Below are 115,343 nucleotides of genomic sequence, written 5' to 3'. Positions count from 1 at the left end.
CGCTCAATTACTGTTTCAATTATCGCAATATCTACATTTTCAAAATATGGCTGGATAATTTTCGCCACTTCTGCAGCACTCTCGTTTTGTACAAATTCCTGTGCTCGTTGTAATGCATTTGTAAAAGCTTGAACGGTTTTAGCGTCATCCTTCAGATAACTACTTTTTGCCATAAAGGACGTGTAAGGGAGATTTCCAGACTCGGTACCAAACGAAGCTACAATATAACCCTTCCCTTCTTTCTCAAAGACGCTCGCAGTTGGTTCAAATAATTGTACATAGTCTCCAGTACCTGACGCAAAAGCTGTAGCAATATTAGCAAAATCAATATTTTGAATGAGCGTTAAATCTTTTATAGGGTCAATGCCATGTTTTTTCAGAACGAATTCTCCTGCCATTTGAGGCATACCACCTTTACGTTGCCCCAAAAACGTTGAACCTTTCAATTGATCCCATGAAAAACTATCCATCTTCTCCCTTGCCACTAAAAAGGTACCATCAGTTTGTGTTAACTGAGCAAAATTTTGAATGGGATCATTAGCCCCTTGTAAAGTCACATAAATAGACGTTTCCGATCCAACTAACGCAACATCAATCCCATCTGATAGTAACGCCGTCATTGTTTTATCGCCACCTGCAATCGTTTGTAGCTCAACAGAAAGACCCTCATCTTTGAAGAATCCTTTCTCAAGCGCTACATATTGAGGCGCATAGAAAATTGAACGAGTTACTTCTCCCACTTTGACTTTTTCTAGCTCTGCTTTATTACATGCCGTCAAAGAAAGGAGTAACAAAGCAATGACACTTAATAATAAACCTTTTGTAAGCCAACGCATTCCCTTTCCCCCTTGATGTGATGAAAATATGCCTATCGACATTAACATATTCACATAAGAAGATTTCGGTGCCTATCAATTTAAACAAAAGAAAACAGCCTTAGCACCATGATCGCTAAGGCTGTTTTTCAAAGTTATAAATGATTGTCACTGATTGGTAGCTTGCTGCTCTTCTCTTTTTTCACGCCATAATCTTGTTTTATAGACAATTAAAATCAAGGCCGCTACGATAAGACCTTCAATCATAGGCAAGAATAGGGCAAAAAATGTAAGCATGATGCAACCTAAAAACAGGAACGCATAAATAATAATATTTTGAGATAGTTTAAGCTTCTTGGCAAAGCCTAATTTATATACAATGGCAGAAAGTGCAAATACAAGAAGAAATACAACATAGCCTGCCATTTCATAGCTAGGTAAATTTTCATACAAAAATCTAGTGATACCCGCCATTCTTCCATAAACTCTTGTTGTTTCATCTGTATTTGTCTGTGCAGCAACTTGAATAACATGTAGTTCACCCAATAAAGCGGACTTAATATCCAAGACTCCTCTTCCTTTCATGTCAGCGGAAAATTATAGTTCTGCGTTACGTAATTTTTTCGCTGCTTTCTCACGTTCGTTTTTATCTAGAATTTTTTTACGAAGACGAATAGATTCTGGTGTGATTTCTAAGTACTCATCATCACCTAGGTATTCAAGAGCCTCTTCTAAAGATAAAATACGTGGTTTTTTAATAACATTCGTTTGATCTTTATTTGCTGAACGGATGTTTGTTTTTTGTTTCATTTTTGTGATGTTTACAGTGATATCAGCGTCACGAGTATTTTCCCCAACGATCATACCCTCGTAAATATCTGTTCCTGGCTCTAAGAACAGTGTACCACGATCTTCAATTTGCATCATACCATAAGTTGTTGATTTACCAGTTTCCATTGAAACTAGTACACCTTGGTGACGTCCACCAATTTTACCTGGTAGTAATGGTTGGTAGCAATCAAATGTATGGTTGATAATACCGAAACCTTTTGTCATCGACATGAATTCAGTCGTATAACCAATTAAACCACGAGCTGGTACTAAGAACGTTAAACGAACTTGACCACTGCCGTTGTTCACCATATCAAGCATTTCACCTTTACGTGTACCAATCGATTCAATAATTGAACCAACATTTTCTTCAGGTACATCGATTTGAACGCGTTCGAATGGTTCACATTTTACGCCGTCGATTTCACGTACAATTACTTGTGGTTTAGACACTTGTAATTCGAAACCTTCACGACGCATATTTTCAATAAGGATTGATAGGTGAAGCTCACCACGACCAGAAACTGTCCAAGCATCTGGAGAATCAGTATCTTCAACACGTAAAGACACGTCTGTTTGTAATTGAGCACGTAAACGCTCTTCTACTTTACGAGAAGTAACCCATTTCCCTTCACGACCAGCGAATGGAGAATTGTTTACTAAGAAAGTCATTTGTAAAGTTGGCTCATCGATACGTAAAGGTGTAAGCGCTTCTTGGTGCTCAACAGGGCAAACTGTTTCCCCTACGTTGATATCTTCCATACCTGAAACGGCGATTAAGTCACCAGCTTTAGCTGTCTCAACTTCTTCACGTTTTAAACCGAAGAAACCAAAGATTTTCGTTACACGGAAGTTTTTCACTGTACCGTCTAATTTCATCAGTGCAACTTGTTGACCTACAGAAATTGTTCCACGGAAAACGCGACCAATTCCGATACGTCCAACGAAGTCATTATAGTCAAGTAGAGCTACTTGGAATTGTAATGGATCTTCTGAGTTATCAATTGGTGCTGGAATAGCCTCAATAACTTTTTCGAATAGACATTTCATATTTTCTTCTTGTTTAGATGGATCTGCGTCCAAAGAAGCTGTACCATTTACACCTGATGCATAGACAACAGGGAAGTCTAATTGATCGTCATCTGCACCTAGCTCGATGAATAATTCAAGCACTTCGTCTACTACTTCTAGTGGGCGAGCTGAATCTTTGTCTACTTTATTAACAACAACGATCGGTGTTAAGCGTTGTTCCAATGCTTTTTTCAGTACGAAACGTGTTTGAGGCATACAACCCTCATACGCATCGACAACTAGTAAAACGCCGTCTACCATTTTTAAAATACGTTCTACCTCACCACCGAAGTCAGCGTGTCCAGGCGTATCAAGGATGTTGATACGAGTTCCTTCATAGTTTACTGCTGTATTTTTAGCTAAAATCGTAATACCACGTTCGCGTTCAATATCATTAGAGTCCATTGCACGTTCTTCAACACGTTCGTTTGAACGGAATGTACCTGATTGTTTTAGTAATTGGTCGACTAAAGTAGTTTTACCATGGTCAACGTGGGCGATAATTGCGATATTGCGAAGATCTTGACGTAAGTTTGTCATTATTCCACTCCATATTCTTTTTTCGAATGTTTAACTGTGATATTATAGCACAAGAAGGATAGAAATGTCCTTATTAGAATTTCCATCATTCTAAAAAATATATTTAAATCACAAATTTTTATATAGGAGGCTCGGCTATGAATCGTGCAAAAATCGTAATGGCCATCTATGCATTAGCAGCTGTATTAGCAATGTGCTCTATCGGCTATTCTGTGGCAGCTAGTAGTGTATTTGGTGCAATAGCAGGCATTGTGGCTACTTGTGTCATTTTCATGACAGCCTTTAAAATGAAGCGTAAACTACGTGCGCAAGGATTACTTTAATAAAAAAAAGGGGCTGTCTAAAAAAATAGACAGCTCCTTTTTATTCATAAGGCACAATATATTTTTCTAATAATTCTTTATGAATAGAGGGATTGGCTATGATAAAAGTATCTTGATGTAGGAAATCAAAGCCTTCTCCATGTAAATTTGTTGCAATTGCCCCAACTTCCTGTGCAATGATGGTCCCTCCTGCAATATCCCATGGTGCTAGACGCATGGAAACATAAGCATCCAATTTACCACTAACAACAAAGGCTATTTCCATGGCTGCTGATCCGTAAGACCGTGTACCACGCACTTTACGTACCATTTCTATTACTTTTTCATGGTGAATATGTCGATTGGGTGCTACCCAATGTGCATTGATACCAATGACGGACTCTTCCATTGTAACAGCTTGTAGTTTTCGCAATGGTGACTCATTATACCATGCCCCTTGTCCTGCGATGGCATTAAATAGATCCTCACGCATAACATCAAATATGTAACCTAATTTTCCTACGCCATGCACAAAAATACCAATAGAAATCATAAAATGACGATGCTGCTTGACGAAATTCATCGTGCCATCAATTGGATCAATAATCCAGACGACACCATCTAACGATTCAACCTTTTCGCCCATTCCTTCTTCCCCTAAGATTTTGTGGGTTGGATCAAAAGCTTTAATTTGCTCGATAAAGAATAATTCGGTCTCTCGGTCAATATTTGTCACAAGGTCATTTGCACCTGATTTTGTTTCAACCACCAAATTATACGAAAAAGCCTCTCGAATACGTCTCCCAGCTTCAAAAATGATACTTTTCGCAAATTCATCAATTTTTTGTAAATCCACTAAAAACCCACCCTTCGAATATAAGAAAAGGCTCATTCTTTCTCTCGCTCTTCGTATGCTAATCATACCTTTTCCCACTACTTAACACTAATTTTTGCTTTACAAAACATAGGACTGATATTTCATTATGATATACACTCTATTTTACCCTTTGTCACAATAAAAATCACCTGCTGTCGAAATATTCAGCAAGTGATTTTTTAAATAGGTATAAGATTTTGATTACGCATAGGCGTGAAAACTTTCAAGTTCCATCTGAATTTCTGACAGACGTTTTTTACTTTTTTCAATCTCAACATCATTTTTTTCATTCATCGCAGCAAAGAGCGAGGCTAATTCATAATCTAATTCTAATTGTAAAATGTGTTCATATTGCTTTTCAATGTCAACTTTACGTATAATTTTTATGATTGGTTTCATAAAAAACACTTCCTTTTTTAATTTTTTTTCACAAAAACTTTTGTAAATCGCTAAAGTTCTTGTTATAAGATTTTTCCCCAAATTTAGCGTAAAATAAACCTTATAAAACGAAAGGAGTAAAATAAAATTGCAAAAAATAAAGTGGACAAACAAAGACTTTAATGTTTTTAAAATAGACGGTTTGGACCAAAGAATGGATGCTTTAAATGTAAATGTACGTCCAAAGTTTCATCAGCTTGGAGAAGGTTTTTCGATATATTTCTCTAGCCAATTAGGGGAAGAATTCTTTCCACACGTTGCCAAACATGCTCGAAGAACTGTCAACCCGCCTAAAGACAGTTGGGTTGCCTTCGCTCCTTATAAAAGAGGTTATAAATCATTGCCTCACTTTCAGATTGGTCTATGGCACACACATTTATTCATCGTCTTAGCTATTATTTATGAAGCACCACAAAAAAATGTGATGGCTGAACGTTTACTAGCTCATAAATCTTTACTGGATCAGCTTCCTAATGATTTTATTGTGTCAGGAGACCATATGTCCCCTGAAGCCATTTCTCTCGAAGAGGCAAAAGAAGACAAGCTTGAAGCACTGCTTATACGCCTACGAGATGTCAAAAAAGGTGAGTTTTTAATTGGCCGTCATATTCCAAAAGAGCAAGCGACAAAGCTAACAGCCAGCGAATTAAACCAATTAACAGAAGAAACATTTAATAGCTTACTTCCTCTTTACAACGTCATTGTTGGAAAATAACCTTACTTAAAATGTGTAAAAAGGTACCTAATTAAGCGTTTTATTGATGTAGTTTATGCAAAATGTCGGTTTTTAACACAAAAAATTAAAAAGTGGATGTGAGTTGTTCTCACATCCACTTTTTTATCGACCATTTTTAGGCACAACTTTTATGATTGCACCATCTTCCGCTTCTTTTGTTTGTTTCACGACAGGATAGCTAATATAGCCACTTGCCTCTTCAAATTCGCGAAATATTGATTTTTCTTCAGCCTGTGAAGGAACAATCTCTTTAAAGCGACGATATTTAGCTAGCATGACTTCACGCTTGATGCCCTTTTCATAAGCTTTCTCAATCCCTTCGAAGAATTGAATAACATCCACTATCTCCTCTGTGGACCAATCAGTTGAAAACGGATAAGAATATTCCATTCGACAAAACCACCTTTACGTTATTGCCCCCATTTTAACCGGATACTTTCAGCTTCTGCAACCATTCGATTAATTAATTCTTCAACTGTTGGGATATCATGAATCATTCCCGTCACTTGCCCAGCCCAACCAAAGCCTTGATCCTTATCGCCATCGTAAATAAAACGCTTATTGGCTGAACCACTTATATAGTCTTTTAAAGCATCATAAGATGGCGTTTTTTCCTCAATTTCTAAAATTTTTGCCGTAAATTCATTGCGTAAAGCTCTTGCTGGAGCACCAATAGAACGCTTAATGATCGTCGTATCAGCCTCTGTGCTTGCGATTAACGCTTCCTTATAAGCCTTCGATGCATCGACACACTCCTTTGTTGCAATAAAACGAGTACCCATTTCAATGCCTTCAGCACCCAGCATGTGTGCCGCCATCCAGCCTCGACCATCGCCAATGCCTCCAGAAGCTATGACTGGTATTTTCACACTATCGACCACTTGAGGAACTAGCACCATTGTGCCAACATCATCACGTCCCAGATGACCTCCACCCTCTTGACCAACTACCATCACAGCATCCGCTCCAAGCTGTTCAGCTTTTTGAGCTTGTCTTCGAGCAGCTACAAGTACCAATTTTTTTATATCCGTTCCTGCTAACAACTCAAATATCGGCGCTGGATTTCCTCCAGTCATTGTCACTACGGGTACTTCTTCCTCGACAGCAACACGCACCATCTCCTCATAGCCTGTGCCATGCATACCAATAGCGAAATTTACGCCAAACGGTTTATCTGTTAATGTTCGTACTTTATGGATCTCCGCTCGTAATAAATCAGGATTTTGTAAACTCATGGCCGTGATTTGCCCTAGACCTCCAGCATTCGACACAGCTGCTGCTAAATCAGCGTATGCTAGATAGGCTAATCCCCCTTGAATAATCGGGTATTTAACCTGTAAAAGCTCCGTCACACGTGTATTCCAATTCATAATACCACCCCTTTCGTTCAATACTAATTTCTCGATATCCCGAAAAAATCCTTTTATTTTTATGAAAAGTCTATTTTTTCGTGTCGTTAGGTGCTATAATTCATTTGTTTTCTTAGATATTAAAAAGTGAGGTGGTACCTGCGTTGTCACAACTAGAGACTCCATTGTTCGACGTATTACTTAAACATCGGAACAGACATCCCATACAGTTCCATATTCCAGGCCATAAGAAAGGGCAAGGGATGGACCCTGCTTTCCGAGAATTCGTCGGCGACAACGTTTTATCAATAGATTTAATTAATATTGCTCCACTAGACGATTTACATTCACCAAAGGGTGCTATTAAAGAAGCGCAAAACCTTGCAGCTGAGGCCTTTGGTGCTGATCATACATTCTTTTCCGTTCAAGGTACTAGTGGCGCCATCATGACGATGATTCTGACCGTCGTCGGTCCAGGTGATAAAATTCTAGTGCCGCGGAATGTTCATAAATCTATTATGTCGGCGATTGTGTTCGCTGGTGCAATTCCGATTTTTATCCATCCTGAAGTCGACAGTGAATATGGGATCTCTCATGGCATATCTCCAGAAGCTGTCGAAAAAGCGTTGAATGCTTATCCAGATACAAAAGCAGTACTTGTTATTAATCCAACATATTTTGGCTTTACAGCTGATTTAAAACGTATTGTCGAAATCGCTCATAGCCGCAATATTCCTGTAGTAGTGGATGAAGCTCACGGTGTACACATAAAATTCCATGACGACCTACCGTATTCAGCAATGGAGGCAGGTGCTGATATGGCCGCTACAAGTGTACACAAGCTTGGTGGCTCCATGACACAAACTTCCATTCTAAATGTACGTGAAGGTCTTGTTTCAGCAAAACGTGTACAAGCTGTGTTTTCCATGCTAACAACTACATCAACTTCGTATCCATTACTTGCTTCGCTTGATACAGCTCGACGTCAGCTAGCTATTCATGGGTATGATTTAATCGACGATGCACTTCGTTTAGCAAAAGATGCACGTAAACGCATCAATCAAATACCGCATTTAAAATGTGCAGGTAAGGAAAAATTGCATTCATCTGCAACTTATGACATGGACCCATTAAAACTTCTTATTAGTGTGAAAGATTTAGGCATTTCTGGGCACAGAGCAGAAGAATGGTTACGTTATAACGCCAATATTGAAGTAGAATTGTCTGACCTTTATAACATTTTATGTTTAGTGACATTAGGAGATACGAAAAAAGAAATTAATCTATTGGTGAATGCACTAACCCGTATGTCAAAAGCATTTGATTCTGAAGCGGCTATTACTGAAGCTGTTGTAAATGTGCCAGAAATCCCAGCTCTTGCTATGTCACCTCGTGATGCATTTTATGCAGATACTGAAGTGGTTCCACTGGCAGAAGCAGACAACTGTATTTGTGCGGAATTTATAATGGTATATCCTCCTGGTATTCCAATTTTTATTCCCGGGGAAATAATTACCCAAGAAAATATTCATTATATTCAAATGAATATTGAAGCTGGTTTACCAGTACAAGGACCAGAGGATACAACATTAAAAACTATTCGTGTCATAAAAGAACGCAAACCTATTTTCTAAAAATCGAAAGTTAGCTCTTCATTGTGAAGAGCTAGCTTTTTTCATTATCTATCAAAACACAGAAGTAAGTATATCTATGAGAAATAATAACCACAGATAATTCAATAAAAAATCGCCCATTGTTTTATATCATTGCTGTTTTAGAAATTTCTTATTACCTGTAATCATGAAATCTGATACAGTTCGCTTAACTTAATGAAATTATCTATATCAAGATAACATTTTCCTCATTCCCATTTAGACATAGCTTGCCGTGAAATATTCAAATACTCACCCACAACATCTTGTGTATAACGATGTTGTTCTCTTAATTTTTTTCAATGATTTTCTAAATTCATTGGTATTCAATTACCATTTTTTTGGTAAACAGATATTGCTCGAGAATTTTTTATTGCATTTTCTCAACGACTAGTTGCATTTATAAACTCCCTATTAAATAAGCTAAAATTTTGAATACATAATGTATATTATTTACAATATAGAAAAAGGGAGTGAATTAGATGAATACATGGGATCAACGTTTTCAAGGAACTGAATACGTTTATGGGGAACAACCAAATACCTTTATTAAAGATTATGTATATTCTTTAAAAGAATGCCCTAATATCGCTGCCTACGCAGAGGGTGAAGGACGCAATGCTGTTTTTTTAGCCTCAAAGGGACATACCGTCACTGCCTATGATTATGCACAAAGTGGTCTTCAAAAAACTGAACAATTAGCATTAAAGCACCATGTTACAGTTCAAACTGTGCTAGCAGATTTACTTCTCGATGAGCTTCCTGAGAATATGTATGATGCTGCCATTATGGTATTTGGACATTTTCCAGTGAAGCAACAGCAAGCCGTTATAGAGAAGATTATCAATTCAGTAAAACCAGGTGGACGCATCATGATGGAGCTATACTCCATTTATCAAATCCCTTATGCTTCAGGTGGTCCGCAACAGCTCGATTTTTTATATGACCCTCTACATGTACTTCAATGGTGTCATGCTCATAAAATCATACATTACTTTACAGGTGAGCAAGTTCGTCATGAGGGATTGTTACATACGGGGCTGGCACACACCATTCAATTGATTATCGAAAAAAACTAAAGGAGATGTCTCAAATGACTTTTGAGACATCTCCTTTTTTGTGCGAAAGAAAATGATACGAATCAGCCGTAAAAAGTGAGAATACGTGCTTGTTCTTTACTTATTAGCCATCTGCTTTACATAAATAAATAGACAAATAAAGGACAGAAAAATGCTCCAATCACTGCCGTTAAGCCCATAGATAATGAACCCACTGATAGTTCCTGTTCCCCATATTCTCTTAATTTTACAAGACCTACACCATGTGAGGCACTACCTACTGCAACACCTCTACTAACAGGCGAATCAATTTTGCCATATTTAATGACTAATGGTCCGATAATAGCCCCCACAAACCCTGCAATCATGACAAAAACAGCGGTTAAAGGTGGAATACCTCCAATTGTTTCACTTACCTGCATCCCAACAGGCGTTGTTAATGATTTAGGTAAGGCTGTCAGCATCCAACTAGCCTCGACACCGATCATTTTAAGTAACACAAAAATTGTCGCTAAACCAGTAATCATGCCGATTATAAGACCTGATAAAATAGAATATTTATATTTCGAAATAATAGCTCGCTGATTATAGAGCGGATATGCAAGTGCAACAACAGCTGGCCCTAACATTTTTTGAAGCCATTCCCCACCTTCCATATAAGTTGCATATGGAATATCAAATACAAGCAAAATAACTGCACTGACAATCGTAGTTGTGACTAATGGAATCATGATAGGATGTGGGAATCGCTGATAAAGCTTTGTAAATAATATGAACATTATAATAGTGCTAAGGACAACAATTGCTTCAATCAACCGATAACTCTCCCTTCCCTTCTTCAACTGTGGTTTCAGTGCTTTCTTTTTTCGCCAATTCCTTCTTCTCGATGATTTGTGTCAGCTGACCAGTTACATAAATAGAGATTAACGTACTAGCAATAACTGCTAAAATAATGAGCTGGCCAGTTATTGACATGAGTTCTGGATAATCAATTACGCCTACCGTTGCTGGAATGAAAAACAACGTTAAAATGCCAATTAAAAACCCTGCGCCATCTTGAATATATTCAACCTTAATGATTTTAAAATTGAGTGAAAGTGCTAATAACAGTAATCCAATGACACTTCCTGGAAGAGGTATGTGCAAATAAGATACAATGCCTACCCCCATGTAATAAAAAATAGTAAGTATGCCAATTTGAACAATGATACGAATAACTCGCAACAACAACGCAGCAAAATTTTCGTTTAACATTTCGCCACTTTTCACCCCCTATACCGTACATTCTACATCTGCAGGAATTTTCTGTCTATTAGAATTTTAGAAAAACAATGATCAGTTACAGAAAAAATCAAACACTTCTATAATACAGTATTAAAATTCTTTTTTTCCAAAAATCACGATTTTACTTAGGTAAAATTGTATTGTTGTTTGTGATGCCCTTATGCTCAGACAGTTAAAATAACATCCTTATATTTTTATCAGTAGCTGCCAAGGTCAATTAGAACATACGCTACATATTTTAATCACTATCTAGCAAATTTTTAAAATCTTCTATATAATCAAAAATTACACAAGTTACTAGTTTTTTCACTATTAAAATTTCCAATATGTACGATAAGGTGGGATTTCGATTATCTTTAAAACATTAACACTCCAAACTCGCTTTGCCTATTATAGTAGTTTTTTAATTTTTATTATTGTCACTTTAGCCGGTTTACTTTTTTATGTAACAATTTCGGATGCATTGCAAACGCAAATTGGTAACCGAGCGCTATATTTGGCGGAAACAACTGCCAGTAGAGGCGATGTTATAGCAGCCTTTCACACAGACAACCCATCAGAAAATCTACAAAAAATTAGCGATGAAATTATGCACGCTGCAAATGCGACTTATGTTGTAATAGGTGATAAAGATGGGATTCGCTACACCCATCCGATCGCTGACCGAATTGGTAAATCCATGGTTGGTGATGATAATGACAGGGCGTTGATAAACGGTGAATCTTATATTTCAATCGCTGATGGTTCAATGGGACATTCCATTCGTGGGAAAGCACCTATTTTTGACACAAATGGCTCTATTATAGGTGTTGTATCAATTGGCTACTTAACAAGTGAATTAGATAACTTATACCTTTTATACCTTGATAATATTTTTTATACGATGGTAATTGCACTAAGTATCGGTATTATCGGCTCTATTTTTTTATCCCGAAATATTAAAAAGCAAATTTTTAATTTGGAGCCCAATGAAATTGCTAGCCTATTAACAGAAAAAAATACTTTAATTGAATCAGTTCGTGAAGCTATTATTACCGTAAATGAACAAGGCGAAATTACAACCTTAAATAATGCTGCCGCCAATATCTTAAATTTTACCGACACAACTTTTATCATTGGTGATAATATCGAGCAACATATACCAAATACACATCTTCTTAATGTATTAATGAATGGTGAAAAACAGTTAGATAAATTAATGAATGTCAACGGCCATGAAATTATCGTAAACCGTGTTCCTATGAAGGTGAATGGTAAAATTGTCGGTGCTGTTGCAAGCTTCCGTTTACAATCAGAAATTGAACAAATGGCTATTGAATTATCACAAGTAAAACAATATACGGAATCTTTACGTGCACAAACACATGAATTTAAAAATGTCCTTTATACAATTTCAGGCCTTATTCAATTAAATGCATCCGAGGAAGCCCTATCTATTATTCATAAAGAAGTACAAGGACACTCCTCTCTAACACAATTTATTACAAATCGTGTGAAAGACCCATTTTTAAATGGTGTAATTATCGGATTTTTTAATCGCGCTCGTGAATTAAAGATTCAATTGATTTTTGATGAGGATAGTTATTTAGAAAATTTTCCTGAAAATATCGAAAAAAGTCTTATCATTTCAATTATGGGCAATTTATTAACCAATGCTTTTGAAGAGGTTGAAAAAAATAAAAAGCAACACCGAATCGTAAGGCTTTTTATATTGGATAATGGAGAGGAAATCATCTTTGAGGTCGAGGACTCCGGTAATGGTTTAGCACAAGAAAAACTAGATGTACTATTTTCAGAAAATATCTCTACAAAAGATAAGAAGCATCGAGGCTATGGGTTAAAGAAAGTAATTTCCAGCATACATGATCTAAACGGCTCACTCGCTCTTGGAGAAGGCGATTTAGGAGGTGCTCTATTCATCGTATCTATTAGCAAAAGGGGGACGATCATTAATGAATGATATTGAAGTGCTAGTAATTGAAGACGATGTACGTGTAGCAGACGTACATTGTCGTTTTTTAGAGAAAATTGAAGGCTTTACAGTAATTGCGTGCGCCAACACTGGTGAAGAAGCTTTAGATTGGCTTCAATCATTTTCACCACATCTTATATTACTCGATGTATTTTTACCAGATATTCTTGGCGTAGATTTGATTGATAAAATCAATGAAGTAAGCCCAACTAGTAGCATCATTTTAATTACCGCAGCCACAGAGGCACACATTGTACAAAAAGCATATCTGAAAAATGTTACGGACTATATTTTAAAGCCATTTACATTCGATCAGCTAAAAGAAAGTATAGGAAAATTCCATTTCAATCATTTATTGCTGCAAAAGAATGAGAGATTCACACAAGAAAAAATTCAATATCTATGGCCAAAAGCTGCTTCAACCATTCCTCAAGATACACCATTACTTTTACCGAAAGGCATTGATTCAACAACTATGAATCATGTTATCAATTATTTAAGTACAATGAAGGATGGTAGTACAGCTGAACTATTAGGAAAGAATATCGGTGTTAGTCGTTCCACCGCTCGTCGTTATTTAGAATTTTTAGTTACACAAAAGCAGGCATATACTGAACTGACCTATGGAACAGTTGGTCGCCCTGAACGACGATACTTTATTTCCAAATAAACTTTATGAACAAAATGACGTTAATCCACATTATTATCACAATATTTAAACAATTTTGATATAAGTTATAGTAATGGTAGCGCTAAATTGATAGCGCTACCATTTTATTTATTTAGGGGGATTTTTATGTTGAGGCAAATTTCGAAAATAATGGTAACTGGCTTACTATTTACTAGTTTGGTTGGCTGTTCATCATCAAATGGAGAAACAACTGATGAAAAGAAAACAAGTGATTATCCGAAAAGCAATATTACTATTGTTGCTCCATCAGGGGCTGGTGGTGGATGGGATTTGACAGCTCGTGCGCTAGCAAAAACAATGAATGATACAAGTTTAATTGACAAGGCGATTCAAGTTGAGAACAAGCCCGGCGGCGGTGGTGCTGCCTTTATGGCAACATTTGCTACAAAGGAAGTAAATAATGATTATATGTTAATGGTTAAATCGCCTCCTATTCTTATAAATCATGAAAAGGCTGAAGGAAATAGTAAATTTGGCTACAAGGACACTACACCTTTAGCGCAGTTAACACGTGACTATGGGGCAATCGTTGTTAAACAGGATTCTCCATTCCAAACACTTGATGATGTATTAAATGCCCTGAAAACTTCGCCAAAAGACGTCACATTAGCAGGTGGCTCTGCACCAGGCTCTATGGATCATCTAGTCGGAATTATTCCGGCTTATAAAGCTGGCATTGACTTAAAAACAATTAAATATGTTTCTTATGATGGAGGCGGTGAGGCTGTAACAGCATTATTAGGTGGCAATGCTGATGTTATTGCAACAGATGCTTCCACAATTGCTACTTATGTTAAATCTGGAGATGTACGTGTATTAGCTGTAAGTTCATCTGAACGCTTAGAAGGTGAGCTAGCTGAAGTGCCAACATTTAAAGAGGCTGGTATTGATGAAGAATTTACAATTTGGCGTGGTATTTTTGGCCCGAAGAATATGAGTGAAGATGCGATTGCCTATTGGTCTGAAAAATTACAAGCAATGTCTGAATCAGAGGAATGGCAAGCTGAAGTAACACGTAATGGTTGGCAAGCTGAATACCGCAATTCTAATGAATTTACAGCTTATCTAGATAATCAAAATAAAATAATCGTTGAACTGTTAACTGCTCTAGGTATGCAAAAATAAAAATAACATTTGTCAAAAAAAGGCGCACAAGTATTTCCATAAAATATTGAACTACTTGTGTAACCTTCAATTATTGTCAGTGGAGGTGTAAAACGATTGAACCATACATTTGATAAAACATTTAGCATTATCCTACTAGCACTAAGCATTTTATTTGTCTTTCAAGCAACGCAAATTTCTGATAGTGCTTATGGGTCTACTGTCGGCCCTACAATATTTCCACTAGGTTTAGGCATTATTTTAGGTTTGTTAAGTCTTCAATTATTTTATGAATCATGGAAAAATGCTGTGAGAGAGCGAATCACTGGAGGACCCACAACATCTTCTAAAACCTCCTCTACAGAGCTTAAAAAGTTTTTATTCATTTTTGGTAGTGCTATAGCCTATGTATTTTTCCTTGAAAAAATCGGTTATATGATTACAACATTTTTATTTCTGTGCATCAGCTTCCAAGTGATGCAACGATCTAAGCTTATCTATTCCATCCTTATTGCAGCTGGATTTTCACTGGGTGTCTATTATGTATTTACAAGTTTACTAGGAGGATCTTTGCCTAGTTTCCCAACTTTTTAGTGTAAAGGAGTGAACATATGTCAACAATGCAATTTTTAGTTGATGGATTTGCCGTTGCCTTTCAATGGCAAAATCTATTATTCGCTCTTGTTGGTGTCATAATTGGAACAGCAGTTGGTGTACTTCCAGGTATAGGTCCCATGAGTGGTGTTGCTTTACTAATCCCTGTTACAGCAACCATTACAGCTGGACTACCAACGGAAGCTGCCGCTACAAGCTCAATTATTTTACTTGCAGGGGTATACTATGGAGCCATGTATGGTGGTTCAACAACTTCTATTTTGTTAAATACGCCTGGTGAATCCTCATCAGTTGTAACAACATTGGATGGCTATCAGATGGCCAAGCAAGGCCGTGCTGGGAGTGCTCTTTCTATCGCAGCCATCGGTTCATTTTGTGCTGGTGTAGTAGCGTTACTAGGCTTGATATTATTAGCAAATCCCCTTTCAAAATTAGCACTTAAATTTGGACCAGCAGAATATTTTTCATTAATGTTACTAGGGCTTGCGGCAGTAAGTGGACTTGCAGGACGCTCTATTACAAAAGCTTTAATTATGACTGTCTTGGGTCTTATGCTCGGTACAGTAGGTATTGATGCCGTATCTGGTATAGAACGTTTTACATTTGGTCAGCCGATGCTGTTCTCGGGTATTGAATTTTTAACCATTGCTGTTGGTTTATTTGCGTTAGGTGAGGTGTTTAAAACGATTCTTGAAAAAGATGAAGAAGATGGTCAAATAGCAAAAATTAATCGTGTATTACCAACAAAGCAAGATTTAAAAGATAGTGCTGTTCCCATTGCTCGCGGCTCGCTACTAGGTTTTTTCATTGGCGTATTACCTGGTGCAGGCGCAACCCTTGCCTCATTCTTTTCTTATATTACCGAAAAAAAATTCAGTAAAACACCTGAGCAATTCGGAAAAGGCCATATTGCAGGTGTAGCTGGACCTGAATCAGCTAACAACGCAGCATCAGGCGGTGCAATGATTCCGTTGCTAACATTAGGAATTCCCGGTTCAGGTACTACAGCTATTTTAATGGGTGCACTTATTATGTATAATATTCAGCCGGGTCCACTATTATTTGATGAGCATCCTCAAGTTGCGTGGGGATTAATTGCCAGTATGTTTATTGGAAATTTAATGTTATTAGCATTAAACATGCCATTGGTCCGTATTTTTGCAAAAATCATTGAAACACCTAAAAAATATTTATTGCCAATTATTATTGCGATTTCTATTTTTGGTGTTTATGCAGTACAATTCGCTACTTTTGATTTATTTTTATTATTAGCTTGTGGTGTGCTTGGTTATTTATTTGCTAAAAATGATTATCCAGTAGCACCATTAGTTCTTGCACTTGTACTAGGACCGATGATTGAAAATAATATGCGTCGGGCATTAACTATTTCTAATGGAGATTTTTCTATTTTTATATCAAAGCCTTTATCTTTAGTATTTTTAGTAGCTGCTATTTCTTGGTTACTTATACCATTGTTCATGAAAATGCGCGGGAAAAATGTTCTTATTAACGATGAAGGATAAAATATATATAACCCACTATACATTATTTCAGTATAGTGGGTTTTTACTTATACCTATAAGGCGTGACCAGAGCCACCATCTATATTAACAGAAGTTCCTGTAACATAACTTGCAGCATCAGACACTAAAAAAGTTATTATGTTTGCAGCTTCTTGTGTATCCCCTACACGGCCAAGTGGAATAGCTTGACCAACCTTGCGCGAATATTCTTCCCATGATAAATGAGGTTCTTCCTTTTTCCATTTCTTTTCGATTTGATCACTGCGAATAAGACCTATACAAACAGAATTTACTCGAATATTATCCTTCCCTAAATCCTTGCTCATTGCTTTCGTCAAGGCAAGTCCCGCAGCACGGCTTACAGTAGTAGGAAGTGAGCTTGCAGGTGGGGTCTTAGCCATCACAGCTGTCACATTGACGATTGCTCCTCCACCTGCATTACGCATATACGGCACGGCATATTTCGAACAATGAATAGCTCCAAATACCTTTAAATCCAAATCAGCTTGCCACAGCTCACTACTCACCGATTCAAAGGGATTCGCTGAAGCTGTACCCGCATTATTAATTAGAATATCAATGCGCCCATAATGTTCTACAGTACGCTCAATTAGATACTTACAATCTTTTTCTTTTGTAATATCCGTTGGAACAATTAAAACATCTACACCTGTTTCATTTTTTATACATCCAGCAGCCACTTGTAGCTGTTTTTCACCACGTGCGCAAAGTACAACCTGTGCTCCCTCTTTGACAAGCTGCATGGCCGTATAATAGCCAATTCCTTTACTCGATCCTGTTATAATTGCTACTTTCCCTGTTAAATTAAGCTCCATTATTAAATCCTCCCTTACTTTCTACAATGCTACCATTATATCATTTATCGATTATTCAGAATAATTATAGAAGCTTGCAAATGATAGAAATAATAGTTGAAGCCAATACCACTGTCGAATCTTTCCCATTAGCAGTTGCTTACTGCTTACATTTTCTTTGTAGCCTTTATATAGCTAACTAACGAAGCTAAACCTATAAAATAGCTAAAAAAGCATGTAGTTGTTTCCCAACTACATGCTTACTATCAATTTCTTCTTATTTTTCTGCACCTAATGCACGTGGCACCATAGTTTCTACTACATAATTCTCTTCTTCATACAGTATTTTTTTTAGCTCGATACCAAAAAACGATTGCATTCTCTCTTCTGTCATTGTTTCATGGACAGTGCCATATACAACACCCTTATCCTTTGCCGTCATCAGGACCCGATCAGCTAAATAAAACGCATGATTAGGATAATGCGTGTTAATAATACAAGAAATGCCACGCTCTCTTGCTAATTGCTTGATAGTTTGTAAAATAATCATTTGTTTTTGAATATCCAAATGCGACTCTGGTTCATCTAAAATAAGTATTTCTGGATTGGCGACCAGTGTACGGGCTATTAAAGCCAACTGTAACTCACCACCACTTACCTCATTACATGATTTTTTGGCTAAATCGACGATACCAATTGTATCTAATGCCAAATGCGCCGCTTCTAAATCTTTTTTCGATGGTTGGGCTAATGTACTAATAAAAGGGGCTCGTCCCATCACAACTAGCTCTTCTATTGTAAAACCAAATACCATTTTATGAGCTTGCGGTACATAACCAATACGTTGCCAAAGCTCCTTACGTTTGACAGTAGACAACGGCTTGCCATCTATAAAGGTTTCTCCCTGCTTCCAATCTAATAAACCTGTAATACATTTGAGCATTGTTGTCTTTCCAGCACCATTAGGACCAAGAATGGCCATAATCTGGCCTGCTTCCAGTGTAAAATTAATATCGTTCACATAAAGATTTTGAGATTCCTTACGATGCTTTCCATAGTAAAAATTCCCCTTTTTCACTTCGATTATCATGCCCAACCACCCCCAGATTTACGCAGTAAATAAGCAAAAAATGGTGCACCAATAATCGCTGTTAAAATCGATAAAGGAATTTCTGTTGCTGTTATAGAACGTGCTAAATTATCTATTACTAACAAATAGACGCTACCAATAGCAATCGACATTGGTAGTACATGCTGATTATTATTCCCAACAAGCATACGTGCAACATGCGGAATAATCAAACCGACCCAGCCAACAATTCCTGCAACCGCAACAGATACCGCAGTAATTAATGTAGCACCGAAAATGATCATCCATTTTAAAGGCACTACGGAAATACCCATTGATTTTGCCTCATCCTCTGGAAGAGTTAAAATATTTAATCGCCATCTTAGGAAATAAAGTATGAGCATACCGACAATAATCAATGGTCCCCCAATATATAAATCCTTATAAGTAACCGTTCCTAAGCTCCCCATTAGCCAATAGGTAATGGCAGGTAGCTTTTCTTCTGGATCAGCTACAAATTTAGTTAACGAAATAAGCGCATTAAACAGTGCTGATGTAATAACACCTGCTAGGACAAACATAAAAATAGGGGCATTTTTGCGAGCGCCAGCAATTAAAAACGTAAAGCCAATTGCACCTAATCCAAAAAGCAATGCCATTATCTGTGTGGCAAAATTTTGCCCAAACAATAGAATTCCAAGAGAAGCACCGAAGCCAGCTCCCGCCGAAACACCTAAAATATCTGGTGATACGAGCGGATTACCAAACATTCCTTGAAAGCTAGCACCTGCAATAGCTAAACCTCCACCAATTAACAATGCGAGAAGAATACGTGGCAAGCGAATATTGATAATAACTGTTTCTTCCATCTCTGTCCATGTCGGTTCAATTGGGAAAATCTGCGAAGCAAGAATTTTTAATAACTGCTCGATGCCAACTTCAAAGCGCCCTACACCAAGAGAAAAGATGGCAATCACCAAAGGTAGGGACCATAAAATAATCTTTTTCCAGTTTTGCATTTAACAATCATTCCTTACTATTTAGCTGCTTCTGATGAAGGATTTAATATAGCTCGAACATCTTCATCTGTCACATCGTATTCATAAAAATCTTTGTAATATGCTTTAATCTCATCCTCTATTTTATAATCAAATAGTGTAGGATGATTTTTTTGCGCTAGCCATTTTAACATTAATGGTGCGTCACCACTAGGCGGGAACCAACGATAAATCCCTAATGGAATCTTATAAACTTTGCCCTCTTGTACAGCCTTTACCTGACTCCAATCCTGCCCATCTACCTTGTTTTCAAGTAGATCAGCTGGTTGTGTTTCTGTAAAATTTGTAATAAAAATAATATCAGGATTCCAGGCATAAATCTGTTCCATATTGACTTCTTTTTGTCCTTGTATATCATTTTCTGCAACATCAATTGCTCCCGTAGCATTGAGCCATTGGTTACCAAAGAAATTTTTCCCTCCAATTGTTATGGATTTTTCATTATGCCTAAACAACATCATGGCGCGCGGCTTATCTTTTTCCTCGATAGCTTTTAATTTTTGATCTAATTGCGCTTGTACTTTTTTTCCTTCATCTAAGAAGCGATTGGCACGTTCTGTTGTGCCTGTTATTTGACTTGTTATTTCTAACCAGCTATTAAAAGTAGCTAATGGCTCTGCCGCAGCTGCATCAATTGCCTTTAGCGCGACCACAGGAATGCCTGCCTCTGATACCTTATGAATCGATTTCTCATCTGTTGCAAGCTCTATATATAATTGTGGATTTACTTTCATTAATTCTTCTACATTGACTTCACCATTTTGAATAAACGAAGTATCAGCCTTTAAAACATCTGGCGACATTTTAGCTAGCATCGAATGTTTTGCTGCATTATATGAATTTGGATGCATGCCGACAATTTCCTTTGTAGAATTTGTTGCTACATACCAAGTAGAGAAGTATGGTAAAATGCCTCCCGTTACAACACGCTCAATTGAATTAGGTAATGTTACTTCACGTCCTAATTGGTCAACTACAAGCTTTTCTTCCTTTGACGTTTGTAACTCTGATGACTGCTCCTCCATTTGCGGCTCAGTATTATTTTTCGTCTCTCCATTGTCATTATTACAAGCTACCAACAACATTGTTAGTGCTGCAGTAGCGAAAAGTCCATATTTCTTCACTGTGTTTCTTCCTCTCTTAACCATTTTGCAACCCCATGTAAAAATGGTTTGGATTGATCAATAAAACCTAATCCAATATGGAACATCGGATCTAGTGTAGTGACAACTAGCTCTCCATTAAAGCTTACATTATCTACATAAAATAACGATCGTCCATTTGGAATATCTAATAACGATTGCGCTCCTTCTGGCGGTAAAAAGGAACCGTGATAATGCCATTTCATATCATGCAATGTTACATATTTGAAAAGTGGATGCACATTATGTTGCATCTTCATCGGTAAATCACCGCCATCTCTCACCCACCAACTAAAATTGACCTCGGAATCTTCCCAATCAATTGTAGGAAACCAGCAATCCAATATTTCACCGAAAATAATTAGCCTTTTGCCAGCATTAATAAATTTTAGTAATTGGGACTGAGACCGCTTTAAAGAGCGGATATCTATGCGACATGATAAAATAAGTGTGTCATATTTTGTTAAATCATATTGATGAAAGTGGCGAATATGTAGCACTTCATCATATAAATAATGAAATTCTTGTTCTGCAAAAAAGCGATTTTGAAATGGTAAGCCATTCGTCACAATCCCTATCATTTGCCTGTACCTCCACTTGCATCATTGCGAATAGCTTCATCACGAATACAATCTAGCATTTGCATACTAAGCTTTTTCGACGTATTTTCTTCATTAATAAATACCTTGTAAATATCGGTTCCCGCCCCTGCAAAAATAGTGCCATTTGTTGAGTGTCGATCAACATAAAGTATCGGTACACCGCTCTGATCTGTTATTAACACTTCCGCATGAACTGGAATTTTTTCAAAATAACCACGAGAAAAGAAGCCACGTACACCTTTTCGGTAATTAATATCATAGGGCTCTATCCCTTTAAATAAAGAACAATTAGATTGCTCAATAATGATTTCACGATCTTTCAACGGAATAGGAGAGCGCTTCCAATTAGCTACATTCGACAACCACGGCAATGATATTTCTGTCATTGAAAAGATAACACCACCCTGTAGCAAATATTTATCTAAAATAGTTTTATGTTCTAGTAGAAATTGCTCTTCTACGTGATTCGTGACAATTACTCCTGCATAGGCAGTTAAATCGACATAGGGTAAATCATATAAATATAAAAATACTAAGCCACGTTCACGATCCTCGGTCGTTAATCGAGTAAATTGTATATCAATGCCAACATAAGCAACAGGTTCCACTAGATCTCCTACTTTCTTTTATCAAAAAATTTCCTTACCCATAAGGAGCAGATTCCACAATAAATATTTAATCTAACCACGATAAGCTTGTTTTTTCTACACTATGTACGGCAAGCTTTCCTAGTAAAGCCTCAAAACCAACACACTCCAAACGTTTGCGTATCAAATTAGAGATAGTAGTAATCCAATTTGCTCATATAACGTTCCTTATATCTGCCCTTTCTTTAGCCAAGGTAAAAATCCTCGTAAAAAGCGTTCTGTTGCTGGCATAAAATAGGAACCAAAATGATAATCTGGGTCCAATGTTGTATTGACCCAAACCCCATTTGTGTTAACTCGATCAATATATAAAACGGCACCACCATCATTTGTCGATACTAATACTTCACAGCCTTCACTCGGCCAGTACACACCATGTTGATGCCAAGTCGCATCCTCCAATGTAATATAATTCTTAAATAAATCATGAGTTGTCTCTAATAAACGCAAGCCACTATCAGCATTAGGTTCAAGCCACCACCAAAAATTAGTTGGTCTAAATTCCCATTTATGCATTGGCAACCAATCTCGGTGTTGCGGGCCAAATGTGACCACTACTTTCCCTGTATTCGCAAAATCATAGATCTTTTGAATATTTTGATCTAATAGCCCTGTATGTGTTTGGGAAGGGATAATTAATACATCAAAGGCTTCTAAATTTGCTTCCTCTAACTGACGTACGGGAATCAATTGATCGATATACCGAGCGAACTCAGATGTCTTGTATGTACGCCAGTGTTGTGAACTACCGCTATACATAACAGCTATTTTACGCACCGATTGATCCTCTCCTCTGCTAAATACTTGTATTCCTCCTGTACCCATTGCATTAACTGTGCAGGAATACGACTGGTTGTTTTTAATGTTGACGGTATCATGCCCCCAATAGTAAAAAGATTATTACCTGCATGCATAAAAATAGTCCCATTTGTTGAGCTTCGATCAATAAATGTCACAGGCTCACCTTCTGGCAAAGTTAATAATATTTCCGCATCTGCTGGGGCTGGATGATGACCACGTGCAAAAAATCCTTTCACACCTTTATTAATTGTCATCTCTTCTTCCTTTACCCCATCAAAAATTACGTGCTGTTTCGCAATAGAGATGTCATAATCCCAATGATTTCGAATGTCTTTTGCGATAAAAGCCTGCTGTCCTGGCAACCAATCTGTGACTAAGTTACCGAAGAAGCATACAATCTTTTTACTTGCCAAAAAATCAGCAATAATTTGCTTCTTTTCCTGCAAAAATTCTTGATCAACAAACCCTAAAATCACCATACATTTATAAGAAGATAGCTCAATATTCGGTAAATCATACATATCTACTATTTCAAAATTTTCATCTGCTTTGCCCTGAGAAAAAATATTACATGGATGAATCACAATATAATCTTTTGACATCTTCATACCTCCTTGCCACTCGAACTATATCACCATTGATAACGATTATCAATATCATGTAGAGTATAAGGTTTTAATTTTCGCTGACTACTTATAAGTTTTTATGAAATTATAAAATTCTCTAATTGTACTATTAAGTTTTCTTATAGAAAGCTATAAATCCACAATTAAAGATGATAATCTAAAAAACTTGATACTTTTGTACTTGGGATCAACGTAGTAAAACGATAAAAATTAATCTAAATAATTCTACTGTGGGGGCATAGTGATTGAATTAAGATAAAAAACCCGAACGATTACGAAACAGTAAATGAAAGCTTCGTAATATCGTTCGGATTTTTTGTTAAATATTTTTTTAAAATAAATATAATGGTAAAAATCTATATGTTAGAAGAAAAGCGTTAAAGGATTTATTTACCTTTATAAATTCAGCTTATCTGACAGACTCTACCTTTAGTTTGTCCTTTATACGTTCACAAAATGCTTGTTCTTGCTCATTTAAAATATGATTTCGATTAAATACAATTCCATTCTTTCGTTTAATACATAGACCTTTCACATATTTAAACGTTATTTTTTCTAAGCTATCCTCTATTGATTTATAAGGTAAAAAAGATACACCCATACCTTGCTGTACTGCTTTTTTAATAATTTCAAAATTTGTCATCTGTATATAATAAACAGGTACTGCCTTCTGATGTAAAGCTTGTTTAATATGTTGATTCAAATAAGAGCTTTGGGACAATAGCATTGATAAGTTTTTCAAATCTCTCGTATAAATGATTTGACGACTTGCTAAAGGATGATCATTTGTCATCACTAATACAAGCTCTTCCTCAAATAAAATATCAATATCAAATGACTCTTGGACAATCGTATCAGCATCATAAATCGGCATCACTGCAAATTTTGCATGGTTTTTCACTAAACTACTTTTTAAATCTTCATAGCCAAAGCTATTAATTTCATAGGGATATTGCTTTAATGTGCTATTATTTTTATCAAATAGTTCATTAAAAAAGCTATCTGCAATATAGTGACTAATATATAATTTGATATTTTCCTGTTGTGTCTGCTTTACTGCCATACGCAATTGTTGGTCCATTTCCTGCATTTTCTGCGCATAAGCCAACACTATTTCGCCTTGTGTAGTTAACTTAATTTGTCGTTTTTTCCGTGAGATAAGCTGACAGCCTAATTCATTTTCCAATTGCTGAATGTGCTGAGAAACTGTCGGTTGGGAACAAAACATATGCTTCGCTGTTTCAGTAAATGATTTGTATTGTGCTAATAAAATAAATGTTCGATAGCGCTCATTCATCGTAACCCATTCCTTTATATATAAATGATAATTATTATCAATTATAATACTATCTTTTATTCATAAAGTAAAATTTAATATCTTTAGGGGTAATGGTTCAAGCTGCTACCATTTTTTCATGGATATTTATCATTCACAACGACAATATACATTTCATATAACATTTTCCAGTAAAAAAAGGAGTGTAGATAAGCGAATAAACATCCGCTTTTTCTACACTCCTTTATTCATATTATTTCTTCGCTACAATGTGAATTGGGTTGCCAAGTAATACTTCAGCAGTTTCCATTGTAATTTCACCTAATGTTGGGTGAGCGTGAATTGTTAATGCGATATCTTCAGCAGTCATGCCGCCTTCAATAGCTAAGCCCATTTCAGCGATCATATCAGATGCACCAGCACCTACGATTTGAGCACCAATTAATAAGCCATCTTCTTTACGAGCAACAAGCTTCACGAAACCTTCTGATTGGTTTAATGCAAGAGCACGGCCATTTGCTGCGAATGGGAACTTCGCTGCAGTGTATTCGATGCCTTCTGCTTTCGCTTGTTCTTCGTTGTAACCAACTGTCGCCATTTCTGGATCTGTGAAGCATACAGCAGGTACAGCAAGATAATCAACAACTGATTTTTCACCAGCAATTGCTTCAGCAGCAACTTTACCTTCGTAAGAAGCTTTGTGTGCAAGCTGAGGACCGGCAACAATATCACCGATTGCATAGATGTTTGGAATATTTGTACGACATTGTTTGTCAACATTGATTAGACCGCGTTCACCGAATTCAACACCGATTTCAGCAAGGCCCATTTCATCTGTATTTGGACGACGACCTACAGTAACTAATACATAATCAGCTTCAACCTTTTTCTCTTCTCCGCCAACTTCATAAGATACTACTACGCCGTTTTCAGTTTCTTCAACGCCTTTTGCAGATGCGTTAACTTCAATTTCAACGCCTTTCTTCTTAAGGCCTTTTTTCACGATTTGCGTCATTTGTTTTTCGAAGCCAGCTAAAATATCTTTTCCGCCTTCAATGATTGTTACTTGTGAGCCAAGGTTTGCATAAGCTGAACCTAACTCTGTACCAATATAACCTCCACCGATTACAACTAATTTACCAGGAACTTCTTGTAAAGAAAGTGCACCAGTAGAATTTAATACGCGATCAGTGAATTTGAATGTTGGAATTTCAACTGGACGAGAACCTGTTGCAATAATGACATTGTTAAATGTGTAAGTTTGAGCAGATTCACCATTGATGATACGCACTGAATGAGCGTCAACGAAATAAGCTTCACCTTGTACAATTTCAACTTTGTTCCCTTTAAGTAAGCCTTCAACACCGCCAGTTAATTTTTTAACAACGCTGTCTTTAAATGCTTGTGCTTTTGAGAAGTCTAATTTCACATCAGAAGCGATAATTCCCATGTCATCTGAATGTTTAGCTTGCTCAAAACGGTGACCTACTGAAATTAATGCTTTTGATGGGATACAACCTACGTTTAAGCACACACCACCAAGTACATTTTTTTCAACGATTGTTACTTTTTGGCCAGTTTGAGCTGCACGAATTGCTGCTACATATCCTCCAGGACCTGAACCAATGACAAGAGTATCTGTTTCGATTGGGAAATCTCCTACTACCATTTTGTTACGCCTCCATTAATAATAATTCTGGCTCACTTAACAAACGCTTTAAGTGATTTAAAGCATTTTGCGCAGTGGCTCCATCGATCATACGATGATCAAAGCTCAATGATAATGCTAACACAGGTGCGGCTACAATTTCACCATTTTTTATTACAGGTTTTTCTGAAATTCGACCAATACCTAGTATTGCAACTTCAGGATGATTAATAACTGGTGTGAACCATTGTCCTCCCGCAGAGCCAATATTCGTAATCGACATGGAAGCACCCTTCATTTCATGTGGCGCAAGCTTGCCTTCACGAGCCTTCGTCGCTAACTCATTGATTTCATTAGACACTGCAAATACAGATTTACGATCTGCATGCTTAATAACTGGTACTAGTAAGCCTTTTTCAGTATCAGCTGCAATACCGATATTAAAGTAATGCTTTTGAATAATTTCTTGTGTTGCATCATCTAATGAGCGGTTAAATTCTGGGAACTCGCGTAAAGTTGAAATAAGCGCTTTTACTACATATGGTAAGTATGTTAATTTAACACCTTTTTCAGCAGCGATATCTTTGAATTTTTTACGATGTGCTACTAGAGCTGTTACATCGACTTCATCCATCAGTGTAACATGAGGAGCCGTTTGTTTCGAATGTACCATTGCTTTGGCAATAGCTTTTCGAATACCAGACATTTTCTCACGAGTCTCTGGGAATTCCCCTTCAAGGACTACTGGTGCTGCCGGAGCAGTTGTTTCTTGCTGAACTGTTGCATCAGTTGTTTCGACAGATGCTGTTTCAGCCTCAACAGTGCCTCCACCTTTTAGGAAGTTTTCTATATCTACTTTCAAAATACGCCCATTTTTGCCTGTACCCTTCACTTCACGGATGTTCACATCATTATCACGTGCAAACTTACGTACAGAAGGCATAGCAATAACACGTTTTGTTTCATCAACAACAGTCTCAGCTTTTTCTGGTGCTTTTTCCGATGCCTTCTCCTCTTTAGCAGGAGCTTTCTCTACGTTCTGACCAGATTCAGCAGTTGCTTGAACCTGTGCTTCTGTTTTCGCCTCAGCATGTTCATCACCTTTTAGCTTAAGGTCCTCATAGCCTGGTGCATCCAAACGGATTAGGACGTCGCCAACAACGGCAACTGTTCCTTCTCCTACTAAAACTTCCTCTACTGTACCTTCAACTGGTGAAGGGATTTCTACAACCGCTTTATCATTTTGTACTTCACAAAGAATATCGTCTTCTTTTACTGTATCTCCAGCTTTAACGAACCATTTCACGATTTCGCCTTCGTGAATACCCTCGCCAATATCCGGTAATCTGAATTCAAATGCCATGTGTACCCATCCTTTCCTTTTACTGTTCTTCAAGTTTAGAAGATTTGTTAGAATGTTAAAACTTTTTTCGCTGTTTCCATTACGTCTTTGTAGTTTGGTAACCAAACACCTTCAGCTTGTGGGAATGGGTACACAGTATCTGGTGCAGCCACACGAAGAACAGGTGCTTCTAAGCTTAAAATTGCACGTTCTGTAATTTCTGCTACTACGTTTGCAGCGATACCTGCTTGTTTTTGAGCTTCTTGGACAACAATTGCACGACCTGTTTTTTCAACTGACGCAATAATTGTTTCCACATCGATTGGTTGAATTGTACGTAAGTCAATTACTTCTACAGAATGTCCTTCTTTTTCAAGTTCTTCTGCAGCCTTTAAGCTTTCATGAACCATTAAACCGTAAGCAACAATTGTTAAATCATTACCTTCACGTTTTACATCTGCTTTCCCTAGTGGAATTTCATATGCTTCCTCAGGTACTTCTTCACGGAATGAACGGTAAAGTTTTAAGTGCTCTAAGAAAATAACTGGGTTGTCATTGCGAATAGAAGAAATAAGTAAACCTTTAGCATCATATGGTGTTGATGGTACAACAACTGTTAATCCTGGTTGTGCTGTCATTAAGCTTTCTAAGCTATCTGAGTGCATCTCAGGTGTATGCACACCACCACCAAATGGTGAGCGGATTGTTACAGGTGCATTATATACGCCACCACTACGGTAGCTCATACGTGCTAACTGACCACTGATTGAGTCCATTACTTCAAAAACGAAACCGAAGAATTGAATTTCAGGAACTGGACGGAACCCTTGAAGAGAAAGACCGATTGCTAAGCCACCAATACCTGATTCCGCTAATGGTGTATCAAAAACGCGGTCAACCCCAAATTCTTTTTGTAGGCCTTCTGTCGCGCGGAATACCCCACCGTTGACACCTACATCTTCCCCGAATACAAGAACGTTTTCATCATTCTTTAATTCTGTGCGAAGTGCATCTGTAATTGCTTGAATCATTGTCATTTGTGCCATAGGTTATTTCGACTCCTTCTCTTTATAGATTTCATACTGTTCTTTTAAATTAGATGGCATTTCGCCTTTATACATGTTTTCCATTAACTCTGTTACTTTCTGTTTTGGAGCAGCGTCAGCTTTTTTGATTGCTTCTTTAATTTCTTCTTTTGCACGCTCGATTACTGCTTCTTCTTTCTTTTCATCCCATAAACCTTTTGCTTCTAGGTATTTACGGAAACGAACAAGAGGGTCTTTTTGAGCCCATTCAGTATCTGTATCAGATGTACGGTAACGAGTTGGGTCATCTCCAGCCATTGTATGAGGACCATAACGGTAACACATAGTCTCAATTAACGTCGGACCTTCGCCATTCACTGCACGTTCACGTGCATCACGAGTTGCTACGTATACTGCAAGGGCATCCATTCCATCTACTAAGATACTTGGTAAACCTGCTGCCACACCTTTTTGTGCAATTGTTTTAGCAGCTGTTTGTAATTCACGAGGTGTTGAAATTGCATATTGGTTATTTTGAACGATGAAGATAGCTGGCGATTTAAATGCACCCGCAAAGTTAATTCCTTCATAGAAATCACCTTGAGAAGAACCACCATCACCTGTGTAAGTTACTGCAACAGCTTTTTTCCCACGCTTTTGAATACCAAGTGCCACCCCAGCAGCTTGAATATATTGTGCGCCGATTATGATTTGTGGAGCTAAAACGTTTACACCTTCAGGAACCTGATTCCCGATGAAGTGACCACGTGAGAATAAAAATGCCTTTTCAAGAGGTAAGCCATGCCATACAATTTGTGGTACATCACGGTAACCTGGTAAAATCCAATCTTCTTGTTCTAACGCAAAGTGAGAAGCAAGTTGTGAAGCTTCTTGACCAGCAGTCGGCGCATAGAAGCCTAAACGACCTTGACGATTTAGTGAGATTGAACGTTGATCTAAAATACGTGTGTAAACCATACGTGTCATTAGTTCAACTAGTTCCTCATCTGATAATTTAGGATCTGCCTCATTATTTATAATTTCGCCTTCTTCATTCAAAATTTGAAACATTTCAAACTTATCTTCGATTTCAGTTAGCGTTTGTTTAGCATCAAAAATATTATTGTTTTTCTTGCTCATTTGTCACATCTCCCTTTCAGCTGTATTAAAATAAATCACCTTTTTAACTAGTACAACTTATTCTTGAAACTCAGTATACTGAATAAAATACAGTCGGTCAATCATATATTACGGCTATAAACAAAGATTTTTTCTAGAATAACAATCAAGTACCACTGTCTCATACTGTATTACTGATATTTAAAAACTGTGTTAGAACACCTTATTTAGACTGTACTACTCTTAAGTTTTCCAACAGGTTTTCCCCTAGTAGAATACCCCATTCTAGAAAATCTAATAGCATTAGAAAAATTTTTTGAGTATATTCAAATAAGGTCTTTTTTCATGTGATTGATTGAAGACGTGATGTATACTTATTAATAAGGCACTACAAAGTTGAAAGGAAGATTACTATATGATTTTAATGGATGATATTATCCGCGAAGGTCATCCGACTTTACGCACAAAAGCTGAGGAGGTTAAATTCCCTTTAACTGATGAAATAAGAAAGCTTGCTGAGGATATGCTTCAATATTTAATTAGTAGCCAAGATCCTGAACTGGCGGAAAAATATAATTTGCGTAGCGGCATTGGTTTAGCTGCCAATCAAGTGAATAGCTTACAGCGCATGTTTGCCCTTCATTTAAAAGATGAGGCCGGTGAACAAATAAGCTTTGTAGCTATTAATCCGAAGATTGTAAGCCACTCTGTCGAAAATACTTACCTGACAGCAGGAGAGGGTTGCCTTTCTGTTGATCGTAATATTCCTGGGTATGTGCCACGTCATGCACGCATCACAGTAAAATTTAAAACAATTGATGGTGAAGAGAAAAAAATGCGCCTCAAAGGATTGCCAGCTATCGCATTTCAACATGAATTAGATCATCTGAATGGCGTCATGTTTTATGACCGTATCAATGAAAAAAATCCATTTGCAGAAATACCTGAGTCAATCCCATATGAGCGAGACTAAATACAAATCTCGGCAGATATCCACATCTGCCGAGGTTTATCATGTTGTTGAAAAAAGATGATGTCAACGGCAGAAAAAGCAACTTTGCAAGGTGAGAGGTTGATTTCCGTTCCGCCAGCGCCCTTTCCAGGGGGCGTCCGATGAGCCGCTTCACTCACTTACTTTCGCTCCAGGGTCTCATCTGTGACGCTAAATCCCCTAGGAGTGACGCTGGCTCCACTCCAATCAACCATTCTACAAAGTGTCTTTACTTTTTTTCATAGTAGTATAGCGATCAAATAGCCCATTATCTGTATTCTTAGAGGGGATAAACTCTTATTTTCAATATGGAGAAGGGATGCGTGACAACACCTCTTCAAAAAAAGTAGTGAACACCTTCACTTTGTTTGAAAACTTTGCTAAAAAGGTAACACTTTTGTGGGTTGGAGTGGAAGGCTACTTGACTCCCGTGGGATAGCAGCCTCTGCACGGAGCGATAGCGGAGGAAGCGGCTCGGCGCTCGCCCACAGGAAAGCAAGTAGCCTGCAACGGAAATCCATTTCTACCTTTCAATTGACTGTTTTGTTTATATTCTAGTTATACGTTCATTAATTGTTTCAATTAACGCAGGTAGCTCCGCCATTGTTTCAATTGTATAATGAGCCCCTGTTTCTTCAAAAATACGTTTCGTTTTTGCTATGACTTGTTGTTGCTCTTCAGGGGATAAAACATGAAATTCTTCTTCAGATAATCCCATCTCAGAACTTCCAATAATAACACCAACAGCCCAAACACCCGCATTTAGCGCTTCAAGTATATCGGAGGTTGTATCGCCAACCTTCACGACTTGCTTGGTTGCTTTTGACCCTAAAGCCTCCATATTTTTAAAAATCATATATGGATATGGTCGTCCTTTATCACCTACCTGTGTAGGTGTTACGAGAAAATCAGGTGAATAGCCCTTGTCAGCTGCATGCTTCGTTACTATTTCCATCATCGAATCTGTATAGCCTGTTGTAGAACCGATTCGAATACCCTGTTCTCTTAATTGTTGCACCGTTGCTTTTACGTGCTGAATAGGATCTGTATATGTTGCTAAAGATTCCATTAACTTCGACTCGAACTGATTGTAGAGTACATCCACATCTTCTTCTGTAACGTTTTGTCCATGAACTCGTCGCCATTCTTCATTAATTCTTGGCATTTCTAGCATGGTACGAATATGATCAATTTTCAACATCCCCATTGGTTTACGAGCTTCTTCAAGTGTTACTGTTACACCAGCGTCCTCAAAAATTGTTAAAAAGACATTTACAGGGGCAAAGCAGCCAAAGTCAACTGCTGTTCCTGCCCAATCAAAAATAACTGTTTCAATTTTCATTATTTTTCACCACCATATAATTTTCAATTACTTCACATAAAGCAAGCATATCTTCTTCATGAATATCACCAATATTGCCAATACGGAATGTATCCACATCTGTCAGCTTACCAGGATAGATGACAAAACCTGCTTTCTTCATTTCCTGATAAAAATGCTCAAAAGAAAACGCTTTGTATGGAAATAAAAATGTTGTAATAATTGGTGATTGCATTTCTTCCGCAATATATACTTCAAAGCCAAGTGCTGACAAGCGCGAGCGAAGTATATGATTATTATACGCATATCGCTTATAGCGGGCATTGATTCCTCCCTCTTCGATCAGCTCTTCCAATGCTTTCGCAAAAGCTGCCACTACATGAGTAGGTGAAGTGAAACGCCACTTTCCATCTTGCTTCATCACTTCCCATTGACTATACAAATCTAATGCAACACTACAGGCTTGTCCTTTGCATTTTTCTAATGCTTTTGTATTCGCAATAACAAATCCAAACCCTGGCACACCTTGAATACATTTATTGGCGCTACTAATGCAAAAATCAATATGCAAGCTTGATAAATCCATTGGTACACCGCCAAAGCTACTCATCGCATCCACGATAAATGTTTTGTCAAAGGAATGAACAACTTCTCCAATTTCTTTAATTGGATTTAAAATACCAGTTGTCGTCTCACAATGCACTACGGCCACATGTGTAATACCTGCATCTTTTTCAAGTAAAGTTTGAACTTCTACTGATGATGGCTGCTCATCATAAGGGACACTATAAACAATATGCTGTAACTTTAACACGTTGGCCATTTCAACAATTCTTTCACCATAAGCACCATTTGTTATTATGAGTACTTTATCATCTTTACCAATAGCCGTTGTTAGTACAGACTCTACTACAAAGCTTCCACTTCCTTGCATAAGCACCGTAGTGTAATCAGGCTCATCGACTTGCCCTAACGCCAAGAGCTGCTTGCGGATAACTTGTGTAACGTTTTTATAGTCGTCATCCCATGTGCAACGATCTTTTAACATTTCCTGTTTTACTGTTTCAGTTGTTGTCAATGGTCCTGGTGTCAATAATTTATAGTTGCTCATCTGCTATGTCTCCTTATCGCTGTGCTTCTTTAAAGAATGCTTGATGTTTTTCTAATAAATCTACCGTTAATGTTGTATCCCATTTTTTTAGATAGGCTGGAACATGTTCATCTTTTACTTGTTCTCCTTGATATAAAGCTACAGGATATTGTTCTAATAGACCTTCCCGAGCTTCTGTTGCAATCACTTTCGCAATTTCCTTGGCTAACGCTTCATCTCCTTCTTTATCTACAACAGCCACAGATTCTGTTAAAGTGAAATTTCCTTCTGTCGGGTCAATATAATCAATCGGCAACCCTTCATTTTTGGCGTCAATGGCTTGAATACGTAAACCAAAGCCTGCTGCAACTTCTCCTGTCTTCACTTTCTTGATTGGGCCAGATCCTGAGCTTTCAATGTGAGGTCCAGCATTTTTTATTAAATCTGCTAAAACCTTTTGACCTTCTTGTTCACCATATTCCTTAATAACGGCCTGTACTAAAAGCCAGCCTGTTGAGGAATCCATAATATTCGGGAATGACACTAATTCCTTATAGCCAGGGTCTGTTAAATCCTTAATCGTTTTCGGTACAGGAAGTCCTTTTTGTTGTAACACCTCTGTATTAATAAAGACGGAACCAACATTTCCTAAAATCGGCAGTGCATACGTAACACCTCCATCAAGAGGCTTTAAGTCTGAGGAAATATCCACAAACATTGATTTAGAAGTTTGTGCGCTTTCTATAAAATAAGAAGCCATCGTGACAACATCTGCCTCAATATCTGTCCCTTCAGCCATCATTTTTCCACCCAACTCAGAAGTACCAAAAGATTGGATTAAATACTTCCCTTTATAGCCTTTGTCATCTAATGTAGTTTCCATCACTTCAATTGCTTCATCGTCAGCATTAGAATAAATAATTACTTGCTCTTTAGAGTCCGCTTCCGCACCTCCACACGCAGCTAAAACTATCGCTGCTGCACTAACTGTCCCTAACATCTTGAATGTTGATTTCTTCATTTTGATATCTCCTCCACTTTTTCTTTATGTGCTGTCATATAATCACAACCTAATTTCACAATGAGGTTTGTACATAAAATGAATATTGATAGTACAAAAATATCGGTATATTTTGCGAAATGCTGAAGCTCTTTTATCCGTGTCGATACTAGCATTGTCTTCGTGCTAACAAGGAAAATAACGCCACTGACTGTGACCATCGCATTTAAAAAATAGTAACTAAACATTTGATAAATAGTCGTTTTAATATTCGGTAAAATGATGCGTACAACTGTTTTTAACCAGGAATCCTTTAATAGCTCCGCTGTCACTTCCCAGGTAGGGTCCATCTTTTGCAATGAATTTTTTGCCATTAAATAAGGTGTTGTAAAAAAGTGCACAATATTACATGCGATAATGATGAGAAATGTCCCCTTTAATGAACTTCCATTAAAGAAAAACAAGTATGATAGACCGAGCACCATTCCTGGAACTGTATTCGTAATCATGGATGCAATATCTAAACTTTTTCTTCCTCTCAGTGGTGTCCGCGCATTGAGAAGAGCAGACATAAATGTGATGACCACACCTAATACAGCTGTTACTATCGCCACGATGAGGGAATTAACATAAACCTTTGTTAAATCTTTCTCCGCTAATACATTTTGAACATGCTCTAATGTAAAGCTGAAATCATAGGGATAGCCTTTAGTAAAAGGGACGATAAACATCGTTGAAAAAATAATGAATACGACACTTACACACATAATCGAATAAGCAGTAAACAGCACATCACGTAGACGATGCTGCACTAGATCACTTTGCCCGACTTGCTTATATTGAAAATTGAAACGCTCTAAAATCGTTAACATAACAACACCAAGTACGGCTGGTACTAGCATTAACACAGAAATTACTGCTCCACGCTCAAAATGCACGATCGAGCCTAACATAGCTTGATAAAGTTCAGTGGCAATCACTCTGTAATTTCCGCCTACTGATGCAGGTATCCCAAAGTCTGTGAAGCTTAAAATAAACGTTAAAATAAAAGCTCCACCAATTGTCCCTAACATAGGTCGGAATACGGTATGATAAAAACGACGTGATGAACCATCATGCATCAACATGGAAACAAGCAAAAATCGTTTATCGATATATTGCATGGAATTTTGCATTAAAATAAAAGCGACTGGCAATGTGTATAGAACGTAACCTATAACCAAACCGTTGTACCCATAGATTGAAAAAAGAGGTTGTCCAACTAATTTTGTTAAGACCCCTTGATTACCAAATGTATAAATCAATACAAAACCATAGGTGATGGTTGGCAGTAGCATTGGCAAAGTAATGCCTATTTGTACTAATTTTTTCGTATGGCGATGCATCGTTGTAAAATGAACAGCATAGGCCAATAAAAAAGCTAAAACGGTTGTGACCACCGATGCAATAAAAGAAACTTTAAAGCTATTGAAGAAAGCTTCACGAATTTCTATATTATTTAAAGCATCAATATAATTTTGAATGGTCACGACATTCCCTATTTTGAAGGACTGCCAAAACATATAGAGTAATGGCACAATTAAAAAGAATAGAAAAAATAATAGAATCGGCAGAAAAATTAATTTCATCATTTTATTCGTTTTAAGCATACGTTTCTCCAAACAATTGATAGATGTTGTGTCGCTTAATCTGAAGTTGCCTTAGAATGAAGTCCTCAATAAATTGATTTTTTGGAGCTGTTACTATTTCTTGTGGTGTACCAAATTGAGCAACTTCTCCTTCATTAATAATCAAAACTTTATCCGATAGCGTTAGCGCTTCTTCTGGATCATGTGTCACAATAATGGTTGTCAATTTAAATTCATGGGCGATTGATTTAATACGCTCCTTGATGGATTCCTTTATGACACCATCTAGTGCACTTAATGGTTCATCTAATAATAGAATTTTGGGCTGCATTACGAGTGTTCTAGCAATGGAGACGCGCTGTTTTTGGCCACCTGACAATTCATGAATCTTTTTATGCAAATGCGGTGTCAGCTCTAAAAAATCAATATATTCTTGTACCTCCTCTTTGGACATTTGCTTGTTTTTATTTTTCAACCCATAAACGATGTTGTCATATGCATTTAAATGAGGAAATAATGCAAAATCCTGAAACACTATATTAAATCCTCTTTCTTGCATAGATTTCTTCGATATATCTTGTCCGTTGTAGATAAGCTGACCAGCCGTTTGACCAGCAAGCCCTAAGATAATATTGAGCAGTGTAGTTTTACCGCAACCACTTGGACCTAATAATGAAATGATCTCACCTGATTCGATGGTTATATTGATATCTACTAAAACTTTCTTATTTTTATAGCTTTTTGAGATATTTTTTAGTTCTAACAAATTGGTCACCTCTCTCAGTTCTTAGCTTTAGTATAGTGACGATTTGTAAAGGAAAATGCGTTTTTGTGTAAATGTTGAGTAAATTCTGACCAACTATTGACAAAGTTATGATTATTTTGAGTAAATATCTAGTAGAGGTGATGAAATGTATATGATAGAAAGGCAACATCAAATTTTGCAGTTTGTAAGGCAGCATAAGGTTGTAAAATTAGTGACACTCACTAAAGAGTTCAACGTTTCAATGGAAACAATCCGACGTGATGTCCAACAACTGATGCAAGACAAGAAGATTGAGAAGTTTTATGGAGGCATTAAATATATTGAACCCGTTGAGGGATTAATTGATCAACGACTTCATGAACAGTTAGCAGAGAAAGTCGCCATTGCCAAAGCCTGCGCATCTGTTGTTCAAGATGGGGAATGTATTTTTATAGATAGTGGAACGACTACATATCAAATGACACCTTTTTTATTGGATAAGGAAAAGTTAACGGTGGTGACTAACTCTTTGCCAGTAGCCTTTGATCTAATTGGCTCTAATATTGAGGTTATACTTATCGGCGGTAAAGTTCGTCACTCTGAAAAATCAGTAACATCAAATGAGTTTCTTTTCCGCTTCGAACACCTAAATATCAATAAAGCTTTTATTTGTGCTAGTGGCGTTTCGATTGACAAGGGCATTTCTGATTTTAGTTTGGATGAGGCGATTACTAGAAAACAAATTATTTCAATCTCTCAAACAGTCTATGTTGCGACTGATTCCTCAAAATTTAATAAAGATGTAGCGATTCAAGTTTGCCCAATTAGCGAAGTGGATGTAATTATTACGGATGATGCACTTTCTAAAAAGTCGATCCAACATTTTTCGGATAAGGGCGTTCAAATAAAAGTCGTCAACCTTGCTGAGGATCATCAATAAATTCAAAAAACAACTAGTTCTGCGTTTTCCAACTAGTTGTTTTTTCATTTTTATATAATTGAAAGCTTGCGCATAATTTTCGCCAGACCATCCTCATCAACATGGTCTGCAATATGCTGAGCAACTGCCTTTACTCGCTCATGACCATTCCCCATGGCAACACTTATACCAACAGCCTGTAGCATCTCGATATCGTTTATGCCATCACCAAAAGCAAAGGCATCTTGTAAAGTAATACCCATTCTTTCAAGTACTTTTTCAATACCAGCAGCCTTTGACCCTCCATTTGGCAAAATATCACAAGAATAGCGATGCCAACGCACAAATTGAACATTAGGAAATGTTTCACAATATAAAGGTTCATCTTTTTCTTCCATAAATATAAGTGTTTGATATACATCATTCTGCATATAATAAGATGAGTCTAACTCTGGATACGGATATTTAAGTGTATCTAGACTTTCAGCTACCATACTATGATCTCCAACAGATGCAATCATACGTTTATCATCTAAAAATACTACTGGTTCATTGCGTTCTTCACCAAAGGCGATAATTTTAGCTAGTTCGTCTTTTTCAATTCCATTTGTATAGACAACCTCGCCTTTGTATACAACATACTGTCCATTGAAGGTAACGTACGTATCGATAGCCAATTCTTCTAGTAATGACTCAATCATAAATGGTGCACGACCTGTAGCAATTGCCAATTCATAACCATTACGGCGTGCTGTCAAAAGTGCCTCTTTTGCAGATGCAGGTAATTTTTTTTCACTGTTATAAAGCGTACCATCTACATCAAAAAATAAAATTTTGTTCATTTTATTATCCCTTTCCATAAATTAAATAGTATCCTTTCAAGGTTAATTACTTTACATAGACAACAATTTTTATTATAATGATCCTAAGGAGTGATGTGCCATGCTGAAGAAACTAAAACGGAAATTGTTAAAGAAACTTCGCGGCGTACTCGGAAAAAAATCAATTGCCTAACATTTGCCCTTCATTATTTGAAGGGCTTTTCTTTATTTTAGAGGAACTGCGTGATAATATAAAGGAAATGCATTTATTTGGCTATACGCAACCACTGTCTCGCTACTTCCTATATAAATTTTAAACATAGTGCACAATTGAAGTATTGAGATACAAGGATTACAAACGTACATTTCTTCTTTAAAGAAATTCGTTGTTTTCTTGTAGCACGTGTGTGGTAGTAGTCAAAGGTGCAAGAAAATTGTACGCAATTAAAGGAGAGCAAACTATGATTTACAAAGTTTATTATCAAGAAAATGCAAATGAAATTCCAGTTCGCGAAAATACTAAAAGTCTATACCTTGAAGCTGCTTCAGAACGCGAAGTACGTCAAAAGCTAAAAGACCGAAACTACAACATCGAGTTCGTTCAGCTGCTTGAAGGTAACTATTTAGATTACGAACAAGCAAGCCCGAACTTTATCTTGGAGGAAATTTAACAAACATGAAGTTTGTTAAAAATGACCAAGCAGCTGTTTTCGCGCTCGGCGGACTGGGCGAAATCGGCAAAAACACTTACGGCGTTCAATTTCAAGATGAAATTATTTTAATTGACGCTGGTATTAAATTTCCAGAAGATGACTTACTCGGCATTGACTATGTTATTCCCGACTATACGTACTTAGTACGTAACGTCGACAAAATCAAAGGACTGTTTATTACACATGGACATGAGGATCATATCGGTGGTATTCCATACCTTTTACGTCAAGTAAATATTCCTGTCTATGGTGGTAAGCTCGCACTTGGCTTATTACGTAATAAATTAGAAGAACATGGCTTGTTACGTACAACAAAGCTAATCGAAATTAAAGAAGAAGATGTTATTAAATTTAGAAAAACATCTGTTAGCTTCTTTAGAACAACACATAGTATTCCTGATGCATATGGAATTGTTGTCAAAACACCACCTGGTAATATCGTTCACACAGGCGACTTTAAATTTGACTTTACACCTGTAGGCGAACCAGCCAACCTAACAAAGATGGCCGAAATCGGTCGAGATGGCGTGCTTTGCCTATTATCTGATAGTACAAACGCTGAAAAGCCTAATTTCACTATGTCAGAGCGTACAGTTGGAAAGAGTATCGATGAAATTTTCCGCAAAGTTGATAGCCGTATTATTTTTGCTACATTTGCGTCAAATATTCACCGTTTACAGCAAGCCACAGACGCTGCTATAAAATACGGAAGAAAAATCGCTGTTTTTGGTCGCTCAATGGACAATGCTATCACAATTGGTCGTGAGCTTGGCTATATCACTGCTCCTAAGGATACCTTTATTGACGCCCAAAGCATTAATCGTCTTCCTGCAAATGAAGTCATGATTTTGTGTACAGGCTCTCAAGGTGAACCAATGGCTGCCTTATCACGTATTGCCAATGGCACACACCGCCAGATTCAAATACAACCTGGCGATACAGTGATCTTTTCTTCTTCACCAGTACCAGGTAATACTGTGAGTGTAAACAAAATCATTAATTTATTGTTCCGCGCAGGTGCAGAAGTCATTCATGGTGCATTAAATAATATCCATACATCTGGTCACGGATCTCAAGAAGAGCAAAAGTTGATGCTTCGTTTAATGAAGCCTAAATTCTTTATGCCTATTCATGGTGAATTCCGTATGTTAAAAATGCATACACACCTAGCAGAAGATTGTGATGTTCCACTTGACAATACATTTGTTATGGAAAACGGTGATGTATTGGCATTAAGTGCCAATGAAGCACATGTAGCTGGTCGTATCCCTTCCGGTGATGTTTACATTGATGGTAATGGTATTGGTGATATCGGCAATATTGTATTACGTGATCGACGCATCCTTTCCGAAGAAGGTTTAGTGATCGTTGTGGTAAGTGTTGATATGGAAAACCATAAAATTGTTTCGGGTCCTGATATCATTTCGCGTGGCTTCGTCTACATGCGTGAATCAGGTACGATGATTAATGAGGCACAGAAAATGCTAAATCGTCATCTTAATGAAACAATTCAAAGCAAAACACCTCAATGGACAGAATTAAAAAATGAAATTACAGACGTTTTAGGACCTTACCTATTCGAAAAGACTAAACGTCGACCAATGATTTTACCGATCATTATGGAAGTTTAGCCTCATGTAAAGAAGCTATGTAAATTTTACATAGCTTCTTTTTTTATTTTTCAATTTTTGAAACCTCTTTTTTAATTTTTGCGTATATAGTAATAACAACATCAAAAAGGAGCGTTTTTATGCTAGATAAAATTCTTCATTCCTTACTCGGTAAATCTAAACGTCGTTATTCTTCATCAAGTAGCCGTCGCAGATATTCGAAACGACATAATTATTATGGTCATAAGCATTATAAACGTAGCTCTCGTAAAAGCTCACGTAGTTTTTTCAGCTCCATGAGTTTCTTTAGTAGCTAATGTGGTGGAAACGACTATCCGAAAAAAGTTTTGATCAGGCAGTAGAGCATTTCATAGCTGAACATCCCAATTTCTCTTTTAAAAAATTTCTCGGCTATGGCTCATATGGTCGTGCGTATTTAATTGGAGATCGCTCGTCGGAAAAGCTGTATGTTTTAAAATGCTTGCGTCCCAAACATCGTCACCACCAGAAAACCATTCATAAGTTTAAACAAGAAATTCACATACTTCAACAAGTATCATTGCCGTACGTTCCTTCTATTCATTCATCAGGAACGATTCAAGACTTACCATTCTTTATCATGGACTATGTAAACGGGCAAACTTTTGAGCAACTTATTTTTCAAGAGGGTGCCAAGTTTACAGTGGCTCAATCACTGGCCATTGCAAAACAGCTTTTAGAAAAAATTATACGCTTACACAATCACGGTATTGTGCATCGAGATTTACGTATTCCTAATATATTATTAGTCCATCAACAATTGCATATTATCGACTTTGGTCTTGCTAGCACCCTTAAGAAAACAGTCGATATTTCTTTAACAAAAAATCCTAAGCAAGCGGAAAATCATATTAGCGATCTTTATTTTGTCGGTCATTTTTTATTATTCTTACTTTACTCCGACTATAAGCCAAGCAAAAAAAAAGAGAAAGCTTGGCAGCATGAATTGGCTTTGCCGATTGACGTTAAAAACTTTCTTGAACGATTATTATGGATTCAAGAACCCTTCCATAGTGCGTTAGAGGCTCTGCAATCTATGCCACAGTTAACAGATTAATAATGCTTAAAAAAATAGAATTGTTCACTTGTCTAACGTGAACAATTCTATCCTGCAATTCAAATATTAAAGTATTTTGCGCTTACATAAGCTATCCAATGGTACGCTGGATCTATACGTAAATTTTCAATTAACCCCTTAATAATGGCTGTACTATAGGTTGGATTTTCTATTTCTTGTTTTAACAGCTCAAGCGATTCTCTCTTAATAGAATCTTCTTCATTAACAATATTTTGCTCAAATAATTGCAGTAAAGCATCCTTTGATACATCTTGTTCACAAGGTTTTGCTATAAATGGCACAAGTTCTTCCGTAATAAAAGGAATGGTTGTATGGTATGCAATAATATTTGTCTTCTCTGCTAAAGATTTAGCTAATTGCTCTAGATCAAGAGGCATATCTGAAAAAATAAAAATCTCAGCATAACTCTTCATAAATCCTTTAATACAATACATGACATCGTATTTCGTTTCTTGTAGTTTATCCTTATAAAGTTGCTCAAGCATATAGATGATTGATTTAGACATTTCTGCTTCATACGCCGTTATTTTATGAAATAACTCTTTTTTCGTTAGGAAGACCTTTTCGTTAAAAAATACACGAGCGGATGCAGAATGATCCTTAAATGCTTGAAAGATGCTTTTATAAAATTCAATCAAAATCGTTTCTTTGTTATACGCCCCTCTGACTACTTGGTCAATATCTATTATGAACTTCTGTAAATAGTGGTCCACCATCGAAATAACAAGTTCATCTTTCGTTTTGAAGGATAAATAAAATGCACCTTTAGAAATCCCGCAGCGTTCTGTAATTTGTTGTACAGACGTAGCTTCAAAACCTTGTTCAGAAAACAGCTCTAACGCTTTCTCCATAATTAATTGCTTTTTTAACATATTTTTAAATCTCTCCTAATGCATTTCGTTGACAAATGACCGATTAGTCATTAGTATAAATAATTGAATTTAGATAGTCAATAAAGGGTAGGTGTGAAGGTGAAAGGTTTAGTTAATTTCGTATTGAAAAACAAATTGGCAGTGTGGTTATTAACAATTATCATCACTGTCTCTGGAATTTATTCGGGTACAAGAATGAAAATGGAATCTATACCCGATATCTCGATCCCATACTTAATTGTCATGGGTGTATATCCTGGCGCAACGCCTGAACAAGTAATGAATGAGCTTTCCATTCCATTTGAGAAATCCATCGAAAGCTTAGAAGATGTTAAGGCCGTTTACTCAACTTCCTCTTCCAACGTAGCACAAGTTCAAGTGGAATACGACTATGGAATTGATATGGATGAGAAAAAGCGCCAATTAGAAGCAGCTTTAGATAATATCAAACTACCTGAAGGTGCTCAAGAGCCAACTATCATGGCCATCAGCATGAACATGATGCCTGTAGTCGCTTTATCTGTAAGTAGCTCTACGGAAGATATTGTGGATCTTACTTCAACAGTAGAAGACGTTTTACTTCCGAAAATCGAAAAAATTGATGGTGTTGCCTCTGCTACCATTACAGGTCAGCACATTGAACAAGTATCATTTAAATATGATGAAGAAAAAATGGCTGCACTAGGTTTAACAGAGGATACTGTTAAACAAATGATTCAGGCAAGTGATATGTCACTGTCACTTGGTTTATATCAATTTACTGTTGGTGAACAAGCCGTTTCAGTAGACGGTAAAGTGAAATCAGTAGATGAGCTGAAAGATTTATTAATTCCAGTCACACCTTCAGCTACAAATCCTTCACCTTTCGTTCGCTTAGGTGATATTGCAACGATTGAAGTAGAAGGTAAAGTACAATCTGTTTCACGTACAAATGGTCAAGATGCCATTGCAATTCAAATCGTAAAAGGTCAAGATGCTAATACGGTAACCGTTGTAAACGCAGTAAAAGACCTCATGAAAGATGAGGAAAAACGATTAGATGGCTTAAACGTAGACATCTCTCTTGACCAAGGTGCTCCAATTGAAGATTCTGTATTTACAATGATTGAAAAAGCAGTATTCGGTGGCGCAATTGCCGTATTAATCATTCTGCTATTCTTACGTGATTTCAAATCAACTATTATTTCGATTATCTCTATCCCAGTTTCTATTTTCATGGCATTACTGCTATTAAACTGGATGGATATCACACTAAACATTATGACCCTCGGTGCGATTACCGTCGCAATTGGTCGTGTTATTGATGACTCAATCGTAGTTGTTGAAAATATTTATCGACGTATTCACTTAAAACAAGAAAAATTAACGGGCCGTGCCCTAATTCGTGAAGCGACGATTGAAATGTTTAAACCAATTCTTTCCTCAACATTAGTAACGGTGGCTGTATTCGCCCCACTTATTTTCGTAGGTGGTATGGTTGGCGAATTATTCATGCCATTTGCCTTAACGATGACATTTGCATTAGGTGCGTCATTACTAGTAGCAATCACAATCGTACCTGCTTTATCTCACTTTTTATTCCGTAAAAAACTATATGGTGAGAAAAAAGAAAGTCAACACAAAGAAGTTGGTAAACTTGCAAATTGGTACAAAGTTATCTTAGAAAAAACATTAAATCACAAAATTATTACTTCAGTTATTGCGATTCTTTTACTTGCTGGTTCTCTAGCATTAACACCACTTATTGGTTTTAGTTTCATGGGATCACAGGAAGAAAAAGTCATGTACTTAACGTATACTCCAGCAACTGGAGAGCTTGCTGATGAAACGGCAGCGAATGTTGAAAAAGTAGAAAAAGAATTAATGAAACGTAAAGATGTTGATATTTTACAAGTTTCCATAACAGATGCTAATAATGTCGATCCATCAGCAATGATGATGGGTGGAGGCGCTGGCGGTGCCTTAATGTACCTTATCTTTGATCCTGATATGAAAGACTTCCCTAAAGCTCGTGAAGAAGTAGAAAATTATGTATTTAATATCGGCCAATCAGGAGAATGGAAATCTCAAAACTTCTCGTCTATGTCCATGTCTTCAAACGAAGTAAGCTATTCATTATATAGTGATGATTTAGATAAACTTCGTGATGCTGTCAATCAAGTAGAAGGTGTTCTAAAAGAAGTGGATGGCTTAGAAGATATAAAATCTGATAATGAAGATCCATATGTAGAGCATGTACTAAAAGTCGAACAGAAGAATGTCCTTCAATACGGCTTAACGACAGCGCAAATTGTGATGGCGTTAAATTCGAATACATCACAAGAAGTTTTAACAACAGTAGAAAATGATGGCGAAGATATTGATGTCATTATTCAACGTGAAGCTAAAGCAGCCGCAACTTCTCTTGATGATGTCTTAGCTACTGAAATTAAAACAGCATTAGGCACAACAATGACAATCGGTGAACTAGTAGATGTTGAGGAAGGTACAACACTTAACTCATTATCCCGTTCAAAAGGTGAGTATTTCGCAACAGTATCTGGTACGATTATCGGAGACGATATCTCAAAAGCAACTGCTGCTGCTGATAAGAAAATTGATAAATTAGATTTACCTAAAGGTGTAACGACAGGTGTTGCTGGTGTTGCTGCAGATATGCAAGAAACATTCACTAAGCTTGGTATTGCTATGCTAGCGGCAATTGCCATTGTATACTTCATTCTAGTTGTAACATTCGGTGAAGGTTTAGCGCCATTCGCTATTCTATTCTCACTACCATTCGCCGTAATTGGTGCATTTGTTGGTTTATTCGTAACAGGGCAAACTATTTCTGTTTCTGTAATGATGGGTCTATTGATGTTAATTGGGATCGTTGTAACAAACGCAATCGTATTAGTGGACCGTATCATTCATATGGAACATGATGGTCTTGCAATGCGTGAAGCCATCCTAGAAGCAGGGGCAACACGTTTACGTCCAATCCTTATGACAGCTATTGCAACAATCGGTGCAATGGTTCCTATGGCACTTGGTACTGGCGGTAGTGGTTTAATTTCTAAAGACTTAGCCATTACTGTAATTGGTGGTTTACTATCTTCAACACTATTAACATTAGTTGTTGTACCAATTGTTTATGAAATGCTATCTAAAATGTTAAAGAAAAACCGTAAAGATATTGAAGAAAATTAATAAAAAACAACCACTTATGCAATCATTGCATGAGTGGTTGTTTTTTATCCTAAGCTTTTTATTGATCTTCTTTCACTACAAAAACTTCCTTGCTTTCCACACCTGTAGCAGATACAGCCTTAATGCCGTATGTATAGCTATGCTTAGCAAGAGCTGACTTGTCCACAAATTTAGTGAGACCATCCATATTATAAACAACATCTACTATATTTCGAGGGTCATCATAAGAGCCTTCTTTGTTTCCTGTAAAACGATAAATGACATATTTGCGTGGTTTTGTTTCATTTTCGTCTATAATCTCTATCTTGCGACCTGCCGCTTCCTTTGTCACTTGCACAAAAGTCGGCACGTTCGGCACTGTGTCATCATCCCAAGTTGTTCCTGGTGTCAGTGCTGTGTAATTATATAGTTGTTGACTAACAATCGTTGCATAGCCTAGTTTATTGTTTTGAAGACTTCTTAAGGAGAAATGCATTTGCCCCTCGGCCGCTACCTTTTCCGAACGATTCGCTAGTATTTGACTTGGCAACTCCATTTTATTTTTCCATGCTGCATCACTGTCATTGCCAACTTTGTAATCAGCAAGCCCAATGTATAGATGCACAGGGTGTGTTGTTGCATATGTTTGCACTTCATGGCTCCACCAATTTAACAATGTCCCATATTTCGCAACAGATAATGTTCTGGACCAATAAATTTGTGGGGTAATATAATCAATCGTGCCATTTTGAATCCATGTTCTGACGTCTGCATATAAATCATCGTAATTATTGACACCAGCTCGTGTGTCACTTCCTGTGTTATCCAATGATTTATTACGCCATACGCCAAATGGTGAAATACCAAATTGTACATATGGCTTTGTTTCTTTAATGGCTGTATAAAGATTTTCTACAAGCTTGTTCACATTATCTCTTCGCCAATCCTCTACTTTAATAAAGGAACCACCATATTTTTTAAATGCCGCTTGATCAGGAAAAGCTTCATTAGCAATTTTGTATGGATAAAAATAATCATCCATATGAACGGCATCAACATCATAATTGGCTACTAGCTCACTTACTATTTCAACTAAATAGTCTTGCACCTCGGGTAAGCCAGGATTTAAATAATATTGTTTGCCATATTTAACAACCCAGTTTGGATGTGTTCTAGCTACGTTATCTGCGGCAAGGTCAGTTAGCTTTTGTCCAGACATTGTTACACGATAAGGATTCATCCAAGCATGCAATTCCATCCCTCGTTTATGCGACTCCTCTACTATTATCTCAAGAGGATCGTAACCGGGATTTGTACCTTGCTTTTTCCCTGTTATGTAGGACGACCATGGGGCTAGCTCAGACGCATACATTGCATCATTTGTTGGTCTTACTTGATAAATAACAGTATTGAATTTATTGGCTTTTAATTGATCCAATGTTTGGCCTGTCCAAGCCGTGTACTGCTCCTTCGTCATACCTGCTTTCATATCAAGATTAAGAACGGTTGAAATCCAGACAGCCCGCATTTCCCTTTTTGGCTGCGTCGTGCTTGCCATCGCAGTCTTTGCAGGGATTGTCGATAGGCATAACACAAAAATCATCGCGACTAAAGTTAAAAGTTTCCATTTACTATTTTTCTTTCTCATATTTCCTCCATTTGCTATTTTTCTATTTTAGTATATGATAAGTACTCGCTATATGCACGTTTCCGAAGCAACTTTATCGGGATGAATGAAAGCAAATAATAAGTTTCACGTCTAACAAACGTTTCAGATAGTTTCAAAATATGTATACTAACCTTAAAAAACTACTGAAAAAGCGATGAATAGTACTTTTCCCTCAACGAAATCTAGAAATATAGTAAAAGAGTGAAAAAACACAGATGAGTTGCGTTTTATTTTTATTCCAATTCTATTAGATTAATTTTATAATTTCCATATTTTTAAATCCAATCTAATTTTTGCTTAACTCATTCTTTACGCATAGATGAACTTTATGCTACAATCAACACAACTTATATAGAACGGAGGGTATTCCAAATGACAGCTTCAATTAGACTACGATTTCACCTTACTAATTAAATATGTGTACACTTTGCCTGCTGTGCAAGGGAAATGGAATTAGTCTAGTCTGTTTTAGGAATACTGGAAAAGAGGGGACGTCAACTCCCCTCTTTTTGTTGTCTTTCTACTTTCCACACAGGCACTACTGTTAGAAAGGGATGACGAAATTGGAACATTGGAAACGAAATACGGTACTTTTTTTAAGTAGTCAAACGATTTCACTTTTTGGCTCCGCGCTTGTGCAATATGCCATTACATGGTATATCACACTTACAACGCAATCAGGCAGCATGATGACCATTGCGATCATTTGCGGCTTTTTACCAACCTTCTTTTTAGCACCTATTGCTGGTGTCTGGGCAGATCGCTATAACCGTAAATGGCTTATTATTTTAGCAGATGGAATGATTGCCTTATCTACGCTAATTTTAGCTATTTTATTTTTAATCGGCTATGATGAGCTCTGGCTACTATTTGTTATATCAGCTGTACGTGCAGTTGGTGCAGGTATTCAAACGCCAGCAGTGGGAGCGATTTTACCACAATTTGTGCCTGAAGAGCATTTAATGAAGGTCAATGGTGTAAATAGTAGCATTCAAGCGTTTATCATGATTCTTGCACCTATGGCAAGTGGTGCATTATTAACGATGGCTTCCATTGAATCCATTTTCTTTATTGATGTGACAACAGCGGCTATTGCCATCGCTATCTTCTTATTATTTCTGCATATTCCTGCACATTCAAAAGCTAATCAGCCACAAACAACAGGCTATTTTAGTGATATGAAACAAGGCTTCATCTATATTAAAGAGCATGCTTTCTTGAAACAATTGTTCTTGTTCTTTGCCTTTTTTATGCTGCTTGCTGCACCTGCTGCCTTTTTAACGCCTTTACAAGTTACACGTACTTTTGGCAATGATGTATGGCGTTTGACTGCCATCGAAATGGCCTTTGCCATTGGGATGTTAATTGGTGGTATCGCAATCGCAACATGGGGTGGCTTTAAAAATAAAGTGCATACGATGACATTATCTGCTTTATTATTTGGTCTTTGTACAATGGCTCTTGGAATCATCCCTGTTTTTTGGCTGTATCTTGGGATCATGGCCATTACTGGTATAGCCATGCCAATCTTTAATACACCTGCAACGGTGTTATTACAAGAAAAAGTGGATAGTGATTATATGGGAAGAGTATTTGGCATTCTTAGTATGATATCTACCTCTATGATGCCGTTAGGTATGCTAATTTTCGGTCCAATAGCAGATATTATTGCTATCGAGTGGCTACTCATCGGTACAGGAATCCTATTATTTATCCAAGGATTTTTCCTTTTAGGCAGTAAAGTCTTATTAAAAGCTGGCAAACCTACTGCTGAGCATGTTAACTCGCTAGAAAAAAAGTGAAGACTTCGTTTCGAGATAATTGTTGTTGATAAAAAAGAAAATTAAAATTTAGCTTATAAACAATCTTAAACGCATACAGACTTTCTTGACGCTAAAAAAGCCCTACTATATGCAGGGCTTTTTCGTCTTTGTCCATGTCTTAGTAATAATTTTTTGTGCTTTAGCACCTTGCTTCACACAATACCGATGGAATCATTCTTTGGGCATTTAAAAGATGAAATAGATTATAAAGAAGCAGAAAGTTTAGCAGAATTACATACACTTATGATGGATTACATGAATCATTACAACCACACAAGAAAGCAATGGACATTAAAAATGATGACTCCAGCAACTTACCGAAGTCATCTGATTGCAGCGTAAGTACAACTACATCCCTTTTTATTAAACTGTCTACAAAATGGGGCGCAGTTCAATTGCTGTTTCACTACCCTCTTTATTTTTACAACCATTTTTCGATACAGTATATCTTTTTAGCTGTTGCATCTAACCGTACTTGTTTGCCTATCGCTATCGGATGCATAGGATGGGTATGACAAATATCTACATCTGCTAATATTGGAATCTCTATTCCATCAAGTTGTTCTATTAAAATATTATACGGTTGACGGCCTGTACCTAAATCATCATAACATTCATGTTTACCCAAAATAATGCCATTTATTTTGTTAAATACGCCATGTAATTTCAACATAGCAAAATTCTTTTCAACAATGGCCGCATTTTTCATGCAGTCCTCTACTAATAAAATGTCTCCCTCCTCAATTTCAGGAAAATAAGGCGTACCAATAAAACCATACATAGCATTGGCATTTCCGCCAATTAACCTACCTTCAACGATCCCTTCATGAACTGTCAGCCATACATTGTTCTTTACCTTTTTATCTACTGTCTTCTCTAGCCAATTAACAGGTTCATCTGACCAGTATGGAGGCATTGGGATTTCATAAGGAATTGTTTGAGGGTTAAAGAAATAATTCTCAAAATATTTGTATGTGTCGTTTACTAATGGTTCGAACTCGCCAAAAGAAGGTACTAGTGCTGGGCCATAAAAAGTAGATATACCAGTCTTCGCATAGAGCGCCAGTAAAATGGCTGTTGCATCAGAATAACCTACGACAATTTTGGGATAACGGCGGAAAGCCTCATAATCAATATAGGGCAGCATACTATTTGCATTGGTGCCCCCTATTGTAGACATAATGATATCGACATTAGGATTGTGTAATAACTCATTGAATTCTTCTGCACGTTCCTTTGGTGAACCAGAGCGATAGTAATCCGATTGGCCAGTAAGCGAACCCGTCACGATATGAAAATTTTTCTCTTCTAGAAACGCTTTTGCTCGTTCATAACGCTTCAACGCCGTAACTGTTGCTGGTGAGGATGGTGAAAAAATGCCGATGGTTATCTGTGAAGTCATACATACATTCCTTTCTCGATCACTTTTATATAAGCTTTGACATGTAGTATTCATTGACATATTGTCCATCTACATACAAGGAATCCCGCTTCGTGCCCTCAATGTCATAACCCATTCTTTTATATAAAGCAACACCTGCTTCATTATTTTCCATAACGGTTAACTCCAGACGATGTATACCATTATCTTTTGCCCAATCCTCAACGTGCTTAAATAGTGCCGTCCCAATCTTCCTTCCTCTATAGTCACTATGTATGCCGATAACAACATAAGCACGATGGGCAATTCTAGATGGTTCATTTCCTTGCACAATTAAATAAGCAACCACCTTTTCATCTATTTCAGCTACGAATAAAGCTGAATGGGAACTATGGTGAAGATTATCTATATATTTTACAAATTTCTCAGGAGCTAAATTTCGCTCTCCTGGCCCGAATAACATAAAATTGGAGGCCTCTGCATTTGTCATAACAGCTATAATTTGTTCACTATCATTTCGGTCTGCTTCTCGTATAAACAATTTAAACATCCTCTCCACCTAAAATTTATTGACTTCATGTGCCAAATGATACGATAAACTCTAATTTCTCCAGTATGTTTTTTTTGATCATCTTCTCCGCTTATATAACCTTCGCACTGCTACTTGGAGCGATAACACGTATCTCATCACCAATTGCTAGTTTTTGTGGAATTCACATATTTTCTACTCTAATAGGTTTGAATTGTAGTTTAATTCATAAACGGCTTGTTCATGACCAAATCGTTCTATCACCTGTACTTTGTGCATGCCTAATTTCTCAAGTAAACGACAAGATGCACTATTCGCTGTTTGTGTTTCTGCCACAATAGATGATATATTCAAGTGTTTCAAGCCCTCCTCAATAACTTGAGTGAGAACTTCAAAAGCTAATCCCTTCCCCCAATACTGAGGTAAAAATTGATAGGAAAGCTCATATAACTCTTTATCATGGTATTCATCAATCGAGACAAGTCCTATAAATTCACCTGTCGTCTTTAATGATATATAGAAATATGTATTCGGAAATGGTGCTTCTAGCATGCCTTTAAAAGATGCCTCTATATAGCTGTCTTGTGGAACCCCTCCAAGATAGGTTCTAACTTTTTCATTGGAGTAGAGCACATGAATAGCTGTGAAATGTTCTGGTTGTAATCGTTCAATCACACAGTTACTTGTAATAAACTTCATTTTTCTTCTCCCCTTCTTTATGTCAAAGTTTAATCCAATCACAATACTGAAATCAAACATTTTTTCCAAATATTCCTTTTCTTGATCATAATAAAAAGTAGTGACCAGCTCAAATAGCTGTATCACTACCTTTATTATTGTCCGTATTGTTCAAGTAAATGCTGTGTATTGGTTGATTGTTCGAGTGCCTTTTGCTCTTTAGCCCAATAGATTAAATATTGCTCATCACCAATGTTAAAAACCATTTGTTGCAATTCCTCATCTAATTCTGAACTGATCGCAACTTTTAAAATCTCTACTTCATAAAGGGGCTTATCCTTCATTTTGTATACAATTTGATAAGCGGGCTTTTCTTCAAAAATGGTTCTTTCTTTTTTCGAAAGCTTCCTTACGTGACTTAATGGATAGCTCTCAATAAAGTCTTTTGCTTCATCGTCAGTAGCCCGAAGTAAAGATTGTTCCCCCTGTATCAATTCAATTGTATCAATTTCTGAGGCTTGATCTAAAATAAGGGAAATTGCCTCATCTTCATTTTGTTCTCGGTATTGCATCGTAAAAGCACCAATTAGTAAAATACTAGCAAATATTACAAGTCTCCATCTTCGTTTAGTCATCTCCTGTTACCCATTCAATGCCTTTTTAACAAAGCGGTTTATATCAACATCAGCGCCTATTACAAGCATAATATCACCAAGTAAAATCTTGTCGCTTGCCTGTGGCGATACGATAATATCAGCACCACGCTTGATGCCCACAATGTTAATGCCATATTTTGCTCGGATATCTAAATCAATAATGGAGTATCCGGCGATTGCATCATTTGCCTTTAACTCCATAATAGAGTGTTCATCTGAAAGCTCTAAATAATCTAGCACTGTATTCGACAACATATTATTGGCAATACGAATCCCCATATCTCGCTCAGGATGGACGACAAAATCAGCGCCAATTTTACGCAACACTTTTTCATGGTAATCATTTTGAGCCTTCACTGTAATTTGTTCAACACCAATTTCTTTTAAAATAATCGTTGTTAAGATACTCGCTTGAATATCTTCACCAATTGCTACAATGACATGCTCAAAATTACGGATACCTAATGAATTCAGTACCGATTCATCTGTTGAATCTGCAATGACGGCTTGTGTAGCAATAGAAGCAAATTCGTCTACGCGCTCTGAAGAATGGTCAATCGCCATTACTTGTGCGCCTTGACTCATTAATTCACGAACAATACTTCCTCCAAAACGTCCAAGCCCTATGACAGCAAACTCTTTTTTCATCATAAAAAATCCCTCCGAAAACTACTATACCACCATTGTAGCGTATTCTTTGCGATATGTATTGTCAAAACAAGAGCCTATTCGTCAATATAGGACAACAAAAAAGACGAGGACCATAATCCCCGTCTAATCATATTTCATTTATTCAGCGTTACGCATCTCATCCAGCACACGATTTACACGTTTTTCTAGCATCTTCATGCCACTACCACCAGCTTGCATATGACGCAACTGGCCATCTTTATCGAACACAAAATATGCTGGTACATATTGGTTTTCAAAAGCATCGGTTAGCTTCATTTCACTATCCACAAAGATTGGCTGCACAATATCATGCTCTGCTGCTACCGCTTTAATTGTGTCTAAATCAGTATCTTCCTCAGAACGTGGCATATGTACTGCTACAACGTTTAGTTCATCTTTATATTGATCACGGAAATTGTTGACATCTGGCATTGCTTCTTTACACAAATGGCAGCTTACTGACCAGAAGTGGATTAATGTTGGTTTTTCGCCTACTAATTCCGCTTTTGTTACTTCACCATTTAACCAAGTCGTTGCGCCTACTAGTTCAGGCATTTGTTCACGAAGTTTCATAAAAATCCTCCTCTAAAATATAGTATGCCCTCGACGTTATTGTCTCAAAAATTGACGAGACCATCAGAGGTAACGAAAATTATACGTAGCCAATTCAGTTAAAAGTCCCCACAAGCTTGTCGTGGGGACTCTTAATTTGTTCCATAATAACTCGACTCTATTTAGATTATAGAGTTGCTTGACCTGGACGCCAGTTCGCTGGGCAAAGACCGCCAGTTTGTAATGCTTGAAGTACACGCAATGTTTCATCTACATCACGACCGATGTTGTTATCGAACACTGTTTGGTATTTTAATTCACCTTCTGGGTTGATGATGAATAAACCACGTAATGCGATACCTTCTTCTTCAATTAATACGCCATAATCTTTAGATACTTGGTGGTTTGTATCAGCAGCTAATGGGTATTTTAACTCTCCAAGACCATTTTGTGTGCGGTCTGTGTTAATCCATGCTAAGTGTGTGTGGATTGTATCAGTTGAAACACCGATTACTTCTGCATCTAAGTCTTCGAACTCGTCATAACGATCGCTCATTGCAGTGATTTCAGTTGGACATACAAATGTGAAGTCCATTGGATAGAAGAAAAGAACTGTCCATTTGTCTTGTGCTTTAATATCTTCTAATGATACTTTACCAAATGATTTGTCTGAAAGTACTGCTTCCATTGAAAAGTCAGGTGCTTGTTTACCTACCATGCGTTCTGCCATAATAAATCCCTCCGAAATTAATATGTAGTTTATCTATTCCATTCGCACATGCGAACTCGTCTTCTACGATAGCAGAGTAATCGTAGTTTTTCAAACAAGTAAACTCCGCCTATTTGTACGATTGAAGTGGATTGACAAAAATTCGTCAAATCCACAACTGGAATTCCTGCTACAGCCTATTTATTAGCTATTTTTAACAAAAATATTCTTCACTATACAAAATTTTTCTCCATATTATTTATGCCTTATTTTTTTACATTTTGTAGCTGTTTTTTTCACAAAAAACGATTGCAAATTTTTTATTATTATGTATAATTGTAATGGTTTTAGTAAACTAAAAGTTTCGTTAAAGTAAACTTCATATTTCAAAAGTTTATGATTGCTAAACTTCTTCTAGGAGGGAAAAGATGCAAATAGGAGCAAAAATCAAAGCGCTTCGTTTAAAAAAAGGTCTCACCCAAGAGGAACTTGGAGAACGTACAGATTTAAGTAAAGGATACATTTCCCAATTGGAACGTGATTTGAATTCACCTTCTATTGAAACATTATTTTCGATTTTAGAAGTTTTAGGGTCAACACCTAAAGAATTTTTTGATGATGAATCACCTGAACAAAAGGTTGTTTATACAGAGGAAGATCAATCTACTTATACAGATGAAGAAAAAAAATATGAAATCCAGTGGCTGATCCCTACATCCAATGAAAAAGAAATGGAACCTATATTCCTAACACTTGCCGCAGATGGCGAATTCAAACAATTTGAGCCATCGCTCTCAGAAACATTTATTTATGTTGTCAAAGGGCGTATTCGTCTTGTTTTAGGGAATGAACAGTATATCGCAAGTGAAGGCAATGCCCTTTATTTTGACGCGACAGACAATCACCAAATTTTTAATGCACATGCTGCTGAAACGAAAATTTTACTCGTTGCAACAGATTCATATTTATAGCTTAAGGAGGCGCATCAATGACAACGAATGCAATTATCCGCTTTGAAAATGTTTCAAAGTCTTATAGTGACGGTACCGTCGTCTTAAAGAATATTAACTTGGAGCTTGAAAAAGGCAAATTTTATACACTCCTTGGTCCATCTGGTTGTGGAAAAACTACAATTTTACGAATCATTGCAGGATTCACGGAACCAACATCAGGAGATGTATTTTTCCACGATAAAAAAATTAACACAGTCCCTGCCAATGAACGTCAGGTCAATACTGTCTTTCAGGATTATGCGCTGTTCCCACATTTAAATGTTTTTGAAAATGTCGCATTTGGATTACGAATCAAAAAGCTACCTGAAAATGAAATTAAGGAGCGTGTGGCTGAGGCATTAAAATTTGTCAATTTAGCAGGCTACAGCAGTCGTGAAATTTCTGAAATGTCTGGTGGACAACGTCAACGTGTGGCAATTGCGCGTGCCATTGTCAACGACCCTGAAGTCATTTTACTGGATGAGCCGCTTTCAGCTCTAGACTTAAAGCTACGTACAGAAATGCAATATGAATTGCGTGAATTACAGCAACGCCTTGGTAAAACATTTGTCTTTGTTACACACGATCAAGAAGAAGCACTTGCTATGAGTGATGAAATTTTTGTTTTAAGTGAAGGGCAAATCCAACAATCTGGCACACCAGTAGATATTTATGATGAGCCGATTAACCGCTTTGTAGCTGACTTTATTGGTGAATCCAATATTGTGCCTGGTGTCATGATTGAAGATTTTAAGGTTCAATTTGCTGGCAAGATTTTTGAATGTGTCGACCAAGGAATGAAGCCAAATGAAAAAATTGATATTGTCATTCGACCAGAAGATTTAGAAATGACAACCATTGATAAAGGGAAACTAGTGGTAAAAGTCGATACACAATTATTCCGAGGCGTACATTATGAATTGTCTACGTACGATAAAGATGGCAATGAGTGGCTAGTCCATTCATTGAAAAAAGCAGAAGTAGGGACAGAAATCGGCTTAGACTTTGATCCAGAGGCGATTCATGTAATGCGCTTAAATGAAACAGAGGAAGAGTTTGATAAACGATTAGAATCGTATGGAGACGACGATGATGCAAACTAAGACGTCGAAATCTGCGTTATTTCCATATGTGCTCTGGATTGCCTTTTTCGTTATCGCGCCAATTGCACTCATTGTGTATTATTCCCTACTCGATTTACATGGCAATTTCACGCTCGATAACTATAAAGCGTTCTTTACTTCTGTTTATTTAAAGATGACATTGAGCTCGTTTTGGTATGCATTTTTAATTACATTCTTTACTTTGTTAATTTCATACCCAACTGCTTATTTTTTAACGAAGACAAAGCATAAACAACTTTGGCTTCTTCTGATTATTATTCCTTCATGGATTAATCTTTTGTTAAAAACATATGCATTTATCGGCATCTTTGGTTTGTATGGACCGATTAATGCATTTATCGAAGTATTTGGCTTCGATCCAAAGCAAATGCTCTTTACTGATATTAGCTTTGTCTTTGTGTCGGTGTATATTTTTATTCCATTTATGATTTTACCGATTTTCAACTCTTTAGATCGTTTAAATCCAACACTCATTTATGCATCACGTGATTTAGGAGCTTCTGCCTTTACAACCTTCCGACGTGTTGTTTTACCACTGACTATGGATGGCGTTAAATCGGGTATTCAGGTTGTCTTTATCCCTGCTTTATCTCTATTCATGATTACACGTTTAATTGCCGGAAACCGTGTCATCACCCTTGGGACAGCGATTGAACAGCAATTCCTTGTGACACAAAATTGGGGTATGGGCTCTACTATTGCCGTGTTCTTAATTTTGTTCATGGTGATTATTATGCTAATTACGGGACAAAAAGATAAAGGAGGTCGCGTACGATGAACAAACTATCTGCATCAGCCAAAGTCTATTTAACGATTGTTTTTATCGTTCTCTATGCACCAATCTTCTATTTAATCTTTTACTCGTTCAATAGTGGTGGCTCCATGAATAATTTTGAGTCATTTACTTTAGAGCATTATCAAGCCGTTTTTGAAGATTCACGTCTACTTGTCATTTTAATCAATACTGTTATTGTGGCATTACTTTCTGCTTTAATTTCTACTATTATTGGGACACTAGGGGCAATTGGTATTGTGACAGTAAAGGATTCAAAAATGCGCAATACTTTACTATCCTTAAACAATGTTTTAATCGTCAGCCCAGACGTTATTATTGGTGCAAGCTTTTTAATTTTATTTACAATGGTTGGCATTAAGTTGGGCTTTGCGTCAGTATTATTAGCACATGTCGCATTTAGTGTACCGATTGTTGTGTTGATGGTTTTACCAAAACTACTTGAAATGAATAAATCATTAATTGATGCAGCATTAGATTTAGGGGCAACAAAAAAGGACATTATGATGCGTGTTATTTTACCTTATATCCAGCCAGGTATTTTTGCAGGTTTCTTCCTTGCCCTTACGTATTCATTAGATGATTTTGCCGTAACATTCTTCGTAACTGGGAATGGCTTCAGTACACTATCTGTAGAAATCTACTCGATGGCGCGTGCAGGAATATCACTAACCGTTAATGCTATTTCTGGTTTAGTATTCTTTGTCACAGTTCTAGTCGTAGTTGGTTATTATTTCGTTACAAGTCGTAAGAGTAAAAGAATGGAGGGGCAACGATGAAGTCATTAATTCAAGCTACCATCACCATCCTTGTTGTTTCAGCTCTTTTATTCTATGCAGCTGACGCCTTGAGTGCAGGCGGAGGTAAAAGTGGTAAAAACACTTTAACCATTTTTAACTGGGGTGAATATATTGACCCTGACTTATTGAAACAATTTGAAAAAGAAACAGGCATTCATGTCATTTATGAAACATTCGATTCCAATGAAGCCATGATGACAAAAATCCAACAAGGTGGAACAGCATATGATATTGCCGTCCCTTCTGAGTATATGATTGAAAAAATGAAGGAAGAAAATTTATTAATTCCTTTAGATAAAACGAAAATCCCTAATTTTAAAAATATCGATCCTTACTTTTTAGATTTACCATTCGATGACGACAATAAATATTCCGTTCCTTATTTCTGGGGAACAGTAGGTATTGTTTATAATCCAAGCCTTGTTGGAGATTTAGATTTCTCTTCTTGGGACGATTTATGGGACCCTTCATTAAAACGAAAAGTCTTTTTAGTAGATGGTGCCCGTGAAGTCATTGGGATGGGCTTAAATAGTCTTGGACACTCACTGAATTCATTGGAAAATCAAGAACTACGTGAGGCTACTGACAAGTTAATTACACTTGCACCAAATGTAAAAGCCATCATTGGAGATGAAATTACTCCATTAATGATCAATAATGAGGCAGCTGTTGCCCTCACTTGGTCTGGGCAAGCAGCAGACATGATGTATGAAAATGAAGAGTTAGACTTTGCTGTACCTGATGAAGGCTCGAATTTATGGTTCGATAATATGGTTATCCCAAAAACATCAAAAAATATCGATGGTGCACATGCCTTTATTAATTTTATGCTAAGTGCTGAATCTGGTGCCCAAAATGCCGATTTTGTAGGCTACTCTACGCCAAATATCGCAGCCATGGACTTAATGGACGAAGAGGTTGTTTCGGATGAACGCTATTACCCTTCTGAGGAACAACGCGATACATTAGAGGTCTACAAAAACTTAGGGCCTGATTACTTAGGTAAATATAATGAATTGTTTTTAGAATTTAAAATGAGCATTCGATAATTAAAATAGCGACTTGGTGTAGAAAACCAAGTTGCTATTTTTGTCTAAACACACCTAATTTTCTATTAATCTTTTTGTGCTTCTATTTCACGAAGCAGTTAAGAGAACAAGAAAGGTTATTGAGTGACGTTCCGTTGTTGCCCATGCCAGGCGTACAATCAAAAAGTACCACAACCATTAACAGTTGCGGTACTTTCAAAACTTCATCTAATCTATCAGGATTTTTACAAGCGTGCACGAATCAGTAAAATTAGATTTACCTTACCAACTACTACGCTTTTGAATTTCATCTGTTTTAGAATCAATATGTTTTGCAAATTCTTTTACTTTGTGTACAGAATCATCAATTTGGCGCTTCGTTAATTGTAAACGATTTGCTAAGCTCATTAATTGTGATGGTTCTGGTGGGACAGGTTGATTTGATAACATCATTAATTCTTGTTGAATGGCATCAAAACTAAAAGTAGCATTTGTAATCATATCACAGGCTAAAACAATTTGTGATGCTGTATGGTCCACTGAATCCGCAATACGTTGATTACTATTCCAAGAACGTCCTCCACCCATGGATGAATTCATATGTTTGCCCCCTATTATTGAATTTTATCTGTTAATTCGTCAATTTCAGTAACCTTTTTACTAACATTATCTGTAAAACCATCGATTTCATCCGTTAATTTATCAACATCTTTGACATTGCGTTGTACTTCAGCTAGATTATTCAACGTATTATCCACTTTACCAGTAATACCCATAGCTACACTATCTAACATAGCCTTAACGTGTGGTGGTGCTTCTTGTCCAACCTGCGCAAGTAACATATCTACAAGCGGTCGAATTTCATTTAATGTTGTTTGTGCATTAATAAGTTCACGCGAACAAGAATTTAATTCATTGTCAATTTTATCTGATGAACGGTCAATATTTGCTTGAATATCTTTAATTTCATTTAATACTTTGTCAATTTTGTTACCTATTTCCCTTGCTGTCCCTTTTCCGATGAACATGTGGTGATGTCCCCCTTATGTATAAAGTTAAAATCTACCTAATTATACCATAGCGTAGATCCATTAGGGAATATGGCTGTTGTAGAAGTAACCCCTAATGACTATCAAATCTTCATTGTCCCAATCTCCCTGAAAGTGCATTACTATCTGAAGACTGGAATTGGCGATGTGTAACAATGTATGACTATGGAATAAAACATTAATAGTTAAAAAAGATACTTGTTTAGTAGGGTAAGAGGTTGTAGGGAAGGCGTCTGCTTGATATAATTCCTCATCACACTCGAAATATCAAAACAAAAAGACAGAATTTATTCTACATTTTTTGTAGATTAAATCTGCCTTTTTGCTTTAACAGCAACTGTCTTTGCGAAAAATTCCTTACGCTAATAAGGAATTCCTAGACAGCAACTTTGCCTTTATACACTGATGGAAGAGCTAGTTGAATTAGCTCTATCTTCATTAATTTTTACCAGATAGAAACTCGATCCTCCGGAGCTACATACATGCCATCTCCATGCTTAATCCCATAGGTATCATAGAATTGCTGGAAGTTTACAATCGTGCGGTTTACCCGAATTTTATTGGCTGAGTGTACATCGTTTTTGCTTAGAATTGCTGCAAATTCTTTTGTAGTTGTTGATTTCCACATTTCTGCATTGCTTTCGAAATATGCTTTATAATCCGGATTACTCATTTGAGATACAACTTGCAGTGAAGCTGCCATTCCACCTAAATCAGCGACATTCTCACTTAGTGTAAGCTGACCATCGTTCGACACACCCGGAATAATCTCAATTGCATTATAAAACTCAATCAGTTTCTGGTTTTTCTCTTTGAATTTCTTGAAGTCCTCTTCTGTCCACCAATTATTTGCATTTCCATTTTCGTCGTATGCAGATCCATTGTTATCAAATGCATGGCTGATTTCATGGCCAATGATCATGCCAATGGCACCATAATTTTCTTCAGGTTTAGCGTTTATATCGTAGAAAGGCGCTTGGAGAATACCAGCTGGGAACGTAATTTCGTTATTAAGAGCATTGTAAAAAGCATTTACGGTATATACGCTCGTTACCCATGCCGTTCTATCAACCGGTTTTCCTAGCTTGGCTTTCGTGTTATCAATATATGCTTTAGTTACTGTGAAGGTATTAGAGAACAGCGAACCACCTTCGTCATATGTCTTGATAGCTACTTTATCTAATGTCGTATCCCACTTATCTGGGTAACCGATTTTAACAACCATCGTATCCAACTTTTTAATTGCTTTAGCTTTTGTTGTTTCTGACATCCAATCTAGAGATTTGATTCTTTCCTCATACGTAGCAATTAACTTATCTACCATTTGTTCAACATCTTTTTTAGCTTTTGGTGAAAAATGTTTTTCGGCAAACATTTGCTCCAAGTAGCCGCTCATTGTGCTAGTTGTCTTGGCTACTGCGATTTCCTTATCTGTTTTTTCTCCTGCAACTCCGTATAATGTTGCGGCAAACTCAGTAGCAGCATCTCCGAATTCATCTGACAACAGACCGCCTGTTGCCATAAGAAGTTGTACTTTTGAGTATGCTTTAAGTACGTTAAGATTAGTTTCAGTCAAGAGTTCTGCGCCTTTTTCAGCTAGCTTCACATCGAATACAATCACTTTATCAGCACTGTCGACTTTCATCGACTTCAAGACTTGTTTCATATCTACTGTTTTGAACATGTCATCGAATAGTTCGATTGTATAAGGATTATAGTATTTATTGACATCGCCTTGTTCATGAGGGTCAAGCGATACGGAGGCTAAGCTTTTCTCCATTTCGTAAATTTTCTCGGCAAGTGCTTTTGCAACAGACTCTTCCTCACCCGATGCCACTAATAGTCTGGACAGATATTGGATATAGGCATTTTTTGCTTTCAAGTCTTCTGTTACAAAACTGTTCTTATCCAGACCAGTAGCTAATCCTGTGTAATACAAAGCATTTTCACTGCTGTTCTTTGCATCGTTCATGATTGCAAAGCTGAATAATGAGCTTAGACCCAATTCTTTCCCCAGGGTAAGATCTGCTTGCACAAGATCACCAAGAGTTTTAGCCCCATCGATTGCCTTTACATATTTTTGAATGGGCTCAATTCCCTGTTTATTTCTATTTTTTGAATCCAACGCTGTCGAATAGAAGTCCGCAATTTTCTGTTCTTTTGTTCCTTCTGCAAATTGTTTGCCAGAGAGCTCATCTATTATTTTTTCTATTTTATCGTTATTTTGCTTTTGCAGCTCAGGAAATCCGCCGCCCATGATTTCTCCTACCGGAACTGTCGATTTATTTAACCATTCCTTATTGATTGCTTCATAAAAATCGTCATTTAAATGGGAGCCTTCAAGCGTCCACATTCTCGCGATAATGTTTTGGAACTCATCGATTGTAATAGTGTCATTTGCACCTAATGTGCCGTCAGGGTTGCCCGTTAGTACGCCTGCTTTTGCCAGTTTATCGATATCTTTCTTAGCCCAATCGGGTACATCGGTGAACTCTACGCCAAATGTTCCACTGCGCAGATCATTTCCGACAGGTTCTGGTAAATCGCCGAATGCCCTGCTCAACATAACTAAAGCTTCAACTTTCTTAACTGGTTCATTCTCTCTTAAATTCCCGTTTTTAGAACCTTGCATAACGGCTTCTTTATTAATTCCTGGTTGATAAGCATCTGCTGCGATCAACAAGGTTTTAACGATCTCTCCTCTTGTCGCTGGTGACGACGTTTCTCCGGCATACACCGATGTGCTAACTGATAGGACCATTATGATGGCCATGAGTAGGGATAAAAACTTCTTTTTCATCTTCGTGCTCCTCTATAGCTGATTTGTATAAATAAAGGTAAATGGGTAGAATTTAGGATTTCTACCATTTGTCCATTGTAGTTTATTTTTTCCAGTTTGCAAATATGTTAAGTCGTTTTTTCATTTTCAAGAGAGCCATTTTTCGCTAATAGAGCTTTTAAATTAGAGCCGACAAGTAAAATCACATTAAAAACTGTACTAAGAAATCTAATTAATTATTTTAATAAACCTAAACACTATTAATAGTACTAAGTATCAGTTTAATAGGTTCTTTATTCTTAATTTGTTGGGACAGGGATACATCACCATAAGCGGTACCAACCAAATGCTTTATCACATCTATGCATCCACCAAGTAAACGACCTTGTATTTTAATTTTTCCACATCCCCAATATTTTTATTCTGTTAAATTAACAACACATGGAGATGGAGAATTATGTTTCCGTTTTTTGGTATTTAGCTGAAGAGTGTTGAAGGACCGATTCTTCACTATTTGTCGATAATACAGACTGTCACATTGCCGTGGTGTCACCTGAATATTCCCTCTTAAATCTACAAAATTTGTACCATAGCAGTAGCTACTCCTGTTTTTCAGCTCTACTTCAGGTTTGCTCTTGCACTGCATTTTCTTAAGCAAACGCAGACAAAGGCGTAGCCACAAAATACATATGACATCTACCCCTCATATTTGCAGATTTCACCTATTCCTTATTTAGAATATCGAAGAAAGAAAAAAAATTAACGAACCGCTAATTTTTACATAATTTTGTATTTCAGACTAAAGTTGTAAATACAATTTTATATTATGTTGGTAATATAAGGCTGTAGTGAATTGAGGTTACGGATTTTAAAGGAGGAATAATTTTGAATTACTACATTTGTGAAACATGTGGGGCGCAATATGAAAAATCAGTGGAAGAGCCAAAGCAATGTACTATTTGTTCAGAAGAAAGACAATATGTTAGTGTAAATGGGCAGACTTGGACAACTTTGGACAACATGATTTCTTCTGAAATTTATAAAAATAACATTAATCTTGAAGAAGATGGATTATTCAGTATTACAACTAGTCCAACATTTGGGATTGGACAAACCACTTATTTAATTCAAGAAAAAGGTTTTAATTTGTTATGGGATTGTATTTCATATATTGATCAAGAAACGATTGATAAAATAGAGATGTTAGGGGGAATTGATGCCATCGCATTATCTCATCCTCATTATTATTCAAGTCAAGTTGAATGGGCAGAAGCTTTTAATGCACCTATTTATATTCATGAGGATGATAAAAAATGGGTTACACGAACTAGTGACAAGATTATTTTTTGGTCTGGTGAATCTCTTACTTTACAGAATGGGTTAACTCTTTATCGTATGGGTGGTCATTTTAAAGGAGCCACAATACTAGAATGGAGAAATGGTTATCAACAAAAAGGCATATTACTAGTGGGAGATATCATTCGTGTAGTGGCTGACCGCAATTGGGTAACATTTATGTATAGTTTCCCTAATTTTATTCCACTTCCTGTTCAAACAGTGGAAAGAATCTTAAGTCAAGTAGAGAATCTACACTTTGAACGAATATATGATGCTTTTCTCCGTATTGTGAAAAAAGATGCAAAACAATCTGTTCATAACTCAGCTGTAAGGTATATAAATGCTATAGAGGGTAAGCTATTCACTACTTAAGTTAATATTACTTTATTAGAAGGATTTTCGATTGCATGCACATCGAAGTAATTCACCGTTTAATGGGGCATGAAAAAAGTGAAACTACTCGGATATATGTACAACTAAGTGGAAGGCTTAGAAAAGACCTTAAACAAAAATACTTTTAGTTTATTTAGAACAGAGAAACATCATAATAACTGTTTCTCTGTTCAATTAATGCCCTCTGTTAGTTCAACAATTACTGTATTATTTTTTTCACTTTAAAGTCCCTATCCAAACATCTCCTTTGTCGAGACTATATTGCAGGTAACTCCCGAATTCATTTTCAAATTTTATGGTTTCATAGGCTTCTCCCTTAATTTTTGATACTTCTTTTTCAGTTAAACTTCCTTCTTCTAACCATTCATTCAAGTCGTTTTCATCGTAATAATCAATCTCTATGTGCAAATCCCACTGAAATTGTTCCAACTTGTCCCTCAAAGAATGAAATTTATAGAAAGGAAATTCCTTGTATTCTTTCCTTATTTCAAAGGGTTTATTATAGAAATCAAGACAATCTCGATAGGCAACGACAATTTGTGAATTGATAAAATTAGGATCATAAAGCCAGATTTTTAAATAAAACTCTTCATTTTCATCCACCATTTTTTGATGCCACTCCAAGTAAACTTCAATCATTGAATCAAGTAAAAGTCGATTATACCAATTGGGAGGATTTTTTCGTACCCATGCATAAAAGGGATGAATCCATAATTTTTCGTATTGTCTTTGGTAATTCCTTAAACAGTCGATATTTAAATTGATTGCGCTTTGCTTCCATCTTTCAATTTTTCTTTTATGTCTCTTCCAACCTCGTATTTTTTTCTTTTTTGAGTAATAAAGCACTTGTACACTTCCTTTTATCATCAAATAATGACTCCCTCTACTACAATCCACTGATCCCTCACATATACTTCTGCCATGCATGAACAAGTTCTCGAGATGAAAATTCATCCATTTTAATACATAATTGTATTGTATTTCTTCTTTCTGTAGCTATGGCGAAACTTTTATGGAAAACCATCTTAAATATTGAACCAATGACTACAATCTTAACTATTAGCCAAGCATTATTTCTTTATGATAGACTGTACTATATTTGATTACAAAAAAGGGGGGCTATTCGATGACCCAGCAGAAGTCCAATAAGGCGGCTTTGTATATTTTAATGTTTAATATGTTTATCGCAATGGGGAGTATTGGGATTATTATTCCTGTCATGCCAGAGTATTTAAAAATTTTCGGTGCAGCAGGACAAGTTCTAGGTATGCTAATTGCAACGTTCGCCTTAGCTCAATTCGTATTTTCTCCAATTGCTGGGAATCTTTCGGATCAGTATGGTCGTAAAAATTTAATTATTTTCGGTCTAATCGTGACAGGTCTTGCACAAATCGGTTTTGGGCTTGCTACAGATGTTTGGATGCTCTTTTTGGCTCGCTTTTTAGGCGGTCTAGGTTCCGCATTTATTGCACCTCCAATTATGGCATTTGTAGCCGACGTCACAACCTATGAAGAACGAGGTAAAGGAATGGGTATGTTAGGTGCTGCCATGTCTCTTGGTTTTATGATTGGACCAGGAATCGGCGGTTTCCTTGCAAAGGTAAGCTTACATTTTCCATTTTTCACAGCTGGGGCTGCTGCCATTCTAGCATCTATTTTATCTTACTTTTTATTGCCAACTACTAAACCAAATACAGCTCAACAGAAGCAAAAGCAAGAAAATCTGGCCAAGCAAATGGCGCGTTCCATACATATGCCTTATTTTGTCATGCTCATTATCATGCTTGTGTTCTCGTTCGGAATTGCAAATTTCCAAACGACATTGTCATTATTTGTGACGGAAAAGTTTAACTACACACCAGTAGACATAGCGATTATATTAGTTGTCGGTGGTGCTTTTGGGGTAGTTGTACAAATGTTTATTATTACACCACTTTTTAATCGCTTCGGCGAAATGAAAGTAGTGTTAGTCAATTTATTTATTGCCTCCGTTGCTATATTCTTAATATTATTTGTTTCTGGCTTTACTCTTATATTAGTAGTAGCAACTATTTTCTCTACAGCGACAACATTAATTCGTCCTGCTGTTAATACACTCATCTCAAAACTTGCAGAGAAAGAACAAGGGTTTGCTGCTGGTTTGAATAATGCTTATATGAGTCTAGGAAATATGATTGGGCCAGCATTGGCAGGTTTATTATTTGACTGGAATATGAACAGTCCGTACATTTTCGGTTCTATCATATTATTAGCCTGCTTCTTCCTTGCACTCATCTGGACATTGAAAAAAGCACCTCATTTGATGCATCCCGATACGAAATAGTCTGAAAAATCATTGACTATTTTTAGCCGTATGTTACATTAAAGTTGGTCAACTAAATTGAATGCTATTAACCACTAGGGGAGCCTTTAAAAGGCTGAGATGTATATGTTCATATACGGACCCTTTGAACCTGATCTAGTTCATACTAGCGGAGGGAAGTGGCGCTACTTGCTATTTTCATTGTATATGCAAGACCGCTTCCTATTGTTTAAAGGAAGCGGTCTTTTTATTTTTTCTAGTGAGCATTATCAAAAGGAGTGAACTTCATGTCAATTCGTAAATTAACAGTCATGGCTTTATTAATAGCCATTGCCGTTGCAGGCTCTACCTTCATATCCATACCGACCGGGATCGCACGTGCCTACCCTGTTCAACATGCTATTAACGTGATAGGTGCAATTATTCTAGGGCCTGTACCAACAATTGTAGTTGCCTTTCTCACTGCCATCATCCGTATTCTTACTGGGACGGGCTCTTTATTAGCTATCCCGGGAAGTGTCATTGGCGCATTATGTGCTGCTCTTACCTATAAATACAGCCATAAAATGTGGTTAGCTGGTATTGGCGAAGTTGTCGGAACAGGTATTCTTGCTTCACTCATTGCAGTGCCGTATGCAAAGTTACTAATAGGGACATCGGTAGCTGCATTATTTTTCATGCCAGCCTTTTTAACCTCAAGTACGGTCGGGGCTATTTTAGGTGTTGCCGTTGCTAGCAGTTTGCGAAAAACAGTGTTAGTAAAGCATTTTAAATCATCACTTTATTGAGTAGGTCAAAAGAGGTTTCCTTCTTTATCTTGAACGAAAGTCACACTTTTTGTTCACTTTGTTTCCCTTTTATCTCTATCAATACAGCTTCCCCAATTAATACAATAAAGCAGTGCAAAACCGTTACATTTTGCACTGCTTCTACCATATTATGATCGTTTTTTCATACCCTTTAATAATTGTGCAACATTCGTATCTTCTGCCTGTACAGGTTTTTCCTCAACCAACTGCTCCTGTTTCTTTGGTTTAGCTAGGAAATTCCATCCAAAACGTCTTAATGTTATATCGATAAAGAATAGAAGCATAGCTGCTAGAAGTAGCCATGTAGCAATATTTTGGCGGTCTGCTCCTTTTTTGGTAAAATCACGAAAAACATCTTGTGGTTCTTTTAACATTGCACCACCAGTTTGTTGGGTTAGTTTTTCTACCAGTTGATCATTAACAGGAAGTAGTTCATATTCGGCGCTATAAGGAACACTTAATCCCGCCTGGTAAATGGCCTGCTTGTCATCAGCTATACGGAAGAAAATTAGTCCAGGTTCTGCCTGTACTACTGCTCGAACTTGAGAAGCGGAAATGGTTTCAAACTGTGTCTCTAGTTCTTCCCCTGCTTCATTAACCGCTACAATATCTAAAAATGCTGCTTCATTTGTAGGATCAGTAATCATAAATGAACCATCTGATTCTAATCTAACATCATAGGCAACATCATTATAGCTTGGGAGCATTTGGGAAATAAGTGTTTGCCAAAATGTTCCCCAGTCCTGCCATCTTGCCCAATCCCCTGCCCACTTACCTGTTGAATCTGAAGTAAAGGCGAAAGTTTTACCAAGACCATACTGCCACTGTGCTAACACTGGATCTTCCTTCTCACTTTCTGCGATCACTGTAGCACCTTGTTTTGCCGTTGTTCCAATATAAGCATTCATTTGAGGAACGCCATTGGCAAATAGCGCATTCCATCCCGCAGCATTATAAATAGCTGGATAAAATGGATTATCTTCAATGTAGGTGCGGGAAATCATAGCCGTTTCACGAGATAAAATGGAAGGAATGGCCTGCTCATCTATAACATCATAGAAACGACCACTGCCCATGTCACTCAGTGCTTCTAGTAAGTTAGCGTCTGCATCCTGCCCAATAGCTACTGTTGATAATGTTATACCGTTATCTTTTCCTTCAGCAATTAAATCCTCGTAATTCCCTGATTGTGATTGCCCATCCGTTAAGAGAATAATATGCTTACGTTGCAGCTTTAAATCTTCGAGGTTTTCATAGGCTTTCGCAAGCGAACTATAAATCTCTGTTCCACCACCTGGTGTTACCGATAAAATGGTATCTACTGCTTCTTCTTTACTGCTAAGAGGCCCAGTCTCTATAATTTCCCAAGGACGATCATCAAAGGCGATAAACCCTAATGTATCTTCATCTCGCAACATTTCAACAGAACGTGCAGCTGCTTCCTTGGCAAGCTCTAGCTTTGATCCTTGCATACTACCAGAACGGTCAAGCACAATGACTAACCCTAATGATGGTAATTGCTCTTTTCCCTTAATTTCCATTTCCACAGGTAATAATGTTTCAATTGGCGTTTTGAAATAGCCACCTAAACCAAAGCTATTCTCTCCACCCACCATGGTGAAACCAACACCAAAGTTCTTTACTGCTTGCTCAATAACACTCATTTTAGCCTCACCGACCAAGTGACCAGGCACATTATCAAAAATGATAGCATTATATTGCAAATAGCTGGACAGTTCATTTGGTAGACTTTTAGCCTCTACAACATCATAGGCAATCGATTGATTACCAAGTGCTGCTGCGATAGGTGATGCTGTTTCATAACCATTGACAATGAGTAAATGTGGTTCGCTTTGTACCATTGTGACACTTGTTAACTTATTGTTTTCGAAAATAGCATCCTGCCCTACTTGAACAACTGCCTCATATTTTACAAGCCCTTCAGCAGTGGCTGCATGTTTATAGGTAAACACATTCGTGCCTTCAGTAAGCTCAACTGCCTCGCGGTGAATCAGCTCATCATTTTCATATAATAACAGCTCGCCTTGACCTGCAGTTGTAGCATGAATTTCAGTTACTAATTGTTGCTGCTCTCCTACATAAGCAACCTGAGGGGATACAAAGCTTTTTAGCGAAACATCATTGACAATTGGTTGACTAAAAGGCACAACATCTACACTAATATTCGATCCTTTAAACTTCGTGGTAAATTCTAAAGCATCTCCTTTTGTCTCATTGCCATCTGTTAAAAGCACAAGACGAGTTGCTTTTTTCGGATCAACAATACCTGTTGCTAGCTGTAGACTTTGTTCAATATTGGTTTGATCTGTAGCCTTTATTTCTGTAAGCTTTGGTACGTCTTTTAATGTTTTTGACAATATGGCTTCTGTTTGTAAAGTAGAGGAAAATGAATACACCCCTGCAAGCTGTGGATCCTTTTTCGATTGTAGACTTTCCTGTATAAACTGAACCATCTCATCTTCTGTACCATTCATGGAAGCAGAACGGTCTAGCAAATATACGATCTGCTCTTCTTTTATAGGTAGTAATAGATATGGACCTGCAAGTGCAAAAACTAAACAGCCAACTGCCACTATGCGAATAGCAAGGACAACGATATGACTCTTTTTGAGTCGTTGCCGTTCACGAAAGTAAGTCCATCCAAAATACAAAAGTAATGGAAGCAATAGCAACAATACTAATGGCATATCAATTCGTAAATCCACGACGTCGTTGCACCTCCCACTCTGAAACAAGTAATACTAAGATAATAAGAATTAGCCAAGGTACGAAAGAAGCCTTTGAAGTCCCTTCCTTTCCAATGGTAGGAATGTCGCCTAGTGTATAGCTTGTTCCCTCTTCAATGACACGTTCTTGTGCTTGCAATTGCACAATAAAATGTTTTTCTTCATTATTTGAACGTACCATATAAATGCCTGGTTGTTTTGGCGCAGCTAGCATGCCCATCGTAACAGATGATAGAAACTCCTCTTCTTGTGAATAAACGCTCCAGTCTCCTTGGGCTAAAGCTACTGCACGTTGTTCATTTGGTGTAAAAATACCAAGTGAACCAACTGCTTCTGATAACTGCTGCTCAGTACTCCATAAAAATAACGGGAATGATGGATGTAATGGCCAATCCGTATCAGCAATATCCGCTAATACAACGATATCACCTTTAGGAGAACGTTGTATGAACGGCTCGTCTCCAATAGTCGCAATGGTTTGGTATGTTGAAAATCCAGGATAAACAGCACTAACATAAACATCCTTTAGTTCGCTAAAAGCAAATAAAGCGTCACTTGTAGTACTTACCGTTCCACTTGTCTCCACTTTTTCTGCATCATCACGACCAAATAATACAAGAGGTTTCTCCATCTTTTTCAATAAAGCTGTTTGATTTGTAATGACCGTAGCATCCTGATTGTCAGCTACCTGCAAAGAAGGAACGATTTTCACGCCACTACTAACTGTTTGAAATCCTTTTTGTATCAGTTGATGCATGCCTTGATCAACAACAATTTCTGAAGTTGCCGTTTGTAGTAAAACAGTTTGTTGATTGTCGATGGCATAATCATCTTTCACATCAATAAGAGCTGTCATCGATTTATCTAATGGCAAATCTTTAAATGTCTTTGTAATAGCTTCATTTGGAGGCACAATGACACTCTCTGCTACTACCTTTTCACCCTCTGCATTTTGTAAAGCTAATGTGACCTTTTGCTCAACATTTGTATCATTATGAAGCTGCACAAGTGCCATCGTAACCTGTCCATCTGTTGTAGCAGCAAAGCGTGTAATGGCGATATTTGTTAAATCCTTTGCTGCACCTCTTACTAGCCATTTCACAGAATCTTTGTCCATTGGTAATTGTTTTTTATCAAGTGTATCCGTAAAGACGTAGATAGAAGTTGGTGTATCTCCAACAAATGCTTGGGCTATATCAAGCGCCTTATTCATTTCAGCTGTTTCATAGGTTACTTGTAAATCTTCAATAGCTTTTTCAATTTCTTTAGTATTTGTTTCTTGCTGTAATACGGCTTTTGGTGCAGCACCAGTTGTAATCAATGTGACTGGTCTGCCATTCAATTCATCCATCAACGTCAACATTTCCTGTTTATGTGTATCAAAGGTTGATTGACCTTTGCCTGCCAACATCGTAGCTGAAGTATCTACAATGAAAATTGTCTGTGCACCAACAATAGTTGATTTTTTCACATATGGATTCATGAGTGCTAATACAAGCATTAGCAATGCTAGTAGTTGTAAATAGAGTAAAGCATTTTTTTGTAAATGCTTCAAATAAGGTGATACACGTGTTTCCTGCATAATCTCAGACCAGAAAAGTGTTGAGGAGACAGTTTGATCCGTGTATTTTTTACGAAAGAAATAATAGAGTAGGACAATGACCGGGATGATGGCCGTCCAGCTAAACATAATTTGACTAAAGCCCAATACGGCTCACCTCACCTAATCCAATGTGCTTTTAATAATTGCTGGAAGATCGCATGTTGCAATCCATCTTCCACTTTCAATTGTAATTTTCGAACGCCAAAGCGACGACAAATGGCTTCAAATTGTTCTTCATGTAATAACCTTCTTGCATGGTAGGTTTCTAGTACTTTAGAGGACATCGTCACATTGACGTCATTATCTGTTTCACGGTCAAGAAGGCGAACGTCACCCGAATAATTTGGTGACAGTTCTTCTTGTGTAACAATTTGTACAATGCGAACATCTCCAGCGTAACGTGGTAGCCTTTTTAACATCTGTTCCCATTCCTCAATTGGCTCTAACCCATCTGTGACAATGAATAACACTGTACTATCTTTAGGTAAAGCTTTTAATGCACCTTGGGCAAAACTATTTGAATAGCTCGCTTTCTCTATATCTGTTATTACCTGTAAAAAGGCACGGCGATACATTGCACCCTTACGTCGAAATGGTGGTTTCACTTCATCTTGGACAAATGAAAAAGACAAACGATCATCTCGACCTAGTACCATTAAACCTAGGGATGCCACGATTTGGCGAGCGAATAACCACTTTGCATCCTCTCCCATAGATTTGGTAGCATCTAGTAAAATGTGTACACGCATCTCTTGCTCGTCTAAAAATCTTTTAATAAAGTATTTATCCGTTCGCGCAAAGACGTTCCAATCTACTTGACGTACATCATCACCTAAATGGTATTCTCGAAAATCCGAGAAATCGAGTGAAGCGCCGAAGCGTTGTGAACGATGCGAGCCCTTGTGCTGCCCGCGTAGTTTGGAGGACGTCGCTACTTGAAAGCGACTGATTTTCGCTAACCAGTCTTCGGGCAATAAGTATTTTACTGTCACTTACTAACACCTTGCTGGATTTTTTCTAAAATGACATCAATCACATCATCTGCTGTTTTCCCTGAAGCCTCCCCTTCATAGTTCAGCAGCATTCGATGACGTAAAACTGGTTTTGCAACAGATTTAATATCAGCTACAGAAACATGGAAACGTCCATTCATTAGTGCTCTTGCTTTTGCTAGCTTTATTAAGCTTTGCAAGCCACGTGGACCACTACCATACATAGCATATTGTTTAACCTCGTCAAGAGCCTCTGGTTTTTCAGGATGTGTAGCCACCACTAGATCAGTTGCAAATTCAAGCATTTCATCTGCAACCATTACTTCTTTCACCATTTGTTGTGCTTCGATAAGAGCCTCTGTATTCATGAGCTTCTGTAAAGTAATTTCCTGAGCGCCTGTCGTTCGCTTCATAATTTCCATTAGCTCACTTTTTTCAGGATACGGTACAAGTATTTTACAAAGGAAACGGTCCATTTGCGCTTCAGGTAATGGATATGTTCCTTCCATTTCAATAGGGTTTTGTGTCGCTAATACGAAAAATGGTTTCGCCATTTTTTTAGTATCCCCTAAAATTGTCACCGTTTTTTCACCCATTGCTTCTAACAGGGCACTTTGTGTTTTCGGTGTTGCACGGTTTATCTCATCAGCTAATACCATCTGACTAAAGATTGGCCCATGCTGAAACGTAAATTGCTGTTTACCATCGGGTGTACGTTCAATCATACTTGTCCCTGTTATATCTGCTGGCATAAGATCTGGTGTAAATTGAATACGTGAAAACGACAGATCAAGTACTTCAGAAATTGTACGGATTAACATCGTTTTCCCTAGACCTGGTAAACCTTCTAACAATGCATGACCATCCGCTAGCACTGCATACAAAGTATAATCAATCGCTTCTTCTTGCCCAACTATGAAGCGATGAATTTCTTCTTTAACTTGTTGTAATTTCTTACTCATTTCTACATATTGTTGCTCTGTAAATGCCATTTCTTTTCCTCCTACTGCGACTCAATCGATGTGAAATAAGATTGCACAACATTTTGTAGATCCTTCGGTAATTGTAAACGCTCCGAGCTTTCTAAATAGCTGTCTTTATAAGAGCCCATAACTTCTTCATACGGTCTAATTGAGCCCTTTGTTATTGGACCATTTCCTTGTTGCTCGGATACGTGCGAACCATCTCCTAATGCTCCACCATCCATTGATGTCTCACTTGACCCACCAATCCGATTCGGTGTCGTTAACAAATTTCGACTTCCTTGGCCGCTTCCTGCTCCCTGACCAAATCCATTGCCTTGCCCTGAGCCTGAGCCTTGCCCCTGTCCTTGACCTTGTCCCTGACCTTGACCTTGTCCCTGCCCTTGTCCTTGTCCCTGCCCTTGACCCTGACCTTGTCCTTTACCTTGTTGATTTGAGCTTTGACCTTGGCTATTACTGTTCTGTTGTTGTGAACCACTTTGTGCATTGTTTTGACCAGACTGACCTGCTTGACCTTGCTGATTGCTTGGATTGGAATTACCAGATGACTGTTGATTGTTTTGATTGTTACTGCTTGCATTATTGGCACTGGCAATCGCATTTTGTAAGGAATTACTTGCTGGTTTACCAAGCTTACTCATAGCTGTTTGTGTGGCATTTGCATTTTCTGTTAGCCCTTGTTGCATTTGAGCTAACTCATTCAGCTGCTCAACTTCTTCCTTCGATAAACCTTGTCCTTCGGCAGCTCCATCTTGACTAGCTGTTTGCTTATCCTTTAATTGCTGCTCCTTAAGCGCTAGCTCCTTTTGCTTTTTCACAACCTCTCGTAATGCCTCTTCTGCTGTTTCAGCCTCTTTTAATGTATTTTGAAGTTCCTGCAATTGCTCTTTTACTTCTTTTGTTTGTGCTTTTTTCTCCAGTTCAGCAACTTCCTTCTTCATATCTTCAATAACAGCCTGCTCTTTTTCAACCTCTATGGCTTCTATTTGTGTAGCTGCTGGGAACATATACAGAATTGCCAGTACTACCACTGTGACAAATAAGCCGATAAATGCCTTGGGACGAAACAATTTTTTCTTTCGAGCCTTAAATTCCGTAAAAGCTTTTTCAACATTTTGTATGGCTTTTGATAATAAAGCTTGAACAAGAGGGTCTTGATCATCTTTAAAGGATAAAGCTGTAACCAACTCATTATGTGAAAAATAGTGATCCAGTGTATGCAAAGCTTCTTTTTCTTTGACACGTCTCCACCATATGTAAACGATCGTCGCCACCATCATGATAACGAAGACGCCTATCGCTATTTGGCGATAATACGGCCAGACAAATAGTCTTGAAATAAGAACGAGAGAAGCACTCGTAAGCAATGCCAAAAACAAACCGTACTGTACAATAGGAATGCTTCTTTCAAGTGTTAAACTCGACTTTGCACGCTGAATATATTTTCGTAACTGCGTACGACGCTCCATAACAATTCCTCCTTACCGGTTGCTTTTCATGTTGGCACGTAATTTTTTAATCGCAATGGTTAAACAAAGTACAATGATTAATACATAGGCGATTAAATAAGTAATCCATACAGGTAGTTCCACACCAGAAAGCTCAGCTAATGCATCGCCCATTTCTGGTGAAATAAGTGTTAGCATCAATGCGCCCGGATTAATAGATGCCCAGAAATAGGTCATAAAGGAGGTACTTGTACCAATGGCGTTCCCCATCTGATGAAAGGCCATTGTTAAAAAGAAGAAGAATGCTGTAATACCACCTAAAAAAATAATCGAGCCATAAGTGGCAATCATGGCAACAATTGTTCTTTTCGTAATCGTTGAAAACATAACGCCAATACTACCTATTGCTACTACAGTGACTAAATAAAATAAGAATATGGAAATAAGCTGTGAAGGGGATACCCCACCGAATAAGAATACTAAACTATATAGTGGTAAACCCGCTGCCAGCATCAACACTAGAAATGCTACAGAAGATAATAATTTACCAACAACAATTTGTGTAGAACTTTGAGTCGTTGTTAGTAAAATATTTAATGTTTGCTTTTCACGCTCACTACTAATTGCTCCAGCCGTCAAACTAGGTGTAATAAAAAGAACTAATGCCATTTGTAAGATGGTTAATACAGCAAACATCATAAAGCTTGTTTCAGGTCTAAAGAAGCCCCGGCCAGTAAATTCAGTCGTAAGCAATAAAAACCCTGCAATGAAAATACAAAGTACTGCTAAATAAAACATCAATCCTGAGAAGCTTTTAAAAGAACGGAAGCGTAACTTCAATTCTTTTACCAGTACCGGATTATTAAATCTTTCCATCATTGATTGTCCGCTCCCTTCGTAATCGCCATAAAGACATCCTCTAAATCTTTCTCTTCTTCACTCAATGCATAAATCGGTAAATCTGCAAGCATGGCCTTTTTCAGTAATGCCACCTGATCTGCATCTGTACCACGATAATTAAAGGCTATTTCTAAACGATTGTCGATAACATCAATAGATGAAATATGAGGATCTTCCTCTAAAAATGCACGTACTTCATCCATTCGATCTGTCACTTTCAGTGCAATGCGCTTTTCTCCCTGTAGTTGTGCCTGAATTGCAGCTACATTGCCATGCGCAATTAGTTTGCCATTATCAATGACGCCGATTTCATCACACATCTCAGCTAGCTCGGGCAAAATATGTGAAGAAATCAAAATTGTTTTCCCCATGGACTTTAAATTTCGTAAAATATCTCGCATTTCCACACGTGCGCGAGGATCTAATCCTGACGCAGGCTCATCCAAAATTAATACCTTTGGATCATGGATAAGTGCACGGGCTAAACATAAGCGTTGCTTCATTCCCCGCGATAATAAATCAACGTATTCATAGCGTTTACTAGTTAAATTCACAAGTTCTAATAGTTGTGGAATTAGTACTTGTCGCTCGGCTAGTTGAATTCCATAGCTCGCTCCATAAAAATCCAAATATTCATCTACTTTTAACTGATCGTATACACCAAAGAAGTCAGGCATGTAACCAATTTGTTTTCGTACTTCCTTTGGTTCCTTCACAACACTTTTACCATTGATCAGGGCATCACCAGAAGTCGGTGACAATAATGTTGCTAAAATAGAGAATGTTGTTGATTTACCTGCTCCATTAGCACCAACAAATCCAAATACAACGCCTTCTTCTAAAGACAAGTTTAAATGATCTAGTGCTGTAAAGGAGCCGTATCGTTTCGTTAAGTCACGAATTTCAATCATTATTTTGCCACTCCTTTCAGCTCTATGTCTGGTAACTTCGTTTGCTCTCCTGATTGATCTGGACCATATTTTATTTCAATTCGAAGCTCACCATCTTGATTAATGTACTTTGTAATCTTTTCCGTAAACACTTGCTTTGTATCAACCAACGGCTCATACACGTTCGTTTCATTATTCCAGATTGACAGTTGCATACGCTTGACATCCTTATTAGAAATTGTCATTTCATTAAGTGATTTAACAGCGTCCATAAATTGATCTGGCATGGCCATCGTTACTTCGTATAATCCATCAGATAGATACCAGTTATTTAATTCCTCATCAATTTTTTCATAATGTCCACTTGCTGATAGTGGCGTTAATGTATACGTAAAGTTATTGCGTTTCATTGTAAATGGACCTGATAGCTCCACTTTCCCCTTAAATGGTTGAACAAGCATTGTAATTGGTGACATATTTGCACTAGTTTCAAGTTCAACCCCTACAATAGCTTGATCTGTCCACGCTGTAAGTATTGGCTGTCTATCATTTTCTACAAGTGGTAATGCTAATGTTTTCATTCGTTCAATACGCATTGGGTCTACCTCATCCTTCTTCGATGGGTAAGTATAATTATAGTTATTGTATACAGACGGCTTTTGAAGAACGGTTGTTTTCAGTTCCTTATCGACCTGCAATGTACTATTCGCTTCAATATCACCTAATTTCACTTCTTTCACACCAGAGATTAACGTGACATCCTTTAGTGCGAATGGGAAATTATTTTTAACCGTTCCTGTCAGTTTTTCATTTTTCAATGTTATATCAATATCCATCTTGCCAATATTTTGCGCTGCCGTTTTTCCTCCAAAAGATTGCACAGACCAATAACTTAAATCACGTAATGTTAACGTTGAACCATTGGCACTTTCTTTAATATAAGAAGATTCGTGTAATGCTCCCATCGTGCCTGTGAAATTATTATTATTTCTTAGGGCAACGGCAGTCGTGTTTTTATCAGCATTGACCACAAAATCACCACTACGATTCGTTAAAATAGATTCTACATAATAACCATTCAAACTACTATCTTCGTTTACCTTATAAAATGCAGATTGTTGAACTTGTGGCTGCATAATACGATCCTTCGCTCCAACAATAAAGAGAACAATCGAAAGGACAATTGAGATTGACGGAATAATCCACCATGCGTGCTCACGCTTGTCCATTTTTTTCAGGACAACATAAAGAATTGGCCCGATGATTAAAATATAAAGAATAATGACGATAAGCATGTAACTCACTGATACTTCGAAAGATGGGAATAATTCGTTAATATTGCGCAGCTCATAAGAAATTTGATCGAGTGGAGATTGTCCCTGTCTCATCATCCCTTGCTGTGAAATAGTTTGGACATCAATCATTTTAGCGATAAGTGCAGCATAGCCGTCCATTGAAGCAAGTGGTTGATCTCCTAAAGAGAAGGCTGTTTGAATAATTTCTCCACTACCAACTTTTTTCTTTGATGCTAACACTGCGTTATTTTCTGTTAGTACGGGTAAACTTCCTTCACTACTAGTAGCTGAATAAATCGAAATAGGCTGCGTAAAAATGCCGCCTCCTGATAATTTTGTTAAAGCCTCTGCAGAAATCGACGTCATTTCTTGTGATAATGACAAAGGTAAATACTCTTTAAAAATACCTGCTGTTGCATCGATTTGATCAGCAGCTCCTAAGAGTAATGTGCCACCATCCTGTACCCATTTTAGTAATGATTCTTGTTGCTTTTGTGTTAAGTCGGCAATAGCCACTTCATCTACTACAATGACATTAGCCATAGCCAGTCCCTGTGGATCCTCTGGGAATGTATAATCTTTTAATTGATTAATATTTAATAGTTCCACATTACTCTGAGCAACAAATGTTGATAAACGCAAAAATGCCGATAAGCGATCACTTTTATCTGTTAATGTATAAATAAATGTTGAAGAGGGATCTAAAAAGTTTGCTTGTAGGCGCTTCGTTCCTTTATAAGCAACCTTTTTTCCTTTTTCAATGCTCCCTTCATAAAAGGCAAATAAATCGGCGTCCGAATAACTATAGTCAGCTAAACCATCCAGATAGAACGTAAATGTCTTTTCTTCTCCAGCTGCTATATCAATTGGAACGACGAGTGCTGATGCAGCCTCATAAGAATTGGCAGAATTAATCGCCATATCCCCAGAAAAATCTGCACCGTTATTTTTTACTGTAACTTGTAGTGGGACCACTGATTGATATTTAGCTTTACCTGAAATACCTGCTGTTGCTTTGACCTCTAACGTAGCAGCAGCACTCGCCTGTGTTGAAGGGAAAATAAAGCTAATTACAAGCATGACTAATAAGGTCAGTGCCGTCATTTTTATCTTTTTCAAAAGCTCAACTCCTTTTTATGTAAATAGATGGTTACATAATTATACGATTTAAATTGCATTTTGTTCCATTTCTTATGATTTCTTCATGAATATTCATAAACTCTTAAGAAATTAGCTAAGTAATAATGAAAAAAGCAATTCCAACAGAACCTGGAATTGCCTTATTTCCTATTTTGTATAATCAAACAAACAACGAGCATGATCTTGCACTACTTCAACAAAAGCCTCTACCTGTCTCAATTCAAAAGAGGATTCGTATCCAATTAGCCAAGTATCTCGTGTAAGTCCAAATTCCTTTTCATCATTTGTCAGAGGTATTTTATGAATGCCGTCGTGGTCATTTAATGTAATGGAAGGTAATATAGCATAGCCGATACCATTTAAAGCCATCTGCTTACAAATTTCAATTTGATCCACTAAAATTTGTTTCCTAGGATTGGAAGCAAAATGTTGCTGCCACCATTGTTGAATTTCTTGATAGTAATTGGAATCACTTTTATATTGAATAAATGGACGGTCTGTCTTTAACACATCTTCAATCGTTTTGACCTCTTTGTCTACTAAATAAAGAGTATCTCTGAAAAGGTGTATCTTTTCTCCCTTCCAGTCAACCTGGCCTCGTACGATACCGACATGTGCCTCACCATCATAAAGTGCTTTCACAATTTCAGAACTCCAGCCAGTCATCAGTGATATTTTAGCCTCAGGATATTTTGACACGAATTCCTTCAAGATTTTAGGTAGCCAGTTTTGACCAACAATGGATGCACAGGCAATTTTCAATGTCCCATTTACCTTTGTAGTTAAGGATTGAATCGTTTCAAAGATTTCTTCTTTTTTAGTGAGCATTTCCTTCGCATAGGCAATAACCTGTTCGCCAGCAGGTGTTGCTGTTAACCCTTTTTGTGAGCGAATAAATAACTGTGCCCCCCAGTCCTTTTCAATCGTTTGTAAACGTTGAGAAAGTGCGGGTTGGGATAAAAATAGACGTTCTGCTGCTTTCCGCATATTGCGTTCTTCAGCTAAAATTTTTAAAATTTCTGCCTCTGTTGCCATCAATCTGTAAACCTCCAATACAAGCAAAGAGGGCCTCATGATTTTCATCTGAGTTCCCTCTTAAGCTACTACTCTTTTTGATAAATATATTTTTTCAATTGCTTCAAAATAACACGTCTTGTTAATATCCCTGCAAATGTACCATCTTCGTCCACTACACATAAAAAGGCGTGGTTAATGACTAAATCCAAAGCACGCTGGAAAGTATCCGACAACTTTAATACAGCGATCTCTTTCTCCATTATAGAGTCAACTTTAATATCAGGTAGCTTTTCATATTCAATATGCTCAAGTCCAAGAATCGATTCGGTTATCATTTTCATGCTAAGTAAACCTTGAAGTCGATATTTCAAATCTAATACAGGTATGGACGAGTACCCTGTACGTGTTAGTACAAGGAGTGCATGTTCAGCACTATTTCCACTTTGTACATGCGCAACTTTTTCAGAGGAAATGATAAAATCACTAATTGGCATTGCTAATAAGTCTTTGCTGTTAGTTGAAATCATGAACTTCTTCTCCTTTTCTGTCCTCGCTATGTAGAACAGTCCTTCTCTTTCATCATATCACAACTTTTCTATGTATGACCATGACTAGGGCGAGAAGAGTTTTTCACGGAACAACGAATTATTACGGCTTATACGACAAAAACTAGGTACATCTTCATTCAGCCATGTATTTGACTGAATGAAGATGAGCCATAGCTAATAGCCTGCCTTACTCCAGTAATAGAAAATCATGATTCCTAAAAAAATTAAAAAAATCGCATATACCCAAACAATTGGGTTCAACATCGTTGCATATTCTTCGACTGTTTCTGAAATCGGTGTATCATTTTCAGATTTCCGTTCAGATGTCATTTTTGCAATTTTTAACGTGGAAACAAAAGAAATAGCAGAAATGATTACAATGGCAATAATAGCTGGTATTAGCCACATACCCATAGGCAAAACTCCTTTCTTTACCCTTAGTATGCGTCAACCTAGCTCTCCGTTATGCAAACATTTTTAGAATGGATATTGGTTGAGCCATTGCCCACCATCCAATGTTACACATTCTCCATTCATATAACTTGCTTTGTTGGACATCATAAACGTAGCTAAATCAGCTATTTCTTCTGGTGTTCCAATGCGACCTAATGGAACTGAATCTAATGTACGAGCCGCTGCTGCCTCTGATTCCCAAAGCTTATCTGCCCCACCAGTTCGTTCAATTGGGCCAGGCGCAATCGCATTAACGCGAATGCCATACTGTTTTCCCCACTCAACAGCTAACGTTCTCGTCAGTGATAATACGCCAGCTTTTGCCGCTGCTGAATGGATGACACCAGCTCCTGCATTCCAAGCATAAGTGGCTACCATATTTAAAATAGACCCTTTAATATTTTGTTCAATCCAATACTTACCAACTACTGAAGAACAGAAGAATGTGCCATTTAATACAATATCCACTACTGCCTTCCAGCCATTCGGTGATAAATCCTCTGCACGTACAATAAAGTTACCAGCAGCATTATTCACAAGCCCATCAACCTGACCAAATTTTTTTACAGCAAATGCGAGCATAGCCTCAGCATGTTCTGGTACGCGTACATCCATTTGAAATGTCTCGATAGAGGGACCAGCCTCTGCAATAATTTTTTTTGCCTCTGCTAATCGTTCCTCGTTGCGCCCTGTTATCACAACATTAGCTCCTTCAGTCACGAATTGCTTTGCCATATAAAGTCCCATGCCGCTTGATCCACCCGTAATAATAATTGTCTTCCCTTGCAACATTCCATTTCCCCCTTTATTAAAAATGAATGATGATTCATTAAAATTTTACTATATTTTCTCGAATATGTCATATTAATTCTACAAATCTCTAGCATATTTTCTGTTTTTCTGAAAAACACAAAAGAGCCATTCATTAGTCTGAATAGCTCTCTATTATGATTAAAACTCATACGTATAGGCGATTTTATATAGCTCCACTAATTCTTCTTTTGTTGGTATTTTTGGATTATTGCCAGGGCTACCGCTTGCAATAGCATCCTCTGCCATTTTAGGGATGGCATTATAATAAGCTTGTTCCTCTATACCCCATTGTTTGAAATTCCCTATCTTCATATGCTTACACATTTCCTTAATGGAAGTAATAGCTAGATGAGCAAGCTCTTCTTGCGATAAAGATTCGTTTGTTTTATTAAAAAACTGCCCTAAGTCTGCTAGTCGATCTATACAAGCTTCTTTTGAATATTCCAAAACTGCTGGTAAAAGCATCGCATTGGAGATACCATGTGGCACATGGAAGAGTGCACCGATTGGACGTGACATTCCATGAACTAATGCAACAGAAGCATTTGAAAAAGACAGCCCTGCTTGCATGGAGCCTAATGACATCGCTTCCCTTGCATCCACATCATCACCTTGTTCATAGACCTTTACAATATTATTGACGATTAATTCCATAGCAGATAATGCAAGTACATTGGAATACGGATGAGCTAAACATGACAAATAGCTTTCAATGGCATGGCTTAATGCATCAATACCTGTTGCCGCTGTAATCGCAGGTGGTGAAGTAATCGTTAGGATAGGATCGACTATCGCAACCGTTGGCATAAAGGCTGGCTGCTTAATCATCATTTTTACATCACTCTTTGTATTGGTAATAACTGTTGCATCTGTTGCTTCAGAGCCTGTTCCGGCTGTCGTTGGTATGGCGATATGTGGAATTGGCGCTTGCTCTGCTACCTTTGCCATTTTCATATAATCCCCTATGTAGCCACCGTTTGTAGCCACTACTGCAATTGCCTTTGCCGTATCAATACAGCTTCCACCACCAACCGATAGGATGACATCGCAACTCTCTTTCTGCAATAACTCTAAACCCTCTGCTACGTACGTATCATCTGGCTCAGTTACCACCCCTAAATATAAAACCGCTTCCATCCCTTGCGTCTTTAACAGCGTATGACATTGCTTAACAAAGCCTAAGCTGTCCATAATTGGGTCGCTAACGATCAATGCCTTGGAGCCAAATTTTTTTGCATAATCACCCACTTCTTCAAATGAATCACGCCCATACACAATGGTCCCTGGTGAATGAACAGTATAGATTGTTTTTGTTTGAATCATGTTTCATCCTCCTCAACTATTGAGCTGTATAACCACCATCTAAAATAATGGCCTGACCTGTTAATCCCTTTGCTAAATCACTTGCTAAATATAAAGCAAGCCCTGTAATTTCAGAGACATCAAGTAAACGTTTTTGTGGTACAAGTGGATACAGCACCTGTTCAAGCACTTCCTCTACTTGAATACCTCTTGTTTTAGCTAAATCTATAAACTGATTACGTACTAATTCCGTATCTACATATCCTGGACAAATAGCATTTACAGTGATTCCATCTTTCGCTACCTCAAGTGCAGCTACTTTCGTTAACCCAATAACACCATGCTTTGCTGCATTGTAACCAGCCTTACCAGCAAATCCAATGACGCCGTTAATGGATGCCATATTGATTATGCGACCAAATTGTTTTTGCTTCATATGTGGTAATGCATATTTCATTGCTACAAATGGAGCAACGACTATTACTTTTTGCATAGTTTCAAAAATCTCTGTCTTGAATTCCTCAATAAGAGAGACATGTTGAAATCCTGCATTATTAATTAAAATATCTAATGTTGAAAATTTATTAATCGTAAAATCAATAGCCTCTCGTATGGCTTGTTCTTCTGTCACATCACATGTATAAGCAGTTAATGAAGGGTTTTGTGCAACGGCCTCCTCTAAAAGCTGTTCATTTTTATCCGTAATAACAACATTTGCCCCTTGCTCAACAAATGTTTGCGCCATGGAAAGACCAATACCACGAGCTGCCCCTGTAATGAAAACTGTTTTTCCTTGCATACAACATCCCTCCTACATTCCTAATGAGAATAATATGATTGCGATTATTGTTCCTATGATTGGAATCATAACGGTTAAGGCTCCAAAAGGCATATAGGCGTCCTTATGCTTTTCATTGCATTTTTAGAAAAAGAGCTGTAAGTCTCTACAGCTCTTTGTTTCTATTAGTCGTTATTACTTGGGAATGCAAATGTTGATGCCGTGGATGCATTACCTGTCATCCAACGCTCTGAAATTGTCTTCGTTATTGTAAAGAATCGTGCCTGATCTGGACCAAACATATGCCCTTCACCAAAACGAGAGCCTTTAAACCCTGCAAAATTATGGTACCCAACTGGAATTGGAATTGGTACATTGACACCGACCATGCCAACGTCTATTTCAGTCGTAAATTTACGAGCTGCTAACCCATTATTCGTAAAGATAGTAACACCATTCCCTAGTTCATGTTTATTAATGAGTGTGATAGCTTCCTCCAGTGAATCTACACGTACAACGTTACGAGCAGGGCCAAATACTTCTTGCTCATAAATTTCCATACCTGGCTTCACGTAATCTAATAATGTAGGTCCTACATAGAATCCTTTAGAATCTTTGACAATATCAAGTTCACGACCGTCACAAATGACCGACGCACCTTCAGACTCTCCTCTATCAATTGCAGCAAGTATCGCTTCTTTTGATTGTTGCGAAATAACAGGGCCAAAATCTGAATCAGGGTTTGTGTATGGACCTACCTTCAGGTTAGCGATCTTGTTCTTAAGAATCTCCACTAGACGATCTGCTGTCTCTTTCCCAACAGGCATGATCGTAGAAATGGCCATACAACGCTGTGAGGCTGCTCCGTACGCTGCCCCAATAAAGGCATTTGCTACCTGTTCAAGATCTGCATCTGGCATCACGACCATATTATTTTTGCCACCACCAAGTGCCGTTACACGTTTACCATACTTTGAACCAGTCTCATAAATATACTGTGCCACTGGAGTTGACCCTACAAATGAGATCGCTTGCACAGTTGGGTTTTCTAACAGTTCATTGACCGCATCTTTATCACCATTAATCACTGTCCAAATACCGTCTGGCAATCCAGCTTTTTTCCATAGCTCACTAACATATAAAGCAGTCATGGGTACACGCTCTGATGCCTTCAACACAACAGCATTTCCTACAGCGACAGCCATACTTGTTTGTGCTAAAGGCACCATAATTGGGAAGTTAAATGGTGATATAGCCGCCACTACCCCTAATGGGTATTTTGCAGAATAGGCATTTATTTGCCCTCCAACATTAACAGAGTATTCCCCTTTCATTAAGTGTGGTGCGCCTATAGCTAAGTCAACCGATTCAAGTCCTCGAGTAATTTCTCCTTTGGCATCTTCAATCGTTTTTCCGCTTTCAGTACAAATAATTTGTAATAGCTCCTCCATATTTTCAGTTATAAGGTTACGGAACTTTAAAACTATTTCTGCTCGCTTAGCCACTGACGTATCACGCCATTTTGGAAATGCCGCTTGTGCCTTGTTAATTGCCTCTCGTGTTTCCTCTACTGTTGCAAGTGGTACCTTTGCAATGACATCACCTGTTGTTGGATTAAATACTGAACCGAAACGCCCGCTTTTCCCTTCCACTAATTGTCCACTAATAAAATGCGTTAATGTTTTAACCTCTTGTGCTGTTGTCATATTCTTTTCCTCCTCTTAAAAATGTTCTATTTTACATTGATCCTTTAAGCTTAAATAAGCTGCAGACATATCATTTTCTCCATAGCCTTGCTGAGCAATTTCACTATAAAGATCCACCAATTTTTCACCTATTCGTAGGGATACGCCAGCTTCTTCAGCCATTGCCTTCGCTAACTTCAAATCTTTTAATAATAGATTAGTAGAAAAGCCTGGCTCATAATTGTCATTTTTCATATATTCCACATAATTACGTTCATAAATACGGCTTTGACCATAACTATTACTTAATACTTCAAACAGCGTATCAGCATGAATGCCCATTTTTTCGCCAAGCACGATCGTTTCAGCAACGGCCTCTGTGTAAAACCCAATCATTAAATTATTTAGTAATTTAATACGTGTACCTACACTTGATGATATGCCCAGATGATAAACGTTTTTCCCAACTATTCCGAATATTTTTGCAGCACTTTCATAATCTCCCTTGTCACCACCGACCATTATGGTTAATGTAGCATTTACAGCCCCAATAACCCCTCCGCTTACAGGTGCTCCCAAATATCGTAACCCCAACGTTTTTGCCTCTTTATGTAACGAATCATTCAATTCGGGATTGACAGTACTAAAGTCAATGAGCAAGCTTCCCTTCTTAGCATAATGTAATATCCCCTGCTCTGATTGATATACAAATTTTACAACCTGAGGAGTCGGCAAGCTGGTCATAATAACATCACATTGTTGTGCAACAGCATTTGCTGTTTCCACCCCAATGCCACCGGCTTTTATAAATTGTTCCATTGCCTTTGCATTTGTATCGAAGCCATACACCACATAACCTGCGTTTAATAAATTTGTGGACATCGGTAACCCCATATTGCCTAAACCGATAAAACCTAATTTCTCCTTCATTTAGATCTCCCCCAATCCTTGAAAATTCAATACTAAAGCTGGATGATGCACTAGCCAACTTCCGTTTTTTGTCGTAACATTAATAACGAGATACTTTTAATGACCTCGGTCAGTGACCGAGGTCAATTAAATCATAATCAAAAGAAATCCATCTCGTCAATTAAAAATTTTATATTTTCAGAATATTTTACATAGAAAATATTTCACAATATTTAATAGTGGAGGTCGCAAGCAACGATGGAATCACTCACAAGCAGACAAAAAAAAGCGTTGGAAACACGTGGAAAATTACTAAAAACGTCTTTAGATTTATTTAACAAATATGGATTTGAACATGTATCTGTTGAACAAATTACGAAAGCCTGTAATGTTTCAAAAGGAACATTTTACACACACTTCCCATCTAAATATGATGTTATTTTAGAAAAATTTAAAGAGCTAGATAGTTTTTATAGTACGGTAGAAAAAAATATTGATTGTACATTACCTGCAAGTGAAAAAATTTTATTAGTGTATCAAGAACAAATGAAGTATTTAACAAATGTTGTTGGCAAAGATTTATTGCGTACAGTATATACGGCTGCAATGACAAATCAAGTGGAACAAGATCACTATTTAATTAATCCGCAACGTAAGATCTTTCAAATTATGAATACATATATCGAGGAAGGTATTCGACAAGGGGAATTCGGACAAAATATATCTGCGACTAACATACAAGCAATTATTCAACGTTGTATGCGTGCCAATGTTTATGATTGGTTAATACACAGTGATAACTTTGATTTAGCTACTGAGATGGATCAATTTACAGCGATTGTCTTGAACGGCCTTAAACACGAAATGTAAAAAAGAGTAGTACTTTCATCCACTTCGTGATGAAAGTACTACTCCTTAACTAGCTAACAAAATATTGTTGTACAATTGTTTCAACTGGTAATGGCTTATTATATAAGTATCCCTGTCCTTTTTGACAACGATGGCGTTTAAGAAAATCGACTTGTGTTGGCTCTTCAATTCCTTCAGCAATGACCTCTAATCCTAAATTATGAGACATCGAGATAATCGCTTTAATGATGGCTTCATTTTTGTCATCTTTTGCGATATCCGCAATAAATGACTGATCGATTTTAATGATATCAATTGGATAACGCTTGAGATAGCTTAAAGAGGAATAGCCTGTCCCAAAATCATCTACCGACACATACACCCCTAATTGCTTCAATTCTGTAAGGATTGAAAATGTTTCATGAACGTTTGTCATAGAGCTTTCCGTAATTTCCACCTCTAATAATTCAGGAGGAACATCATATCTCTTCAATGCCGCTTTAATTTTTCGAGCAAAATTTTCTTTTCTAAACTGCTTTGGTGATATATTAACAGCTATGCGTACAGGACGATATCCCTTCGATTGCCATTCTCTTTGGTAACGACAAACCTCATCAATAATCCAATCACCTATCTCAATAATTAAGCCAGAAGCCTCTGCAATCGGAATAAACTGTGCAGGTGATACAAAACCAAATTTACGATTATTCCATCGAAGTAATGCTTCAAAGCTATCGATGCTATTGTTTGCTAAATCCATTTGTGGTTGGAGATGAAGACTAAGCTCATTAAATTCAATAGCACGGCGCAAATGGGCCTCCATCAATGCTTCATTTGGAAAAATGGCCGTCATATCCTCTCGATAGTAACGGTAATGTGATCGACCATGCTCTTTAACAGAAAATAAAGCCTTATCTGCTTTTCGTACAAGTGTCTCTAAATCTTTACCATCTGCTGGACTTAGCGAAATACCAATCGATACGCTAATAAAATATTCCTGCCCATCTATCATAAAAGGCTGTTTTAAACTATCTAAGATTGCATTAGCAATTCGCTCAATTTTTTGTATGGTTGCATCTTTTAAGACAAAAATAAACTCATCACTGTTATAACGATACAGTGAGCATTTTGAGTAGCAAAGCTCGCGAAGTCTATGACTAAACATGCGCATAAGCTCGTCTCCTCTGCTCTCACCAAGGGATTCATTAAATTTTTTAAAGCGATCAATATCCACCAAAATAAGAGCTGCTTGCTTATTTTCCTGCTTTTTGTCATTTAAATGATGCAGCCAGTGTTCTTTAAAGGCCTTTCGATTCCAAATACCTGTTAATTCATCCATTAGCGCTAGGTAATAAAATGCCTCATGATCATTCATAAATGAGTTTGCTTCTTTTACAAATAAGTGTACACCTATAACCTCACCATTATAATAGGCTGGATGCGTTCTTAAATAAAAGGGCTCATTACTTAGCAATTGACCCTTCAATAAACATTTAGGCATACCAAATGCTGAACCTTCAATTGTTTTGGCAAATAATAATTTAAATTCGTTGATATATTTACTTTCTAATAATGAAAAAATATCGAGGCCTATTAGGCTGTGTTGATCTCTTGATAATGCTGCAGTAGCAGCTACGTTTTGATGAATAATTCGACCTTGTATATCGGTTGTTAACACAGGACTCACATGTTGTTCCACGAATTGTAAATATGGTTTTTCTTCAAATTGTGTTTCGCGAAGAATAATGGCTACCATTGATTTAGAAAAGTGCTGTACATGAATCGCAAATGTTTTTACTTGAAGACCAGTACCTAATTTCAGGACATGCTGTTCATTGAATTCTTGGTTTAGAAGTTCCGACAATTGTAGCCAACATTGCTTAGTAAAAAAATTCTCAGCGTTCTTGGCTGTTATATCCTGCAGCTCAATAAATGATGATAGCTTGTCATTAAATTCTATGACCTCAAACGCTTTCGTATCAACTTTTCTCAAACATACGACTGCATCAAATGGATTCAGTTGTATGAGTTGTTGATAATCTGCAAATGGCGCTACACTCTCTCTATATTTTTTCATTCTATCCCTCACTAAGTAGCGTGTTTGCTCTATTCTTCGTCTAGCGTAGGCTTTAATGCATCCTTTAAGAAAATTTCCTGGCTATTCAATGGATCTTCACTACGGTCAAATTCTTTGTAATGATATTTACCATTAGAGTCTTGAATACGTGCTTTGGCAGTATCCATTAATTGTGCATTCATTATGTCAATAATACGAGTTTTTGCTTCACTTGCATATACAGGGAATAAAATTTCTACACGTTTAATCATATTGCGAGTCATCATATCAGCTGAAGATAAATAGACTTTATTTTCCCCATTATGATGGAACCAGTAGATTCGAGAATGTTCAAGGAAACGGCCTACAATACTTGTTACTGTAATGTTTTCACTAATACCAGGAATACCTGGTCTAATACAACAAATACCACGAATAATAAGCTCCACTTTTACACCTGCAATTGATGCCTCATAAAGCTTCATCATTAAATCTTTGTCTGTCAGTGAATTCATTTTTGCACGAATAAAACCATTACCATATTTTTTATGACAAGCAATTTCCTCATCCATTAAACGAATAAATTCATCTCGAATATCAAAAGGTGCTACGACTAAATGATTAAAGGTAGGCTTTTCTGTATAGCCGCTTAAGTAGTTAAAGAAGTTTGTCGCATCAATGCCAAACTCTTTATCTGTAGTTATTATGCCCATATCTGTATAGATTTTTGCAGTAGCATCATTATAATTTCCTGTACCAAGATGCACAAAACGTTCGATTTTGCCATTACGACGACTAACGACGAGTGTTATTTTAGAGTGTGTTTTTAAATTGTTCATGCCGTAAATCACAAGACAACCCGCTTGTTCTAATTGTTTTGCCCAGTGCACATTATTTTCTTCATCAAATCGGGCCTTTAGTTCAACTAATACCGTTACTTGTTTCCCATTTTCAGCAGCAAGCTTTAGCGCTTGAATAATTGGCGAATTGCCACTTACTCGATATAATGTTTGTTTTATCGCTAATACATTCGGGTTAACCGCTGCCTCTGAAATAAAATCAACGATAGGTGCAAACGACTCATATGGATGATGGAAAAATATATCTTGTTGTAACGCTTTTTCAAAAATATTTTCATCTGACTGTAAATCTAAAGGTGGCTGAGGGATAAAGCTTTCATATTCTAGATGCTCACGACCTACAGAAATGCCTTTGACAAAAGAGAACATAAATGTTAAATCTAAAGGACCATCAATATGGAATACATCTGTTTCTTCAATTTCGAATTCATCTAGTAAGTATTGCAGCACTTCCTCGTTCATTTCGCCAACTCGAACTTCTAAACGGCTACCTACTCCCCATTTTCGTTTTTTCAACTCTTTTTCGATTTCAACTAGAAGATCCCGAGCGCCCTCTTCATGGATTGTTAAATCTGCATTTCTTGTTAAACGGAATGCTTGAGCTGATTTTACACTATAGCCATAAAATAACTTTTCAATATGCGCTACAATCACATCCTCCAATAGAACAACAACTGTTTTCCCTTCTTCTGATGGTACTTTTATATAACGATCTAATACAGATGGAACTTGTACGATTGCTACTTTCTCACGACTTTCGAGATCTGTCTCATCCTGCTCTATCAGTACTAATAAATTCAAGGTTTTACCAAGCAATGTTGGGAAAGGACGATACGCATCTACTGCGACAGGTGTTAAAACCGGGAAGATAGTTTCAGCAAACATTTCATTGATAAACGCTTTTTGTGCACTATTTAAATCTTTCATATCTGCAATATGTACATTATGTTGTGGTAGTAAATCATAGATTAAATGGCGATATACTTCAGTTTGTCGGCGAACTAATGCTTGTGTACGTTCTGCAATTTTAGCCAACTGCTCCTTTGGTGTTAATCCAGATTTATTTTCAGGCTTATGAAAACCAGCACGTACTTGGTCTTGTAGCCCTGCGACACGCACCATAAAAAACTCATCTAAATTCGAGCTAAATATCGCTAAAAATTTTAATCGCTCTAGCAGAGGATTATTCATATCCTCTGCTTCCTCTAAAACACGCTCATTAAAGGCAAGCCAGCTTAATTCACGATTATTATAGTATTGATGCTTTGCAATTTCCTCCAACAATCGACTATGATTTTCTGATAAACCTTCCTCATGTAGCTCGTTTTTCGTTACTTCAGTTGTCATCCATTGTTCCACCCTTCTTCAATAAAATTGATCTTCATAGGGATTTTTAATGCTCGTTCTAAATGCTTCCTATGTCGATTGACTTGATACTTTTCAGCAGCGGCATTCTTTTTTACATAAATATCGAGTTGTACATGGTCCTCTTCAGTGTGCATCTCAATAGCATGTACAACATTGCGTTTTGAAACATTTAACGCGTAGACAAATTTTAATAACGCTCCAAAATCTCGTATTTTGCGATATTCCTCACGACCCATCCATGTTGAAAACGGAGCAGCAAATCGGTCAAAATAATCTTTATTTTTATAGGAGGCAAGAAGTGCTAGTTTTACTCTTTCTAAATGATTTAAACCATCAATAGATTGATTCGCAATTAAATAAAAGGTATGTTGGCTTGCAGAGCTTAATTCAATATACTCCCCTATATTAAAAACCTTCGCAGCCTTTGCTAATAAATTCAAATCTTCTGGATTATATTGTAAATAACCTAAATGACAACATTCACGATACAATTGGTCCGCTAGATGCATCAAATAATCAACTTCCATTTCAGTTCGACCATACTGACGTGCTAATCTTCTCGCATTTCCTTCAAAGACGTTGTATTTATTAAAGGCATGTGTATCTGTTTGCAAAATCTGTTGAATAATAAGTCCCTCACGCAAACCTCTCTTTGTCAGTTGGAAAGATTCACTTCCAACCGCCTCCATTAACACTCTAAATACCTCTAATGCAGGCACTATGATATCTGCACGATCAGACGAAAGCCCATCCAGTTGCTTCAATTCTTGAAAACTTAATTGACCTAAAAACAAGCTTAAATCATCCAAATATCCCTTTGTCATTTCGTAGCCATGGACACTGGCAATAGGATAATCATGCTTTTGTTGATGAATTTGGGCAATATTTCGTGCACTACCACCAATTGCAACAATAGGTAACCCAACATTTTGTATCCAGGGCAGTGTTTGGAACTGCTCTTTAATAAAAGCAATGAGCTCCGCTTTTTCACTACTATTCATAATGTCGCCCTTCACAAAACGTTGCTTTAAAGAAACTGTCCCGAATGGAAAACTGTGTGATTGCTGAATTTCTTTATTTTCAAACAGCGTAATTTCGGTACTACCCCCACCAATATCAATCGTCACGGCCGATTTCGTCCCCATAGAATAGGCAACAGCAACATAGCCAAAATAAGCTTCTTCCTCTTCTGATAAAAGCACTATTTGGATACCAGTCCGTTCTTTCATTTCCTCAATAATTTGATCTCGATTAGTAGCCTGGCGGATGGCAGCTGTCGCAGCTGCTTTTACATCTGTTACTTCAAAATCCTCAAGCATTGCTTTAAATGTTAATAAAGTTTCTGATAACACTTGAATACCTTCTTCAGACATCACGCCAGAAGGCTGTATATATGTACGCAAACGTGCTACCGTTTTAATATTTCCAAGCTCACGAAGACCCTCTTCATTATCATATTGATATAACACTAATCGAATGGTATTCGAACCGATATCAATAATGGCTGTTTTTAGTTCATTCAAATAATCACATCCTTACAAGCATCTTCAATTTATTTTGTTCATAATATGTGGACCTATACAAAAAAGTCGGTACCTCTTATGGCATCCGACTTTTCTTTCATATATTTATACTTTCAGGATACCCGTTATTAAAATTGTGAAGTATCATGTAAGCCATAACCATTTTACAGAATAAGTTGGTCAACACGTAAAATGAGCTCTGCAATTTCTGGCTTACTAATTTGATCCTCTGCTCCTACTTGATCGCCTTTATGACGAAGATCATCCGTAATTAGACTAGAGAAAATAATAACAGGAAGCTTCTGAAGATCAGGATGCTCTTTGATTTTTCGTGTCAAATGATGTCCATCCATTTGCGGCATTTCAATATCAGTTACCACCAATTGAATATGCTCAGCAATATCACTACCACTCTTCGCAATTCCTTCTAAGTATTCATAAGCATCGCGGCCATTTTCAAAGAATTCAACATTGTCATAACCAGCTTCACTCATCGTGTCGAATAATAACTTGCGTAATAATGGTGAATCTTCTGCAATTAAAATACGTTTTCCAGTGCGCTCACGTTTGCCAAGCTTTTTAACAGACTCCACACTAATTCCTGATTCAGGATTAATATCCACCATGATTCTTTCAAAATCTAGTAATAGAATCATTTGTTCATTTTGCTTTATAACACCAATTACTTGTGATGTCCCACCTTGATACATATCAGAAGGCTTTTCAATTTGATTCCAGGAAATACGATGGATTTGTGTCACATTATCTACATGGAAAACGACACGTTGTTTATTAAATTCAGCAACAATATATTTTTGTTGTGGATTACGTTCCGCTCCTTGAATTCCTAATACTCGCAGCATATCAACAACCGGTAATACTTCACCTCGTAATTGAATGATTCCTTCTACATGCGGGTGCGCGTGTGGGATAAATGTTACTGGTATCGGTTGAATAATTTCTTTTACTTTAATAACATTAATGCCGAATTTATTGTTGGCTACTTCAAATTCAACGATCTCTAGCTCATTCGTGCCACTTTCTAATAATATGCCTTTATGTTCCAATGCAACCCCGCTCCTTTCTCTATATCTATTTATAATTCAATTGTATCATAGGCAATACATTTCTCCTACTTGCTATTTCCATTTTTATCATTAACTTTTAGATGTACCAATAGGCCGATTACTGTCATAACAATCAAAGTGGATAAGGCGACACGACTAGCTAGCGTACCATAATCCTTCATCCACAATGTAACCGTTCCGTATACAGCTGGTCCGATAATAGATGATACTTTACCTGAAAAAGCAAACAGGCCAAAAAATTGCCCGCGTTTCTCGTTTGGTGATAATTCAATTATATAAGTCCTAGATGTCACCCACATAGACCCGAGAGATATACCAAAAAGACTACCAGCAAGCCAGAACATCCATTGAGCTGTTGCAAAAACTGCAAACACTAAAGCGACAATCATAATAAGTGCTACAATCGTAATGGCACGTTTAGCTCCTATGGATTTCGTAATATAGCCAAATGCAAGAGATCCAATAATTGTTGATACGGTAGAGACCAAGTAAAGAACGATAAATTGTCCTGAACTAAAGCCGACAATTGCTGTAGCATAAACAGCCATCATGGCAATCGTTGTAGCAATGGCGTCATTTAAAAAGAAATAAGCAATCATAAAAGTAAAGATCGCTTTATATTGTTTCATGTCCTTAAATGTTTGAATGATTTCTTTATAACCATCTAAAAATTTTAAAGACTTCCTCTGTGATTTTGGGATTGGTGTATCTTTATTAATTAAAAATAATGGCAATGAAAATAATAAGTACAAGATAGCAGTTGGAATAAATGCTCGATGAAAATCACTGTTACCAACATACAAATAGACAAGTAATCCAAAAAGTGTACCAAGATACCCAATTGCAACGCCATAACCTGAGATTAACGGCATCTCTTCTTTTGTCCCTAAATCTCCCATCATGGAATCGTAGAATACTAGACTTGAGTTAAAGAAAAATTTTGCAATCACAAAACTTGCGACTACCAAAAACAAACTAAGCGGCACTCCTGCGTAATTGCTTGTCGTCTGTAGATTTGCAAATATCCCCATCATAAACGTAAAAAGAATGGAAATGGATGCAAACCATACAATAAACCTCTTTTTATAGCCTGTGTTATCAATCCATACACCAAAAAGAGGTGAAAAAATAACTAGCAATAAGCTTGCAAGGGCATTAGCGTAGGATATAAAAGTGCTCGCTACCTGTTGCATGACTTCATTCGTGCCTAAAACTTCATCCAGGTAAAACGGGAAAAAAATAGTATTTATATTAGAAGAAAAAATTGTATTCGCAAAATCATAAAATGCCCATGAAAGTATTGGCAGTGATAAATAAATTGCTAACTGACTTCGATGTTGTACGTCTATTGCTGTACCTTTCTTCATAAAACCCTCCCTCCATTCTCTATAATAATCAATTAATTTCTCTCTGTAATAAAAAATACCTTTTTTTAAAGAAAATTAATATTATTTACAATATATCAGTAATTCAACTGAAACATAACTACTAAATGGCCAATCAATTCTCCCACGGTGTAATTCCTACTGACGCTTCGCTTTCGGTACAAATAACTTTTGCTGAATCAAGATAAATGGGGGTCCTCACCAATCACTCCCCCAAGAAAGTGAAAAAGATATTCAAGCCCCCTCGCCTGAATATCTTTTTTATCATTCTTCGGTAATCGTTACCCAATCAGAAGACCATTGTTCAATTGCTTTTAGCACAGGTGCGATAGCATATCCTTTTTCTGTAAGCTCATACTCAATAATGACTGGTGTAGAAGGAATAACTGTACGTAACACGATTTGCTCAGTCTCTAATTCCTTTAATCGTTCTGTTAACACACGACTACTAATACTCAACTGATTTTTAATGGTTGAATAGCGTTGTGGACCATCTAGCAACTGATAAATAAGCAAGGTATTCCAACGATGATTCAATATCATAAGTGCCTTTTCAAATCGTGGACAAATATTTTTTTGATCCAATTTACTAGTCTCCTTTGTTATTAGTTCTTATTTAAGAGTATATCACTTTTTTTGAAAAATCAGTTCTTAAAATACATTAAGTTACTTGACAAAAGTTATTTTTAAAAATAAACTAAGTTACGAAATGTAAGTTAAAGAAAAGGAGTTACTTAATTATGCAAAATATTGGTTCAACTATTTTACGTGTCGTTCTCGGCATTATTTTTACAGTACATGGTTTTCAAAAATTCCAAGGCGGAATCAGCTACACTGCTGACTTCTTTGATAGTCTAGGTATACCAGGGTTTATGGCGTATATCGTTGCGATTATTGAATTAGTTGGCGGAATTGCTCTTATTTTAGGATTAGCGACAAGAATTTTTGGTGCTTTACTGACAATTACAATGATTGTTGCTATCTTTACAGCAAAGCTTAGCATTGGCTTTATCGGAGCTGATGGATTGGCTGGTTATGAGTTAGATTTAGCATTAGGAGCTATAGCTCTATACTTTGCTCTCGCGGGGGCATCTAGCTTCTCCTTAGATTCTCAACTTTTTGGTAAAGAATAAATCAAAAAACCTGAAGTCTCCTCAGAAATGAAGATGCTTCAGGTTTCATTCTATTGCTATCTATTTATAATACTTTAGAAGAGCCTGCGTACCATTATCACCGTAGCCTTCCTCGATCAGTTTTTCATACATTTCATAGGCTAATGCTAGCCCAGGTAAAGTGATACCCATTTTATTTGATTCATCTAAAGCTATTTTCATATCCTTTACAAAATGTTTGATATAAAAGCCTGGTGCGACATCTTCTTTGATCATACGAGGTGCTAAATTACTTAAAGACCAAGATCCAGCTGCACCCGACGATATAGATTGTAATACCGTTGGTAAATCCAATCCTGCCTTTAGACCATAGGCGAGCGATTCGCACACCCCAATCATACCTGAGGCAATGACAATTTGATTGCACATCTTTGTATGCTGCCCAGCACCTGCTTCACCTTGATAAACAATATTCTCCCCAAAATGCTTCAAAATCGGCAATGTCTTATCATATGTATCTTGATCGCCACCAATCATAATAGACAACGTGCCATTTTGTGCACCGATATCACCACCTGAAACAGGTGCGTCTAAAGCCTCCACACCGATTGATTGTGCATGCTCATAAATTTTCTTTGCCAAGGATGGCTCTGAAGTTGTCATATCAATGACAATGTTGCCTTGTTCGGCTGTTTGAAAAAGTCCATTTTGCCCCAAATATACCTCTTCAACATCGGAAGGATAACCAACCATTGTAAAGGCAATTTCATGATTTCTAAATGCCTCTGCTGGCGAGCTTGCCCAAGATGCTCCCAATGTCACAAGTGCTTCTGCCTTTTCTTTCGTACGAGTATACACGGTTACATCATGACCATTTTTCAATAGATGTTTCACTATACTAGCTCCCATCACGCCAGTTCCAATAAATGCAATACGTTTTTTTGTCATATGTACATGCCCCTTTGTTATTAAATGTATGCCTTCTAATTAACTCTTTACCTTTTCAGTTTAGGGGAATGAATAAAATAATTCAAATTCTTCCCACAACTTGTACTAAATTTTTTATGTATGGCATATATACGGAATAAGCAAAAAAAGAGAGCTAGTGATTGGGGGATCACTGCTCTAAAGGGGGAAATGAGAATGTTGCTGTGTTCTTAGTAAGTTATTCCCCAATGAAATGCATTTTAAACATATATTTTAAAATGTTTTTTACTCTGAATACTGGAACAATCGTTTAGTTTTCTCGGTCTTTTTCTTCTTCAAATGCCATCTGTCTATAATAAGTATTCATTAACTGATCTAATCTGCGACTCAGTTGAATGGTTTTTGCATTTTGTAACCCGTTTTCTAAACCTGAGCGAATCATCATCTCACGAGTTTGTTCCATTTGTTTCAAGAGTAGATTGACCATTCATACAACCCTCCACACACAAATAATCATACCATTATTATACATTTATATTTCATTACTTACAGCATTAACTTACGACAATGTTCGACAAATTAACTTCTTGGAATTTCAGTATAAGTATATATAATCCTCCCATTTTGCTTGGCCTCACCCCTATAATGTTTAAATAAAGGATGCTTTACTAGTATTTCACGAAATTCATAAAATTCTTCCTTTTGAATTTCGATGCTTTCTATTTCCCCGTTTTGTAATTGTTTAAGCATATTTTCGTATTTTTCCATTTGTTTTATTCCTTTCTTTTTAAACTTTTGTGTAATAAATTATGAATTATTTAAAAAAAGCTTTACGTTTACCAATTTTTCATGCAAACTGTATATTATTAGTCGATGAAGGAGCTGACTGTCTGTGAAAATAGCTGAAGTTGGAAATATTATCGAATTTAAAAATGGTCTCCAAGGTATTGTTGAAAAGGTAAATGAAAATTCGGTAATCGTTAATTTAACATATATGGAGAATTTTGATTCCCTTGAAATTGAAGAGAAAACGGTCGTCAATCATAAACGTTATAAAATTTTATATACTAATGAAGCTTAATAGTCTGAATAGTCCCTTTTTATCTTAATAGATGATAAGGGCCTTTTTTTTTGATAAAATTAAAGTATGGAGGTCGAATATGCTAACAAATTCGAAACAAACAATACTTTTTCTCCTTTCTTTATTATTCGTTTATGGCATGCTTGCTTTTACCTTTGCTAACCAAGCAGTATTTTGGTACATGTATGCATTTACTTTACTAGTATGTATTGCCATTGCCATCTTAGCTGGCTCAATTGAAGATCAACTACCCACATGGCAATTTTTACTCTTTGGTATTGGATACGGTACCATCACATATGGTGTTATTCGCTTCGGTTACTGGCTCGCTCCATATATTAATAATAATTTAGTACAATCCGTTCAAAAATTTTTAACAAACTATGGACCACAAAATATTTGGCACTATGTTTTACTCGTTTTCATCGTTGCCATTGGTGAGGAACTATTTTGGCGTGGTTATATCCAACAGCAGTTAAAACGCTTTATGCGTCCAACGTTGGCTGTCATAGTTACCGCTGTATTATGTGCTATTTCAATTGCCCTAAGTGGTTTTATTCTTGGTGTAATTGCTGCACTTGTTACAAGTATTATTTGGGGCTTCATATATGAGTGGAAAAAAAGTATGCCACTTGTTATTGTAGCTCATGTCGTTTTTGTACTATTATTATTTTTAGTGTTGCCTTTAACATCATAACATTATTATTTGGAAACATTTTAGCTTCATTAACGTTTAATTTAGAAAAGGAGGGTTTTTTATGCAAAAAAAATTATTTTCTATTCTTGCATTATTACTAACAGCCGTATTAGTTGTAGGTTGTAATACCTCTGATAAAACAGGGGATTCAGATGCTCAACAAAATGAGCCATCAAATACTGGTGCTGATCAAAAACCATCTGGAGATGAAACAGCAGGTGAATCACAAGAGGAAGAAGATACTCCTGCATCAAATGATACAAATACAGAGGACGCTTCTAAACAGCCACAACAAGATGTGAAATACGTACAAAAAGGTGAAGATAAAACCGAAAAGGCAACTGAATCTGAAAGTGTTGATCAAAGCTACAAACTACAACAGCTTCCAGGATTTACACTGACACAAGAAGAGCCAGGTAGAGACATGTTAGTGTCTAATAATGATGATGAAGTGTTTATGCGTATTGAAACAATTGAATCTTCACAATCGAGCTTTGATGAAGTAAAAACAACCATGCAAGATTATATGAATGCTGTGGGTGAAACAGTAGCTTTAACTACTGATGAATTAGCTGCAATCAAGGATGCTCAAAATATTGAGGGTTATGTTGTAGACTTTGACACAGAGAAAGTAATTGGGGTTGTTTTTGAAAAAGATGGACTCATTACAAAATTAACAATTCACGATAATGATGAACAAGATTTAACAGATGCTATGCTTAACATGGCAGCAACTATCTCTAAAAAATAGTAAAACCAAAAGGACTGTAGACATTATCATGTCTATAGTCCTTTTATTTACAGCATAAAAAAGTCGTCTCAAATCAATGAGACAACTTTTTTAATAAGATAAATCCTTGATAGAAAGACCTATTTTCTTTAATAACGTAATAGCTTGTTCTTTTTCTTCTGGTGATAGTACACTCATTAATTCATGCAAATGCTGCTCGTGTTTTGGGAATAATTCTCCCATAAATGCTTCACCTTCCTCAGTGATTTCTGCATATGTAACACGACGATCCGCAGGACAAGACACACGTAATAAATAGCCTCTCTTTTCAAGCTTATCAATGACATACGTAATAGACCCACTAGCTAGCAAAATTTTATTGCCAATCTGCTGTAATGGCTGTCTCCCCTTATGATAGAGAAGCTCTAGAACAGCAAATTCAGTTGGGTTTAAACCATTATGCTGAAATACTTGATGTGTTGTCTCATTGATTGCTTTCAATGCACGTGATAATACAATATATAATTTTAAAGATTGTTTTAGATCTTCTGACGTCATATTCTTTTCCTCTCACTTCGCTCTTTATACATGACATTATAGCGATATTAGAAAAGCATTGTCAAAAGCATTATATGATTTAGAGGGTTTTGTTGTAAATCATGCAACCATTTTTACTCTATTTATGTTACTAAATAAGCAGAATCTTTTGTGGATACTTCCATTGTATCCATTTGATTAAATGTGTAAATTGGAAACTGCAGATGGAAGCATGTCCCCTTCTGTAATTCACTATTAACACCTATTACACCATCATGCTCTTCGATAACCTTTTTCACGAAAGCAAGGCCCAGTCCTGTCCCTGTTGATTTGGTCGTGTAAAAAGGTTGGAATAGGTTTTGAAGTGTCGTGCTGTCCATGCCAACACCTTCATCTTTAATCATAAGTTCAACAATCGCACAATCATTTGTCGCTATTTCAACGGTAATCGTACCACCATTATTCATGGATTCCATTGCATTTTTAATCAAATTCATAAATACTTGCTTTAATCGATTTTCGTTCCCACCAATATATATTTGATTAGAGCTAGAAATGTACTGAATCATAATACTTTTCATAAGTGCGTCTGGTAGCATAAACTCAATGACTTGCTTTACAATATTATGCAGCTCTAATAATTCCATTTTCATAGTCGTTGGCTTGGACAATACTAATAGCTCGGATAAAATTTGTTCCATCCGTTGTAGCTCACTGTCAATAACAGAAAGATACATGCGTGATTCATCATCAGCATTTATCTTTAATAATTCAGTAAATCCTTTTAAAGAAGTTAAAGGATTGCGAATTTCATGCGCGATACTTGCAGCCATCTGTCCAACAATGTTTAAAGCTTGCTGATGCTCGACTTTATGCTGAAGTTGCTTTTTCTCTGTTTCATCATTAATAACAGTGACAATAATATTATTGTATTCATCAAAGATACTAGAAATTTCATAATAACAAGTTCTGCTTACTTGTGTTTCATCCACTACATGAACACTTGCATGCTTTTCACCCATTAACTTAGAAAGGTATGATGTAATTTGTCCATCTTTCATTGTAAATGAATCAAATATATGTTGATGTGCTTTATGAAGCAGCTGCGAATTTTCGACTTTTAGAAACATTTCTGCATACTTATTAAGCCCAAGAATAATACCGCTAGCATCACTTACAATAACAGCGTAAGGTAAGTAATCATATGCATTAGAATGAGATTTCTCATGCGCTTGACTAACGTATAATTTATGGGCAACATCATCATTTAGTACTGAAACTTGCGCAACAATTTCTTCTGTATTCGGGTCGTAAAAACATTTAAAAGATAACATTTCGTAGTCATTTCCAGCTGTACGAATATTGAAAATTTCCTCTGAACGTAATTCATTTTGTAATTGTTTAACAAAATTAGTCCATTTAAAATTAGATGGCTCGTCCATAGCTAAATAGCCAATATACGTTAAATTAAGATTAAAAAGTTTGATAGCAGCCTCATTGACGTTCAAAATTTTCCCTGCTTTATTGAGTATAAGTGTTGGTGACGAAGTACTTTTCATAAGATTTCCAAAACATTGATTAATATCATTTTGCTTCAACTTTCTCACCGAACCTTTCAAAAGAGTAAAAAACCTCTAAATCGAATTTTGAGCCTTTACTATACTTTATGACAGCACGATTCTATTATTACAAAATTTAGTAAATTTAAGTATTTTAAATTATTTCACGAACCGTTCACAAAATAAATAGGTAAAAAGAATTATATTGTATGTCAGATACTTGACTGATACAATAAGATGTTGAAAGGAAGATTATTGCATGAATACTATTTTAACTACTTTAAATGCAAAGTATATTCACACAAATTTAGCATTGCGCTATTTAAAAGGTGCCGCTTTACCAGAGTTTAATCCAATTATAGCAGAGTATACAATTAAAGATCCTGCTTTTAATATTGTATCAGATTTATTCCAAAAAAAACCTGATATTGTTGGATTCAGCTGCTATATTTGGAATATCGAAGAAACAATTCACGTTATTAAAATGTTAAAAACTGTTTGTCCTAATGTTAAAATTTTGCTCGGAGGACCCGAGGTTTCTTATGATTCTCACCATTGGTTACGCCGTATACCTGAGGTGGACTTCATTGTTATGGGTGAAGGAGAAACTTCATTTAAACAATTATTACGCTATTTCCATGGTGAAATATTGTTGGAGGATGTTCCAGGCATTTGTTATTTAGAGGATGGGAAAGTTAAGATTCACGCTCAGCCAGCAAAAATCGATTTACGTGACTTACCAAGCCCATTTCGTTTCGAGGAGGATCTTCCCTATCTAGGTAAACGAATTCAATACATTGAGACAAGTCGTGGCTGTCCGTTTAGCTGCCAATTTTGTTTATCTTCTATTGAAGTAGGTGTTCGATACTTTAACCGTGAAAAAATAAAAGAAGATATTCGTTTCTTAATGGATAACGGAGCACGAACAATTAAATTTGTAGATCGTACCTTCAATATTAGTCGTAGCTATGCAATGGAAATGTTTCAATTTTTAATTGATGAACATCAACCTGGAGTTGTTTTCCAGTTTGAAATCACTGCTGATATCATGCGTCCAGAGGTTATCCAATTCTTAAATGACAATGCACCACAAGGTTTGTTCCGTTTCGAAATTGGTGTTCAATCTACAAATGATTTAACCAATACTCTTGTTAAACGTCGTCAAAACTTTGAAAAACTAAAACGAACAGTAACAATGGTGAAAAACGGTGGAAAAATAGATCAACATTTAGATTTAATTGCTGGTTTACCAGAGGAAGATTACGGAAGCTTCCGTCAAACGTTTAATGACGTTTTTGCAATGCGACCTGAGGAACTTCAGCTAGGATTTTTAAAACTTTTACGTGGTACTGGTCTACGACTGGAAGCTGAAAAGTTTGGCTATACCTACGTTGATTTATCTCCTTACGAAATCTTTTCAAATAATGTCCTAACATTTGATGACATCGTTCGCATCAAACATGCAGAGGATGTTCTTGAGAAATATTGGAATGATCACCGTATGGATCATACGATCGAATACTTAGTGACGGAGGTCTTTGACACACCATTCGATTTTTTCCAAAATTTCGGAACGTATTGGGAAACAAAAGGTTGGTCTCGTATTGGTCATCAATTGGAAGATCTATTCCGCAGACTATTAATGTTTTTAGAAACTGTTGATGGTGTGGATTTAAACATTGTCCAGAGCTTAATGCAGCTTGATTATCTAATGGTTCAGCAATTCCAACCACGTAAGCTATGGTGGAATGAACGGCCAACAGAAGAGCAACAAAAGGCAATTTATCATGCCTTACGCGAAGATCCAGCTATCGCTGGCGAGGAATTTGTAAGCTTTAAACTGTCTGAGAAAGAGTTATTTAAGCATACACTGATTATCCCTCACTCACTTGATTACCAAAATTTCATAAATGGCAAAATTGTACAAAAAAATGGCTATCTGTTAACCTATTTCCGCCACGGCCAAGCACCTTATTTTGCAACAATCCACTCTATTTAATAAGAAAAGCTAGTCCTGTAATAAAAATCAGGACTAGCTTTTTTTCTAACTTAAACAATTCTTAAATCCTCAAATTAAAAATAAAATTTGATTTATATGTACGCTCTTTGACTCTTTTAAACAGTTAGTTAAGTCATCACAGGTTAACCCCAAAATTTTAGGTCAAATGCCTTAAAGGCATGATATCTATACTTTGTAGTTAATACCCACATAATAATTTTACATTCGGGAAAGATGATTTTAAATTTTTTGAAAATTTTATGTCAGTTTAATGATTTCACACTTTTTAAATGAAGTATACGATGAATTGATGACAAATTAACATCGTATACTTCACATAATTTACCCAATAATTACCCGTTCCTTTGGATAATGGAAGCTCGATTTTTTACCTCTTCCCCCACCACCAAGTGTATAAAGGAATGAAATTAAACCCACTCGACCAATAAACATTAAGATAATGATAATGATTTTACCAACCACGGATAAATCTGAAGTTATCCCTAACGACATCCCACAAGTACCGAACGCTGAGGTGATTTCAAAAATAATTTGAATGAGTGAGGCATGTGGTTCTGTTATTAGCAAGATAATGGTTGCAATTAACACCATGAAAAATGCCAATAAGATGACAACGAAAGAGCGGAAAACATCTATTAAATGGATTTCTCGTCCAAATACTTGAATGTCCTCTCTCCCTCTTGCAAAGGTAATTAAAAACAAAATGGCTATGGCAAACGTTGTTGTACGTATTCCTCCACCAACTGAACTTGGGGAAGATCCAATGAACATGAGAAAACTCATAAATATATCCGTTGCTTCACTAAATGTCGTGACATCATAAGTTGTAAGTCCAGCAGATCGTGTTGAAACAGAATGAAACATCGCTGAAAAAAGCGCCTCGTGCCAAGACATTTCCTTAAAAGAATGGAATGATTCAAGGAGTAAAATAACAAGTGCACCTACAACAAATAAAATCGCATATGTTGATGTAGTGATTTTTGTAAATAAACTAAAACGAAAATTCGCATGTCGATTGAGTAAAAATGTTTTCAACTCAATTAGTACTGGGAAACCGATAGCACCTAGTACAATCAGTACCATCGTAACCATTTGAACAAAGTAATCATCGTGAAATGGCAATAAACTCATTCCTGTAATATCAAAACCACCATTGGTTGTAGCAGAAATAGAAGCAAACGCACCATGCAAGAAGGCTTCTTCCAATGTATCAAAATAATTAGTAAAGTGTAGTGTTAATATAATCGTACCCACCACTTCAATGCCAATTAAGATTTTTAAAATTTCGCGAATTAATTTAACAACCCCAGACAAATTGTATTGGTTATGGTCAATCATAATTAATTGGCGCTCACGCATTCCGATTTTTTTTCCTACTAGCAGCCACACAAAAGTTCCAAGTGACATAATACCGATGGCACCTAACTGTAAAATAACGAGAATCATCACAAGGCCAAAGGTTGTATAGGTTTCTGAAATATTAATCGTTGTTAAACCAGTGACACTGACTGCACTTACTGCGGTAAACAAACTGTCTAAAAAGGAAACTCTTACACCTTCATGATGAACGCCTGGAAGTCGTAATAACAGGAAGGAAATCGCTATGGCTATAAAGTAATATGAAACAAGTACCTGAAATGGTGTGGCAAGTTTATTTGATGATTTTTTCCAAGGCACTTTAACAACTCCTCCCACATATGATGCCCAACTAGATAGATAATAGTATAAAAAAAATACATAAAAAAAGAAAGAGGAATAGGTGTAACTATTCCTCCAAAGTAGATCCTCTTATTTTTTATTACGTACTCCTACTAGATAACCAACAAGTGCAATGGCCAGTAAAACTATCCAGAATGTTAACTCCCATGCAGTGGAATGCGGAAACTCTACAGGTAATATCCCCACTTTTTCGTGGGCTAATGTTAAGACAACCAGCTTCACACCTACCCAGCCAACGATTAAAAATGCAGCTGTTTCAAGTGAAGGGTAATCATTTAAAATTTTCACAAACCATTGTGCGGCAAAACGCATCATAATGACACCCATAAACCCACCAAGGAGCATGACAATAAACTGTCCTCCATTGATGCCGCCAATATCAAAATCACCTAAGTGAGGTAAAGTTACAGCGATAGCAACTGCTGCTAGCATTGAATCAATGGCGAATGCAATATCTGCAGCTTCTACCTTGAGTACTGTTACCCAGAATCCAGAACCTTTTTTCCCGGCTTTTTCAGTCGTTTCTTCTCCCTCATTATCCTTGTGTTTACGTAAATCATAAATATTTTTCGCAGACATAAATAGTAGATATGCAGCGCCGACTGCTTGAATTTGCCAATAGTTTACCAATACTGTAATGACAAAAAGTGCTGAGAATCGGAAAATCAGTGCTCCAAATAGCCCATAAAATAGCGCCTTTTTTTGTTGTTCTTGTGGTAAATGCTTGACCATTACAGCCATTACTACCGCATTATCAGCTGCGAGTAGTCCTTCTAATACAACAAGGACAATCAAAACCCAGCCATATTGTAATAAAATTGCTTCCATCCTAGTGCCTCCTCTAAGCTGTATATACCCAAAATAATCATTTCAACTGAAGTACAAAAGAAAAAAACCCCTGCCCTAATTCAGGCAAAGGTCTCGCTAAGTAAATTAGTACCCTATTTCATTAGTTGGTACATCAATCTACACGTCATTCGGAATCATTAACGTATAGAGCCATTCACTATCACACCCGATGGTAAAAACCATGTCTTGTCGAATGTGAAACCAGGTAAATTTATTTTCCTGTTAGCTACTCCCCTTTGACAAATTGTCGAAGGTATCTTCTTTCAATCATTATAGCACTATCATTTACAGCTGACAAAAATATCTATATATTTTTGTAATGTTTTTCTTATTACTTGATCTGAATCTGATAGCTTTCATCTTCTTTATGCGCTATATAAAAATCAACCATTTTCGGCATCGTCTGTATAAAATCGGGGCATGAAATACCACCTTTTTGTAAAATAGACTGTGCTTCGGCGGTGTCAAATGTAGCTTTCCATGTTAAATAATCTAAAGTTTCTTGTTCAACCCTTAGTTTTTTTCGAATAAAAGGGACTTGTAATGATAATTTCGCCAATGTAAATGGAAAACGTCCTTTTGGGTAAACATTCGTTACTAATTTCACCATTGTCCGATATACTTCCTGTACAGGATGAGGATTAGGGTCTGTTAAATGAAGTGTCTTGCCTACTGCCCCATTTTCATTTACCAAAAAAGTAGAGGCATTTAAAATGTAATCGATTGGCACTACATTAATCGTCGATGTAGATCGACCAATATACGGGATAAAAGGTAAACCCTTTAACCGTTCTACTAAGTTTAAAAAGAAATAAGGACCATCAAATTTAATGGTTTCACCTGTTTGGGAATGACCTCGCACAATTCCAGGTCTAATAATCGTCAGTGGTATTTCTGATTTTAAATCTTCTACTCGGAGCTCAGCTTCATATTTTGTTTCCTCATAGTAATTTTTAAATGCTGGAGGTCGAATAAGTTCATTTTCATACAATATCCCCTCACGTGTACCTGCAACGTAGGCAGTACTGAAATACATATAACGTTTTAAATTAGGTAATGTGCGTACAAAATCATTGACCATTGTTGTACCATGTACATTCACTTTCCAAGCGATATCACGCGGCACAGCTAAATCATAAATGGCGGCTAAATGCCAAAGTACTTCTATTTGCGGTACAATTTCTTTTATTAGTTGATTATCTAGACCAAGATTAGGTAGCGTAATATCGCCCTCTACAATACGAATAGAACAGTCAGGAAACTCCTCTAATAATTTACTTTTCTCCTTATGTGCCTTAATGGTTTCTCCTGCCAACACAATGGCAATCACTTGTTGTGTCTGTTTCTTTTTAAATAACGCTCGAATTAGTTGACTCGAAATGAAACCAGGAAAACCTGTAAAAAAATGAACTTGCATCTCCCATTCCCCCTTGAATCTAGCGTATCTTTCTTGTTTCTTTATCCATTAAACTATAGATAATCGGTACAATATACAGCGTGAGTAAAGTTGAGGTCACAAGTCCTCCAATCACTGCAATACCCATCGGCTGATTCATCTCTGTTCCTTCCCCAATACCAAGTGCAAGTGGTAATAGCCCTAAAATAGTCGTTAGCGCTGTCATTAAAATTGGGCGAAGACGATCTTGGGTCGCAAGTAAAATGGCTTCATAAACTGGCATGCCCTTCGCCTTTTGCTGATTAATATAATCGACAAGTACGATACCGTTATTCACGACAATCCCTACAAGCACTAAGATACCTATAACAGAAGTAACACCGATTAAAGTATTTGTTGAAAACATTGCTATCGCCACACCAATGATCATTAATGGAACTGTAAACATGATGACAAACGGATATTTAAATGATTCAAATTGAGCAGCCATCACAATATAAACGAGTACGATTGCTAGCATCACTGCTAGTAGCATATCATCGATTGCACTATCATAAAGCTCTCGATCCCCACTGAAAACAACTTGAGTAGTAGGTGGTAAATTACCTTGTTTTAACGCTTTATCTACTTTTGCAGAAATTCCACCTAACGATTCCTTCGTTTCATAATCAACGAAAAATGCTACCGCGGCTGCCTGATCAGAACGACGAATGGAGACTGGACCTTCTTTTATAGAAACCGTTGCAACATCTTCTAATTTCACAAACACCCCTGCTGGTGAGCGGAGTTGCATAGCTTTTAGAGCATCCATACTTGTATTAAATGTCTGTCCAAAGCCTGTATAGACAGGTAAAACCGCGCCGTCCTCCGCAATAAATTGAGATGTTAATTGCCCTTTTGTCATTTGGTTCACAGTTTGAGCAATTTGTGCTGGTACAAAACCGTAGTCTTTTGCTTTTTCTCGATTAACCTCAATTTGAATCTCTTGAACGGTATTATCTAAATCCGTAGAGACAGTTGTCACTTCTGGAATTGTTTGTAGCTCTTGCTGCACTTTATTGACAGCATGCTGAAGCCTTTGTTCGTCTGAGTCTGTTAATCGGAAAGTTAACGTATGTGGTGACGAGCCTGTTGCTGTCGATACGTTAAATTTAATTTCAGCTTGCTCTCCAAGTTCTTCCTGTATATCTTGCTCCAGTTCTTCAACAAATTCAAAGACGGAGCGCTGTCTTTCCGCTAATGGTACTAGTTTCACATACATTTCAGCTTGGTTGGGACTGGTCTGTCCACGTGCCTGAGTTTGTTGGGTACCACCAATTAAACTAACATAAACATCTACGTCTTTTTCCTGCTTTAAACGATCCTCAATTTTCTTAACAACCTTTTCTGTTTCCGATACAGCGACACCCGTTTCAAGATTAACATTTATGGATGTGAATCCTTCATCGGTAGGCGGTAAAAACTCAGTCCCTATCCTAGTCAGTCCAAATAGTGATACACCAAAACAAACTACTGTGATCATTAGTATTAGCATTCGGTGCTGTAATACCCATATGATTGAGGATTTGTAGCCCTTATAAAACCTGGAGTTACTGCGCTGTACATAAAAATTGGTGTTTTTCATTTTTAATAGACGACTCGCTAGCATCGGAACTACAGTAAGAGCAACTACTAAAGAAGCTATTAAACTGAATGAAATAGTTAATGCAAACTCTGTAAAAATTTGTCCAATCAATCCTTCGATGAACATGACAGGAATGAATACCGCTATTGTTGTTAGTGTTGAAGCTATAATAGCAAGTGCTACTTCCTTTGTTCCTTCCTTTGCTGCAGTAATAGGGTCCTTCTCTAGCCCTAAGTGTCTTTCTATATTTTCTATAACAACAATGGCATTATCCACAAGCATACCAATCCCCAGTGCTAGAGCACCTAATGTCATAATGTTGAGGGAAAAATCTGCAAAAAACATCAACACAAATGTCACAATAACCGAATAGGGGATAGCAATACCGATAATGATAGGGCTCTTTACACTACGCAAAAAAATAAATAAGACAAACATCGCAAATAGTCCACCAACAATTAAGGAAGAGCCAATGTTACTAATGGCTAAATCTACATAGTTGCCTTGATCTACTAGTATATCCGCTGTAATACCCTTATACTGTTCTTGCTCTAGTAATTCGTCTAACGCTTGTTGAAACTCTTTCGAAACTTCTGCTGTATTTGCACCAGATTCCTGTAAAACGGACATAAGGACTGCTGGATGTTCATTGGCACGTGTTGTAGTAGTAGATTGTTGTTCTGTTCTCTCTACTGATGCAAGATCACCAACTGTTAGCGTTTCACCCGTTAAAGGGTTCACTGAGACAATTAAATCTGCAATATTTTCAGGTGACGTTAATGTACTAACAATACGTGTTGTTAACATCTTTCCATCATCTGTTGAAACAGGATCGCCAGGAAGAGATACATTATTCGATTGAACGATTTGAATAATGTCTGTCTGTGTTAAGCCTTTTTCGACTAGCTTTGCTTCATCTAGTGTTATTTGTATTTCTTCAATAAGTTTGCCAGAAACATTGACACTTGCGACACCCTCTGTTCGTCGTAGTTCTTTCTCTAATTCCTCAGCTAACAAACGCACATCTACATCGTTATTTTCTGCACGTAATGACAACTGAATAATGGGAAATTGAGAAGGATCAAATTTTAAAAAACTAGGCTTGCCTGCATCATTTGGTAATGGCGTCATATCAATTCGTTGTAAAATATCGAGTTGGACATCTTCCATATTCGTGGACCAATTGAACTCAAGCACAATTAAATTGGAACCTTCTTGTGAGGTTGACTGTAGTTTCTTAATACCCGGTAAGGTGGCAAGAGTAGCCTCTAAAGGCTTCGTTATCTTCTCATTCACCTCTGTTGGATTTGCTCCAGGATAAGAGGTGACAACAACACCTATAGGGGGATTTAACTCTGGAATTAACGTAATCGGTATTTTTAATAATGATACACCGCCTAGCAGGATGACAAAAAGCATTGTCACAATCGTAAAGACGGGTCTTTTAATTGAAAAATTACTGATGTTCATATAAACAAACTCCTTTTTCTACCTCTTCCTTTCTATGATAGCCGAAAAGGAGATTATTTTATAAATAGGTAAGTTCTTTTTCGACTAGTTCGTGCAAACTTATCCCACATGAAGATTATATTTCCTAACACTGTTTATATTCTACAGACAGTGTCAATTTTCCTTGCAAAAAAACACGAATCGCACAATTGTCGATTCGTGTTTGACTATTATAGAAGGCTATAAAGTTTAATGTTTTCGTTTTTATCGGCAAACCAACGCATGGCAAATTCGTTTTCAAATAGGAAAACAAGATTATCAAAGCGGTCTTTCACTAGCATTGATCGACCAGAGGACATTGACTCTTTCACATCCTCTTCATTTTCAATCCAACGTGCAATTTTTGAACCGATTGGCTCCATTCTTACTTCCACATTGTATTCATTTTTCATACGATGCTCAAATACTTCAAATTGTAATTGACCAACAGCTCCAAGAATAACTTCCTCTGTATGCAGCGTTTTATAATATTGAATGGCGCCCTCTTGTACTAATTGTAAAATACCTTTATGGAATTGCTTCGATTTCATGACGTTTTTCGCTGTTACACGAACAAATAACTCAGGTGTAAACTGTGGTAATTTCTCAAATTGGAATGTTTTCTTGCCACCTACAACTGTGTCTCCAATTTGATATGTTCCTGTATCATATAAACCGATAATATCTCCAGCAACAGCTTCATCTACTGTTTCACGATCATCTGCAAGAAATTGAGTAGATTGTGTCACTTTAAATGATTTACCTGTACGAGAAAGTGTCATATTCATACCACGTTCAAATTTACCAGAAACAATGCGTACAAAGGCAATACGGTCACGGTGTGCAGGATTCATATTGGCCTGAATTTTGAAAATGAAGCCTGAAAATTCCCCATGTTCTACTGGATCAATAAACTGCTCATCCTCTGTAATACGAGGCTGTGGTGTCGGTGCAAATTGTAAATATGTTTCAAGGAAAGTTTGAACACCAAAGTTTGTTAACGCTGAACCAAAGAATACAGGTGTTAATTCACCACGACGAATTTTTTCTTCCGAATAGTCATTACCCGCTTCGTCAAGTAGCATGATGTCATCCATTGCTTGTGTGTAATAAGAAGTAACTTTCATTGGATGCTCTACAGCAAGCTCTCCATTTTCGTCAATTGGTAGGAAGCGTTCAGCTTCATCCGTACGGAATTGCTCAATGCGTTTATTATAACGATCGTAAATACCAAGAAACTCTTTACCCATACCGATTGGCCAGTTCATTGGGTAAGCGTTTATACCAAGTACCTCCTCAAGCTCTTCAATCAACTCAAGTGGCTCTTTCCCTTGACGGTCCAATTTATTAATAAATGTAAAAATTGGAATACCACGCATTTTACAAACTTTAAATAGCTTTAATGTTTGTGCCTCGATCCCTTTGGCAGCATCCACCACCATGACAGCACTATCTACAGCCATTAATGTTCGATATGTGTCCTCTGAGAAATCCTGGTGTCCTGGGGTATCCAGAATATTCACACGAGAACCGCTATAATCGAATTGCATTACGGATGAAGTAACAGATATCCCACGTTGCTTTTCGATTTCCATCCAGTCAGATGTTGCATACTTACCTGTTTTTTTTCCTTTTACTGTTCCTGCGTCGCGAATGGCGCCACCAAATAGTAAAAGCTTTTCTGTAATCGTCGTTTTCCCAGCATCAGGGTGACTGATAATGGCAAAAGTACGACGCGATAGTATATCTTTTTCTAAATTTGAATTCATCTCGTCATTCTCCTTTTTTCATACTTCCTTATAATAAAAGAAGACTCGCCTTTCGTACAACCTTTTTACATGAAATCTCCAAAAAGAAAACCCTTTAGTTATAACTAAAAGGTTTTCCTAAGATTTTATCTTCAATCAAACGAATTTTAATCGGCCAGCTTCTATTGCAATTTCTGCATCACTATGTGGAAATTTTGTATTTTCAATAATTTGATAATCCTCATGGCCCTTACCAGCAAAAATAATCATGTCGCCAGGTTCAGCAACCTCAATGGCATGTCGTACTGCCTCTGCGCGATCCCCGATACAGGCGTAATTGTCATGTAGCATGCCTTTGGCAAGATCACCTGTAATACTAGCATAATCCTCATAACGTGGATCATCTGTCGTCAAAATGACATATTCAGCAGCCGACGCTTTCTCAGCCATCGTAGGACGTTTCGATTTATCGCGATTACCACCTGTTCCAACTAAGAAAATAAGCTTGCCCTTTTTATAAGGTTGTGCTGCTTCAATAGCTTTTTCAATAGCATCTGGTGTATGGGCATAATCAATAAAAATTTGTACAGGTAGCTCTGAACATACTTTTTCCATACGACCTTTGACTGGTGGTAGTTGCTCAATTTGCTCAATAATGGACTCCATAGAATAGCCACGACCATAGAATGCAACCATTGAGGCTAACACATTGTAAATATTAAACTCACCAAGTAAATTCATTTTCACACGATAAATTCCTTCTGACATCTCCACATCAAAAGATGTCATATAATCGTGATATTCACAGTTAATGGCACGGAAATCCGCCGTTTCATTTTTTAAGCCATATGTCCACACTGGAAATGGTGTCATTGCTGCATACCGTTCGGACCAAGCATCATCTGCATTCAATACAACAAATTTATTCTTTTCTAAATCTTGTCCAAGTTGGGAGAATAATAAGCCTTTAGCATGACCGTATTCCTCCATCGTACCATGGAAATCAAGATGATCATGCGTTAGATTAGTAAAAATAGCGACATCATAATCAACACCTGCTAAACGTCCAAGTGCAAGTCCATGGGATGAAACTTCCATCGTCATTAAACGACAGCCTTCCATTTT

The 115,343-nt window shown here is 37.0% G+C and carries 104 protein-coding genes, 2 pseudogenes and 1 riboswitch (2 of these 107 running past the window's edge); of the genes and pseudogenes, 31 read left to right on the top strand and 75 right to left on the bottom strand.

The window, feature by feature from the left end; translation table 11 throughout:
* The 3 genes from GJU32_RS11955 to typA all read right to left on the bottom strand — a co-directional run.
* A protein-coding gene (locus tag GJU32_RS11955; RefSeq protein ID WP_155592173.1) for an ABC transporter substrate-binding protein crosses the window boundary here: on the bottom strand, positions 1 to 836 show its 5' portion. Its footprint begins 157 nt before the window's first position; 836 of the gene's 993 nt are visible here — the first part of the coding sequence; it begins with the start codon at positions 834 to 836; its stop codon lies off the left edge, out of view.
* 147 nt (positions 837 to 983) lie between these two features.
* Positions 984 to 1,382, bottom strand: a complete 399-nt coding sequence (locus GJU32_RS11950; protein WP_155592172.1) for a YlaH-like family protein — start codon at positions 1,380 to 1,382, stop codon at positions 984 to 986.
* A 30-nt stretch (positions 1,383 to 1,412) separates the two neighbouring features.
* Complete coding sequence (gene typA, locus GJU32_RS11945) at positions 1,413 to 3,257, bottom strand: translational GTPase TypA (protein WP_155592171.1); 1,845 nt, start codon at positions 3,255 to 3,257, stop codon at positions 1,413 to 1,415.
* Positions 3,258 to 3,394: 137 nt separating this feature from the next.
* Here typA and GJU32_RS11940 point away from each other — a divergent pair, with 137 nt between their 5' ends.
* The gene (locus GJU32_RS11940; protein ID WP_155592170.1) at positions 3,395 to 3,580 is read left to right on the top strand and encodes a DUF5325 family protein; all 186 of its coding nucleotides are present in this window, start codon (positions 3,395 to 3,397) and stop codon (positions 3,578 to 3,580) included.
* 40 nt (positions 3,581 to 3,620) lie between these two features.
* Here the strand turns inward: GJU32_RS11940 and GJU32_RS11935 are convergent, their stop codons facing one another.
* Both GJU32_RS11935 and GJU32_RS11930 read right to left on the bottom strand, forming a co-directional pair.
* Positions 3,621 to 4,415, bottom strand: coding sequence for an inositol monophosphatase family protein (locus GJU32_RS11935; RefSeq protein WP_155592169.1), 795 nt, complete (start codon positions 4,413 to 4,415; stop codon positions 3,621 to 3,623).
* A 222-nt stretch (positions 4,416 to 4,637) separates the two neighbouring features.
* Positions 4,638 to 4,835 carry a hypothetical protein gene (locus GJU32_RS11930; RefSeq protein WP_155592168.1) on the bottom strand — a complete coding sequence of 66 codons (198 nt, stop codon included), beginning with the start codon at positions 4,833 to 4,835 and terminating at the stop codon, positions 4,638 to 4,640.
* Positions 4,836 to 4,962: 127 nt separating this feature from the next.
* On the opposite strand from GJU32_RS11930, the gene GJU32_RS11925 reads away from it, so the two are divergent.
* Positions 4,963 to 5,589: a YktB family protein gene (locus GJU32_RS11925; RefSeq protein WP_155592167.1), complete on the top strand. Its 627-nt coding sequence runs from the start codon at positions 4,963 to 4,965 to the stop codon at positions 5,587 to 5,589.
* A gap of 123 nt (positions 5,590 to 5,712) precedes the next feature.
* On the opposite strand, the gene GJU32_RS11920 is transcribed toward GJU32_RS11925, so the two are convergent.
* Both GJU32_RS11920 and GJU32_RS11915 read right to left on the bottom strand, forming a co-directional pair.
* Positions 5,713 to 6,000: a UPF0223 family protein gene (locus tag GJU32_RS11920; protein WP_155592166.1), complete on the bottom strand. Its 288-nt coding sequence runs from the start codon at positions 5,998 to 6,000 to the stop codon at positions 5,713 to 5,715.
* A gap of 20 nt (positions 6,001 to 6,020) precedes the next feature.
* Positions 6,021 to 6,980: an NAD(P)H-dependent flavin oxidoreductase gene (locus GJU32_RS11915; protein WP_155592165.1), complete on the bottom strand. Its 960-nt coding sequence runs from the start codon at positions 6,978 to 6,980 to the stop codon at positions 6,021 to 6,023.
* Between the two features lie 143 nt (positions 6,981 to 7,123).
* Here GJU32_RS11915 and GJU32_RS11910 point away from each other — a divergent pair, with 143 nt between their 5' ends.
* Entirely contained in the window at positions 7,124 to 8,593 is a 1,470-nt protein-coding gene (locus GJU32_RS11910; RefSeq protein WP_155592164.1) for an aminotransferase class I/II-fold pyridoxal phosphate-dependent enzyme, read from the top strand.
* Positions 8,594 to 8,820: 227 nt separating this feature from the next.
* Here the strand turns inward: GJU32_RS11910 and GJU32_RS23765 are convergent.
* Positions 8,821 to 8,898, bottom strand: a pseudogene (locus tag GJU32_RS23765) (XRE family transcriptional regulator); the annotation flags it as partial.
* Positions 8,899 to 9,093: 195 nt separating this feature from the next.
* Between GJU32_RS23765 and GJU32_RS11905 the strand changes: the two are divergent.
* On the top strand, positions 9,094 to 9,690 hold the full coding sequence (locus GJU32_RS11905; protein WP_155592163.1) for a class I SAM-dependent methyltransferase: 597 nt from the start codon (positions 9,094 to 9,096) through the stop codon (positions 9,688 to 9,690).
* Positions 9,691 to 9,806: 116 nt separating this feature from the next.
* On the opposite strand, the gene GJU32_RS11900 is transcribed toward GJU32_RS11905, so the two are convergent.
* Together GJU32_RS11900 and GJU32_RS11895 are read right to left on the bottom strand one after the other, a co-directional pair.
* Positions 9,807 to 10,448 carry an LrgB family protein gene (locus GJU32_RS11900; protein ID WP_230875028.1) on the bottom strand — a complete coding sequence of 214 codons (642 nt, stop codon included), beginning with the start codon at positions 10,446 to 10,448 and terminating at the stop codon, positions 9,807 to 9,809.
* A gap of 28 nt (positions 10,449 to 10,476) precedes the next feature.
* Positions 10,477 to 10,923 (bottom strand): CidA/LrgA family protein, encoded by a 447-nt coding sequence (locus GJU32_RS11895; protein ID WP_230875027.1) that lies wholly within the window; start codon positions 10,921 to 10,923, stop codon positions 10,477 to 10,479.
* Between the two features lie 493 nt (positions 10,924 to 11,416).
* Here GJU32_RS11895 and GJU32_RS11890 point away from each other — a divergent pair, with 493 nt between their 5' ends.
* The 5 genes from GJU32_RS11890 (at position 11,417) to GJU32_RS11870 (ending at position 16,858) form a co-directional block, all read left to right on the top strand.
* Positions 11,417 to 12,913, top strand: a complete 1,497-nt coding sequence (locus GJU32_RS11890) for an ATP-binding protein (protein WP_230875026.1) — start codon at positions 11,417 to 11,419, stop codon at positions 12,911 to 12,913.
* Positions 12,906 to 13,595, top strand: coding sequence for a response regulator (locus tag GJU32_RS11885; protein WP_155592159.1), 690 nt, complete (start codon positions 12,906 to 12,908; stop codon positions 13,593 to 13,595). The genes GJU32_RS11890 and GJU32_RS11885 overlap by 8 nt, the downstream gene beginning before the upstream one ends.
* Positions 13,596 to 13,721: 126 nt before the next feature.
* A complete protein-coding gene (locus GJU32_RS11880; protein WP_155592158.1) occupies positions 13,722 to 14,741 on the top strand; it encodes a tripartite tricarboxylate transporter substrate binding protein in 1,020 nt (339 codons plus the stop codon).
* Between the two features lie 96 nt (positions 14,742 to 14,837).
* On the top strand, positions 14,838 to 15,314 hold the full coding sequence (locus GJU32_RS11875; protein ID WP_155592157.1) for a tripartite tricarboxylate transporter TctB family protein: 477 nt from the start codon (positions 14,838 to 14,840) through the stop codon (positions 15,312 to 15,314).
* Between the two features lie 17 nt (positions 15,315 to 15,331).
* On the top strand, positions 15,332 to 16,858 hold the full coding sequence (locus GJU32_RS11870) for a tripartite tricarboxylate transporter permease (protein ID WP_155592156.1): 1,527 nt from the start codon (positions 15,332 to 15,334) through the stop codon (positions 16,856 to 16,858).
* A gap of 53 nt (positions 16,859 to 16,911) precedes the next feature.
* On the opposite strand, the gene GJU32_RS11865 is transcribed toward GJU32_RS11870, so the two are convergent.
* The 13 genes from GJU32_RS11865 to pdhA all read right to left on the bottom strand — a co-directional run bounded on the left by GJU32_RS11865 (position 16,912) and on the right by pdhA (position 30,049).
* Positions 16,912 to 17,694: an SDR family NAD(P)-dependent oxidoreductase gene (locus GJU32_RS11865; RefSeq protein ID WP_155592155.1), complete on the bottom strand. Its 783-nt coding sequence runs from the start codon at positions 17,692 to 17,694 to the stop codon at positions 16,912 to 16,914.
* A 256-nt stretch (positions 17,695 to 17,950) separates the two neighbouring features.
* Positions 17,951 to 18,763 carry an ABC transporter ATP-binding protein gene (locus tag GJU32_RS11860; protein ID WP_155592154.1) on the bottom strand — a complete coding sequence of 271 codons (813 nt, stop codon included), beginning with the start codon at positions 18,761 to 18,763 and terminating at the stop codon, positions 17,951 to 17,953.
* On the bottom strand, positions 18,760 to 19,761 hold the full coding sequence (locus GJU32_RS11855) for a FecCD family ABC transporter permease (protein WP_155592153.1): 1,002 nt from the start codon (positions 19,759 to 19,761) through the stop codon (positions 18,760 to 18,762). Before GJU32_RS11855 ends, GJU32_RS11860 begins: the two co-directional genes overlap by 4 nt.
* 17 nt (positions 19,762 to 19,778) lie before the next feature.
* Positions 19,779 to 20,885 (bottom strand): ABC transporter substrate-binding protein, encoded by a 1,107-nt coding sequence (locus GJU32_RS11850; protein WP_155592185.1) that lies wholly within the window; start codon positions 20,883 to 20,885, stop codon positions 19,779 to 19,781.
* A gap of 35 nt (positions 20,886 to 20,920) precedes the next feature.
* Entirely contained in the window at positions 20,921 to 21,523 is a 603-nt protein-coding gene (locus GJU32_RS11845) for a hypothetical protein (protein WP_155592152.1), read from the bottom strand.
* Positions 21,520 to 22,152 carry a hypothetical protein gene (locus GJU32_RS11840; protein WP_155592151.1) on the bottom strand — a complete coding sequence of 211 codons (633 nt, stop codon included), beginning with the start codon at positions 22,150 to 22,152 and terminating at the stop codon, positions 21,520 to 21,522. Before GJU32_RS11840 ends, GJU32_RS11845 begins: the two co-directional genes overlap by 4 nt.
* Before the next feature lie 207 nt (positions 22,153 to 22,359).
* Positions 22,360 to 22,968 (bottom strand): hypothetical protein, encoded by a 609-nt coding sequence (locus GJU32_RS11835; protein WP_155592150.1) that lies wholly within the window; start codon positions 22,966 to 22,968, stop codon positions 22,360 to 22,362.
* Entirely contained in the window at positions 22,956 to 23,594 is a 639-nt protein-coding gene (locus tag GJU32_RS11830) for a phosphate starvation-inducible protein PhoH (RefSeq protein ID WP_155592149.1), read from the bottom strand. The genes GJU32_RS11835 and GJU32_RS11830 overlap by 13 nt, the downstream gene beginning before the upstream one ends.
* A gap of 433 nt (positions 23,595 to 24,027) precedes the next feature.
* Entirely contained in the window at positions 24,028 to 24,915 is an 888-nt protein-coding gene (locus tag GJU32_RS11825; protein WP_155592148.1) for a LysR family transcriptional regulator, read from the bottom strand.
* A gap of 232 nt (positions 24,916 to 25,147) precedes the next feature.
* The gene (gene lpdA / locus GJU32_RS11820; RefSeq protein ID WP_155592147.1) at positions 25,148 to 26,563 is read right to left on the bottom strand and encodes a dihydrolipoyl dehydrogenase; all 1,416 of its coding nucleotides are present in this window, start codon (positions 26,561 to 26,563) and stop codon (positions 25,148 to 25,150) included.
* A 4-nt stretch (positions 26,564 to 26,567) separates the two neighbouring features.
* Entirely contained in the window at positions 26,568 to 27,905 is a 1,338-nt protein-coding gene (locus GJU32_RS11815) for a dihydrolipoamide acetyltransferase family protein (protein WP_155592146.1), read from the bottom strand.
* Positions 27,906 to 27,952: 47 nt separating this feature from the next.
* Positions 27,953 to 28,930 (bottom strand): alpha-ketoacid dehydrogenase subunit beta, encoded by a 978-nt coding sequence (locus GJU32_RS11810; protein ID WP_155592145.1) that lies wholly within the window; start codon positions 28,928 to 28,930, stop codon positions 27,953 to 27,955.
* A 3-nt stretch (positions 28,931 to 28,933) separates the two neighbouring features.
* Positions 28,934 to 30,049, bottom strand: coding sequence for a pyruvate dehydrogenase (acetyl-transferring) E1 component subunit alpha (pdhA, locus tag GJU32_RS11805; protein ID WP_155592144.1), 1,116 nt, complete (start codon positions 30,047 to 30,049; stop codon positions 28,934 to 28,936).
* Positions 30,050 to 30,443: 394 nt separating this feature from the next.
* Between pdhA and def the strand changes: the two genes are divergently transcribed.
* Positions 30,444 to 31,001, top strand: coding sequence for a peptide deformylase (gene def, locus GJU32_RS11800; protein WP_155592143.1), 558 nt, complete (start codon positions 30,444 to 30,446; stop codon positions 30,999 to 31,001).
* Positions 31,002 to 31,566: 565 nt separating this feature from the next.
* Here the strand turns inward: def and phnX are convergent.
* From phnX to GJU32_RS11775, 5 genes are read right to left on the bottom strand one after another with little or no spacing between them, the layout of a single operon-like run.
* Positions 31,567 to 32,361: a phosphonoacetaldehyde hydrolase gene (gene phnX, locus GJU32_RS11795; protein WP_155592142.1), complete on the bottom strand. Its 795-nt coding sequence runs from the start codon at positions 32,359 to 32,361 to the stop codon at positions 31,567 to 31,569.
* The gene (gene phnW, locus GJU32_RS11790; protein WP_155592141.1) at positions 32,351 to 33,451 is read right to left on the bottom strand and encodes a 2-aminoethylphosphonate--pyruvate transaminase; all 1,101 of its coding nucleotides are present in this window, start codon (positions 33,449 to 33,451) and stop codon (positions 32,351 to 32,353) included. Before phnW ends, phnX begins: the two co-directional genes overlap by 11 nt.
* A gap of 13 nt (positions 33,452 to 33,464) precedes the next feature.
* Positions 33,465 to 34,451 carry an extracellular solute-binding protein gene (locus GJU32_RS11785; RefSeq protein WP_155592140.1) on the bottom strand — a complete coding sequence of 329 codons (987 nt, stop codon included), beginning with the start codon at positions 34,449 to 34,451 and terminating at the stop codon, positions 33,465 to 33,467.
* The gene (locus GJU32_RS11780) at positions 34,448 to 36,079 is read right to left on the bottom strand and encodes an ABC transporter permease subunit (RefSeq protein WP_155592139.1); all 1,632 of its coding nucleotides are present in this window, start codon (positions 36,077 to 36,079) and stop codon (positions 34,448 to 34,450) included. Before GJU32_RS11780 ends, GJU32_RS11785 begins: the two co-directional genes overlap by 4 nt.
* Positions 36,072 to 36,824: an ABC transporter ATP-binding protein gene (locus tag GJU32_RS11775; protein ID WP_155592138.1), complete on the bottom strand. Its 753-nt coding sequence runs from the start codon at positions 36,822 to 36,824 to the stop codon at positions 36,072 to 36,074. The genes GJU32_RS11780 and GJU32_RS11775 overlap by 8 nt, the downstream gene beginning before the upstream one ends.
* A 151-nt stretch (positions 36,825 to 36,975) precedes the next feature.
* Here GJU32_RS11775 and GJU32_RS11770 point away from each other — a divergent pair, with 151 nt between their 5' ends.
* Positions 36,976 to 37,743, top strand: a complete 768-nt coding sequence (locus GJU32_RS11770) for a DeoR/GlpR family DNA-binding transcription regulator (protein ID WP_155592137.1) — start codon at positions 36,976 to 36,978, stop codon at positions 37,741 to 37,743.
* Positions 37,744 to 37,793: 50 nt separating this feature from the next.
* Here the strand turns inward: GJU32_RS11770 and GJU32_RS11765 are convergent, their stop codons facing one another.
* The gene (locus GJU32_RS11765; RefSeq protein WP_155592136.1) at positions 37,794 to 38,564 is read right to left on the bottom strand and encodes a Cof-type HAD-IIB family hydrolase; all 771 of its coding nucleotides are present in this window, start codon (positions 38,562 to 38,564) and stop codon (positions 37,794 to 37,796) included.
* A 440-nt stretch (positions 38,565 to 39,004) separates the two neighbouring features.
* On the opposite strand from GJU32_RS11765, the gene GJU32_RS11760 reads away from it, so the two are divergent.
* From GJU32_RS11760 to GJU32_RS11750, 3 genes are all read left to right on the top strand, one after another.
* A complete protein-coding gene (locus GJU32_RS11760; RefSeq protein WP_155592135.1) occupies positions 39,005 to 39,214 on the top strand; it encodes a DNA-dependent RNA polymerase subunit epsilon in 210 nt (69 codons plus the stop codon).
* Between the two features lie 5 nt (positions 39,215 to 39,219).
* Complete coding sequence (gene rnjA / locus GJU32_RS11755; protein ID WP_155592134.1) at positions 39,220 to 40,887, top strand: ribonuclease J1; 1,668 nt, start codon at positions 39,220 to 39,222, stop codon at positions 40,885 to 40,887.
* Between the two features lie 295 nt (positions 40,888 to 41,182).
* Positions 41,183 to 41,962 (top strand): serine/threonine protein kinase, encoded by a 780-nt coding sequence (locus GJU32_RS11750; RefSeq protein ID WP_155592133.1) that lies wholly within the window; start codon positions 41,183 to 41,185, stop codon positions 41,960 to 41,962.
* A 59-nt stretch (positions 41,963 to 42,021) separates the two neighbouring features.
* On the opposite strand, the gene GJU32_RS11745 is transcribed toward GJU32_RS11750, so the two are convergent.
* Complete coding sequence (locus GJU32_RS11745; protein WP_155592132.1) at positions 42,022 to 42,855, bottom strand: TetR/AcrR family transcriptional regulator; 834 nt, start codon at positions 42,853 to 42,855, stop codon at positions 42,022 to 42,024.
* 99 nt (positions 42,856 to 42,954) lie between these two features.
* Between GJU32_RS11745 and GJU32_RS11740 the strand changes: the two genes are divergently transcribed.
* Entirely contained in the window at positions 42,955 to 46,044 is a 3,090-nt protein-coding gene (locus GJU32_RS11740; RefSeq protein WP_155592131.1) for an efflux RND transporter permease subunit, read from the top strand.
* A 58-nt stretch (positions 46,045 to 46,102) separates the two neighbouring features.
* Here GJU32_RS11740 and GJU32_RS11735 read toward each other — a convergent pair whose 3' ends face one another.
* Complete coding sequence (locus tag GJU32_RS11735) at positions 46,103 to 47,671, bottom strand: glycoside hydrolase family 10-like protein (protein WP_155592130.1); 1,569 nt, start codon at positions 47,669 to 47,671, stop codon at positions 46,103 to 46,105.
* Between the two features lie 575 nt (positions 47,672 to 48,246).
* On the opposite strand from GJU32_RS11735, the gene GJU32_RS11730 reads away from it, so the two are divergent.
* Positions 48,247 to 49,494, top strand: a complete 1,248-nt coding sequence (locus tag GJU32_RS11730; RefSeq protein ID WP_155592129.1) for an MFS transporter — start codon at positions 48,247 to 48,249, stop codon at positions 49,492 to 49,494.
* Between the two features lie 69 nt (positions 49,495 to 49,563).
* Positions 49,564 to 49,857: pseudogene (locus GJU32_RS23760) on the top strand (IS3 family transposase); the annotation flags it as partial.
* A gap of 79 nt (positions 49,858 to 49,936) precedes the next feature.
* Here GJU32_RS23760 and GJU32_RS11720 read toward each other — a convergent pair.
* The 7 genes from GJU32_RS11720 to GJU32_RS11690 all read right to left on the bottom strand — a co-directional run bounded on the left by GJU32_RS11720 (position 49,937) and on the right by GJU32_RS11690 (position 54,713).
* Positions 49,937 to 50,917, bottom strand: a complete 981-nt coding sequence (locus tag GJU32_RS11720) for a S66 family peptidase (RefSeq protein ID WP_155592128.1) — start codon at positions 50,915 to 50,917, stop codon at positions 49,937 to 49,939.
* A gap of 25 nt (positions 50,918 to 50,942) precedes the next feature.
* Positions 50,943 to 51,437 (bottom strand): GNAT family N-acetyltransferase, encoded by a 495-nt coding sequence (locus tag GJU32_RS11715; protein ID WP_155592184.1) that lies wholly within the window; start codon positions 51,435 to 51,437, stop codon positions 50,943 to 50,945.
* Between the two features lie 183 nt (positions 51,438 to 51,620).
* A complete protein-coding gene (locus GJU32_RS11710) occupies positions 51,621 to 52,124 on the bottom strand; it encodes a GNAT family N-acetyltransferase (RefSeq protein ID WP_230875024.1) in 504 nt (167 codons plus the stop codon).
* Positions 52,125 to 52,258: 134 nt separating this feature from the next.
* Complete coding sequence (locus tag GJU32_RS11705) at positions 52,259 to 52,738, bottom strand: hypothetical protein (RefSeq protein ID WP_155592127.1); 480 nt, start codon at positions 52,736 to 52,738, stop codon at positions 52,259 to 52,261.
* Between the two features lie 6 nt (positions 52,739 to 52,744).
* Positions 52,745 to 53,407 carry a potassium channel family protein gene (locus tag GJU32_RS11700; RefSeq protein WP_155592183.1) on the bottom strand — a complete coding sequence of 221 codons (663 nt, stop codon included), beginning with the start codon at positions 53,405 to 53,407 and terminating at the stop codon, positions 52,745 to 52,747.
* A 141-nt stretch (positions 53,408 to 53,548) separates the two neighbouring features.
* Positions 53,549 to 54,004: a TlpA family protein disulfide reductase gene (locus GJU32_RS11695; RefSeq protein WP_155592126.1), complete on the bottom strand. Its 456-nt coding sequence runs from the start codon at positions 54,002 to 54,004 to the stop codon at positions 53,549 to 53,551.
* A 166-nt stretch (positions 54,005 to 54,170) separates the two neighbouring features.
* Entirely contained in the window at positions 54,171 to 54,713 is a 543-nt protein-coding gene (locus GJU32_RS11690) for a peroxiredoxin (protein ID WP_155592125.1), read from the bottom strand.
* 407 nt (positions 54,714 to 55,120) lie between these two features.
* Here GJU32_RS11690 and GJU32_RS11685 point away from each other — a divergent pair, with 407 nt between their 5' ends.
* Genes GJU32_RS11685 through GJU32_RS11665 form a run of 5 tightly spaced genes read left to right on the top strand, consistent with a single transcriptional unit; the run spans position 55,121 to position 59,450 of the window.
* Positions 55,121 to 55,663: a helix-turn-helix domain-containing protein gene (locus GJU32_RS11685; protein ID WP_155592124.1), complete on the top strand. Its 543-nt coding sequence runs from the start codon at positions 55,121 to 55,123 to the stop codon at positions 55,661 to 55,663.
* Between the two features lie 17 nt (positions 55,664 to 55,680).
* Positions 55,681 to 56,787 (top strand): ABC transporter ATP-binding protein, encoded by a 1,107-nt coding sequence (locus GJU32_RS11680; protein ID WP_155592123.1) that lies wholly within the window; start codon positions 55,681 to 55,683, stop codon positions 56,785 to 56,787.
* Entirely contained in the window at positions 56,777 to 57,586 is an 810-nt protein-coding gene (locus GJU32_RS11675; RefSeq protein WP_155592122.1) for an ABC transporter permease, read from the top strand. Before GJU32_RS11680 ends, GJU32_RS11675 begins: the two co-directional genes overlap by 11 nt.
* Positions 57,583 to 58,380, top strand: a complete 798-nt coding sequence (locus GJU32_RS11670; RefSeq protein ID WP_155592121.1) for an ABC transporter permease — start codon at positions 57,583 to 57,585, stop codon at positions 58,378 to 58,380. The genes GJU32_RS11675 and GJU32_RS11670 overlap by 4 nt, the downstream gene beginning before the upstream one ends.
* The gene (locus GJU32_RS11665) at positions 58,377 to 59,450 is read left to right on the top strand and encodes an ABC transporter substrate-binding protein (protein WP_155592120.1); all 1,074 of its coding nucleotides are present in this window, start codon (positions 58,377 to 58,379) and stop codon (positions 59,448 to 59,450) included. The genes GJU32_RS11670 and GJU32_RS11665 overlap by 4 nt, the downstream gene beginning before the upstream one ends.
* 261 nt (positions 59,451 to 59,711) lie before the next feature.
* On the opposite strand, the gene GJU32_RS11660 is transcribed toward GJU32_RS11665, so the two are convergent.
* The 3 genes from GJU32_RS11660 to GJU32_RS23840 all read right to left on the bottom strand — a co-directional run bounded on the left by GJU32_RS11660 (position 59,712) and on the right by GJU32_RS23840 (position 63,278).
* Positions 59,712 to 60,029 (bottom strand): hypothetical protein, encoded by a 318-nt coding sequence (locus GJU32_RS11660; protein ID WP_155592119.1) that lies wholly within the window; start codon positions 60,027 to 60,029, stop codon positions 59,712 to 59,714.
* A gap of 14 nt (positions 60,030 to 60,043) precedes the next feature.
* Complete coding sequence (locus GJU32_RS11655) at positions 60,044 to 60,457, bottom strand: hypothetical protein (protein WP_155592118.1); 414 nt, start codon at positions 60,455 to 60,457, stop codon at positions 60,044 to 60,046.
* Positions 60,458 to 60,923: 466 nt separating this feature from the next.
* On the bottom strand, positions 60,924 to 63,278 hold the full coding sequence (locus GJU32_RS23840) for a M13-type metalloendopeptidase (RefSeq protein ID WP_155592117.1): 2,355 nt from the start codon (positions 63,276 to 63,278) through the stop codon (positions 60,924 to 60,926).
* 861 nt (positions 63,279 to 64,139) lie between these two features.
* Between GJU32_RS23840 and GJU32_RS11645 the strand changes: the two genes are divergently transcribed.
* On the top strand, positions 64,140 to 64,967 hold the full coding sequence (locus tag GJU32_RS11645) for an MBL fold metallo-hydrolase (protein ID WP_196426673.1): 828 nt from the start codon (positions 64,140 to 64,142) through the stop codon (positions 64,965 to 64,967).
* A gap of 237 nt (positions 64,968 to 65,204) precedes the next feature.
* Here the strand turns inward: GJU32_RS11645 and GJU32_RS11640 are convergent, their stop codons facing one another.
* Positions 65,205 to 65,855, bottom strand: coding sequence for a hypothetical protein (locus tag GJU32_RS11640; RefSeq protein WP_155592115.1), 651 nt, complete (start codon positions 65,853 to 65,855; stop codon positions 65,205 to 65,207).
* Between the two features lie 259 nt (positions 65,856 to 66,114).
* On the opposite strand from GJU32_RS11640, the gene GJU32_RS11635 reads away from it, so the two are divergent.
* Together GJU32_RS11635 and thiW are read left to right on the top strand one after the other, a co-directional pair.
* Positions 66,115 to 67,311 carry an MFS transporter gene (locus GJU32_RS11635; protein WP_155592114.1) on the top strand — a complete coding sequence of 399 codons (1,197 nt, stop codon included), beginning with the start codon at positions 66,115 to 66,117 and terminating at the stop codon, positions 67,309 to 67,311.
* 66 nt (positions 67,312 to 67,377) lie between these two features.
* Positions 67,378 to 67,485: riboswitch (TPP riboswitch) on the top strand.
* 92 nt (positions 67,486 to 67,577) lie between these two features.
* Positions 67,578 to 68,078, top strand: coding sequence for an energy coupling factor transporter S component ThiW (thiW, locus tag GJU32_RS11630; RefSeq protein WP_155592113.1), 501 nt, complete (start codon positions 67,578 to 67,580; stop codon positions 68,076 to 68,078).
* Between the two features lie 149 nt (positions 68,079 to 68,227).
* Here thiW and GJU32_RS11625 read toward each other — a convergent pair whose 3' ends face one another.
* The 16 genes from GJU32_RS11625 to GJU32_RS11550 all read right to left on the bottom strand — a co-directional run bounded on the left by GJU32_RS11625 (position 68,228) and on the right by GJU32_RS11550 (position 87,623).
* Entirely contained in the window at positions 68,228 to 70,825 is a 2,598-nt protein-coding gene (locus tag GJU32_RS11625; RefSeq protein ID WP_155592112.1) for a VWA domain-containing protein, read from the bottom strand.
* A complete protein-coding gene (locus GJU32_RS11620) occupies positions 70,809 to 72,554 on the bottom strand; it encodes a vWA domain-containing protein (protein WP_155592111.1) in 1,746 nt (581 codons plus the stop codon). The genes GJU32_RS11625 and GJU32_RS11620 overlap by 17 nt, the downstream gene beginning before the upstream one ends.
* Positions 72,555 to 72,565: 11 nt before the next feature.
* Positions 72,566 to 73,441, bottom strand: a complete 876-nt coding sequence (locus GJU32_RS11615) for a DUF58 domain-containing protein (RefSeq protein WP_155592110.1) — start codon at positions 73,439 to 73,441, stop codon at positions 72,566 to 72,568.
* On the bottom strand, positions 73,438 to 74,433 hold the full coding sequence (locus GJU32_RS11610) for an AAA family ATPase (RefSeq protein WP_155592109.1): 996 nt from the start codon (positions 74,431 to 74,433) through the stop codon (positions 73,438 to 73,440). The genes GJU32_RS11615 and GJU32_RS11610 overlap by 4 nt, the downstream gene beginning before the upstream one ends.
* A gap of 11 nt (positions 74,434 to 74,444) precedes the next feature.
* Positions 74,445 to 75,893, bottom strand: coding sequence for a hypothetical protein (locus GJU32_RS11605; protein WP_155592108.1), 1,449 nt, complete (start codon positions 75,891 to 75,893; stop codon positions 74,445 to 74,447).
* Positions 75,894 to 75,905: 12 nt separating this feature from the next.
* Positions 75,906 to 76,751 carry an ABC transporter permease gene (locus GJU32_RS11600; RefSeq protein ID WP_155592107.1) on the bottom strand — a complete coding sequence of 282 codons (846 nt, stop codon included), beginning with the start codon at positions 76,749 to 76,751 and terminating at the stop codon, positions 75,906 to 75,908.
* Positions 76,748 to 77,683, bottom strand: coding sequence for an ABC transporter ATP-binding protein (locus tag GJU32_RS11595; protein ID WP_155592106.1), 936 nt, complete (start codon positions 77,681 to 77,683; stop codon positions 76,748 to 76,750). The genes GJU32_RS11600 and GJU32_RS11595 overlap by 4 nt, the downstream gene beginning before the upstream one ends.
* Complete coding sequence (locus tag GJU32_RS11590) at positions 77,683 to 80,076, bottom strand: hypothetical protein (RefSeq protein ID WP_155592105.1); 2,394 nt, start codon at positions 80,074 to 80,076, stop codon at positions 77,683 to 77,685. Before GJU32_RS11590 ends, GJU32_RS11595 begins: the two co-directional genes overlap by 1 nt.
* A 168-nt stretch (positions 80,077 to 80,244) precedes the next feature.
* Positions 80,245 to 81,132: a LysR family transcriptional regulator gene (locus tag GJU32_RS11585; RefSeq protein ID WP_155592182.1), complete on the bottom strand. Its 888-nt coding sequence runs from the start codon at positions 81,130 to 81,132 to the stop codon at positions 80,245 to 80,247.
* A gap of 68 nt (positions 81,133 to 81,200) precedes the next feature.
* Complete coding sequence (gene cbpB / locus GJU32_RS11580) at positions 81,201 to 81,641, bottom strand: cyclic-di-AMP-binding protein CbpB (protein ID WP_008174114.1); 441 nt, start codon at positions 81,639 to 81,641, stop codon at positions 81,201 to 81,203.
* A gap of 195 nt (positions 81,642 to 81,836) precedes the next feature.
* Entirely contained in the window at positions 81,837 to 82,076 is a 240-nt protein-coding gene (locus GJU32_RS11575) for a short-chain dehydrogenase (protein WP_155592104.1), read from the bottom strand.
* A gap of 63 nt (positions 82,077 to 82,139) precedes the next feature.
* A complete protein-coding gene (fadH, locus tag GJU32_RS11570; RefSeq protein ID WP_155592103.1) occupies positions 82,140 to 82,907 on the bottom strand; it encodes a 2,4-dienoyl-CoA reductase in 768 nt (255 codons plus the stop codon).
* A 159-nt stretch (positions 82,908 to 83,066) separates the two neighbouring features.
* Positions 83,067 to 84,251 carry an iron-containing alcohol dehydrogenase gene (locus GJU32_RS11565; protein ID WP_155592102.1) on the bottom strand — a complete coding sequence of 395 codons (1,185 nt, stop codon included), beginning with the start codon at positions 84,249 to 84,251 and terminating at the stop codon, positions 83,067 to 83,069.
* Positions 84,252 to 84,267: 16 nt separating this feature from the next.
* Positions 84,268 to 85,029: a 3-hydroxybutyrate dehydrogenase gene (locus GJU32_RS11560; RefSeq protein ID WP_155592101.1), complete on the bottom strand. Its 762-nt coding sequence runs from the start codon at positions 85,027 to 85,029 to the stop codon at positions 84,268 to 84,270.
* Positions 85,030 to 85,193: 164 nt separating this feature from the next.
* Positions 85,194 to 86,714 carry a CoA-acylating methylmalonate-semialdehyde dehydrogenase gene (locus GJU32_RS11555; RefSeq protein ID WP_155592100.1) on the bottom strand — a complete coding sequence of 507 codons (1,521 nt, stop codon included), beginning with the start codon at positions 86,712 to 86,714 and terminating at the stop codon, positions 85,194 to 85,196.
* Positions 86,715 to 86,729: 15 nt separating this feature from the next.
* Positions 86,730 to 87,623 carry an NAD(P)-dependent oxidoreductase gene (locus GJU32_RS11550; RefSeq protein WP_155592099.1) on the bottom strand — a complete coding sequence of 298 codons (894 nt, stop codon included), beginning with the start codon at positions 87,621 to 87,623 and terminating at the stop codon, positions 86,730 to 86,732.
* Between the two features lie 237 nt (positions 87,624 to 87,860).
* Between GJU32_RS11550 and GJU32_RS11545 the strand changes: the two genes are divergently transcribed.
* Positions 87,861 to 88,472 carry a TetR/AcrR family transcriptional regulator gene (locus GJU32_RS11545; RefSeq protein ID WP_155592098.1) on the top strand — a complete coding sequence of 204 codons (612 nt, stop codon included), beginning with the start codon at positions 87,861 to 87,863 and terminating at the stop codon, positions 88,470 to 88,472.
* Positions 88,473 to 88,521: 49 nt separating this feature from the next.
* On the opposite strand, the gene GJU32_RS11540 is transcribed toward GJU32_RS11545, so the two are convergent.
* The 6 genes from GJU32_RS11540 to GJU32_RS11515 form a co-directional block, all read right to left on the bottom strand.
* Entirely contained in the window at positions 88,522 to 90,528 is a 2,007-nt protein-coding gene (locus tag GJU32_RS11540) for a putative bifunctional diguanylate cyclase/phosphodiesterase (RefSeq protein WP_155592097.1), read from the bottom strand.
* A 29-nt stretch (positions 90,529 to 90,557) separates the two neighbouring features.
* Positions 90,558 to 92,714, bottom strand: coding sequence for an RNA degradosome polyphosphate kinase (locus GJU32_RS11535; protein ID WP_155592096.1), 2,157 nt, complete (start codon positions 92,712 to 92,714; stop codon positions 90,558 to 90,560).
* Positions 92,711 to 94,258 (bottom strand): Ppx/GppA family phosphatase, encoded by a 1,548-nt coding sequence (locus tag GJU32_RS11530; RefSeq protein WP_155592095.1) that lies wholly within the window; start codon positions 94,256 to 94,258, stop codon positions 92,711 to 92,713. Before GJU32_RS11530 ends, GJU32_RS11535 begins: the two co-directional genes overlap by 4 nt.
* A gap of 164 nt (positions 94,259 to 94,422) precedes the next feature.
* Positions 94,423 to 95,325, bottom strand: a complete 903-nt coding sequence (locus GJU32_RS11525) for a chemotaxis protein (RefSeq protein ID WP_155592094.1) — start codon at positions 95,323 to 95,325, stop codon at positions 94,423 to 94,425.
* 65 nt (positions 95,326 to 95,390) lie between these two features.
* Positions 95,391 to 96,713, bottom strand: coding sequence for an MFS transporter (locus GJU32_RS11520; RefSeq protein WP_155592093.1), 1,323 nt, complete (start codon positions 96,711 to 96,713; stop codon positions 95,391 to 95,393).
* A 282-nt stretch (positions 96,714 to 96,995) separates the two neighbouring features.
* Positions 96,996 to 97,316, bottom strand: a complete 321-nt coding sequence (locus GJU32_RS11515) for a winged helix-turn-helix transcriptional regulator (RefSeq protein ID WP_155592092.1) — start codon at positions 97,314 to 97,316, stop codon at positions 96,996 to 96,998.
* Positions 97,317 to 97,471: 155 nt separating this feature from the next.
* Between GJU32_RS11515 and GJU32_RS11510 the strand changes: the two genes are divergently transcribed.
* On the top strand, positions 97,472 to 97,864 hold the full coding sequence (locus GJU32_RS11510) for a DoxX family protein (RefSeq protein ID WP_155592091.1): 393 nt from the start codon (positions 97,472 to 97,474) through the stop codon (positions 97,862 to 97,864).
* A gap of 60 nt (positions 97,865 to 97,924) precedes the next feature.
* Here GJU32_RS11510 and GJU32_RS11505 read toward each other — a convergent pair whose 3' ends face one another.
* The 3 genes from GJU32_RS11505 to GJU32_RS11495 all read right to left on the bottom strand — a co-directional run bounded on the left by GJU32_RS11505 (position 97,925) and on the right by GJU32_RS11495 (position 99,538).
* Positions 97,925 to 98,791, bottom strand: a complete 867-nt coding sequence (locus GJU32_RS11505; RefSeq protein WP_155592090.1) for an NAD(P)-dependent oxidoreductase — start codon at positions 98,789 to 98,791, stop codon at positions 97,925 to 97,927.
* A gap of 289 nt (positions 98,792 to 99,080) precedes the next feature.
* Complete coding sequence (locus GJU32_RS11500; protein WP_155592089.1) at positions 99,081 to 99,257, bottom strand: aspartyl-phosphate phosphatase Spo0E family protein; 177 nt, start codon at positions 99,255 to 99,257, stop codon at positions 99,081 to 99,083.
* A 92-nt stretch (positions 99,258 to 99,349) separates the two neighbouring features.
* Positions 99,350 to 99,538: a hypothetical protein gene (locus GJU32_RS11495; RefSeq protein ID WP_155592088.1), complete on the bottom strand. Its 189-nt coding sequence runs from the start codon at positions 99,536 to 99,538 to the stop codon at positions 99,350 to 99,352.
* A gap of 124 nt (positions 99,539 to 99,662) precedes the next feature.
* On the opposite strand from GJU32_RS11495, the gene GJU32_RS11490 reads away from it, so the two are divergent.
* The 3 genes from GJU32_RS11490 to GJU32_RS11480 all read left to right on the top strand — a co-directional run bounded on the left by GJU32_RS11490 (position 99,663) and on the right by GJU32_RS11480 (position 101,299).
* Positions 99,663 to 99,851 carry a YkvS family protein gene (locus GJU32_RS11490; protein ID WP_004224583.1) on the top strand — a complete coding sequence of 63 codons (189 nt, stop codon included), beginning with the start codon at positions 99,663 to 99,665 and terminating at the stop codon, positions 99,849 to 99,851.
* Between the two features lie 79 nt (positions 99,852 to 99,930).
* Positions 99,931 to 100,548 (top strand): CPBP family intramembrane glutamic endopeptidase, encoded by a 618-nt coding sequence (locus tag GJU32_RS11485; RefSeq protein WP_155592087.1) that lies wholly within the window; start codon positions 99,931 to 99,933, stop codon positions 100,546 to 100,548.
* Between the two features lie 61 nt (positions 100,549 to 100,609).
* Positions 100,610 to 101,299 (top strand): hypothetical protein, encoded by a 690-nt coding sequence (locus tag GJU32_RS11480; protein ID WP_155592086.1) that lies wholly within the window; start codon positions 100,610 to 100,612, stop codon positions 101,297 to 101,299.
* Positions 101,300 to 101,389: 90 nt separating this feature from the next.
* Here GJU32_RS11480 and GJU32_RS11475 read toward each other — a convergent pair whose 3' ends face one another.
* Together GJU32_RS11475 and GJU32_RS11470 are read right to left on the bottom strand one after the other, a co-directional pair.
* Entirely contained in the window at positions 101,390 to 101,836 is a 447-nt protein-coding gene (locus GJU32_RS11475) for a MarR family winged helix-turn-helix transcriptional regulator (RefSeq protein ID WP_155592085.1), read from the bottom strand.
* A gap of 122 nt (positions 101,837 to 101,958) precedes the next feature.
* Positions 101,959 to 103,374: a PAS domain-containing sensor histidine kinase gene (locus GJU32_RS11470; RefSeq protein WP_230875023.1), complete on the bottom strand. Its 1,416-nt coding sequence runs from the start codon at positions 103,372 to 103,374 to the stop codon at positions 101,959 to 101,961.
* 259 nt (positions 103,375 to 103,633) lie between these two features.
* Here GJU32_RS11470 and GJU32_RS11465 point away from each other — a divergent pair, with 259 nt between their 5' ends.
* Positions 103,634 to 105,373, top strand: coding sequence for a B12-binding domain-containing radical SAM protein (locus GJU32_RS11465; protein ID WP_155592083.1), 1,740 nt, complete (start codon positions 103,634 to 103,636; stop codon positions 105,371 to 105,373).
* Between the two features lie 342 nt (positions 105,374 to 105,715).
* Here the strand turns inward: GJU32_RS11465 and GJU32_RS11460 are convergent, their stop codons facing one another.
* From GJU32_RS11460 to GJU32_RS11435, 6 genes are all read right to left on the bottom strand, one after another.
* Complete coding sequence (locus tag GJU32_RS11460; protein ID WP_155592082.1) at positions 105,716 to 107,071, bottom strand: TrkH family potassium uptake protein; 1,356 nt, start codon at positions 107,069 to 107,071, stop codon at positions 105,716 to 105,718.
* A 111-nt stretch (positions 107,072 to 107,182) separates the two neighbouring features.
* Positions 107,183 to 107,941, bottom strand: a complete 759-nt coding sequence (locus GJU32_RS11455) for a TerC family protein (protein WP_155592081.1) — start codon at positions 107,939 to 107,941, stop codon at positions 107,183 to 107,185.
* Positions 107,942 to 108,293: 352 nt separating this feature from the next.
* Entirely contained in the window at positions 108,294 to 109,379 is a 1,086-nt protein-coding gene (locus tag GJU32_RS11450) for an SDR family oxidoreductase (RefSeq protein WP_155592080.1), read from the bottom strand.
* Between the two features lie 19 nt (positions 109,380 to 109,398).
* Positions 109,399 to 112,452, bottom strand: a complete 3,054-nt coding sequence (locus tag GJU32_RS11445; protein WP_155592079.1) for an efflux RND transporter permease subunit — start codon at positions 112,450 to 112,452, stop codon at positions 109,399 to 109,401.
* A 209-nt stretch (positions 112,453 to 112,661) separates the two neighbouring features.
* The gene (locus GJU32_RS11440) at positions 112,662 to 114,239 is read right to left on the bottom strand and encodes a peptide chain release factor 3 (protein WP_155592078.1); all 1,578 of its coding nucleotides are present in this window, start codon (positions 114,237 to 114,239) and stop codon (positions 112,662 to 112,664) included.
* Positions 114,240 to 114,374: 135 nt separating this feature from the next.
* On the bottom strand, positions 114,375 to 115,343 hold the 3' portion of the coding sequence (locus GJU32_RS11435) for a UDP-N-acetylmuramoyl-L-alanyl-D-glutamate--2,6-diaminopimelate ligase (protein ID WP_155592077.1). The gene runs 498 nt beyond the window's last position; 969 of the gene's 1,467 nt are visible here — the last part of the coding sequence; its start codon lies beyond the right edge, outside the window; it ends in the stop codon at positions 114,375 to 114,377.

Source organism: Lysinibacillus cavernae (assembly GCF_009724685.1).
Classification (GTDB): domain Bacteria; phylum Bacillota; class Bacilli; order Bacillales_A; family Planococcaceae; genus Lysinibacillus; species Lysinibacillus cavernae.
Note: the sequence above shows the minus strand (reverse complement) of the source record. Positions and strands in the feature narration are given on the sequence as shown.

What these genes read in the sequence shown, in the direction of transcription:
- GJU32_RS11485 (WP_155592087.1), top strand. Translation starts at nt 99,931, where the DNA reads ATGCTAACAAATTCGAAACAAACAATACTTTTTCTCCTTTCTTTATTA.
- GJU32_RS11475 (WP_155592085.1), bottom strand. Translation starts at nt 101,836, where the DNA reads ATGACGTCAGAAGATCTAAAACAATCTTTAAAATTATATATTGTATTA.
- phnX (WP_155592142.1), bottom strand. Translation starts at nt 32,361, where the DNA reads ATGAAAATTGAAACAGTTATTTTTGATTGGGCAGGAACAGCAGTTGAC.
- GJU32_RS11830 (WP_155592149.1), bottom strand. Translation starts at nt 23,594, where the DNA reads ATGTCAAAAGATTATATTGTGATTCATCCATGTAATATTTTTTCTCAG.
- thiW (WP_155592113.1), top strand. Translation starts at nt 67,578, where the DNA reads ATGTCAATTCGTAAATTAACAGTCATGGCTTTATTAATAGCCATTGCC.
- GJU32_RS11465 (WP_155592083.1), top strand. Translation starts at nt 103,634, where the DNA reads ATGAATACTATTTTAACTACTTTAAATGCAAAGTATATTCACACAAAT.
- GJU32_RS11480 (WP_155592086.1), top strand. Translation starts at nt 100,610, where the DNA reads ATGCAAAAAAAATTATTTTCTATTCTTGCATTATTACTAACAGCCGTA.
- GJU32_RS11750 (WP_155592133.1), top strand. Translation starts at nt 41,183, where the DNA reads ATGTGGTGGAAACGACTATCCGAAAAAAGTTTTGATCAGGCAGTAGAG.
- GJU32_RS11920 (WP_155592166.1), bottom strand. Translation starts at nt 6,000, where the DNA reads ATGGAATATTCTTATCCGTTTTCAACTGATTGGTCCACAGAGGAGATA.
- GJU32_RS11930 (WP_155592168.1), bottom strand. Translation starts at nt 4,835, where the DNA reads ATGAAACCAATCATAAAAATTATACGTAAAGTTGACATTGAAAAGCAA.
- GJU32_RS11860 (WP_155592154.1), bottom strand. Translation starts at nt 18,763, where the DNA reads ATGATAATCGAAGTGAAAAAGGGGAATTTTTACTATGGAAAGCATCGT.
- GJU32_RS11505 (WP_155592090.1), bottom strand. Translation starts at nt 98,791, where the DNA reads ATGACAAAAAAACGTATTGCATTTATTGGAACTGGCGTGATGGGAGCT.
- GJU32_RS11865 (WP_155592155.1), bottom strand. Translation starts at nt 17,694, where the DNA reads ATGGAGCTTAATTTAACAGGGAAAGTAGCAATTATAACAGGATCGAGT.
- GJU32_RS11600 (WP_155592107.1), bottom strand. Translation starts at nt 76,751, where the DNA reads ATGATGGAAAGATTTAATAATCCGGTACTGGTAAAAGAATTGAAGTTA.
- GJU32_RS11640 (WP_155592115.1), bottom strand. Translation starts at nt 65,855, where the DNA reads ATGATAAAAGGAAGTGTACAAGTGCTTTATTACTCAAAAAAGAAAAAA.
- GJU32_RS11470 (WP_230875023.1), bottom strand. Translation starts at nt 103,374, where the DNA reads ATGAAAAGTACTTCGTCACCAACACTTATACTCAATAAAGCAGGGAAA.
- GJU32_RS11940 (WP_155592170.1), top strand. Translation starts at nt 3,395, where the DNA reads ATGAATCGTGCAAAAATCGTAATGGCCATCTATGCATTAGCAGCTGTA.
- GJU32_RS11535 (WP_155592096.1), bottom strand. Translation starts at nt 92,714, where the DNA reads ATGACAACTGAAGTAACGAAAAACGAGCTACATGAGGAAGGTTTATCA.
- phnW (WP_155592141.1), bottom strand. Translation starts at nt 33,451, where the DNA reads ATGAGCAACTATAAATTATTGACACCAGGACCATTGACAACAACTGAA.
- GJU32_RS11565 (WP_155592102.1), bottom strand. Translation starts at nt 84,251, where the DNA reads ATGATTCAAACAAAAACAATCTATACTGTTCATTCACCAGGGACCATT.
- GJU32_RS11785 (WP_155592140.1), bottom strand. Translation starts at nt 34,451, where the DNA reads ATGAAGAAATCAACATTCAAGATGTTAGGGACAGTTAGTGCAGCAGCG.
- GJU32_RS11710 (WP_230875024.1), bottom strand. Translation starts at nt 52,124, where the DNA reads ATGAAGTTTATTACAAGTAACTGTGTGATTGAACGATTACAACCAGAA.
- GJU32_RS11905 (WP_155592163.1), top strand. Translation starts at nt 9,094, where the DNA reads ATGAATACATGGGATCAACGTTTTCAAGGAACTGAATACGTTTATGGG.
- pdhA (WP_155592144.1), bottom strand. Translation starts at nt 30,049, where the DNA reads ATGAGCAAGAAAAACAATAATATTTTTGATGCTAAACAAACGCTAACT.
- GJU32_RS11595 (WP_155592106.1), bottom strand. Translation starts at nt 77,683, where the DNA reads ATGATTGAAATTCGTGACTTAACGAAACGATACGGCTCCTTTACAGCA.
- GJU32_RS11445 (WP_155592079.1), bottom strand. Translation starts at nt 112,452, where the DNA reads ATGAACATCAGTAATTTTTCAATTAAAAGACCCGTCTTTACGATTGTG.
- GJU32_RS11760 (WP_155592135.1), top strand. Translation starts at nt 39,005, where the DNA reads ATGATTTACAAAGTTTATTATCAAGAAAATGCAAATGAAATTCCAGTT.
- def (WP_155592143.1), top strand. Translation starts at nt 30,444, where the DNA reads ATGATTTTAATGGATGATATTATCCGCGAAGGTCATCCGACTTTACGC.
- GJU32_RS11575 (WP_155592104.1), bottom strand. Translation starts at nt 82,076, where the DNA reads ATGGGTATGTGGCTAATACCAGCTATTATTGCCATTGTAATCATTTCT.
- GJU32_RS11765 (WP_155592136.1), bottom strand. Translation starts at nt 38,564, where the DNA reads ATGAACAAAATTTTATTTTTTGATGTAGATGGTACGCTTTATAACAGT.
- GJU32_RS11770 (WP_155592137.1), top strand. Translation starts at nt 36,976, where the DNA reads ATGATAGAAAGGCAACATCAAATTTTGCAGTTTGTAAGGCAGCATAAG.
- GJU32_RS11545 (WP_155592098.1), top strand. Translation starts at nt 87,861, where the DNA reads ATGGAATCACTCACAAGCAGACAAAAAAAAGCGTTGGAAACACGTGGA.
- GJU32_RS11880 (WP_155592158.1), top strand. Translation starts at nt 13,722, where the DNA reads ATGTTGAGGCAAATTTCGAAAATAATGGTAACTGGCTTACTATTTACT.
- GJU32_RS11845 (WP_155592152.1), bottom strand. Translation starts at nt 21,523, where the DNA reads ATGATAGGGATTGTGACGAATGGCTTACCATTTCAAAATCGCTTTTTT.
- GJU32_RS11510 (WP_155592091.1), top strand. Translation starts at nt 97,472, where the DNA reads ATGCAAAATATTGGTTCAACTATTTTACGTGTCGTTCTCGGCATTATT.
- cbpB (WP_008174114.1), bottom strand. Translation starts at nt 81,641, where the DNA reads ATGATTTCAACTAACAGCAAAGACTTATTAGCAATGCCAATTAGTGAT.
- rnjA (WP_155592134.1), top strand. Translation starts at nt 39,220, where the DNA reads ATGAAGTTTGTTAAAAATGACCAAGCAGCTGTTTTCGCGCTCGGCGGA.
- GJU32_RS11735 (WP_155592130.1), bottom strand. Translation starts at nt 47,671, where the DNA reads ATGAGAAAGAAAAATAGTAAATGGAAACTTTTAACTTTAGTCGCGATG.
- GJU32_RS11815 (WP_155592146.1), bottom strand. Translation starts at nt 27,905, where the DNA reads ATGGCATTTGAATTCAGATTACCGGATATTGGCGAGGGTATTCACGAA.
- GJU32_RS11885 (WP_155592159.1), top strand. Translation starts at nt 12,906, where the DNA reads ATGAATGATATTGAAGTGCTAGTAATTGAAGACGATGTACGTGTAGCA.
- GJU32_RS11895 (WP_230875027.1), bottom strand. Translation starts at nt 10,923, where the DNA reads ATGTTAAACGAAAATTTTGCTGCGTTGTTGTTGCGAGTTATTCGTATC.
- GJU32_RS11585 (WP_155592182.1), bottom strand. Translation starts at nt 81,132, where the DNA reads ATGGCAACAGAGGCAGAAATTTTAAAAATTTTAGCTGAAGAACGCAAT.
- GJU32_RS11900 (WP_230875028.1), bottom strand. Translation starts at nt 10,448, where the DNA reads ATGTTCATATTATTTACAAAGCTTTATCAGCGATTCCCACATCCTATC.
- GJU32_RS11495 (WP_155592088.1), bottom strand. Translation starts at nt 99,538, where the DNA reads ATGGAAAAATACGAAAATATGCTTAAACAATTACAAAACGGGGAAATA.
- GJU32_RS11560 (WP_155592101.1), bottom strand. Translation starts at nt 85,029, where the DNA reads ATGCAAGGAAAAACAGTTTTCATTACAGGGGCAGCTCGTGGTATTGGT.
- fadH (WP_155592103.1), bottom strand. Translation starts at nt 82,907, where the DNA reads ATGTTGCAAGGGAAGACAATTATTATTACGGGTGGATCAAGCGGCATG.
- GJU32_RS11685 (WP_155592124.1), top strand. Translation starts at nt 55,121, where the DNA reads ATGCAAATAGGAGCAAAAATCAAAGCGCTTCGTTTAAAAAAAGGTCTC.
- GJU32_RS11660 (WP_155592119.1), bottom strand. Translation starts at nt 60,029, where the DNA reads ATGAATTCATCCATGGGTGGAGGACGTTCTTGGAATAGTAATCAACGT.
- GJU32_RS11670 (WP_155592121.1), top strand. Translation starts at nt 57,583, where the DNA reads ATGAACAAACTATCTGCATCAGCCAAAGTCTATTTAACGATTGTTTTT.
- GJU32_RS11610 (WP_155592109.1), bottom strand. Translation starts at nt 74,433, where the DNA reads ATGGCATTTACAGAGCAACAATATGTAGAAATGAGTAAGAAATTACAA.
- GJU32_RS11555 (WP_155592100.1), bottom strand. Translation starts at nt 86,714, where the DNA reads ATGACAACAGCACAAGAGGTTAAAACATTAACGCATTTTATTAGTGGA.
- GJU32_RS11870 (WP_155592156.1), top strand. Translation starts at nt 15,332, where the DNA reads ATGTCAACAATGCAATTTTTAGTTGATGGATTTGCCGTTGCCTTTCAA.
- GJU32_RS11705 (WP_155592127.1), bottom strand. Translation starts at nt 52,738, where the DNA reads ATGACTAAACGAAGATGGAGACTTGTAATATTTGCTAGTATTTTACTA.
- GJU32_RS11915 (WP_155592165.1), bottom strand. Translation starts at nt 6,980, where the DNA reads ATGAATTGGAATACACGTGTGACGGAGCTTTTACAGGTTAAATACCCG.
- GJU32_RS11855 (WP_155592153.1), bottom strand. Translation starts at nt 19,761, where the DNA reads ATGCAAAACTGGAAAAAGATTATTTTATGGTCCCTACCTTTGGTGATT.
- GJU32_RS11635 (WP_155592114.1), top strand. Translation starts at nt 66,115, where the DNA reads ATGACCCAGCAGAAGTCCAATAAGGCGGCTTTGTATATTTTAATGTTT.
- GJU32_RS11440 (WP_155592078.1), bottom strand. Translation starts at nt 114,239, where the DNA reads ATGAATTCAAATTTAGAAAAAGATATACTATCGCGTCGTACTTTTGCC.
- GJU32_RS11520 (WP_155592093.1), bottom strand. Translation starts at nt 96,713, where the DNA reads ATGAAGAAAGGTACAGCAATAGACGTACAACATCGAAGTCAGTTAGCA.
- GJU32_RS11500 (WP_155592089.1), bottom strand. Translation starts at nt 99,257, where the DNA reads ATGGTCAATCTACTCTTGAAACAAATGGAACAAACTCGTGAGATGATG.
- GJU32_RS11780 (WP_155592139.1), bottom strand. Translation starts at nt 36,079, where the DNA reads ATGCTTAAAACGAATAAAATGATGAAATTAATTTTTCTGCCGATTCTA.
- GJU32_RS11450 (WP_155592080.1), bottom strand. Translation starts at nt 109,379, where the DNA reads ATGCAAGTTCATTTTTTTACAGGTTTTCCTGGTTTCATTTCGAGTCAA.
- GJU32_RS11680 (WP_155592123.1), top strand. Translation starts at nt 55,681, where the DNA reads ATGACAACGAATGCAATTATCCGCTTTGAAAATGTTTCAAAGTCTTAT.
- GJU32_RS11825 (WP_155592148.1), bottom strand. Translation starts at nt 24,915, where the DNA reads ATGAATGAGCGCTATCGAACATTTATTTTATTAGCACAATACAAATCA.
- GJU32_RS11665 (WP_155592120.1), top strand. Translation starts at nt 58,377, where the DNA reads ATGAAGTCATTAATTCAAGCTACCATCACCATCCTTGTTGTTTCAGCT.
- GJU32_RS11850 (WP_155592185.1), bottom strand. Translation starts at nt 20,885, where the DNA reads ATGTTGTTGGTAGCTTGTAATAATGACAATGGAGAGACGAAAAATAAT.
- GJU32_RS11675 (WP_155592122.1), top strand. Translation starts at nt 56,777, where the DNA reads ATGCAAACTAAGACGTCGAAATCTGCGTTATTTCCATATGTGCTCTGG.
- GJU32_RS11745 (WP_155592132.1), bottom strand. Translation starts at nt 42,855, where the DNA reads ATGTTAAAAAAGCAATTAATTATGGAGAAAGCGTTAGAGCTGTTTTCT.
- GJU32_RS11655 (WP_155592118.1), bottom strand. Translation starts at nt 60,457, where the DNA reads ATGTTCATCGGAAAAGGGACAGCAAGGGAAATAGGTAACAAAATTGAC.
- GJU32_RS11690 (WP_155592125.1), bottom strand. Translation starts at nt 54,713, where the DNA reads ATGGCAGAACGCATGGTAGGTAAACAAGCACCTGACTTTTCAATGGAA.
- GJU32_RS11730 (WP_155592129.1), top strand. Translation starts at nt 48,247, where the DNA reads ATGACGAAATTGGAACATTGGAAACGAAATACGGTACTTTTTTTAAGT.
- GJU32_RS11720 (WP_155592128.1), bottom strand. Translation starts at nt 50,917, where the DNA reads ATGACTTCACAGATAACCATCGGCATTTTTTCACCATCCTCACCAGCA.
- GJU32_RS11455 (WP_155592081.1), bottom strand. Translation starts at nt 107,941, where the DNA reads ATGGAAGCAATTTTATTACAATATGGCTGGGTTTTGATTGTCCTTGTT.
- GJU32_RS11810 (WP_155592145.1), bottom strand. Translation starts at nt 28,930, where the DNA reads ATGGCACAAATGACAATGATTCAAGCAATTACAGATGCACTTCGCACA.
- GJU32_RS11700 (WP_155592183.1), bottom strand. Translation starts at nt 53,407, where the DNA reads ATGAAAAAAGAGTTTGCTGTCATAGGGCTTGGACGTTTTGGAGGAAGT.
- GJU32_RS23840 (WP_155592117.1), bottom strand. Translation starts at nt 63,278, where the DNA reads ATGAAAAAGAAGTTTTTATCCCTACTCATGGCCATCATAATGGTCCTA.
- GJU32_RS11540 (WP_155592097.1), bottom strand. Translation starts at nt 90,528, where the DNA reads ATGAAAAAATATAGAGAGAGTGTAGCGCCATTTGCAGATTATCAACAA.
- GJU32_RS11695 (WP_155592126.1), bottom strand. Translation starts at nt 54,004, where the DNA reads ATGAAACTTCGTGAACAAATGCCTGAACTAGTAGGCGCAACGACTTGG.
- GJU32_RS11605 (WP_155592108.1), bottom strand. Translation starts at nt 75,893, where the DNA reads ATGGAGCGTCGTACGCAGTTACGAAAATATATTCAGCGTGCAAAGTCG.
- typA (WP_155592171.1), bottom strand. Translation starts at nt 3,257, where the DNA reads ATGACAAACTTACGTCAAGATCTTCGCAATATCGCAATTATCGCCCAC.
- GJU32_RS11550 (WP_155592099.1), bottom strand. Translation starts at nt 87,623, where the DNA reads ATGAAGGAGAAATTAGGTTTTATCGGTTTAGGCAATATGGGGTTACCG.
- lpdA (WP_155592147.1), bottom strand. Translation starts at nt 26,563, where the DNA reads ATGGTAGTAGGAGATTTCCCAATCGAAACAGATACTCTTGTCATTGGT.